Origin of the sequence: Actinoplanes xinjiangensis, assembly GCF_003148685.1 — a bacterium.
Taxonomy (GTDB): Bacteria; Actinomycetota; Actinomycetes; order Mycobacteriales; family Micromonosporaceae; genus Actinoplanes; species Actinoplanes xinjiangensis.
This window is the reverse complement of the sequence record NZ_QGGR01000015.1, coordinates 169,376-266,025: the sequence shown is the minus strand read 5'-3', so window position 1 is coordinate 266,025 and position 96,650 is coordinate 169,376. Positions and strand designations below refer to the sequence as shown.

At 70.7% G+C, this 96,650-nt stretch carries 80 protein-coding genes, 1 pseudogene and 1 riboswitch (1 of these 82 cut by a window edge); of the genes and pseudogenes, 23 read left to right on the top strand and 58 right to left on the bottom strand.

Translation table 11 applies throughout. The annotated features are described in order from the left end of the window. Positions 1–442 precede the first annotated feature (442 nt). A complete protein-coding gene (locus BC793_RS30595) occupies positions 443–1,762 on the bottom strand; it encodes an IS4 family transposase (RefSeq protein ID WP_239170312.1) in 1,320 nt (439 codons plus the stop codon). Between the two features lie 391 nt (positions 1,763–2,153). On the opposite strand from BC793_RS30595, the gene BC793_RS30590 reads away from it, so the two are divergent. Next, the gene (locus BC793_RS30590; RefSeq protein ID WP_109598766.1) at positions 2,154–3,047 is read left to right on the top strand and encodes an endonuclease domain-containing protein; all 894 of its coding nucleotides are present in this window, start codon (positions 2,154–2,156) and stop codon (positions 3,045–3,047) included. Positions 3,048–3,331: 284 nt separating this feature from the next. Here the strand turns inward: BC793_RS30590 and purH are convergent, their stop codons facing one another. The 6 genes from purH to icmB form a co-directional block, all read right to left on the bottom strand. Further along, positions 3,332–4,897, bottom strand: coding sequence for a bifunctional phosphoribosylaminoimidazolecarboxamide formyltransferase/IMP cyclohydrolase (purH, locus tag BC793_RS30585; protein WP_109598764.1), 1,566 nt, complete (start codon positions 4,895–4,897; stop codon positions 3,332–3,334). Beyond that, positions 4,894–5,511: a phosphoribosylglycinamide formyltransferase gene (gene purN / locus BC793_RS30580; protein ID WP_109598762.1), complete on the bottom strand. Its 618-nt coding sequence runs from the start codon at positions 5,509–5,511 to the stop codon at positions 4,894–4,896. Before purN ends, purH begins: the two co-directional genes overlap by 4 nt. A gap of 151 nt (positions 5,512–5,662) precedes the next feature. Continuing rightward, the gene (locus tag BC793_RS30575) at positions 5,663–7,156 is read right to left on the bottom strand and encodes a cell division protein PerM (protein WP_239170311.1); all 1,494 of its coding nucleotides are present in this window, start codon (positions 7,154–7,156) and stop codon (positions 5,663–5,665) included. A gap of 106 nt (positions 7,157–7,262) precedes the next feature. Further along, the gene (sucD, locus tag BC793_RS30570; protein WP_109598760.1) at positions 7,263–8,144 is read right to left on the bottom strand and encodes a succinate--CoA ligase subunit alpha; all 882 of its coding nucleotides are present in this window, start codon (positions 8,142–8,144) and stop codon (positions 7,263–7,265) included. 4 nt (positions 8,145–8,148) lie between these two features. Further along, positions 8,149–9,327 (bottom strand): ADP-forming succinate--CoA ligase subunit beta, encoded by a 1,179-nt coding sequence (gene sucC, locus BC793_RS30565; protein WP_109598758.1) that lies wholly within the window; start codon positions 9,325–9,327, stop codon positions 8,149–8,151. Between the two features lie 574 nt (positions 9,328–9,901). After that, entirely contained in the window at positions 9,902–10,306 is a 405-nt protein-coding gene (icmB, locus tag BC793_RS30560; protein ID WP_109598836.1) for a coenzyme B12-dependent isobutyryl CoA mutase small subunit, read from the bottom strand. A gap of 422 nt (positions 10,307–10,728) precedes the next feature. Here icmB and BC793_RS30555 point away from each other — a divergent pair, with 422 nt between their 5' ends. After that, positions 10,729–11,466, top strand: a complete 738-nt coding sequence (locus BC793_RS30555) for a M23 family metallopeptidase (protein WP_109598756.1) — start codon at positions 10,729–10,731, stop codon at positions 11,464–11,466. 183 nt (positions 11,467–11,649) lie between these two features. Next, positions 11,650–12,384: a M23 family metallopeptidase gene (locus BC793_RS30550; protein ID WP_239170310.1), complete on the top strand. Its 735-nt coding sequence runs from the start codon at positions 11,650–11,652 to the stop codon at positions 12,382–12,384. Here BC793_RS30550 and pcrA read toward each other — a convergent pair. After that, positions 12,381–14,804 carry a DNA helicase PcrA gene (pcrA, locus tag BC793_RS30545; protein ID WP_109598754.1) on the bottom strand — a complete coding sequence of 808 codons (2,424 nt, stop codon included), beginning with the start codon at positions 14,802–14,804 and terminating at the stop codon, positions 12,381–12,383. The genes BC793_RS30550 and pcrA overlap by 4 nt on opposite strands. Before the next feature lie 138 nt (positions 14,805–14,942). Here pcrA and BC793_RS30540 point away from each other — a divergent pair, with 138 nt between their 5' ends. Beyond that, positions 14,943–16,784 (top strand): bifunctional metallophosphatase/5'-nucleotidase, encoded by a 1,842-nt coding sequence (locus tag BC793_RS30540; RefSeq protein ID WP_109598752.1) that lies wholly within the window; start codon positions 14,943–14,945, stop codon positions 16,782–16,784. 235 nt (positions 16,785–17,019) lie between these two features. Then, positions 17,020–17,310 carry a chorismate mutase gene (locus BC793_RS30535; protein WP_109598832.1) on the top strand — a complete coding sequence of 97 codons (291 nt, stop codon included), beginning with the start codon at positions 17,020–17,022 and terminating at the stop codon, positions 17,308–17,310. Between the two features lie 175 nt (positions 17,311–17,485). Here the strand turns inward: BC793_RS30535 and BC793_RS50340 are convergent, their stop codons facing one another. From BC793_RS50340 to BC793_RS30495, 8 genes are all read right to left on the bottom strand, one after another. Continuing rightward, positions 17,486–18,379 (bottom strand): hypothetical protein, encoded by an 894-nt coding sequence (locus tag BC793_RS50340; protein ID WP_170167292.1) that lies wholly within the window; start codon positions 18,377–18,379, stop codon positions 17,486–17,488. Between the two features lie 217 nt (positions 18,380–18,596). Further along, positions 18,597–19,568 (bottom strand): ABC transporter ATP-binding protein, encoded by a 972-nt coding sequence (locus BC793_RS30525; protein ID WP_109598750.1) that lies wholly within the window; start codon positions 19,566–19,568, stop codon positions 18,597–18,599. Next, a complete protein-coding gene (locus BC793_RS30520; protein WP_239170309.1) occupies positions 19,561–20,592 on the bottom strand; it encodes an ABC transporter ATP-binding protein in 1,032 nt (343 codons plus the stop codon). Before BC793_RS30520 ends, BC793_RS30525 begins: the two co-directional genes overlap by 8 nt. Before the next feature lie 19 nt (positions 20,593–20,611). After that, complete coding sequence (locus BC793_RS30515; RefSeq protein WP_109598748.1) at positions 20,612–21,526, bottom strand: ABC transporter permease; 915 nt, start codon at positions 21,524–21,526, stop codon at positions 20,612–20,614. Then, positions 21,492–22,418: an ABC transporter permease gene (locus tag BC793_RS30510; RefSeq protein ID WP_109598828.1), complete on the bottom strand. Its 927-nt coding sequence runs from the start codon at positions 22,416–22,418 to the stop codon at positions 21,492–21,494. The genes BC793_RS30515 and BC793_RS30510 overlap by 35 nt, the downstream gene beginning before the upstream one ends. Positions 22,419–22,546: 128 nt before the next feature. After that, positions 22,547–24,181 (bottom strand): peptide ABC transporter substrate-binding protein, encoded by a 1,635-nt coding sequence (locus BC793_RS30505; RefSeq protein WP_109598746.1) that lies wholly within the window; start codon positions 24,179–24,181, stop codon positions 22,547–22,549. A 243-nt stretch (positions 24,182–24,424) separates the two neighbouring features. Further along, complete coding sequence (locus tag BC793_RS30500; protein ID WP_109598744.1) at positions 24,425–25,093, bottom strand: response regulator; 669 nt, start codon at positions 25,091–25,093, stop codon at positions 24,425–24,427. Continuing rightward, positions 25,090–26,394, bottom strand: coding sequence for an ATP-binding protein (locus tag BC793_RS30495; protein ID WP_109598742.1), 1,305 nt, complete (start codon positions 26,392–26,394; stop codon positions 25,090–25,092). Before BC793_RS30495 ends, BC793_RS30500 begins: the two co-directional genes overlap by 4 nt. 87 nt (positions 26,395–26,481) lie before the next feature. Here BC793_RS30495 and BC793_RS30490 point away from each other — a divergent pair, with 87 nt between their 5' ends. From BC793_RS30490 to BC793_RS30480, 3 genes are read left to right on the top strand one after another with little or no spacing between them, the layout of a single operon-like run. Next, on the top strand, positions 26,482–27,840 hold the full coding sequence (locus BC793_RS30490) for a PspC domain-containing protein (protein ID WP_109598740.1): 1,359 nt from the start codon (positions 26,482–26,484) through the stop codon (positions 27,838–27,840). After that, on the top strand, positions 27,837–28,181 hold the full coding sequence (locus BC793_RS30485) for a hypothetical protein (protein WP_109598738.1): 345 nt from the start codon (positions 27,837–27,839) through the stop codon (positions 28,179–28,181). Before BC793_RS30490 ends, BC793_RS30485 begins: the two co-directional genes overlap by 4 nt. Positions 28,182–28,240: 59 nt before the next feature. Next, entirely contained in the window at positions 28,241–29,488 is a 1,248-nt protein-coding gene (locus BC793_RS30480) for a phosphatidylserine decarboxylase (protein ID WP_109598736.1), read from the top strand. Between the two features lie 115 nt (positions 29,489–29,603). Here BC793_RS30480 and BC793_RS30475 read toward each other — a convergent pair whose 3' ends face one another. From BC793_RS30475 to BC793_RS30455, 5 genes are all read right to left on the bottom strand, one after another. Then, positions 29,604–30,569, bottom strand: coding sequence for a CDP-alcohol phosphatidyltransferase family protein (locus tag BC793_RS30475; RefSeq protein ID WP_373871254.1), 966 nt, complete (start codon positions 30,567–30,569; stop codon positions 29,604–29,606). A gap of 190 nt (positions 30,570–30,759) precedes the next feature. Beyond that, positions 30,760–31,656: an NUDIX hydrolase gene (locus tag BC793_RS30470; protein ID WP_109598734.1), complete on the bottom strand. Its 897-nt coding sequence runs from the start codon at positions 31,654–31,656 to the stop codon at positions 30,760–30,762. A gap of 5 nt (positions 31,657–31,661) precedes the next feature. Continuing rightward, a complete protein-coding gene (locus tag BC793_RS30465; protein WP_109598732.1) occupies positions 31,662–32,609 on the bottom strand; it encodes an NUDIX hydrolase in 948 nt (315 codons plus the stop codon). Between the two features lie 131 nt (positions 32,610–32,740). Then, positions 32,741–34,288 carry a glutamine-hydrolyzing GMP synthase gene (gene guaA, locus BC793_RS30460; protein WP_109598730.1) on the bottom strand — a complete coding sequence of 516 codons (1,548 nt, stop codon included), beginning with the start codon at positions 34,286–34,288 and terminating at the stop codon, positions 32,741–32,743. 37 nt (positions 34,289–34,325) lie between these two features. Continuing rightward, positions 34,326–36,155: a S8 family serine peptidase gene (locus BC793_RS30455; protein ID WP_158319411.1), complete on the bottom strand. Its 1,830-nt coding sequence runs from the start codon at positions 36,153–36,155 to the stop codon at positions 34,326–34,328. Positions 36,156–36,285: 130 nt separating this feature from the next. Between BC793_RS30455 and BC793_RS30450 the strand changes: the two genes are divergently transcribed. Both BC793_RS30450 and BC793_RS30445 read left to right on the top strand, forming a co-directional pair. Then, positions 36,286–37,377: an LCP family protein gene (locus BC793_RS30450; RefSeq protein ID WP_109598726.1), complete on the top strand. Its 1,092-nt coding sequence runs from the start codon at positions 36,286–36,288 to the stop codon at positions 37,375–37,377. Between the two features lie 19 nt (positions 37,378–37,396). Next, positions 37,397–38,794 carry a M1 family metallopeptidase gene (locus BC793_RS30445; protein ID WP_109598724.1) on the top strand — a complete coding sequence of 466 codons (1,398 nt, stop codon included), beginning with the start codon at positions 37,397–37,399 and terminating at the stop codon, positions 38,792–38,794. Positions 38,795–39,107: 313 nt separating this feature from the next. Here the strand turns inward: BC793_RS30445 and BC793_RS30440 are convergent, their stop codons facing one another. Both BC793_RS30440 and guaB read right to left on the bottom strand, forming a co-directional pair. Continuing rightward, positions 39,108–40,226: a GuaB3 family IMP dehydrogenase-related protein gene (locus BC793_RS30440; RefSeq protein WP_109598722.1), complete on the bottom strand. Its 1,119-nt coding sequence runs from the start codon at positions 40,224–40,226 to the stop codon at positions 39,108–39,110. A 32-nt stretch (positions 40,227–40,258) separates the two neighbouring features. Continuing rightward, positions 40,259–41,746: an IMP dehydrogenase gene (gene guaB, locus BC793_RS30435; RefSeq protein ID WP_109598720.1), complete on the bottom strand. Its 1,488-nt coding sequence runs from the start codon at positions 41,744–41,746 to the stop codon at positions 40,259–40,261. Between the two features lie 120 nt (positions 41,747–41,866). Between guaB and BC793_RS30430 the strand changes: the two genes are divergently transcribed. After that, on the top strand, positions 41,867–42,268 hold the full coding sequence (locus BC793_RS30430) for a DUF5319 domain-containing protein (protein WP_109598824.1): 402 nt from the start codon (positions 41,867–41,869) through the stop codon (positions 42,266–42,268). 332 nt (positions 42,269–42,600) lie between these two features. On the opposite strand, the gene BC793_RS30425 is transcribed toward BC793_RS30430, so the two are convergent. Next, positions 42,601–43,455: a response regulator transcription factor gene (locus tag BC793_RS30425; protein ID WP_109598718.1), complete on the bottom strand. Its 855-nt coding sequence runs from the start codon at positions 43,453–43,455 to the stop codon at positions 42,601–42,603. A 231-nt stretch (positions 43,456–43,686) separates the two neighbouring features. On the opposite strand from BC793_RS30425, the gene BC793_RS30420 reads away from it, so the two are divergent. Beyond that, positions 43,687–44,073: a WhiB family transcriptional regulator gene (locus tag BC793_RS30420; protein ID WP_109598822.1), complete on the top strand. Its 387-nt coding sequence runs from the start codon at positions 43,687–43,689 to the stop codon at positions 44,071–44,073. 159 nt (positions 44,074–44,232) lie between these two features. Here the strand turns inward: BC793_RS30420 and BC793_RS30415 are convergent, their stop codons facing one another. From BC793_RS30415 to BC793_RS30365, 11 genes are all read right to left on the bottom strand, one after another. After that, positions 44,233–45,759, bottom strand: coding sequence for a molybdopterin-dependent oxidoreductase (locus tag BC793_RS30415; protein ID WP_109598716.1), 1,527 nt, complete (start codon positions 45,757–45,759; stop codon positions 44,233–44,235). Between the two features lie 73 nt (positions 45,760–45,832). Next, entirely contained in the window at positions 45,833–47,350 is a 1,518-nt protein-coding gene (locus BC793_RS30410) for a M16 family metallopeptidase (RefSeq protein ID WP_109598714.1), read from the bottom strand. Beyond that, positions 47,347–48,288: a hypothetical protein gene (locus tag BC793_RS30405; protein WP_239170306.1), complete on the bottom strand. Its 942-nt coding sequence runs from the start codon at positions 48,286–48,288 to the stop codon at positions 47,347–47,349. The genes BC793_RS30410 and BC793_RS30405 overlap by 4 nt, the downstream gene beginning before the upstream one ends. A 21-nt stretch (positions 48,289–48,309) precedes the next feature. Beyond that, entirely contained in the window at positions 48,310–49,956 is a 1,647-nt protein-coding gene (locus tag BC793_RS30400; protein ID WP_203896361.1) for a M16 family metallopeptidase, read from the bottom strand. Continuing rightward, the gene (locus BC793_RS30395) at positions 49,953–50,897 is read right to left on the bottom strand and encodes a hypothetical protein (RefSeq protein WP_239170305.1); all 945 of its coding nucleotides are present in this window, start codon (positions 50,895–50,897) and stop codon (positions 49,953–49,955) included. The genes BC793_RS30400 and BC793_RS30395 overlap by 4 nt, the downstream gene beginning before the upstream one ends. Before the next feature lie 162 nt (positions 50,898–51,059). Continuing rightward, positions 51,060–52,238, bottom strand: a complete 1,179-nt coding sequence (locus tag BC793_RS30390; protein WP_109598708.1) for an ROK family transcriptional regulator — start codon at positions 52,236–52,238, stop codon at positions 51,060–51,062. Positions 52,239–52,283: 45 nt separating this feature from the next. Beyond that, the gene (locus tag BC793_RS30385) at positions 52,284–53,543 is read right to left on the bottom strand and encodes a sugar ABC transporter permease (RefSeq protein WP_109598706.1); all 1,260 of its coding nucleotides are present in this window, start codon (positions 53,541–53,543) and stop codon (positions 52,284–52,286) included. Continuing rightward, positions 53,540–54,343 (bottom strand): ATP-binding cassette domain-containing protein, encoded by an 804-nt coding sequence (locus BC793_RS30380; protein WP_109598705.1) that lies wholly within the window; start codon positions 54,341–54,343, stop codon positions 53,540–53,542. The genes BC793_RS30385 and BC793_RS30380 overlap by 4 nt, the downstream gene beginning before the upstream one ends. Before the next feature lie 117 nt (positions 54,344–54,460). Beyond that, positions 54,461–55,558, bottom strand: coding sequence for a sugar ABC transporter substrate-binding protein (locus tag BC793_RS30375; protein ID WP_109598703.1), 1,098 nt, complete (start codon positions 55,556–55,558; stop codon positions 54,461–54,463). Positions 55,559–55,886: 328 nt separating this feature from the next. After that, complete coding sequence (gene ybaK / locus BC793_RS30370; protein ID WP_109598701.1) at positions 55,887–56,378, bottom strand: Cys-tRNA(Pro) deacylase; 492 nt, start codon at positions 56,376–56,378, stop codon at positions 55,887–55,889. A gap of 89 nt (positions 56,379–56,467) precedes the next feature. Beyond that, entirely contained in the window at positions 56,468–57,652 is a 1,185-nt protein-coding gene (locus BC793_RS30365) for a class I SAM-dependent methyltransferase (protein WP_109598699.1), read from the bottom strand. 216 nt (positions 57,653–57,868) lie between these two features. Between BC793_RS30365 and groES the strand changes: the two genes are divergently transcribed. Both groES and groL read left to right on the top strand, forming a co-directional pair. Beyond that, positions 57,869–58,183, top strand: coding sequence for a co-chaperone GroES (gene groES / locus BC793_RS30360; protein WP_014440794.1), 315 nt, complete (start codon positions 57,869–57,871; stop codon positions 58,181–58,183). 72 nt (positions 58,184–58,255) lie between these two features. Continuing rightward, a complete protein-coding gene (gene groL / locus BC793_RS30355) occupies positions 58,256–59,911 on the top strand; it encodes a chaperonin GroEL (RefSeq protein ID WP_109598697.1) in 1,656 nt (551 codons plus the stop codon). Positions 59,912–59,924: 13 nt separating this feature from the next. Here the strand turns inward: groL and BC793_RS30350 are convergent, their stop codons facing one another. From BC793_RS30350 to BC793_RS30295, 12 genes are all read right to left on the bottom strand, one after another. Beyond that, entirely contained in the window at positions 59,925–61,709 is a 1,785-nt protein-coding gene (locus BC793_RS30350) for an ABC transporter ATP-binding protein (RefSeq protein ID WP_109598695.1), read from the bottom strand. Beyond that, positions 61,706–63,517 carry an ABC transporter transmembrane domain-containing protein gene (locus tag BC793_RS30345; RefSeq protein WP_109598693.1) on the bottom strand — a complete coding sequence of 604 codons (1,812 nt, stop codon included), beginning with the start codon at positions 63,515–63,517 and terminating at the stop codon, positions 61,706–61,708. Before BC793_RS30345 ends, BC793_RS30350 begins: the two co-directional genes overlap by 4 nt. Positions 63,518–63,559: 42 nt before the next feature. Next, the gene (locus BC793_RS30340) at positions 63,560–63,814 is read right to left on the bottom strand and encodes a hypothetical protein (protein WP_093618706.1); all 255 of its coding nucleotides are present in this window, start codon (positions 63,812–63,814) and stop codon (positions 63,560–63,562) included. A gap of 9 nt (positions 63,815–63,823) precedes the next feature. Continuing rightward, entirely contained in the window at positions 63,824–64,876 is a 1,053-nt protein-coding gene (gene tsaD, locus BC793_RS30335) for a tRNA (adenosine(37)-N6)-threonylcarbamoyltransferase complex transferase subunit TsaD (protein ID WP_109598691.1), read from the bottom strand. After that, entirely contained in the window at positions 64,869–65,306 is a 438-nt protein-coding gene (rimI, locus tag BC793_RS30330) for a ribosomal protein S18-alanine N-acetyltransferase (protein ID WP_109598689.1), read from the bottom strand. The genes tsaD and rimI overlap by 8 nt, the downstream gene beginning before the upstream one ends. Then, positions 65,306–66,055 (bottom strand): tRNA (adenosine(37)-N6)-threonylcarbamoyltransferase complex dimerization subunit type 1 TsaB, encoded by a 750-nt coding sequence (gene tsaB / locus BC793_RS30325; RefSeq protein WP_109598687.1) that lies wholly within the window; start codon positions 66,053–66,055, stop codon positions 65,306–65,308. Before tsaB ends, rimI begins: the two co-directional genes overlap by 1 nt. Before the next feature lie 9 nt (positions 66,056–66,064). Further along, entirely contained in the window at positions 66,065–66,748 is a 684-nt protein-coding gene (gene ung / locus BC793_RS30320) for a uracil-DNA glycosylase (RefSeq protein WP_109598685.1), read from the bottom strand. After that, positions 66,745–67,194, bottom strand: coding sequence for a tRNA (adenosine(37)-N6)-threonylcarbamoyltransferase complex ATPase subunit type 1 TsaE (gene tsaE, locus BC793_RS30315; protein ID WP_109598683.1), 450 nt, complete (start codon positions 67,192–67,194; stop codon positions 66,745–66,747). The genes ung and tsaE overlap by 4 nt, the downstream gene beginning before the upstream one ends. Then, positions 67,191–68,261, bottom strand: a complete 1,071-nt coding sequence (locus BC793_RS30310; protein ID WP_109598681.1) for an alpha/beta fold hydrolase — start codon at positions 68,259–68,261, stop codon at positions 67,191–67,193. Before BC793_RS30310 ends, tsaE begins: the two co-directional genes overlap by 4 nt. 55 nt (positions 68,262–68,316) lie before the next feature. Then, complete coding sequence (gene alr, locus BC793_RS30305) at positions 68,317–69,438, bottom strand: alanine racemase (RefSeq protein ID WP_109598679.1); 1,122 nt, start codon at positions 69,436–69,438, stop codon at positions 68,317–68,319. A 172-nt stretch (positions 69,439–69,610) separates the two neighbouring features. After that, positions 69,611–71,062 carry an NAD(P)H-hydrate dehydratase gene (locus BC793_RS30300; protein ID WP_109598677.1) on the bottom strand — a complete coding sequence of 484 codons (1,452 nt, stop codon included), beginning with the start codon at positions 71,060–71,062 and terminating at the stop codon, positions 69,611–69,613. 175 nt (positions 71,063–71,237) lie between these two features. Beyond that, positions 71,238–71,615 carry a holo-ACP synthase gene (locus tag BC793_RS30295; protein WP_109598675.1) on the bottom strand — a complete coding sequence of 126 codons (378 nt, stop codon included), beginning with the start codon at positions 71,613–71,615 and terminating at the stop codon, positions 71,238–71,240. Positions 71,616–71,782: 167 nt separating this feature from the next. Here BC793_RS30295 and BC793_RS30290 point away from each other — a divergent pair, with 167 nt between their 5' ends. Next, positions 71,783–72,085: a type VII secretion target gene (locus BC793_RS30290; protein WP_158319410.1), complete on the top strand. Its 303-nt coding sequence runs from the start codon at positions 71,783–71,785 to the stop codon at positions 72,083–72,085. After that, positions 72,082–73,584 (top strand): alpha/beta hydrolase, encoded by a 1,503-nt coding sequence (locus BC793_RS30285; RefSeq protein ID WP_109598671.1) that lies wholly within the window; start codon positions 72,082–72,084, stop codon positions 73,582–73,584. Before BC793_RS30290 ends, BC793_RS30285 begins: the two co-directional genes overlap by 4 nt. Before the next feature lie 20 nt (positions 73,585–73,604). Here BC793_RS30285 and glmS read toward each other — a convergent pair whose 3' ends face one another. Continuing rightward, entirely contained in the window at positions 73,605–75,488 is a 1,884-nt protein-coding gene (gene glmS, locus BC793_RS30280) for a glutamine--fructose-6-phosphate transaminase (isomerizing) (RefSeq protein WP_109598669.1), read from the bottom strand. Between the two features lie 181 nt (positions 75,489–75,669). Here glmS and BC793_RS30275 point away from each other — a divergent pair, with 181 nt between their 5' ends. Both BC793_RS30275 and BC793_RS30270 read left to right on the top strand, forming a co-directional pair. Then, positions 75,670–76,482 (top strand): MmpS family transport accessory protein, encoded by an 813-nt coding sequence (locus tag BC793_RS30275; protein WP_109598667.1) that lies wholly within the window; start codon positions 75,670–75,672, stop codon positions 76,480–76,482. Between the two features lie 31 nt (positions 76,483–76,513). Beyond that, positions 76,514–77,695: a pyridoxal phosphate-dependent aminotransferase gene (locus tag BC793_RS30270; protein ID WP_109598665.1), complete on the top strand. Its 1,182-nt coding sequence runs from the start codon at positions 76,514–76,516 to the stop codon at positions 77,693–77,695. On the opposite strand, the gene glmM is transcribed toward BC793_RS30270, so the two are convergent. From glmM to rplM, 3 genes are all read right to left on the bottom strand, one after another. After that, on the bottom strand, positions 77,692–79,044 hold the full coding sequence (gene glmM, locus BC793_RS30265) for a phosphoglucosamine mutase (protein ID WP_109598663.1): 1,353 nt from the start codon (positions 79,042–79,044) through the stop codon (positions 77,692–77,694). The two genes, BC793_RS30270 and glmM, sit on opposite strands and share 4 nt — an antisense overlap. Positions 79,045–79,214: 170 nt before the next feature. After that, complete coding sequence (gene rpsI / locus BC793_RS30260; RefSeq protein ID WP_109598661.1) at positions 79,215–79,712, bottom strand: 30S ribosomal protein S9; 498 nt, start codon at positions 79,710–79,712, stop codon at positions 79,215–79,217. A 20-nt stretch (positions 79,713–79,732) separates the two neighbouring features. Continuing rightward, positions 79,733–80,176 carry a 50S ribosomal protein L13 gene (gene rplM / locus BC793_RS30255; RefSeq protein WP_109598659.1) on the bottom strand — a complete coding sequence of 148 codons (444 nt, stop codon included), beginning with the start codon at positions 80,174–80,176 and terminating at the stop codon, positions 79,733–79,735. 654 nt (positions 80,177–80,830) lie between these two features. Here rplM and BC793_RS30250 point away from each other — a divergent pair. Then, complete coding sequence (locus tag BC793_RS30250) at positions 80,831–81,976, top strand: uroporphyrinogen-III synthase (protein ID WP_109598658.1); 1,146 nt, start codon at positions 80,831–80,833, stop codon at positions 81,974–81,976. A gap of 6 nt (positions 81,977–81,982) precedes the next feature. Here BC793_RS30250 and BC793_RS30245 read toward each other — a convergent pair whose 3' ends face one another. Genes BC793_RS30245 through BC793_RS30230 form a run of 4 tightly spaced genes read right to left on the bottom strand, consistent with a single transcriptional unit; the run spans position 81,983 to position 86,036 of the window. Further along, positions 81,983–82,600 carry a GTP-binding protein gene (locus BC793_RS30245; RefSeq protein WP_109598656.1) on the bottom strand — a complete coding sequence of 206 codons (618 nt, stop codon included), beginning with the start codon at positions 82,598–82,600 and terminating at the stop codon, positions 81,983–81,985. Next, positions 82,581–82,943: a DUF742 domain-containing protein gene (locus BC793_RS30240; protein WP_109598654.1), complete on the bottom strand. Its 363-nt coding sequence runs from the start codon at positions 82,941–82,943 to the stop codon at positions 82,581–82,583. Before BC793_RS30240 ends, BC793_RS30245 begins: the two co-directional genes overlap by 20 nt. Positions 82,944–82,986: 43 nt before the next feature. Next, complete coding sequence (locus BC793_RS30235; RefSeq protein WP_109598652.1) at positions 82,987–83,394, bottom strand: roadblock/LC7 domain-containing protein; 408 nt, start codon at positions 83,392–83,394, stop codon at positions 82,987–82,989. Beyond that, positions 83,391–86,036, bottom strand: coding sequence for a sensor histidine kinase (locus BC793_RS30230; protein ID WP_239170302.1), 2,646 nt, complete (start codon positions 86,034–86,036; stop codon positions 83,391–83,393). The genes BC793_RS30235 and BC793_RS30230 overlap by 4 nt, the downstream gene beginning before the upstream one ends. Positions 86,037–86,683: 647 nt before the next feature. Between BC793_RS30230 and BC793_RS49045 the strand changes: the two genes are divergently transcribed. The 4 genes from BC793_RS49045 (at position 86,684) to BC793_RS49040 (ending at position 93,257) form a co-directional block, all read left to right on the top strand. Continuing rightward, complete coding sequence (locus tag BC793_RS49045) at positions 86,684–88,408, top strand: hypothetical protein (RefSeq protein ID WP_146246500.1); 1,725 nt, start codon at positions 86,684–86,686, stop codon at positions 88,406–88,408. A gap of 335 nt (positions 88,409–88,743) precedes the next feature. Beyond that, the gene (locus BC793_RS30220; RefSeq protein WP_109598648.1) at positions 88,744–89,163 is read left to right on the top strand and encodes a ribonuclease domain-containing protein; all 420 of its coding nucleotides are present in this window, start codon (positions 88,744–88,746) and stop codon (positions 89,161–89,163) included. 228 nt (positions 89,164–89,391) lie between these two features. After that, positions 89,392–89,466: riboswitch (cyclic di-GMP riboswitch) on the top strand. Positions 89,467–89,491: 25 nt separating this feature from the next. Next, entirely contained in the window at positions 89,492–89,884 is a 393-nt protein-coding gene (locus BC793_RS30215; protein WP_109598646.1) for a hypothetical protein, read from the top strand. Between the two features lie 199 nt (positions 89,885–90,083). Beyond that, positions 90,084–93,257 carry a DUF5305 family protein gene (locus BC793_RS49040; RefSeq protein ID WP_146246499.1) on the top strand — a complete coding sequence of 1,058 codons (3,174 nt, stop codon included), beginning with the start codon at positions 90,084–90,086 and terminating at the stop codon, positions 93,255–93,257. 485 nt (positions 93,258–93,742) lie between these two features. Here the strand turns inward: BC793_RS49040 and thiC are convergent, their stop codons facing one another. From thiC to BC793_RS30185, 3 genes and pseudogenes are all read right to left on the bottom strand, one after another. Then, complete coding sequence (gene thiC, locus BC793_RS30195; RefSeq protein ID WP_275416245.1) at positions 93,743–95,272, bottom strand: phosphomethylpyrimidine synthase ThiC; 1,530 nt, start codon at positions 95,270–95,272, stop codon at positions 93,743–93,745. Positions 95,273–95,342: 70 nt separating this feature from the next. Beyond that, positions 95,343–96,110: a bifunctional hydroxymethylpyrimidine kinase/phosphomethylpyrimidine kinase gene (gene thiD / locus BC793_RS30190; RefSeq protein ID WP_109598820.1), complete on the bottom strand. Its 768-nt coding sequence runs from the start codon at positions 96,108–96,110 to the stop codon at positions 95,343–95,345. Between the two features lie 140 nt (positions 96,111–96,250). Continuing rightward, positions 96,251–96,650 (bottom strand): annotated as a pseudogene (locus tag BC793_RS30185) (thiamine phosphate synthase) (its annotated part continues 155 nt past the right edge of the window); the annotation flags it as partial.

Here is a 96,650-nt window from a genome sequence, read left to right as displayed (position 1 = left end):
CCCCCCCCCCGCGCCCCCCCCCCCCACCCCCCCCCCCGGCCCCAGCCCACCGCACCCGTCCGCCCCGGCCCACCGCACCCGTCCGCCCCGGCCCACCGCACCCGTCCGCCCCGGCCCACCGCACCCGTCCGCCCCGGCCCACCGCATCCCTCCGCGCCGGCCGGTCCGCCCTGCCGCCTCCCGCTCCACCCCCACCTCGCTGCCTCGCCCCTCCGCCTCGACCTCCGCCTCGACCTCGACCTCGACCTCGACCTCGACCTCGACCTCGACCTCCGCCTCCGCCTCCGCCTCCGCCTCCGCCTCCGCCTCGATGATCGTCGGGCTGTGGGCCAGGCACCCTTCCCGCGTCGGGAAGCAGCCATATCCCACAGGTCCTCGCCGAATAACCGCCTGGATGATCGCCAAGTTCAGGGATATGGCGGTTAACGGCAATGCCGCGTAGTTAAGGTGCTGGGCTGCTGGTCAACCCTAGGGTGATCGTGATGGTCGCTTTATGGTTGGTCCGGTCGATGGTGCCTTTGGCTCGGTGTTTGGAGATGGCGCGTTTCACGACGCGGGGGCTGATCCGGACCCGGCGTTCGGGAAGCGGGTCGGCCAGGACGGCCCGGCCGAGGACACCGATGAGGTCGATGATGGTGTCGGCGATGACGCCTGCGGCTTGGATGACCTGGTCGCGGGCGCTGTTCAGGGCGATTTTGAAGCCGGCCCGGCCCGGGGCGATGTCCGGGTCGTGATCGGTGGCGCCGGCCATGGCCAGCCGTAACGCCTGGTAGGTGGTGAGCAGGGCGTAGACCTCCTGCTCGATGCCGGTAGGGGTGCGTGCGCGCAGGACCCGGCCGTCGAGGGTGGTGGACTTCATCTCCAGGAACGCGGTCTCGATCTCCCAACGCTGGTGGTAGAGGGTGATCAGGTCCAGGGCGGTGAACCGGCGGTCGGTCAGGGTGGTGATCAGCCGGTACTGGCCGGTGTGGTGGGGTTTGCCGTCGGTGTGCACGGTGATCTCGGCGTCGATGACACGGACGACGACACCGCCGAGCAGGGCGAGGCGGGATCCGTCGCGGTAGTGGCCGATGGTCGGTAGCTTGCGGTTGGTCTTGCAGCGGATGAGCAGGTCCGCGCCGGTGGCGTGGATCTGTTCGACCAGATCGCAGACGGCGAAGTTGCGGTCTGCGAGGAGCAGCATGCCCGGTTTCAGGCAGCGGAACAGTGTCGGTGCGTAGCGGATCTCCGCAACACCGATCGGGCCGAAGACCGCGTCGAGGACGGTGCGGGAGCCACAGGCCACGATCGCGACCAGGCGTAGCAGCGGGTAGCCGGACCCGCCGTGGGAGCCGGTCTGCCGGCCGTAGGTGGTCAGGTTCGCGGGGCTGTCGGGGACTGCCATGGTGGTGCCGTCGATAGCGCAGAGCAGCAGGCCCCGCCATCGTTCGGCAGCAGCGGCGGGCCCGGCGAGCAGAGCGAACAGGGTGGCCAGGGGTTTGACGCCGATACGGCGGCGGGCCTGAGCCAGCGCAGATGATGTCGGAGTGGCCGGGTTCAGGTCGTCGAGACTGCTGGTCAGCCTCGCCCAGACCTGCCGGTAGCCGGACTCGGCGAACAGGCCGGCCGCCAGCAGCAGGTAGACCACGACTCGTGAGGGCAGGTCCCGGACTCGGGCTTGGACCGTACCGGTCGTCGCGAGGATGTCGTCGACCATCTCGAACGGCACGATCTGTGTCAACTCGCCCAGATGCCCGGGCGCGAACCGGCCCGCGGCTACCACGGTCGTACGGTGAATGACAGAATGCTCGGGCAGCGGAACTCCCAGCTCGAAGGGTGTCTTGTGAGGACAACCCCTCTATAGCGGGAGTTCCGCTGTTCTACATGCATCGACACACCCGCTTGACGCCCCACCGCCACCACTAACTACGCGGCATTGCGGTTAACGGTGCACAAGCCGAGCGGACCGGCGGCCACGGACGTTTGCCTGAAGTCGGCCAGGTGAGCGGCCGCCCAGCGCCAGGCACCCGGGCCGGACGCGGAGGGCCGGCTCCGGCCAGACACCGAGGGGGCGGCCGCCCGGGGACCAGATGGAGACGGGGAGAGTTGTCCACAGCGCCGCACTGTCCACAGGGGCATGAGCGCGGCCCCGCAACGCTCGCCATTCTGGCCCCATGCCCCGACGGCCGACGATTCCCGCACAACTCCGGAACCAGCCGTTCCGTGGATCGACCGCGATCCGCGACGGTCTTGTCACCCGGGCGATGCTCCGCAGCCCGGTCTGGCAACGCCTCCTGCATGACGTCTACATCCATCGCGACAGTCCCGTGGACCATCGAACGTGGTGCCGTGCGGTGGCGCTGATCCTCCCAGCCGGCGCGGCGATCGGTGGCCTCAGCGCCGCCCACTTGTGGGGCTTCGAGACCCGCGAGGCGAGGGTGTCGGTGGTGTTGCCGCACAACCGGTGGATCCGCGCCGACGACCGCCTGCTGCCGCACCGCACGTCACTAGTCGCCGGTGACCTGACCTGTAATGACGGTCTTCCGGTGACCACTCCGGTGCGCACCGCCTTCGATCTCGGCCGCCGACTGGGCAGGGCCGATGCTCTCGCTCTGCTCGATGCGATGCTCCGCCGCCGACTGTTGCGGCGGCCTGCCCTCCAGCAGATGATCAAGCAGCGCTTCACCTGGCCCGGAAGCGCCCGCCTCGCCGGCCTGGTGAGGGTTGCCGACTCCCGAGCGGAGTCCCCGATGGAGTCGCGCCTACGTCTGCTCCTGCTCGATGCCCGCCTCCCGTCCGCGGTGCCACAATTCGAGATCCGCGATCCCGCCGGACGGTTGTTGGGGCGCGTCGATCTGTGCTGGCCGGATTTGGGTCTGATCGCCGAGTACGACGGCGACCATCACCGGAGCAAGGTCCAGTTCCGCCGGGACGTGGCACGACTGAACGCCCTCCGGATGGCCGGCTGGACGGTGCTCCGCTTCACCGCCGACGATGTGCTGCGCAACCCACGGCACCTCATCGCAACGGTCTCGGCCGCTCTCGCCGAAGCAGCAGACCGCCGCTGAGGTCGCGCCTACCCGCAGCCGCCAAGAAACGACCGCGACCAAGCACCACCGCAACCACCTATCGCCATCGCCACCGCCACGAACGACCGCGAATGCGGCCACAGCCACAGCCGACACCGACACCGACAAGAAACGACCGCGAACACGGCGGCCACAGCCACCGGCGCCGCGGCGACCATGCCCACCCCTGGCGCGCCCGCCTCCGCGACGGCACCCCGGCCGCCGCCGGAGACGCCGCAGCGGCCGACCGCCCGAGGGCTGCCGACCGCTGCTGAGCCGAAACGTCAGTGGTAGAAGTGGCGGGTACCGGTCAGGTAGACGGTCAGGCCGGCCTTCGCCGCCGCCTCGATGACCTGCTCGTCACGGATCGATCCGCCGGGCTGCACGACCGCTTTCACACCGGCCGCGATCAGCACCTCCAGCCCGTCCGGGAACGGGAAGAACGCGTCCGAGGCGGCCACGCTGCCCTGGGTGCGCTCGGCGCCGGCCCGGTTCACCGCGAGGTGCGCCGAGTCGACCCGGTTGACCTGGCCCATGCCGACGCCGACGGTCGCGCCGTCCTTGGCCAGCAGGATCGCGTTGCTCTTCACCCCGCGCACCGCGCGCCACGCGAACGCCAGGTCGGCGAGGTCGGTGCCGGTGAGCGCCGGACCGGTGGCCAGTGTCCAGTTCGCCGGGTCGTCGCCGGTCGCGTCGACCCGGTCCGCGGTCTGCACCAGCACACCGCCGCTGACCTGCTTGATCTCGGCGGGCGGCGGGTTCCATGCGGGAGCGGCGAGCACCCGCAGCTTCTTCTTGCCGCGGAAGATCTCGAGCGCCTCGGCCTGGTAGGAGGGGGCCACGATCGCCTCGGTCAGGATGCCGTCGAGCTGCTTGGCCAGCTCCGCGGTCACCTCCTGGTTGACCGCGATGACGCCGCCGTACGCCGACAGCGGGTCGCAGGCGTGCGCCTTGCGGTGTGCCTCGGCCACGTCGGCGCCGATCGCGATGCCGCACGGGTTGGCGTGCTTGATGATCGCCACGCACGGTTCGGTGAAGTCGTTGGCGCTGCGCCAGGCGGCGTCCGCGTCGACGTAGTTGTTGAACGACAGTTCGCCGCCGTGCAGCAGTTCCGCCTGGGCCAGGCCGGCGGGTGCGGCCGGGTCGAGGTAGAGGGCGGCCTTCTGGTGCGGGTTCTCCCCGTACCGCAGGGTGTTCTCCAGCCGCAGGGCGAGCCCGTCGAACGCCGGCCACTCGACGTCGCCGGCCAGGGTGGTCGCCGTCCACCGGGCGACGGCCACGTCGTACTCGGCGATGTCGGCGAAGGCCCGCGCGGCCAGTGCCTGGCGCTGGGCCAGCGAGAATCCGCCTGCGGCGAGGGCGGAGACGATCAGGGGGTACGCCGAGACGGCCGTGACGACCGCAACGGACGCGTGGTTCTTGGCCGCGGACCGGACCATCGCCGGGCCACCGATGTCGATCTTCGCGATGCAGTCCTCCACGCCCGCACCCGAGGCCACCGTCTCGGTGAACGGGTAGAGGTTGCTGACCAGCAGGTCGAACGGCTCGATGCCGAGGTCGGCGAGCTCCTGGACGTGGCCCTCCAGGCGCAGGTCGGCGAGCAGCCCGGCGTGGACCTTGGGGTGCAGCGTCTTGACCCGGTCGCTGAGGATCTCGGGGAAGCCGGTGAGTTCCTCCACCCGGGTCACCGGCACGCCGGCCTTCTCCACGGTCGACGCGGTCGAACCGGTGGAGACGATCTGCACACCGGCGGCGTGCAGTGCCTGGGCCAGCTCGACGATGCCGTCCTTGTACCAGACGCTCAGCAGCGCCCGCCTGATCGGACGGCGCCCCTCTGTAGAGGTGCTCACGGGATCCGTACCTTCCTGTCCTCGATGGTCCAGCCGTCCCGGACCAGGCGGCCGACGTAGTCGACCAGCTGGGCCCGTTCGGCCACCTTGATGCGTTCGGTGAGCGTCTCCTCCGTGTCGTCGTCGAGCACGGGGACCACGGTCTGCGCGATGATCGGCCCGGTGTCGACTCCGGCGTCCACGAAGAAGAGTGTCGCTCCGGCCACCTTCACGCCGTACGCCAGCGCGTCCCGCGGCCCGTGGATGCCGGGGAAGGCGGGGAGCAGCGCGTTGTGCGTGTTGATGTAGCGGTCGCCGAAGGCGTCCAGGAACTGCTTGCCGACGAGTTTGAGGAAGCCGGCCGAGATCACCAGGTCGGGCCGGTGCGCGGCGACGTGCTCGGTCAGTGCGGCGTCCCAGTCGTCACGGGTCGGGTAGGACTTCACCGAGTCGACGAATGTGGGGACTCCGGCGGCCGTGGCGTGGCCGAGACCGGCGATCCCGTCCCGGTCGGCGCCGACGGCGACGACGGTCGCCCCGTACGCCGGATCGGCGGTCGCTTCGAGAAGAGCCTGCAGGTTGCTGCCCGACCCGGAGATGAGAACGACCAGGCGGGCGGGCGCGGGGTCAGTCACCTGTGCACCCTATCGTCGCGCCGGCCGACACCCGGCAACCGGGGCGTTCGAGCCCCCGGCACAGGTCGCGGCGACGCATGACCCGAACCACGGCACCCACGCACGGCACGGAACGAGGTCCGCCCGAACGGCCGTGGCCGCGCGAAACCTGTCAGCGGCGGCGGAAGGCACGGGTCGCGGCCGCGCCGAGGGTGACCGCGACGGCGACCACGATCGCGGCGACGATGCCGGTCTGCACCGGTTCCGGGCCGATCACGGAGAGCCGCCCGGAGCCGAGCGCACCGCCGGAGGCCCAGGCGAGCCCGGCCAGCACCAGCCCGGCGACCGGCCCGGCGAGCAGGCTGGACGTCATGACGAGCAGCCACGGCGGCTCGACGTCGGCGACCGTGACCTTGCCTTTGGATTTGCGGCGGGTGGCCCGCCACGCGCTCTCGCGGCCGAATCGCAGCCGCTGGGTAAGGGTCCATCCGGCCACCGCCCCGGCGATCACGGGCAGCGCGAGCAGGACCGTCCCGGCCGCGCCGAGTGGGCCCTCCGGCAGGCCGGCGATCAGCGGCACCATCGGGGGCGGGCCGAGTGTGACCTCGGTCAACCGCACCGCCGAGTCGGTGCCGATCGCGAATCCGGGGCCGAGCAGGTAGGCGGCCACCCAGATCGAGGCGTTCACCGCGTACCCGATGCTGAGCAGGGTGATGCCCGCCTGGCCGGCGACGCCGGTGCGGTAGTTGGCGATGATCTCGGCGGCCTGGGCGCCGCCGAGCGCGACGGCGAGGCCGCCGACGACCGCGCCGGCTCCCACGATCAGGAACGCGGCGACCAGCCCGGTCCGGATGCCGTGGCGCAGCGTCGGGGGCACCCGGCGGGCCAGCGTGCTGACGGCGCCGGTGCCGCGCAGGGCTCCGAGCAGCGCCCCGGCGACGCCGAGGGCGAGGAAGTGCGCCGCGGCGCGGCCGGTGGAGATGCCGGTGCCGCGGCCGTCGGTGAGCTGTGCGGCGAGGATCCCGATCAGGGTGTACGCCGTACCGACCGCGACCGCCACCACCAGTGCCCGCCCGAACGACCCGGAGTGCCGGGCCCCGATCGCGCGGGTGACGTGCAGTCCCGCCCGGTTGAGCCGCCAGACGATCAGCACGGTCAGTAGTAGCGGCGTGAGTGCGAGCGGCCCGATCGAGGTGCCGATCGGCACGCCGTGCCCGAGCAGCCAGCCGGCCAGTCCGGCGTGCGCGGCGGCGACCAGCCCACCGGAGCCCTCCAGGGTGCGGGCCAGCCCGATCACCACGGCTACCGGGAGGTAGGTGAGCAGGGCCGCCCACAGGGTCGCGAAGAGCGCCGCCACCGGGAGCGGAGCGCCGCGCCCCCGCCGGGCCGGCCGGCGCTGGATGGGTACCCGGACGGTCTCCCGGCGGCCGAGCATCGCGTCGTCGACGATGACGGTGTCCCGCCGGCCGTCCTCGCCGGGATCGTCGCCGGTCCCCTCGCCGCCAGGACGGTCACCGGCCGGGATGGCCTCGGTGGGCCGGTCCTCCGGCGCGGGTCCGGGCCGCTCTCTATCGACGGCGGCGGTGTCCCGCACCACGGACTGCAGCGCCTCGGCGACCGCGAACGGGTCCTCCGAGCCGCCGGGCCGGTCGGTTGTGCTGGACATCGCGCCTACTTTTCCATGCCGTGGCCGATGCGGCGATGCAGAAGCGACGGCGCGCCGCCGATCGGGTCGGTTCCCGATCGACAGCGCGCCGTGTCCACAGGCGTGATCAGCTCAAGATGTCGCGCATGAGCTGGGCGGTCTCGGACGGCGTCTTGCCGACCTTGACCCCGGCCGCCTCCAGGGCGACCTTCTTCGCCTCGGCGGTGCCGGCCGAGCCGGAGATGATGGCGCCGGCGTGGCCCATCGTCTTCCCGGGCGGCGCGGTGAAGCCGGCGATGTAGCCGACGACCGGCTTGGTGACGTTGGCCTTGATGAACTCGGCCGCCCGTTCCTCGGCGTCGCCACCGATCTCACCGATCATGACGATCGCGTCGGTCTCCGGGTCCTCCTGGAACGCCTTCAGCGCGTCGATGTGGGTGGTGCCGATGATCGGGTCACCACCGATGCCGACCGCCGTGGAGAAGCCGAACTCGCGCAGCTCGTACATGAGCTGGTAGGTCAGCGTGCCGCTCTTGCTGACCAGGCCGATGCGCCCCTGCGGGGTGATGTCGGCCGGGATGATGCCGGCGTTGGAGGCGCCGGGCGACGCGATGCCGGGGCAGTTCGGCCCGATGATCCGGGTCTTCTGGCCCTTGGCCACGTTGTACGCCCAGAACGCCGCCGAGTCCTGCACCGGCACGCCCTCGGTGATCACCACGGCGAGCGGGATCTCGGCGTCGATCGCCTCGACGACGGCGGCCTTGGTGAACGCCGGCGGGACGAAGATGACCGACACGTCGGCGCCGGTCTCGGCGATCGCCTCGGCGACGGTGGCGAAGACGGGCAGCTCGGTGCCGTCGAAGTCGACCTTGGTGCCGGCCTTGCGCGGGTTGACACCGCCTACCACCTGGGTGCCCGCGGCGAGCATCCGCTTGGTGTGCTTGGAGCCCTCACCACCGGTGATGCCCTGGACGATGACCTTGGAGTCCTTGGTGAGCCAGATCGCCATTAGTTCACTTCCCCGCAGCCGCGAGCTCGGCGGCGCGCTGGGCCGCTCCGTCCATCGTGTCCACCCGCTCGACCAGCGGGTTGTTCGCTCCGTCGAGGATGGCACGGCCGGCCTCGGCGTTGTTGCCGTCGAGGCGGACCACGAGCGGCTTGGTGACGGTCTCGCCGCGCTCGGTGAGCAGCGCGAGGGCCTGGATGATGCCGTTGGCCACCGCGTCGCAGGCGGTGATGCCGCCGAAGACGTTCACGAAGACGGACTTCACGGCCGGGTCGCCGAGGACGATCTCCAGGCCGTTCGCCATCACCTGGGCGCTGGCGCCGCCGCCGATGTCGAGGAAGTTGGCCGGTTTGACGCCGCCGTGGCTCTCGCCCGCGTACGCCACCACGTCCAGGGTCGACATGACCAGGCCGGCGCCGTTGCCGATGATGCCGACCTCGCCGTCCAGCTTGACGTAGTTGAGGTTCTTGGCCTTGGCGGCCTGCTCCAGCGGGTCGACCGCGGACTTGTCCTCGAGGGCCTCGTGGTCGGGGTGCCGGAAACCGGCGTTCTCGTCCAGCGTGACCTTGGCGTCGAGCGCCAGCACCCGGCCGTCGCCCACCTTGGCGAGCGGGTTGACCTCGACCAGCGTGGCGTCCTCGGCGACGAACGCCGCCCACAGCTTCACCGCGATGTCGACGACCTGGTCGGCGACCTCGGCGGGGAACCTGGCGGCGGTCACGATCTCGCGCGCCTTGGCCTCGTCCACGCCCTTGCTCGCGTCGATCGCGATCTTGGCGACCCGGTCCGGGTCCTCCTCGGCGACCGTCTCGATCTCCATGCCGCCGGCGACGCTGGCGATGCAGAGGAACGTCCGGTTGGCCCGGTCCAGCAGGTAGGAGAAGTAGTACTCCTCCACGATGTCGGCCGTCTCGGCCAGCATCACCTTGTGGACCGTGTGGCCCTTGATGTCCATGCCCAGGATGTCGCTCGCGCGGGCCTCGGCCTCGTCCGCGCCGTCGGCCAGCTTCACACCGCCGGCCTTACCACGGCCACCGACCTTGACCTGCGCCTTGACGACGACCTTGCCGCCCAGCCGCTCGGCGATCGCCCGGGCCTCCTGCGGGGTCTCGGCGACGCCGCCGCCCAGCACGGGCAGCCCGTGCCGTTCGAACAGGTCGCGCCCCTGATACTCGAACAGGTCCACGTGTCTCCTTTCGCTCGCGACGCCAAGCGCCGGCAAGCCGCACCATTGCGTCCCGACCTGTGTGCGCGGGGCAGCGCGGCGCGCCGCCAGCGTGAGGATCGTCCGGCCTTTCACATGTGCGAAATGGCCTTCATCCGCAGACTAGCGACCGGAACGACCCCGGTGAGCGCGCGGGTGCGCGGTGTGCAAGACCACACACTGGAGTGACGAAAGTGCAGGTCCGGGATGGTTGGTGCCACCGCGCACGGTGTGCCCACAGAGAACTCTCCTCAGCGGTGGACGGCGATGCGGTGGCGCATCTCGCGCCGCCGCAGCCTCGGTGGTGCGACCGCCGGAAAAATCACGCGAGCGCGCGTAACCCGCCTGGGAGGGGGTCGTTGAGTGTGGTGTCGGAGCGCTGCGGTGCTCGACAGGCAAGACGGCCGATGCCCTGTCGGTCGAGGGGTGGCGGCGGGGCATCGCGCATAGAGGGGCCGGACGTGTGAGGGGTGCGTCCGGCCTCTCCCTATGCGCGGGATGAAGCTGTCAGCGCCGCCGAGGCGGCGCTGACGACCTGCCGGAGGCCGCTCGCGAATCAGGCGACCGGCGTGGCCACATTGGCGCGGACCCATTCGACGATGGATTCGAGGGACGCACCCGGTGTGAATAGACCGGCTACCCCGAGTGATTGCAATTCTGCGATGTCATCCTCGGGAATGATGCCGCCGCCGAATACCACGATGTCCGCGGCGTCACGCTCCGCCAACAGTTCCAGCACTCTGCGAAAGAGTGTCATGTGCGCCCCGGAGAGAACCGACAGGCCGATGCCGTCGGCGTCCTCCTGAATCGCGGTCTCGACGATCTGCTCGGGCGTCTGGTGCAGCCCGGTGTAGATCACCTCCATGCCGGCGTCGCGCAGCGCCCGCGCGATCACCTTGGCCCCGCGGTCATGTCCGTCCAGCCCCGGCTTGGCGACGACGACCCTGATCCGTGCTTGCATGCTGACCCCTTCGGGCTCTCCGACCCCGGTGTCCGGCCGCCGCTGCGGGCCACCCTCCGCGGTCACCTTAACGAACGGTAACCTGCCGCGCCGAGCCTCGGTACCCGGAGGTGACGGCCGGCCGGCGCCAGGAATTGTTCCCTCGGTCACATTACAGAGCGTTTCTGTGCCAATTACACAGGGTCGTCACATCGCGGATCCGGAAAGCCCACCAATTCGGACAATAGCTGATCAATACTGACGTGGAACTGTCATGAAATTGGCGCTGCGACTTGTGACCGGGCTGCCGTTTCGTTACCGTGGCCACGGCTGTCGCATAGGTTCCCCCCACAACGACAGTCCGGCGGACCACTGTTCAACCCATTTTCCCGGGGTTCGAACTGCGGATCCGTCGCCGCAATGCCACTGACGGAGGATCCTTCGTGCGCCAGCGCTTGTCGTCTGAGCCCGATCGCTATCGCGGTCGGCGCCGAGTGCCGACACCCCCGCGCAGTCGCTACGCAGTCGTTGTCACCTCAGCATTCGTCGGAGCCGGTGTCGTCGCCCTCGGCGCGGCCTCCAACCTTCCGGACAACAAGGCAGTCGACCCCGACGTCCTGCAGAGTCTGTCCAAGGGCTCGTCGATCACCACCGACGCCCTGGAGAATCGTGACGGCGACAACGCCGCCTCCCGCGGTGAGAACCGCGCGGCCAACACTCAGCTCAGCGACGAAGAGGCCGCGCGGGACATCTACCTCCTGCCCCTCGACGACTACGAGTTCACCTCGGCCTACGGCGTCCGGTTCGGCAAGCTGCACGCCGGCATCGACCTGGCCGCCCCGGACGGCACGCCCTACAAGGCGGTGCACGGCGGCACGGTGACCGCCGCCGGTTACGCCGGGGGGTATGGCTACTCGATCACCATCCGGCAGGACGACGGCACCGAGATCATCTACGCCCACTCGCGGCGCACGCTGGTGAACAAGGGCGACGTGGTCAAGGCCGGCCAGGTGATCGGCGAGGTCGGCAACACCGGGTACTCGTACGGCACGCACCTGCACCTGGAAGTGCACGTCAACGGCACGCCGGTCGACCCGATCACCTTCCTCGAGGAGCGCGGCGTCAGCATCAAGCTCCAGATGGAGTCGGTCTACGCCGCACTGGACGCCGAGGCTTCCTGACTTACCCCTTACCCGGTTGCGGCCTTTCTACCCGGTTGCAGCTCGGTTGAACTCCGGCTCCAGCCATCAGCGCACCCACCTCCCGGGCCGACAGGTACGTGACAGCACGACGTCACGGCAGCCGGGGGGAACATCCACGTGGGGCAGCATTCGTCATCCGGACGAGGTGGACGCCACCGCCAGGTGAGCCTGGGCCGGCACCGCGCCCCCGCCTTCCCCGCACTCTTCGCCACCCGTGGCCGTACCGTCCTCTCGGTGACCGCGCTGAGCGCCACCCTGGCCGCGGGTATCGGCGCCGCGAGCATGACCGCCTCCGCCGCCCCGGTCGCCGCCGGTGGTGACGGCCCGCCGACGGCCGCGCACGCCCCGGGGACCCTGCCGATCGTGCCGCCGGCCGGTGACGAGGCACCCGGCAAGACCCACGGACGGCCCCCCGCGATCCCGCGGGACGCCGGCCCGAACGCCGCACCCGCACGGCGCAAGACCCGGCCGCGGCCCCCGGTCCAGTGGACGCACCCAATCCCGTCGGCAGAGGTCACGTCCTGTTTCGGGCCACGCTGGGGCCGCCTGCACGCCGGTGTCGACCTGGCCGCGCCGCACGGCACGGCGATCGTCGCGGCCGGTGCCGGTGTGGTCGTCGCGGCCGGGCCGAACGGCGGGTACGGCAACGCGATCCTGATCGACCACGGCGACGGCTGGCTCACCCATTACGGGCACCTGTCGGCGATCGACGTCGAGGTCGGCCGGCGGGTCAAGGCCGGCGAGCAGATCGGCGACGAGGGCTCGACCGGGCATTCGACCGGCCCTCACCTGCACTTCGAGGTGCACCGCGGGCACTTCCCGAACCCGGTCGAGCCGACCGCGTGGATGCGCGGGCACGGTGTGGTGATCCCCGGCTGCCCCACCCCGGAGAGTTAGATCTTCTCGATCGGGGCGTGCCGCAGGATCAGCCACATCACCTGGTCGCCGAAGTCGATCTGGACCCGGGTCCCCGGGCCCTGCCCCTCGACCGCCAGGACGCGGCCCAGACCGTACCGCTGATGGTTGACCCGGTCGCCGGGGTCGACCTTCGGCGTCGACTTCAGATCGCTCGCGGTGGCCAGCTTGCTGGCGTCGATGCCGAGCCGCTCGGCGATGCGCTGTGCCTTCGGCGTGCCGCCGGAGAAGCCACCGCCGCGCTGGCGGTCGCCGGCGCCGAAACCACCGCCGCGGCCGCCCACCCCGCCGCCGGTCCCCGACCACGACGTGTACGACCCCCCGGTCCGTTCCCACCGCACCAGCTCGACCGGCAGTTCGTCGGTGAACCGTGAGGGCGGGTTGTACTGCGGTTGGCCCCAGGCCGACCGGGTCACCGCCCGGGACAGGTAGAGCCGCTGCCGGGCCCGGGTGATCCCGACGTAGGCCAGCCGGCGCTCCTCCTCCAGCTCGGAGTTGTCGCCGAGCGCCCGCATGTGCGGGAACACGCCGTCCTCCAGGCCGGTCAGGAACACCACCGGGAACTCCAGGCCCTTCGCGGTGTGCAGGGTCATCAACGTGACCACGCCCTGGTGGTCGGGGTCGTCATCGGGGATCTGGTCGGCGTCGGCCACCAGCGCCACCTGCTCGAGGAACCCGGCCAGCGTCGCGACCTGCTCCTCGCCCTCGTCGGCCAGTGACTCGACGCGCTCGGTGTACTCCCGGGCGACGCTCACCAGCTCCTGGAGGTTCTCCACCCGGCCCTGGTCCTGCGGGTCGAGGCTCTCCTCCAGCTCGCTGAGCAGGCCGGAGCGCTGCAACACCGCCTCCAGCACCTCCTCCGGCGGGGCGGACAGGGCCAGCGCCCGCAGGTCGTCGAGGAGCTGCACGAAGTCGTTGATGCTGTTGACCGCCCGGGTGGAGATGCCCGGCGCGTCCTTGGCCCGGCGCAGCGCCTGGCCGAAGGAGACCCGGTCGCGGGACGACAGCGCCTCGATGCACGCCTCGGCCCGGTCGCCGATCCCGCGCTTCGGCGTGTTGAGCACGCGCCGGATGCTGACGGTGTCGTCGTCGTTCACGATCGCGCGGAGGTAACCCAGCGCGTCGCGGACCTCCTTGCGCTCGTAGAAGCGCACCCCGCCGACCACCTTGTAGGGCAGGCCGACCCGGATGAACACCTCCTCGAACACCCGGGACTGCGCGTTGGTGCGGTAGAAGACGGCCACGTCACCGGGGCGCACGTCGTGGTTGTCGGTGAGCCGGTCGATCTCGCGGGCCACCCAGTCGGCCTCGGAGTGCTCGGTGTCGGCCACATAGCCGACGATCTGCTCGCCGTGCCCCTGGTCGCTCCAGAGTCGTTTGGGCTTGCGCGACGTGTTCCGGTCGATCACCGCGTTGGCGGCGGTCAGGATGGTCTGGGTGGACCGGTAGTTCTGCTCCAGCAGGATGGTCCGGGCATCCGGGTAGTCGCGCTCGAACTCCAGGATGTTGCGGATCGTGGCGCCCCGGAAGGCGTAGATCGACTGGTCGGCGTCACCGACCACGCACAGCTCCGACGGGTTCTCCAGGCCGACCAGCTCGCGGATCAGCGTGTACTGCGCGTGGTTGGTGTCCTGGTACTCGTCGACCATGACGTGCCGGAAGCGGCGACGGTACGCCTCGGCGACGTGCGGGTGCGACTGGAACAGGTGCACCACGGTCATGATGATGTCGTCGAAGTCCAGTGCGTGCGCCTCACGCAGCCGCCGCTGATACAACTCGTACGCCTCGGCGACGGCCCGCTCGTTCGGCCCCTTCGCGTTCGCCTTGTACTCGTCCGGCTCGATCAGCTCGTTCTTCAGGTTCGACACCTGGGCGGCCAGGCCCCGCGCGGTGTACCGCTTCGGGTCCAGGTCCAGCTCGCGCCCGACCAGCGTCATCAGACGGCGCGAATCGTCGGCGTCGTAGATGGAGAACGTGCTCTTCAACCCGGCGTGCTCGTGCTCGGCCCGCAGGATGCGCACGCACGCCGAGTGGAAGGTCGACACCCACATCATCCGGGCACGCGGCCCGACCAGATGGGCGACCCGCTCCTTCATCTCACCGGCGGCCTTGTTGGTGAACGTGATCGCCATGATCTCGCCGGGATGCACGTTGCGCTCGGCCAGCAGATACGCGATCCGGTGGGTCAGCACCCGGGTCTTGCCCGAGCCGGCGCCGGCCACGATGAGCAGCGGCCCCCCGGAATGGGTGACCGCATCGCGCTGAGGACCGTTCAGGCCGGTCAGCAGCTCCTGCGGATCGAGCCGGGGCGGCACCGGCCGCGGCGCCGGCCGGGGCGCCTCCGGAGTCCGCACCGCGGGCAGGGGGAACAGGGCGTCGGAAGGTTCTGAGGAAGGTCGCATCGCGCAAAACAGTGTATGCCGCACCCCCGACACGAATCCGACGGCGACCGGCCCCTCCATCAGCGGTGAACTATGCCTCCGGCACCTCTAGGCTGACCGGGTTGGTGAAGAAGTCTCTCCGATCGGGGGATCGATCCCATGCCTCTTCCGCAGCGGCGCCACCTCGCCGCGCCGATAGCCGTGCTCGCCGCCGCCGGGGTGCTCACCGCGCTCCCGGCCCCGCAGACCGCGGTCGCCGCCCCGCCGCCCGAGTTCGCCCCGGTCTCCGCGTCGTACGGCGTGCCGCAGGGCGCCACCGTGAAGGGCCAGTTCCTCAGTTACAACGACTTCCACGGTGCCATCGACCCACCGACCGGCAGCGGCGCGGTGGTCAACGCCGGAGGCACCAGCACCCCGGCCGGTGGTGTGGAGTACCTCGCGACGTATCTGAAGAAGCTGCGCGCCGAGGCGCAGGCCGAGGGCCGGCAGACGATCACCGCCGGTGCCGGCGACCTGATCGGCGGGACCCCCCTGGTCAGCGCCGCCTTCCACGACGAGCCGACGATCGAGTTGATGAACCAGATCGGCCTCCAGGTGAGCTCGGTCGGCAACCACGAGTTCGACGAGGGCGTCGCCGAGCTGATCCGGATCCAGCGCGGTGGCTGCCACCCGGTCGACGGATGCCAGGACGGCGACCCGTACCGCGGTGCGCGGTTCACCTATCTGGCCGCCAACACGATCAGCAAGAAGACGAAACTGCCGATCCTGCCGCCGATCGACATTCGGTTCGTGAACGGTGTGCCGGTCGGGTTCATCGGCATGACGCTGGAGGGTACGCCGAGCATCGTCAACCCGGCCGGCATCAAGGACGTCACCTTCACCGACGAGGTGCAGACCGCCAACAAGTGGAGTTCGGTGCTGACGCTCTTCGGCGTGAAGGCGCAGGTCCTGCTCCTGCACGAGGGTGGTTCGCAGGGTTCCGCCACGCCGACGCCGGGCGTCTCGGACTGCACCGGCTTCTCCGGGCCGCTGGTGCCGATCGTGGCCGGGCTGAAGCGGGAGATCAGCGTCGTCGTCTCCGGGCACACGCATCGCTTCTACTCGTGCAAGCTGCCGAACAGCACGGGTGCCGACACCGTCGTCACCAGCGCCGGCAGCAACGGGCAGCTGATCACCGACATCGACTACACGCTGGACCGCCGGACCGGGCGGTTCACCGAGATCACCGCGAAGAACGTGATCGTCGAGAACGGCGTGCCGGACGGCAACGGTGGCTGGAAGCGGGACGCCGCCGGGGCGTACCTGAAGAATCCGGACACCGTCGACGCGGCCGCCAGGACCGTCGCCGACAAGTACCGCACCGCGGTCGCACCGATCGCGAACCGGCTGGTCGGCAGCATCAGCGCGGACATCGTCCGGACCACGACGGCGGCCGGTGAGAGCCCGCTCGGTGACGTGATCGCCGACGCGCAGCTGGCGTACACGCGGTCGGCCGGCGCGCAGATCGCCCTGATGAACCCCGGCGGCATCCGCGCCGACCTGGACGCCGATCAGACCAGCGGCGGTGAGCCCTACGGCCAGGTGACGTACGGCGAGGCGTTCACCGTCCAGCCGTTCAACAACCTGGTCGTCACCCAGAGCTTCACCGGTGCGGAACTCAAGGACGTGCTGGAGCAGCAGTTCGTCGGGTTCGCCGGGCAGACCACCCAGCGGATCCTCCAGGTGTCGGCCGGCCTGACCTACACGTGGAGCGCATCGGCCGCACCCGGCTCGAAGATCCGCAACCTGTCGCTGAACGGAACGCCGATCGACCCGGCCGCGAACTACCTGGTGACCACGAACGACTTCCTGGCCAACGGCGGCGACGGGTTCAGCAACCTGAACCAGGGCCCGGACGGACGGGTCACCGCACCGGGCTTCGACGTGGACGCGCTCGTGGCACACCTGGCCACCGGCCCGATCGCGCCGGGGCCCGCCGACCGCATTTCGACCACCTCCTGATCAGCGCAGACTTTCGTCCCAACACTCGGGCGGTTTCCTTGCGGGACCGTCCGAGCCGGGGGCATACTCGGCTCGTGATCCAGCAGGCGCGATCGTTTACCTATGGCACCGGAAGCCCGGCAGCCGTAGGTCGCTCCTGAACCCCAGACCTACATCAAGCCCCGGGCCTCCCAGCCCGGGGCTTGATGCTGTCCGGGCCTGGGTGGCCGGGACCCCAGCACCCGAGGAGCAGGACATGACCGCCGACGTGATGGACCAGACCACCGGCGCGGGCGAGGACGCGGCCGCCGCGAAGATCCGTGCCATTCGTGAACGCATCAACGAGATCGACGAGACGATCATCGAGCTGTGGCAGGAACGCGCCGCGCTGTCTCAGGAGGTCGGCAAGACCCGGATGGCCAGCGGCGGCACCCGCCTGGTGCTGGCCCGGGAACGGGAGATCATCGAGCACTTCCGCGAGGCCCTGGGGCCGGACGGCACCCAGGTCGCGCTGCTGCTGCTGCGCTCGGGCCGCGGCCCGCTCTGACAGTCGGGCCCGGCCGGACACCCGGGAAAAGGACTGCAGCCGGGCCGATGTCGGCCCGGCTGCAGTAGGCAACCATCGTGAAAGGGTGTTCTTCCGTTCACGGGAGCAGCGTCGCGTCCTGGATTCCGGAGTCGGTGCCGCTACATCCCGTGACCCCTACCCGGTTGCTACTTCCTTAGCGGCCGCCGCCATTGCCACCGGCGATGACGCCGGCAATGGCACCGCCACGGCCGCCACCGTTACCGCCCGCGATGACGCCGGCGATGGCACCGCCACGGCCGCCACCGTGGCCACCCGCGATCGCGCCGCCGATGGCGCCGCCCCGGCCGCCACCGTTGCCGCCACCGAAACCGCCGCCGTGGCCGCCGCCGTGGCCGCCACCGAAGCCGCCGCCGCGGCCGCCGCCGTGACCGCCACCGTGACCGCCACCGAAGCCGCCGCCACCGCCGTGGCCGCCACCGAAGCCGCCGCCGTACCAGCCGCCGCGGCCGCCACCGTGGCCGCCGCCGTGACCGCCGTGGCCCCAGTGACCCGGGTGACCCCAACGGTTGCCCCAGCCGTGGCCGCGGTTGCCGTAGCGCCACCAGCTGTTGAAGCCGGTGCGGTACCCGAACGGGCTGATCCCGACCGGGCTGGCGACCCAGGCACGCCACTGCGGGCCGTACGCCAGGAAGCTGTCACCCGAGAAGCGGAACGCCTGGGTGGTGTAGAAGCTCTGGAAGCCCGCCGCGCCCCAGTTGCAGTCGTCGGGGTCGACCGCGAGCGCGTACGCCCCCGGACGGACGCCGATGACCCCGGCCGGGACGACCGAGACGGTGTTGCAGCTGTAGGCGGAGCTGGCCCAGAAGCCACGCGAGCCACCGAGCACGGCGGCGCGCTGGCAGCCGACCCGCGAGCCGTAGTACCCGACCACTGCGGTGCCGTACGGGATGTACTGCTGAACCGCGGCGTTCTCCGGCTTGGCCACGGCGGTGGTGGTGCTACCGGCCATTGCCGGCGCCGCCGCGACACTTGCACCGGCCAGAAGGCCGAGCCCGGCCATCGTCACCGAACGCATCGTCTTGTTCATGCTGTTTACCGTTTTCCTCTCGAGTAGGTATCTCGGTAAACAGACGGTGCCATATCGGACTAACTAGTCAAAGTCTCTGAAGTAGCGCTTTCGTCTAGCAAATTATGCTCTTTCATTTGACCCCGAACGTAGAGTCGATCTCCCGGCGCAGTCGTTGAGGAAGAGCCTCGGGCCGGGAGATCACGGATCTCCCGGCCCGAACTCTCGCAGGTCAGGCTCATCGTCCCCGGAGGACGCCGCCGATCTCGGCGAAATGGCAGGCGCTCGGGTGCGGCGAGCGCTCCCGGATCTGCAGCACCGGCTCCTGGTCGGCGCAGATCTGCTGCGCCTTCCAGCAACGGGTGCGGAAGCGGCATCCGGACGGCGGGTTCGCCGGCGACGGGACGTCGCCCTCCAGGATGATCTGCTTGCGGTGACCCCGCAGGCGCGGGTCCGGCACGGGCACGGCCGAGAGCAGAGCCTGGGTGTACGGGTGGGTCGGCTGGTCGTAGATCGCGACGTCGTGCCCCTGCTCGACGATCTTGCCGAGGTACATGACGGCGACCCGGTCGGAGATGTGCCGGACCACGGACAGGTCATGGGCGATGAAGATGTACGACAGCCCGAAGTCGTCCTGCAGCCGCTCCAGCAGATTGATCACCTGCGCCTGGATGGACACGTCCAGCGCCGACACCGGCTCGTCGCAGACGATGATCTCCGGCTTGAGGGCCAGCGCCCGGGCGATGCCGATGCGCTGCCGCTGGCCGCCGGAGAACTGGTGCGGATAGCGGTTGATGTGGTCCGGGTTCAGCCCGACCGTGTCGAGGAGGTCCTGCACGGCCTGCTGCCGCTTGCCCTTCGGCACCACCTCGGAGTGGATCTCGAACGGCTCGCCGATGATGTCGCCGACCGTCATCCGCGGATTGAGCGAGGTGTACGGGTCCTGCAACACCATCTGGATGTTGCGGCGGGCCCGGCGCAGGTCGCCGCCCTTGAGCCGGGTCATGTCCTGGCCGCGCACCGAGACCGCCCCGGACGTCGGCTTCTCCAACCCGACCAGCAGCTTGGCCAGCGTCGACTTGCCGCAGCCGGACTCGCCGACCACACCGAGCGTCTCGCCCCGGCGCAGTTGCAGGTCCACCCCGTCGACCGCCCGGACCTCCTTGAAGTGCTTGACCAGGTTCTTGGTCTCGAGGACGACGTCACTCACCGAGGACCTCCCGGAAGAAGTGGCAGCGGGCGGTGCGGCGGGGCGCGATCGCGTACGCCGGTGGCGCCGGATCCTGCCGGCACGGCTCCTTGGCGTATCCACAGCGCGGGTGGAACGCGCATCCGGCGGGGATGTCGGTCAGCGCGGGCGGCAGGCCACGGATGGCGGTGAGCGGCTGGCCCTTCAGGTCGAGGCGGGGAATCGACTCGAGCAGGGCCCGCGTGTACGGATGACCGGGCCGCGCGTAGATGTCGTAGACCGGCGCCTCCTCGACGACCCGGCCGGCGTACATCACCGAGATCCGGTCGGCCACGTCCGCGACCACGCCCATGTCGTGGGTGATCAGGATGAGGCCCATGTTGCGCTGCTGCTGGAGCTCGGCGAGCAGCCCCATGATCTGGGCCTGCACGGTGACGTCGAGCGCCGTGGTGGGCTCGTCGGCGATCAGCACCTCGGGGTCGAGGGCCAGCGCCATGGCGATCATGACGCGCTGCCGCATACCCCCGGAGAACTGGTGGGGGTAGTCGCTGATCCGCGCCTTGGCCGCCGGGATCCGTACCTGGTCGAGCAGTTCGATCGCCCGCCTCCGGGCGTCCGCCCGCGACATGCCGCGGTGCGCCCGGAACAGTTCGGCGAGCTGGAAGCCGACCGTGTAGACCGGGTTCAGCGCGGACAACGCGTCCTGGAAGATCATGGCGATCTTGTTGGCGCGTACCCGGCGGCGCTCCGTCTCCCGCAGTTTCAGCAGGTCGACGCCGCGGTACCGGACCTCGCCACGGCTGATGTGCGCGGGCGGAGTGTCCAGGATCCCCATGATCGCCTGAGCGGTCACCGACTTGCCGCAGCCCGACTCGCCTAGGATCGCCAGGGTCTCGCCGGGATTCAGCCAGAAACTCGCCCCGTTCACGGCCTTCGCGACGCCGTCCCGGGTACGGAACTCGACGTGCAGGTCGTTGACCTGGAGCAGGGGTGCGCGCGGGTCCAGTCCGGGTAGGACGTCCGACTGCGCCTTGATGTCGGTCACAGGATCACCATCACCTTTGTCACCGCAGCTTCGGGTCGAAGGCGTCGCGGATGGCGTCGCCCAGCATGATGAAGGCCAGCACCGTGGCGGCGAGGAACACCGACGGCCAGACCAGCGGCGCGGCTGCCGCCCGGGCGTGTTTCTGGGCGTCGGCGATCTGCAGCCCCCAGCTGATCGCCTCGCCCTTCAGCCCCACCCGGAGGTAGGACAGCGTCGCCTCCGCCGCGATGTTGGCACCCAGCAGCAGGGCCATCACCACGATGAACGGGGCGATCGCGTTCGGCAGGATGTGCCGGAACATCAGCCGGGCCGGGCTGGCGCCGAGCATCCGGGCCGCCGCCACATAGTCCTGATTCTTCGCCGCGACCACCGAGGAACGCATCACCCGGGCCGCCGAGGTCCAGGTCAGCAGGCCGAGCGTGAGTGTCACCGCGGTGACACCGTCGTCACCGGCGCCGGAGAGCCGGCCGGAGAAGACCACCGCGCCGAGCAGGAACGGGATGCCGAGCACGATGTCGATGCCGCGGGACAGGACGGCGTCGACCGCGCCGCCGAAGTAGCCGGCGGCCATGCCGAAGCACAGGCCGATCAGACCGGCCAGCAGGGTGGAGACCAGTCCGACCTGGATCGAGTTGCCGGCGCCGTGCACCGTACGGGCGAGCACGTCGCAGCCCTGGAAGTCGTACCCGAACAGCGCCCCGCCGGACGGGCCGTCGTGCTGCCTCGACAACGCGCAGTCGGTGGGGTCGGCAGAGGTGAACAGCGTCGGGAAGAACGCCATCAGCAGGATCAGGAAGACCAGGACGGACGAGGTCCAGAAGATCTTGCTACGGCGCAGATCGTTCCACGCGTCGCCGGCGAGGCCGCGCGGCCGGCTGTCGACCATGGCGGTGGTGGGGTCACTCATAGCGGATCCTGGGGTCGAGGGCGGCATAGAGCAGATCGACGACGAGGTTCATGACCAGGAAGACGATCACCAGAACACTGACGAAACCGACCACCATCGGCCCGTCCTCGGTGCGGATGCCCTGGGCGAGTTTGGAGCCGACGCCCGGGATGTTGAAGACCTCCTCGGTGACGAGCGCGCCGGACATCAGCACGCCCAGATCGACACCGATCAGGGTGATGAACGGGATCAGCGAGTTGCGCAGCACGTGCACCCAGATGATCCGGCGCGGAGCCAGGCCCTTGGCCCGGGCGGTCCGCACATAGTCGGCACGCAGGTTCTCCACCACTGAGGTACGGGTGACCCGCAGCTGGGTGGCCACCACCGTGGTGGCCAGCACGATGGCCGGCAGCAGCAGCGCGTAGAAGGAGGCGTTGCGGGACGCGGTCGCCGGGAACCAGCCCAGCTCCATCCCGAAGATCCACTGGGCGACCGGTGCGAGGACGACGATCGGCAGGGCCAGCAGCAGGAGGGTGAACGCCAGGACGCCGTTGTCGAAGATCCCGCCCCGGCGGATGGCCGACCAGACACCGGCGGCGAGGGCCAGCCCGGCCGCGAGCACGAGCGCCATGAACGACAGTTGGACGGTCACCGGCCAGGAGCTCTCGAGCAGTGCGGAGATGTCCCGGCCGGAGATCGACTCACCGAGATCGCCGGTGAGCAGATTGGTCATGTAGTACCAGTACTGGCCGAGGAGACCCTCGTCCAAGTGGTAACGCTCAGTGAGCGCTTCTCGCAGAGAGTCACTTACTGGTTTCTCGCCCGCCAGCGCCTGGATGGGGTCGTCCTGGTTGGCGAACATCAGCGCGAATACCACGAAGGTGGCCCCGAAGAACGTCAGGATCATCTGCAGTAGGCGCCGCACGATGTAGCGGAACATACGGATTCGAACTTCTTCCGCGAAGGAGCGCTGGCCTCGTGAGCCGGCGACGGGAAAGGTCGGTTCACACAGTAGTGGCGTCACGGTCGCATACGCTCCGTGACGCCACCAGTGTGCAAGGCGTCAGATCAGACGACTGTTTCGATCTCGTACAGGTTCACCTTGCTGAACAGGTCCATCTCGACGTTCGCCACCCGCTCGGAGTAGCCGAAGACGTTCTGGCCGTACCGCAGCGGGATGACCGGCATCTCGTCGGCGAGGATGTCCTCCGCGGCCTGCCACTTCTTGATCGACGCCTCCGGCGAGGACGCCTCCGAACCCTGCTTCACCAGCGTGTCGAAGGCGGTGCTCGACCAGCCGTAGTAGTTCGAGCCGCCGTTGGTGCCGTACAGCGGGTTGAGGTAGTTCTCCATCAGCGGGTAGTCCATGATCCAGCCGAGACGGATCAGGCCGATGTCCTGCTTGTTCTGGAGTTTGTCCTGCATGACCGCGAACTTCGGCTCCTGCTCGCCGATGCACTTGACCTGCAGCGACGCACGGATCTGGTTGCAGGTGGCGTCGACCCAGGACTTGTGACCACCGTCGACGTTGTAGGTGATCTTGATTTCGTCCGGGCCGCCGTTCTCCCGGTACAGATCACGCGCCTTCGTCGGGTTGTAGTTGCACGCATCGCCGCAGCTGTTCTCGCGGAAGCCGCTCACCACCGGGGAGACGAACGCCTTCGCCGCCGTGCGGGAGCCCAGGAAGATCTGGGAGGCGATCTCCTCCCGGTTGATCGCCATCGAGATCGCCTTGCGGACGTTCGCGTTCTTGTACTGGGGGAGGAAGGTCGGGAAGCCGATGAACTCGAAGACCGAGTTCTCGCTCTTCAGGAACCGCTCACCGAGGTCGGCCGGAGCGTTGGCCAGCGCGTCCGTCGGGATCGCGGTCTGCACGTCGAGGTTGTTGCTGACCAGGTCGGCGTACGCGGCCATCTGGTCCCCGTAGATCTTCCAGGTCACGCCGTCGATCTTCGGGACCACGCCCTTGAAGTCGCTGTACTTCTCCACGACGATCTTGTCGTCGTGCTCCCAGCTGCCCTTCATCTTGAAGGGGCCGTTACCGATCAGCTTGTCCTCGAACCCCTTGGCGATCACGCCGTCGGAGGAGAACGCCGCCTTGGGCAGCGGGTAGAACACCGAGTAGGCGATCACCGACTTGAAGCTGGCGAACGGGGCGGAGAGCGTCACCGTGAAGGTCAGGTCGTCGATCTTCTTCAGCCCGGACATCTTGTTGGTCGCCGGCTCCGGCGCCTTCTCCGGGCCGGCACCGTCGGGGTCGAGCGGGTTCAGGTCGGCGTATCCGGCGATCCGCTCGAAGAAGTAGCCACCACCCTGGGCGTTGGGCTTGTAGGCGCCGTAGTTCCACGCGTCGATGTAGTTCTGCGCGGTGACCGGCTCGCCGTTGTGGAAGGTGTAGCCCGGCTTGAGCTTGATGGTCCACAACCGGTTGTTCTTCGACGCCGAGATCTTCTCGGCGGCGACCTCGACCGGCTTCTTCTCCGCGTCGAAGCTGACCAGCGGGTAGAAGAGGGAGTTGAGGACCTGCGCGCTGCTGCTGTCGGTGGCGTTGGTGGGGAGAAGGTGTTGCGGCTCGTTGATGCCGATCACGACCGTGTTGGCGGTGGCCGTCGGGTCTTCCGAATCACCACTGCCACAACCGGCGACCAACAAGGAGATGGCGGCCGCTACGGCCGCCATCTTCCACGGGCGTTTCCCAAGCATGGGAGAGCCTCCTTCAGGGGCGCTCACGAGGGGTGTGTGAGTAGCAGCCACTGTGACACAGAGGCATCAAAACCCGGAGCGCCGTTACCAAGCCGATATTAGGCGGCTACGTCCGCAGAAAGTCTCATGAGCGACCGTTTAGGCGGGTTTACCCGTCCTGAACTGGGACAACTCCATGCGGCTTCCGGCGCAGCACGGAGCGCAGCCTATCTGAAAAACCCTCAAGAAACCTGCCCGGAAGGGTCAGACCAGACGCCGATCGGCTGCCCATCGTGACAGTTCGTAACGGTTACTCATCTGCAATTTACGCAGAACGTTCGAAACGTGTGTCTCGACGGTCTTGATGGAGATGAAAAGCTCCTTGGCGATCTCCTTGTACGCATACCCCCGCGCGAGCAGCCGCAGAACCTCCCGCTCGCGGTTGGTGAGCTGGTCCAACTCGGGGTCGGCGACCGGCACGTCGGGCCGGGAGGCGAACGCGTCCAGCACGAACCCGGCCAGCCGCGGACTGAACACCGCGTCGCCGTCGGCCACCCGGCGCACCGCCGCAGCCAGCTCGTCCGGGGAGATCGTCTTGGTCACATAGCCCCGCGCGCCGGCCCGGATGAGACCGATCACATCCTCCGCGGCGTCGGACACCGAGAGGGCGAGGAAGCGGACCTGCGGGTGGGAACGGCGCACCGACTCCAGCACCGCCCGGCCACCGCCGTCGGGCATGTGCACGTCGAGCAGGACCACGTCCGGCTGGACCGCGGCGATCCGGCTGATCGCCTCGCTCACCGTGCTCGCCTCGCCCACCACGTCGACGTGGGCGCCCAGCTCGGCGCGCACCCCGGCGCGGAACATCGCATGGTCGTCGACCAGGAACACGTTGAGCCGACGGGCTTGCGGCTCGATCAGGGGCTCGGTCATCGCACAGACTCCTTACCAGCGGTCACACTCTCCCGCGACACGGGAAGCATGAGCCGCACCTCCGTACCGTCCCCGGGACTGCTGCGGATCTCGGCCCGCCCACCGTGGCGCTGCATGCGCCCGATGATCGACCCCCGCACCCCGTGACGGGTGTCCGCCACGCCGCTGACATCGAAGCCGGCGCCGCGGTCCCGGATGAATACGCTCAACTCATCCTCCTCCACCTCGGCGTAGAGCGAAACCGTCTGCACGCCCGCGTGCCGGGCCGCGTTGACGAGCGCCTCACGGCCCGCCGCGACCAGCGCCGCCACCCGGTCGTCGCACTGGGTGTCGCCGACCACGACGGTCTCCACGGTGATCGCGTAGGTGTCCTCCACCTCGGCCGCGGCCTGCTCCAGTGCGGCGGCGAACCGCTCGGTCGGCGACGCGGTCGGCCGGTAGAGCCAGTTGCGGAGGCTGCGCTCCTGCCCGCGGGCCAGGCGCTGCACCTCCTTGATGTCGGTGGAGTTGCGCTGGATCAGGGCGAGCGTGTGCAGCACCTGGTCGTGGATCATGGCAGCCAGCTCGGCCCGCTCCTGCTCCCGGATGCGGCCCTCGCGCTCGGCCCGCAGCTGGCCGAACGTGCGCCAGACCAGCGGGGCGACCACGACGCCGACCCCGAGCAGACCGACGAAGGCGAAGATCACGCCGTTGAAGACGGCCGAGAAGGAATCGGTCGGCGAGTAGACCGCGACCACGCCGATGATCCCGACGGCGACCAGGATGCCGCCGCCGATGAAACGGAAGACGAACGAGCGCCGGTCACCCTCCGACACCATCGCCGTGAACCAGGGGGTGGACGCGAGATTCTCCGACTGCGCGTCGCGGCGGCTCGGATCCGACTGGTGCCAGATCACCCCGGCGCCGACCGCGATCACCGCGATCATCCAGCCGGCGGTGGTGGCCACCTGGTCCTCGAAGAGCTGGGCCTGCAACAGGACCACGCCCATGCCGATGGCCGCGAACGGCATCAGGGCGCCCAGGTCACGGCGGGGCGGCTCCTCGTCGCCCCGCGCCTCCTGCGGCAGGACCGCCCAGTAGGCGGCGTAGAGCAGCAGGCCGAGGGCGTTGAAACCGAGCAGGACGACGAGCGTGATGCGGACGGCCAGCACCGGCAAGCCGAGGTGGCGCGCCAGGCCGGCGGCGACCCCGGCGACGATGCGCTGGTCGCGCGGCCGGTACAGCCGGCGCGGCGGTGGTGCGGCAGCGGTACTCACCCTCTGATCGTCACACGTGGCGCAAGACCCGGCCACGGGGAACATCCCCGGTCCTCGGGCCGGATATCTCAGGGTGGCCTCAGGGTCGGCTCCGGAAGCGACTGGGGTGGGCGGGCGAGCAGGATCGAGAGCATGAACGACGAACCCCCCGGTGCCGGTCCCACGAAGGACGACCAGGCGCCTTCCGGCCGGCCCGGCGGAGGCTTCCCGCCCGGCTCCCACATGCCTCCCTGGGTATCCGCGGCGTCCGCCGCGTGGTCCCGTCAGCAACTGGTCCGCCCCCGGCAGGGGCGATACGTGGCCGGGGTCTGCGGCGCCGTGGCCCGGGCGACCAACACCGACCCGGTGCTGTGGCGCGTCCTGCTCGCCGTCCTGGCCGTCCTCGGCGGCAGCGGCGTCCTGCTCTACCTGATCGGCTGGCTGATCATGCCGTCCGAGGGCGACACCGCCTCACCGGTCGAGTCGCTGCTCGGCAAGGGCCGGTCCGGCATGCAGCCGCTCTCGGTGGTGCTGCTCGGCGGAGCCGCGTTCCTCACGTTCGCCTTCATCGTCAACAGCGGCGCCCGTGCCGGCACGCTCGCCGCCGCGGTGATCCTCGGCGCGTTCCTGCTGATCAAGAGGAGCGGCGCACCCTCGTTTCCGGCCACCGCGTCACCCGGCCCGGCGCCGGCCGCGCCGCCGCCGGGTGCCGAGGAGCCGACGGTGGCGTTCGTGGCGGCGCCCACGGCCGCACCGGCCGATGAACCGCTGATCACGCCGCCGGCCTACACCCCGCCACCGCCGCCGGCCCCGCCGGCCGGAGGTTTCCGGCCGCCGTTCGCGCCGCACGGCCCGTTCGCCGGGCCGACACCGCCGCCGCCCGCGCCGCCGGCCCCGCCCAAGCCGCCCAAACCGCCGAAGGAGCGGTCGATCCTCGGCCGGCTGACCTTCTTCGCCGTCGTCATGGTGACCGGCCTGATCGGCGTGCTGGACATGGGCGGCGTGGACGTGGACATCTCGGCCTACTTCGCGGCCGCCCTGGCCACCACCGCGCTCGGGCTGCTCGTCGGCGCCTGGTTCGGCCGGGCCCGCGGACTGATCGCGCTCGCCCTGGTGCTCAGCTTCGCCCTGGGGGTGTCGTCCGGGCTGGAGCGGTTCGGCCGCGAGTGGACGCCGAGCATCTACCGGCCGACCACCCTGGCCGGGGTCGCCGACACCTACGAGTTCAACGCCGGCAACGTCACCCTGGACCTGCGCCAGGTCGACTTCGCCGGGCAGACCCAGAGCACCTCGATCGACATGAAGCTCGGCCAGCTCAAGGTGCTGCTGCCGGAGAAGGTCGACGCCACGGTCGAGGCCGGGGTGGAGGGTGGCCGTCTCGTCCTCTTCACCGAGGAGTTCGCCGACAGTTCGTACCGGCAGGCCACCGACCTGGGCCGGGACGGCGCCGGCGGTGGCACGCTCAACCTGGACATCCGTCTCGAGGCGGGCAACGTGGAGGTGATCCGATGAAGGCGCACCGGATGGACGGGGTGTCGCTGACCTTCGGCCTGATCTTCCTGATGATCCCGCTCTGGTGGGCGGCCTCCCAGGTGATCGACCTGGAGTTGCCGGCGGTCGGCTGGATCGTGGCGGGCGGGCTCATCTTCTTCGGGGTGGTCGGCCTGCTCGGGGCGATCCGCTCGGGGCGCCGCGAGGTGCCTCCGGCCCCGGTCCCGGCCGCCGCGACGGTCGAGACGCCCGGCGATCTGCCACCCGAGATGCACGCCTCGATCGTGCGGGAGCTGCTCGACGATCCGGCCGACAAGTTCGCCCGCGATCAGGAGTCCACCGAGCGTCCCCGCCAGGATTGAGACGCCCGCGACCCCGCCCACGGGACGACCATCCGTGGGCGGGGCAATATGCTCGCGTGATGACCGCGTTTCCGACTGTTTCCGTGGCGCCCGTCCCCGGCGTGGGTGACCGGGCCGCCCGCACCCTGACCGCCGAGTTCGCCCGGCAGAACGCGGCCACGTCCGCACTGCTGGTCGGCGCCGACCATGCCTCGGCCGTGGTGGCCGCAGCCGTCGAGGCGCTGCTCCCGGGCGACACCCTCACCCTCGTCCCCGGCGTCAACAGCAGCACCGACCTGCTCCGTGGCCACATCACCGGCCTCGGCAGCTGGGTCGCCGACCGGGTGAAAGTCGTGGAGTCCCTCGACGAGGCCCAGCCCTCCGACGTGGTGATCGTCGGTGAGCCGCTGACCGGCACCGCCGAGGAGACCCGCGCCCTGATCGACCGCCTTGGTAAGTACCTCGCCGACGGTGCCGTCCTGTCACTGGCCGCGCCGGCCGGTCCCGGCCGTACTCAGGGGGCCGCCGCCGAGCTGTTCCGGCAGGGCGCCCTCTTCGGTGTCGGCTCCGACCTGGTGGTCCGCAACCAGCCGCCGCTGCGCGTGCACAAGCTGCGGTTCAGCCCGGCCGAGGTCTCCACCGCGGCGACCCTGGCCCCCGCGTTCCGGACGTCCAGCGTGCCGCTGACCCGCACGATGCACATCGACTCCAACGGCGTCGCCGCGGCCGGCATCACGCTCGGCCTGGCCGCGCTGGCCCGCCGTGCCCGTCCGCAGTCGAAACTCTGGCTGGTGCCGGCGCTGCTGGCGGCCCCGGTGGCGGCGTTCTTCCGCGACCCGGAGCGGGACGTCCCCGGCGACCCGACGGCGGTGGCCTCGGCGGCCGACGGCAAGGTCCTGTCGGTCGAGCGGATGCGTGACGAGCGCTTCGGTCCGGACGAGTTCCTGCGGATCGCGGTCTTCCTCTCGGTCTTCGACGTGCATGTCAACCGGGCGCCGGTGGCCGGCCGGGTCGCCGACTACTTCGTCGAGGAGGGCGGCTACGCCAACGCGGCCACCGCCGCGGCCGAGCACAACGTGGCGGCCTACACCGTGCTCGACACCGAGCACGGCACGGTCGCGATCGCGCAGCGGACCGGTCTGATCGCCCGCCGCATCGTGCAGCGGGCACCGGTCGGCACGCTCCTGGCCAAGGGCGAGCGCTACGGGCTCATCCGGTTCGGCTCGCGGACCGACGTCTACCTGCCCGCCGATCGCGCGGAGTCCCTGGTGTCGGTCGGCGAGCGGGTCGTCGGCGGTTCCACCGTCATCGCCCGTTTCACCAGCTGACCATCCGGTATGACCGGTGAGGCGACCGCGGCCATCCCGCGGCCGCCTCACCGCGAACAGTCCCGATACGAAAAGGCCGCCTCCCGGTGGGAGGCGGCCTTCTCGATGTCGGTCGTCAGGCGGTGCGGCGGGTGCGCATCCACAGGAGCGGGCCGCTGACCAGGTAGGTCGCGACGATCAGGACGAACGTCATGCCGGGCTCGAGCAGGGCACCGACGATCGGCAGGAGCCACAGCCACGGCGGCAGCTTCAGCAGGCGGGCGAGCTTCGCATACGGGAAGCTGGAAACCATCGCGAACGCCAGCAGGGTGACCCCGGCGAGCTGAACCATGCCGGGCAGCGGCAGGCCGATCAGCACGGTGAGCGCGAGGACCGCGGCGACCATCGTGGTGGGGACGCCGCAGAAGAACCGGCCGTCCTTCGGAGAGACGTTGAACCGGGCCAGGCGGATCGCGGCACAACCGGCGACCAGGGCGGTCGCGATCGCGGCGGCGGCCTGCGGCACCTGGTCGGCGAGCGAGGCGTAGACCACCACGGGGGCGGCGAGACCGAACGAGCACATGTCGGCGAGTGAGTCCATCTGCGCGCCGAACGGGCTGGCCACACCGAGCTTGCGGGCGAGCGCGCCGTCCAGGCCGTCGAAGATGACGCAGGCGACCAGGCAGGCCGCGGCGATCCGGACCTGACCGTCCATGGCCAGGAAGATCGCCAGCAGGCCGAGGCCCAGGCTGGCCAGGGTGCAGGCGTTGACGAGCGCGAAACTCGCACGGCGCGACATGGTGCGCTCACCGGGGAGCAGCGGAATGGAAACCGGCGCCGGATCCGACCCGTCGACGGAAACATCCACAGGAACCCCCGGTGCGGGAATCGTGAGAGTCCGCGCCGAGTCCGATCCGATGTGCAGCACCTCGGCCCGGGTCGCGGTCGCGGCCCGCCCGGTCTCGGCGGAGCGGCGGCCCACCCGAACCAACAGGGCCTGCCGGGCGAGACTTCCGCCCCGGCGCAGCCGGCCTGCCCAACGACGCCCGGCGGGACGGGGACTATCCGTCGGTCGACGCCGGCGCCAAGGGGTACTCGGCACGTGCTTCCTCCATGGAGTTCGGGTGTTCCGCCGGGGCCTTGCGAGCTCGGCGAAATTGCGGGTTACACCATCGCACAGCCGGAGGGCCTTGGCGAGAGGTGAACGATCCAGGGGGTTCAACCACGAGAGCTGACTGTTTCATTCCCCGAGCGGACCGATGGACACGTCCTCAACCTTCCGAGTTTCGATTTTAGCCCGTCCGGCCCAGTGCATCCCGGGTCAGCTCGGTGAGGGGCAGGTTGCGGGCCTGCTCAAGCGTGCACCAGGCGGCTTCGGCGGTCGATCCGCCGGCCGCCTCGGTGACCGCCGCGACGGTCGGTTCCGGCACCGTGACCTGGTAGACCACGCGGATCACGTGCCATTCGAGCGGCACTCCCTCGGGTCCGACCGCGGCCGGATCGTAGCGGTGCGAGACGCCGACCAGGCCGGTGATCCGTCCCCGTTGGGACGTCTCCTCATGGAGTTCGCGGGCGAGGGCGCCCTCCGGTGTCTCGCCGAAGTCGGTGCCACCGCCGGGCAGATGCCAGCGGCCGCCACCGGGGTAACCGTCCGCGATCCGGGTCAGCAGGATTCGCCCGGCCGGGTCGGTGGCCAGGGCGTACGCTCCGAAGCGCTGCACCGGGCCGGTCCGCTCGGGCGTGAGACCGGCCGGCAGCTCGCCGAGGTCGGCCGGCGGGAAGGTGACGCCGAGGACCCCCGCCGTGAACGGCAGCAGGGGCCGGGCCGCCACGTCGGCCGGAGCGACCCAGGCGACGAGGTCGGTGGTGCCGTCCGCCTCCGGGGTCAGCTCGCCGCCGGTCACCGCCACGTCGTAGACGATGCGGTCGGTGTGCTCGACGGTGCCGTCCGGCAGGCGGGCCAGGTCGGCGAGGACGGTCCGCACGCCGGTGATCCGGACGGCGAGGCCGGTCTCCTCGGCGAACTCCCGGACGACGGTGTCATCCGGGTGCTCGCCGTGGTCGATGCCACCGCCGGGCAGGGACCACACGCCGGGGAACGCGCTGGCGTCCGATCCGCGGGTGAGCAGCACACTGCCGTCGGCGGAGCGGCACACACCGTACGCCGCCGCCCGTCTTTTGATCTTCACCCGCTCTAGATTAGCCGCGCCGCCCGTAGCGCATCGGCGGTCACCTCGGTGAGCTGGTCGGGGCCGAGCGCCGCGACCTCGGTGAGCGGCATCCATCGGGCCTCGGAGGTGGAACCGCCCACGTCGTGAATGGTGACCTCGGTCGGCTTGTCGACGACGACCCGGTAGAAGGCCCGGACCCCGTGCCAGTCGATGGGGTAGCCCTCGGGGCCCAGCGAGGCGGCGTCGCGGTGGCTGGCCACCCCGAGCAGCTCGACGAGGCGGCCCTCCTGGCCGGTCTCCTCGACGAGTTCGCGGATCAGTGCCGCGCCGGGCTGTTCGCCGTAGTCGGTGCCGCCGCCGGGCAGGTGCCAGCAGCCGGCCCCCGGATAGCCGGCGGAGATCCGGGTGAGCAGCAGATTCTGGAACGGGTCGGTGGCGATCGCGTAGGCCGCGAAGCGCTGTGCCCGGTGCAGGCCGTCCGGTCCCTGGTAGGCGTAGAAGGACGGGAAGACCGGCGCCTCCTCGGGCCGCAGGTCACCGGCGTTGGCGGAGAGCCCGAGCGCGGCCGCGGTGAACGGCCGGAGCTTGAGTTTCTCCGCCTCCGCCAGGGTGTACCAGCGGGCCAGGTCGGTGGGGTGGCCGACCCGGTCGATCAGGTTGCCGCCGCGTATCGACACCGAGTAGATCAGCCGGTCGGTATGGATGGTGACGCCGCGGTGCGGCATGGAGCGCATGTCGGCGAGCACGTCGTGCAGCCCCGAGACGGCGACGGAGAGGCCGGTCTCCGCCGCGGTCTCGCGGACGACGGTGTGGTTGGGATCTTCGCCGTGGTCGACGGCGCCGCCGGGCAGCGACCAGACTCCGGGGGTACCGGATCGGGACGATGCCCGGACCAGGAGAACGCGGCCCTCGTCGTCACGGGCGACGGCGTAGGCGGCGATCCTGCGGAGCGGTTCCAGTGCGGGGGTCACGGGCCGCAATTCTGCCCGCGATTTGTTACCTCTCAAGAACTTCTGTCAAATTCCTGACAGTGGGATAGCGGTGAGTAATCGCAGCTCAGGGCGGGTTACGCCGCCCTGGGCGATTGATCCACTACCGAACGTCACTCCCACTCGATGGTGCCCGGCGGCTTGCTCGTGACGTCCAGCACGACTCTGTTGATCTCGCGGACCTCGTTGGTGATCCGGTTCGAGATCTTGGCGATCAGGTCGTACGGCAGCCGCGACCAGTCCGCGGTCATGGCGTCCTCGGAGGAGACCGGCCGCAGCACCACCGGGTGCCCGTAGGTCCGGCCGTCACCCTGGACACCCACGCTGCGCACGTCGGCGAGCAGCACCACCGGGAACTGCCAGACCTCGCGGTCCAGGCCGGAGGCGGCCAGCTCCTCGCGGGCGATCAGGTCGGCCGCGCGCAGAACGTCGAGACGCTCCCGGTCGACCGCGCCGATGATCCGGATCGCCAGGCCGGGGCCGGGGAACGGGTGCCGCTGCACGATCTCGTCGGGCAGGCCCAGCTCCTTGCCGATCGCGCGGACCTCGTCCTTGAACAGGGTGCGCAGCGGCTCGATCAGGGCGAACTGGAGGTCGTCGGGCAGGCCGCCGACATTGTGGTGCGACTTGATGTTCGCCGTACCGGTGCCACCGCCGGACTCCACCACATCCGGGTAGAGGGTGCCCTGGACCAGGAACTCGATGTGCCGCTCGGCGTCCAGCTTGCGGGCTTCCGCCTCGAACGTCCGGATGAACTCCCGGCCGATGATCTTGCGCTTCTGCTCCGGGTCGGTCACGTCCTTCAAAAAGCCGAGGAACTGCTCCTCCGCGTCGACGACGATCAGCCGGACGCCGGTGGACGCGACATAGTCCTTCTCCACCTGGGCCGCCTCGCCCGCACGGAGCAGGCCGTGGTCGACGAAGACGCAGGTGAGCTGGTCACCGATGGCCTTGTGGACCAGGGCCGCGGCGACCGCCGAGTCGACACCACCGGAGAGCGCGCAGAGCACCTGCTTGTCGCCGACCTGCCGGCGGATCAACTCGACCTGGTCGTCGATGATGTTGTCCGGTGTCCAGGTGGGCTCGATGCCGGCGATGTCGTACAGGAAGCGCTTGAGCATCTCCTGGCCCTGGTCGGTGTGCGCCACCTCGGGGTGGAACTGCACACCGGCACGCCGGGAGGTGAGGTCCTCGAAAGCGGCGACCGGGGCGCCGGGGGTGGAGGCGGTGACCGAGAAGCCGTCGGGGGCCACCGCGACGCTGTCCCCGTGGCTCATCCACACCGGCAGATCGGCGGGGAGGTCGCGGAGCAGGGTGCCGCCGCGGCTCTCCAGAACGGTCCGCCCATACTCCCGGGCGCCGGTGTGCGCGACGGTGCCGCCGAGCGCCTGGGCCATCGCCTGGAAGCCGTAGCAGATGCCGAAGACCGGCACGTCGCTGTCGAACAGGCCGGCGTCGAGGGTGGGTGCCCCCGGCTCATAGACGCTGGACGGGCCACCGGAGAGGATGATCGCGGCGGGATTCTTCGCCAGCATCTCGGCCACCGGCATCGAGTGCGGGACGATCTCGGAGTAGACACGGGCCTCGCGGACCCGGCGGGCGATCAACTGAGCGTACTGGGCGCCGAAGTCGACGACGAGAACGGGACGCGGGGTGCTCACCCGGCGAGTTTACCGACGGGTGAGCACCCCGACCCGGTCAGGCTCGGTAGTACGTGCGGATCGTCGTGTACCTCACGTTGCCCGCCTTGTCGTACGCCCGGATCCGGACCTTCATCGTCTTCTTCTGGCTCGCCACCTTGAAGCTGAGCAGGTAGCCCGCCGTCCGGTCGGTCGCCACGACCTTCCCGTTCACGATCAGCTCGACCTTGCTGATCCCGGATTTGTCGGCGGCCTTCGCGTACACCTTGACCGTGCCCTTGACCTTGGCCTTGTTGGCCGGGGCCTTGGTGATCGAGACCGAGGGCGCGAGGTTGTCGGCGGTGTACCAGCGCGCCGGCAGCCAGAGGTGGTTGCCGGCCTTGTCGTAGACCAGCAGCTGCACCTTGACGGCGCCGTTCCGGGTGCCCGTCTTCAGCACCGGGGCGAACGGGGCGACGTAGTCCCAGTTGTGCCACTTGCCGTCGACGTAGAGGTTCACGTTCCGGACGCCGGACCAGTCGTCGGTCAGGCCGTACAGGTTGATCGCCACGTTGCCGCGGACCTTGCTGTTCGCCGCCGGGGCGAAGCCGGTGGCGGACGGCGCCCTGGTGTCACCGCCGGTGTTGATCGCGCGGACCGCGTCGACCGTGCCGAACTGCGTCCAGGTGTTGTCCCGGCGCCCCGAGTTGGTGATCGCATACCGCAGGCCACCACCGGCGTAGTTCGGGTGAGCCGACGCGACGAGCGCGGCCACGCCGGAGACCAGCGGCGCCGAGAAGGACGTGCCCTGCACCCCGTAGTCGTCGTAGACCAGCTCGCCGGTCCGCGGGTCGTACTGCTTGACCCAGCACGACGAACGGCTGTCGTAGCAGTAGGTGCCGTTGTACTGCATGGCCGCCGTGATGCCCGGGGCCGCGACGTCCACCCAGCTGCCGAAGTTGGAGAAGCCCGCGCGGGCCCGGCCGCCGGTGCGGGTGTTGGTGGCACCCACGGCGAGCACGTCCGCGTACGCCGCCGGGTAGCTCTTGCGGCTGGTGTTCTCGTTGCCGGCCGCCGCGACCACCAGGGCGCCCTTGCCGTTCGCGTAGGCCACCGCGTCCTGGAGCACCGCCGAGGTGGCGGTACCGCCCAGCGACAGGTTGATGATCTTCGCGCCCTTCTGGGCGGCGTAGATGACGCCCTTGGCGATGCTCGAGTGGTAGCCCTGGCCGGCCCCGTTGAGCGCCTTCACCGGCAGGATCCGGCACTGGGCACAGACGCCCGCCATCCCCTTGCCGTTGTTCGGCGTCGCCGCGATCAGCGAGGAGACCATCGTGCCGTGGCCCTCGTCGTCGGACGGGTAGCCGTCGTTGTTGTGGAAGTCGTATCCGGACAGGACCTTGCCGGCCAGGTCACCGACCGCGTTCACGCCGGTGTCCACGACCGCGACCGTCACCGTCGACCCGGTGGTGGTGTCCCACGCGGCCGGCACGTTCATCTGCGCCAGCTCGGGCTGACGGTTCTGCGCGATCCAGGGGTCATTCGGAGTGACTTCGGCCTTCTGGACCTGCGGGTCGACCTCGACGTACGCGACGTTCGGGTCGGCCTTGAGAGCGGCGGTCACCGCCGCGGCGCGGGCGCCCGGCACCTCGATCGCCTTGGCCCGGATCTCGCTGAGCAGTCGGCGGGCGGTGCTGTCGCCGTCGGCCGTCGGCAGACCGAGCCGCTGAAGGCTGGGCAGCGTGACGTCGGCCGCCACGCCGGAGCGCAGGCCGACCAGCAGACGGACCGGAAGTGCCTGGCCGGAGCCGGTCACCGACGCACCCGCGACCGGTGCCAGGACCACTCCGGCGGACAGCGTGGTGGCGGCGGCGAAACCTACGATGACCCGCCGTCGGATGGAATTCATTCTCGGACTGCCTCCCCGTGGGCGATCCGCCGCGGTCCGGCGAATCGCCGCGCCAGCGTACCGGTGATCTTGAATTTCGCAATAGCCCACGGCATTGAGCGTTACCGCGATGTCATTTACTGTTCCCGCTATGCGGAACAGCAAGATCACCTGGTCGATCGTGGCCGGCGTCGCATTGGCCCTGATCGCCGGAGTCGGCGTAGCCATCGCGGTGAGCCGGCGCTCGTCCGGGCCCGCCGCCGCGCCGGCCGTGTCGAGCAGCGCCGTCCCGCTCGCGAGCATCACACCGAGCGCGCCGCCGCCGTCACCCGGCGCCGACATCAAGGGGCCGCTCGACCTGGTGCTGGTCGGCGTCGACACCCGGGTGAGCATCCCCGACTGGGAGCCGCACGCCGACACGATCATGCTGATGCACGTGGAGGCGGACCTGCGGTCCGCCTATCTGTATTCGCTGCCCCGGGACCTGCGGGTGGATATTCCGGCATATCGGAAGTCTGGATTCCGCGGCGGGAAACACAAGATCACCGAGGCGATGAGCCGCGGTTCCCGGATTCCGGGATCGGACAAGAAAAGCGTCGAGCAGGGTTACGAACTGCTCACGAAAACTCTCAGCGCGTATACCGGGATCAAGACGTTCCACGGTGGCGCGATCCTCAATTTCCGCGGCCTCGACAAGCTGGTCGACCAGCTCGGCGGCATCGACATGCGGATCGACCAGACGGTGAAGTCGCGGCACCGCAAACCGGACGGTTCGATGCGGACCCTCTCCGGCGGCGACTACATCGGACCGCAGGCCGTCTACCAGCCCGGCACCCGGCGCCTGGTCGGCTGGCAGGCCATCGACTACGCCCGGCAGCGGTACGGGCTGCCCAACGGCGACTACGACCGGCAGCGCCACCATCGGCAGATGGTCGAGGCGATCCTGGCCAAGGCACTGTCGCAGGGACTGAGCGACCCGGCGAAGCTCGGCTCGGTGATCAACGCGCTCGGCGACTCCCTGGTCTACCTGGGCGGGCGTACCCCGTTCGAGTACGCCTACGCGCTCCGCGACCTCACCGCCGCCGGGATCACCACGGTCAGCCTGCCCGGCGAAGGTGTCGGCAGCGGCGGCGGATACCTCGGTGAGCAGCTCAAGACCGAGGGACGCGGGTTCATCCAGGCACTCGCCAAGGGCAGCCATCGCCGATACCTCGCAGGACACCCCAAACTGGTCGACAAGTGATGGCCGTACCCTCAACGACATGAGGGTTTGGGTGAGCGGGCTGATTCTGCTGGTGGCGGCCGCCGGATGCACCGGTGGCGGGCCCGAGCCGAAGCCCAGCCCGAGCTTCCGGCCCGGGTCGGACGGCGCCGGTGATCCGTACTTTCCGAAGTACGGCAACGGTGGCTACGACGTCGGCGGCTACGACCTGTCGCTGCGCTACGACCCGTCGGCCGGCCGTCTGGAGGGCACGGCGACCATCACCGCCACCGCCACCCAGGACCTGTCCCGCTTCAACCTCGACCTGGCCGGCCTCACCGTCGCCGGGGTCGCCGTGGACGGCACCGCCGCCGCGTCGGCTGCCGAGGGCACCGAGCTGGTGATCACCCCGGCCGACGGGATTCCGGACGGTCAGGCGTTCACCGTGGTCGTCGACTACGCCGGCACGCCCGCGCCCACCGAGAACGACACGCTCGGCACCAGCGGCTGGCTCCGCGACGGCAGCCGGGGTGCGGTCGCGCTGGGCCAACCGGAGTCGGCGAGCACCTGGTTCCCGGTCAACGACCATCCATCGGACAAGGCGACGTTCCGGCTCGCGATGACCGTGCCGGACGGGGTCGAGGTGATCGCCAACGGCGTTCCCGGGCCGAAGGAGACCGCGAACGGCAGGACCACCTGGCGGTGGACCGAGTCGTCACCGATGGCCAGCTATCTCGCCACCGTCGTGATCGGGCAGTACCGGATCACCGAGAGCACCCACGCCGGGCGCCCGATGGTCATCGCCATCCCCGAGTCGATGCCCGCGGACGGCCCGGCCGCGAAGTCGCTGGCGCGCACCGGCGAGATCACCGACTTCCTGGAGACGCGGTTCGGGCCGTACCCGTTCGGCGCCAACGGCGGGGTCGTCGTCGACGAGGCACAGATCCGCTACGCCCTGGAGACCCAGTCCCGGCCGGTCTACGGCAACACGTTCTTCCTCACCGGCGAGAACACCGGCGTCGTCGCACACGAACTCGGCCACCAGTGGTTCGGCGACAGCGTGGCCCTCGCCCGCTGGCAGGACATCTGGCTCAACGAGGGCTTCGCGACCTACGCCGAGTGGCTCTGGTCGGAACACAGCGGCGGGCAGACCGCGCAGCAGATCTTCGACCGGCGCTACACCGGCTTCAACTGGTCCGAGGCGCCCGGCGACCCGACACCGCAGCGCCTCTTCGGCAACGCCGTCTACCAGCGCGGCGGCATGACCGTCCACGCGCTCCGCAAGACCCTCGGCGACGACGCCTTCTTCACACTGGTCAAGACGTGGACCGCCGAACACCGCGACGGCAACGTCACCACGGACCAGTTCATCAAGGCGGCCTCCGCCGCTGCGGGCCGCGATCTGACCGACTTCTTCCACGCGTGGCTCACCGCGAAGACCCAACCCCCGAAACCCTGACTTTCGTACGGTCTACGCAGAGCACCCAGGCTGTCCCCGCGACCCGGTCCCGGTGCCGGACCGCAACGCGACCGCCGGGCTGATCCGGTGGCCCTTCCGGCTGGCTCCCACCGCTGTCTCACGGCTGTTTTGACAGCGGTGAGAGCCAGCCGAACACGGCGAGCCGCCGAAATCGGCGAGCCGCCGAAATCGGCGAGCCGCAGGGACCGGCGGGCCGCAGGGACCGGCGAGCCGGCGGACCGGCTGCGGGCCCTGGTCCGGAGACGCCGAACGGCGGGCCAGAGGCCCGCCGTCCGTGTGCTGTGTGGGGTGATCAGTTGTCGAGGACCAGGGCGACCTTCTGGAACTCCTTGACGTCGCGGTAGCCGCACTTGGCCATCGCGCGCTTCAGGCCACCGAAGAGGTTGAGCTGGCCGTTGGGGCTGTTGGCCGGGCCGTACAGCACCTCTTCCAGAGTGCCGTCGGGCTCACCGGCGATGCAGAAACCGCCGCGCGGCAGATCCGGGTGGCTGGCTGCCGAGTGCCACCAGGCGCCGCCGGCCGGGGCGCCCTCGGCCAGTGACAGCGGCTCGCCGAGCATCACCGCGTCGGCACCGCAGCCGATCGCCTTGGCGATGTCACCGCTGGTGGCGATACCGCCGTCGGCGATCAGATGCACATACCGCCCACCGGTCTCGTCCAGGTAGTCGCGGCGGGCGGCCGCGGCGTCGGCGATCGCGGTGGCCATCGGCACCCGGATGCCGAGGACGGTGTCGGTCGTGGACCACTCGTCGGCGCCGACACCGACGATGACGCCGGCCGCGCCGGTCCGCATCAGGTGCAGCGCCGTCTTGTAGTCGGTGCAACCGCCGACGATGACCGGCAGGTCGAGGTCGGCGATGAACTCCTTGAGGTTGAGCGGCTCGTCCGTCGTGGACACGTGCTCGGCCGACACCAGGGTGCCCTGGATGACCAGGAGGTCGACACCCGCATCCAGCACGACCGGAGCGAGGGCCAGGGTGTGCTGCGGCGACACCCGGACCGCCGTGGTGACGCCGGACGCACGGATCTCGCGGACCCGCTCGGCGATCAGCTCCGGCTTGATCGGCTCGGCGTAGACCTCCTGGAGGCGCCGGGTCGCGTCGGCGTCCTCGTCCAGCGAGGCCAGCTCTTCGAGGATCTTGCTGGGGTCCTCGTACCGCGTCCAGAGGCCCTCGGCGTTGAGCACGCCCAGACCGCCGAGGCGGCCCAGGGCGATCACCGACTCGGGGCTCTGGGTGGCGTCCGACGGGTGCGCGACGCAAGGGATCTTGAAGGGGTACGCGTCGAGCTTCCACTCGGTCGACACGTCGTCCACGTCGCGGGTGCGACGACTCGGAACGATGGCGATGTCGTCCAGGTGGTAGCCGCGCTGCGCGGTCTTACCGAGGCCGATCTCCACGACGTCACGCATGATGGGCGCCTTTGTCCTTCTTGGGGATCTGTCTAGCGGGAGTGATAGTTGGGAGCTTCGACGGTCATCTGGATGTCGTGCGGGTGGCTCTCCTTGAGGCCGGCCGCGGTGATCCGGATGAGCTGTCCCCGCTCCTGGAGGTCGGTGATCGTCTCGGCACCGGCGTAGCCCATCGCCAGCCGGACCCCGCCGACCAGCTGGCCGACCACCCGGGAGAGCGGGCCGCGGTACGGCACCTGGCCCTCGACGCCCTCCGGAACCAGCTTCTCCTCCGGCACGTCGTGCTGGAAGTAGCGGTCCTTGGAGTACGACTTGGCCTGGCCGCGGGACTGCATGGCGCCGAGCGAACCCATCCCCCGGTACGACTTGAACTGCTTACCGTTGACGAAGATCAGCTCGCCGGGGCTCTCCTCCGAACCGGCCAGCAGACCGCCGAGCATCACCGCGTTGGCGCCGGCGACCAGTGCCTTGGCGATGTCGCCGCTGTACTGAATACCCCCGTCGCCGATCACCGGAACCCCGGCCGGCTTGCATGCCCGGGACGCCTCCATGATCGCGGTGATCTGGGGCACACCCACGCCCGCGACGATCCGGGTGGTGCAGATCGCGCCCGGCCCGACACCGACCTTCACCGCGTCGGCGCCCGCCTCGACCATCGCCTTGGCGCCCGCGTAGGTCGCCACGTTGCCGCCGACGATGTCGGTGACGGTGTCCTTCTTCAGCCGGGCGATCATGTCGAGCACCTGGCGCTGGTGACCGTGCGAGGTGTCCACGATGATCACGTCGACCCCGGCGTCGATCAGGCCGCGGGCCCGCTTGTACGAGTCGTCGCCGACCCCGACCGCCGCGGCCACCCGCAGGCGGCCCTGCTCGTCCTTCGTCGCGTTCGGGAACTGCTCGGACTTCGTGAAGTCCTTCACCGTGATCAGCCCGCGCAGACGGCCCTGCTCGTCGACGAGCGGCAGCTTCTCCACCTTGTGGCGGCGCAGCAGATCGAGCGCCTCGTCCTTGGTCACCCCGACCGGGGCGGTGATCAGCGGCGACTTGGTCATCACGTCGCGGACCTTGACGGCCGGGTCACTGACGAAGCGCATGTCACGGTTGGTCACTATCCCGACCAGCCGGGTCTCACCGTCGACGACCGGGACGCCGGAGATGCGGTATTTCGCGCAGAGGGCGTCGACCTGGCCGAGAGTGTCGTCGGGGCTACAGGTGATCGGGTTGGTGATCATGCCCGACTCGGACCGCTTCACGAGGTCGACCTGGGCCGCCTGGTCCTCCGCGGAGAGATTGCGGTGCAGCACGCCGATGCCGCCCTCACGAGCCATGGCGATCGCCATGCGCGCCTCGGTCACCGTGTCCATCGCCGCGGAGAGCAGCGGGATCGTGAGTTCGACGTTACGGGTCAGGCGCGTGACCGTGTTGACCCGGCTGGGCACCACGTCCGACTCGCCTGGCTGCAACAGCACATCGTCGAACGTGAGGCCGAGAGGAACGGTGCGAGCGCTGTCAGTTTCCACAGATCATCCCTGAGAGAAGAGGCGGAGTTCATCATCCTACCCATCCCGGGCGGGGCACCCGGGCGGCGGACAGAACGTGCGGGCCAGCACACACACTCGGGAGGTGAGTACGGTATGGGGGTGCAAGATGAGCCGATCGACCCCTTCAACGGCGACCCGACCGACCCGGCCGCCGGTCTCGACGACCTCAACGAGGACGCCGAGACCGAACCGCTGACCGAGGACGAGCGGCAGGACGTCCTGGAGGACCTCTCCGACCTGGAGATCTACCAGGCGCTGCTGAGTCCGACGGGCATCCGCGGATTGGTGATCGAGTGCGAGGACTGCCACGAGCCGCACTACTTCGACTGGGACCTGCTGCGCGGTAATCTGCGCCATCTGCTGAGCAGTGGCCGCCCCCGCGTCCACGAGCCGGCCTACGACCCCGACCCCGACCACTACGTCACGTGGGAGTACGCCCGGGGCTACGCCGACGGCGTACACGACACCCTGACCGAGGGCAGCGACGACGAAACCCCGTAGTCACGGAACGGCCGCGCTGCCCCGTAGGAAACCCCGTAGTTTCCCAGTGCGCGCGTAGCCACAGAACGGCCCGCATAACGCCGCCGGTGATGAGGCAGTCGATTTACCGACGCCCCGCGGGGTTTGCGGGGTGGCGGGAAATCGCCTGCCTCATCACCGGGTACAAGGCGTTCTGCCGCGGAGCGAAGCGAAGCCAGCCAGCTCAGCAGACCGCCCCGCCAGCCTCAGCCACCGAGGCGACCGAAACACTCGCCTCGCCGCCGAGGCATTCACCGAGCGATCGAAACACTCGCCTCAGCCGCCGAGGCACTCACCCCGGCGACCGAACCACCTCAGGCGACCAGCCCCGCCCTGAACCCGGCAGCGACCGCGTGCGCACGGTCCCGGGCCCCGAGTTTGCGGAAGAGCCGCCGTGCGTGGGTTTTGACGGTGTCCTCGGAGACGAACAGTTCGCGGCCGATCTCGGCGTTGCTCTTCCCGTCCGCCATCCCCCGCAGCACCTGAAGCTCACGCTCGGTGAGCGTCAGCCGCCGGCCCGCGGGTTGCGCGTCGGTCATGCCCACCCCGGCTTCGTTGCCGGGCCAGGCCACCATCGGCCGGCCGGTGGCCGGGTCGATCGGCGCGTCCCCGCGCTGGGCGGGGACCATCGGCGCGTTGGGCCCGAGCATGGCCGGCACCGCCGCTGCGTTGTGCACGCCGATGCCACCGGGGCCCTGCTGGTACTGCCCCCGGGCCGCCGGGGAGTTGTTGTTGCGCACACCGCCGGCCACGGTGGCCGGTTGAGCGTTGGCGCCGTTGATCGGCATGCCCTGCGGGCGTACCGGCAACAGCAGTAGGAGTAGTGCCTTGGCGACGACGCTGACCAGGTCATGTTCGACGCCACGGATGACACCTCGGGCGCCGGCGGCCACTGCCGCCGCGGCTACCCGCGGGTCTTCCGCACCGAAGAGCACCAACTGCGCCTGGGGGGCACGGGCGAGTACCCGCCGGGTGAAACCGACGCTGTCGGGCCGGGTCACGGCGGTGTCGGCCAGGACCACTTCGGCGGGCCGTTCCGCCAGTCGGATCATGGCCTCGGTCTCGCTGACCGCAGTCCGGACGACGCCGGTCATGCCGAGCCGGGCCGCGGTGGACGCGACGGTCTGGGCCGCCAGCGGGGTTCGGACGCACACGAGGACGGTACGCACAGTGATCCTCCTTCTCTCTCAGAGGAGATCACGCGAGGGCCGCAGCATTACGCGCTTTAGATGGAAAAAACGGGAAAGAAAGGTATGACTTGCCGCCCCTTTGCCATACCGCTCGCGAAGACATCGACATGGTGCGTGTGAGCCGGACGTTGCCGGGGTACACCCGCACGAGGCCGGTTCCTGGCCCCTCACGACGAACGCTCCGCGGTGCCGCGCGGGAGGAGGGTGTTGATGTCGAACGTTCGCAGACTGCCCGGTCCCATCGCCGATGTCTGGGATTGGCAGAGACTGGGGCTCTGCCGAGGCCGGGACAGCGCACAGTTCTTCCACCCTGACGGCGAACGCGGGTCGTCCCGCAGTCGCCGGGAGGCCAAGGCGAAGAGCATGTGCGGCGCCTGCCCGGTTCGGGCGGAGTGCGCCGCGCACGCCCTCGCGGTTCGCGAGCCGTACGGGGTCTGGGGAGGCTTCAGCGAATCGGAGCGGCTGCGGCTGCTCGCGGTCGGCTGGGAGGATCTCGCAGACCGTCACGGACGGGTCGACCTGCTCCGGCTCGAGGCTCGCCTCGGCCGGCCCCACAAGACGGCGGTGCCCGCACAGCGGCAGGCACCGGCGGCCTGACGCCGACCGGCACGCGGCGTCACCACACGGCTTCCGGCACGGTCCTCCAGGGAGGACCGTGTCGAGTGGTTCAGCGGTTCTTCAACCGCATTGGTGGACATGCAAGCCACCGTATGAGCGACTTGCTTTCCCGAGTCGGACCGAAAGTGCGGCTTTCAACTACCCGACGTCGACGGTCACCTGGTGCAGTCCGGTGGCGCCGTCGGGGGCCGGTGGGGCCTCCAGCGGCGTCTGCGTCACCCCATCGAGATCGGTCGCGCGTACTCGAAGGGTGTGCCGCCCGGCGGAGGCGGCCCAGGTCAGGCTCCACTGCCGCCAGGTGTCCGCGGAGACCGCCGCGGCGAGCCGCGCGGGCTGCCATGGACCGTCGTCCACCTGCACCTCGACCGTCGCGATACCGCGATGTGTCGCCCACGCGACTCCGGCGACCGTCACGTCGCCCACCGGTTTCCGGCTGCCGTCGCCCGGGCTGTCGATTCGCGACTGGGTCTTCACCGGGGCCAGTGCCGACCATCCGCGCGGCACCCAGTAGGCGTCGAAGTCGGCGAACCGGGTCAGCTCGATCTCGGTGATCCACTTGCAGGCGGAGACGTAGCCGTACAGTCCGGGAACGATCATCCGGGCCGGGAAGCCGTGCTCGACCGGCAGCGGCTCGCCGTTCATCCCGATCGCGAGCAGCGCGTCCCGGCCGTCCCGCAGCGTCGCCGTCGGGGCGCCACAGGTCCAGCCGTCCACCGACCGCTGCACCACCTGATCCGCCTCGGGCAACGGGCCGGCCTCCTCGAGCAGGTCCCGGATCGGGGTGCCGAGCCAGAGCGCGTTGCCGATCAGGTCACCGCCGACCTCGTTGGAGACGCACGCGATCGTCACGTACCGCTCGACCATCGGCCGTTTCAGCAGGTCCGCCCAGGTGAGCGTGATCGGGTTGCGGACCATCCCGTGGATCCGCAGCTGCCAGGCCGACGGGTCCACCTGCGGCGTGACCAGCGCGGTGTCGATCCGGTAGAAGGCCCGGTTGGGCGTGACATAGGGGGTCGTGCCGGGCACGTCCACGCCGGCGGGCAGCACCGGCCGTGGCTCGACGGGGGATGGCAGCGCGATCGACTGCCGGGCCACGGTCACCGCGCGGCGCGAGGTGAGCATCCGGCCGGCGACACCCGCGGCCGCGGCGGCCGCGGCGACGATCCCCAGGTCACGGAGGAAACGGCGACGGCTCTCCTGGATCTGGTACGGCCCATCCGCCCCGTCGTCGGTTTCGGCCGCACCGGCCCGTCCCCGCAGGTGGCGCAGCACCAGCACGGCCGCCGCGGCACCGACCACCGACGGGATCACCGACGTCCCGCCCGCGCCCGGCCGGGTCACCGCCGCCACCGCACCGACCAGCCCGAACACCGCGATTCCGGCGACCGCCGGCGCCCACCGGCGCCGGGCCAGCACACCCACCCCGTAGGCGTAGGCGGCCAGGAGCAGAACCGTGCCGACGATCAGGGCGGTCTTGTCGTGCACCCCGAAGACGGCGACCGCGAAGTCCTTGACCGGGGCCGGCACATGATCGACCACCACCCCGCCGACCGCGACGATCGGGGCCGAGCGGGCGCCCGTCGCGAGTGCGGTCACCTCGGCCACGCCGAGAGCGGCCGCAGCCGCCGCCACTCCACCGAGCCCGGATCTGATCGACGCCTTCACCCTGCCATCGTCCCCGTTCTCCGCCGCGACGGATACGCGTGCCGGTCTTACGGATTCGTGACGGATCCGCCTCTCAGCCGCGCCGGATCCGGCGCAGGGCCCGGGCGAGGACCGATCCGGACGGGGCAGGTGGTTCGGGCGCCGGCGGGCGCGGGATCCGCTCCGGATCGCGGGGCGGCATCGCGACCCGCAGCTCCGGCCGGATCCGCGCGTCCAGGGCGGCCACCATCGCGGGCCCGTCCGGATACAGGGCGGGCTCGACGCGCAGCTGGACGGCGTCGTACCCGACGAGGATCCGGCCGCCGTCCGGCCAGGCGAGCACGGCGGAGCACTCGTCGAAGAGCACGGTGGCCGTCGATTCCGGCCGGATCAGGCTGAACCCCCGCTCGCCGGCGACCAGGCGCGGCGCCGAGTCGTCCGGCGCCTGATGGGTGATGCCGTCCACCGGCGGCACCGAGGAGACCGGCGCTTCGGCAAATCCGGCCCAGTCCGCCTGGGTCTCCCCCGGCGTCATCAACAGCCCGTCGGCACTGGCCGCGGCGGCGACCGCGACGACGTCGTCCCGGGTGACCGCGTCGAGTTCGGCCAGCACCTCGGTGACACTGCGCACCGGGCGGCCGTCGAGCAGGTCGAACGCCTGACCGGGCAGCCGTCCTCCGGTGGCGTCGGCCTGCCGCAGCTCCTCGCGGCGCTTGTTGACCACCGCGGCCACCTCGGCCTCGTCGATGATCCCGAGGCGGGCGGCGGCCAGTACGTCGACGAGGCCGCCGAGGACGGCGCCCTGCTTCTCCGGCAGCGAGTCGGCGGCCGCCATGATCACGGCACGGCCGTCGGCTCTCGGTGTGTAGTCGCTCACCACGTTGTAGGAGAGGCCGCTCTCCTGGCGCAGCGAACGGAACATCGACCGTCTCAGCACCTCGGCGAAGACCGCCGCATCCTCGCCCTGGTCGACGACGGCGTCCCAGGCAATGGCGTCCTCCGCGCCGATGAAGTACGCCGGGCGTACCGGAAGGATGGAAGAAGGCACCGGGGCGGCCTGGCGCGTGCCGTCCGGGAGATCGAGCCGGAGACCGGCGGGCACGCCCGGCCCGGCGATCCAGAGGACCGCGTTGCCCCGGTTGAAGTAGCGGGCCACCCAGGCGCGCAGATCGTCGGGAGTGAGGGCGCCCAGGCCCCACTCCGGGTAGTTGGCCAGGCCGTAGTCACGGGCGCCGTGCCGCCACAGGGCCAGCCGCCCGGCCGGGCCCTCACCGCGGGAGTTCTGCTCGGTCCGCAGGATCTCCTTCTCCACGGCGAGACGGTCCATCGGCAGATCGCCGAGGGCGGCGCACACGCCGTTCAGGAAGGCGACGATGTCCGCCTCCGCGCCCTGCATGTGGAAGACGGTGTGCTCGACGCCGGTGGCGCCGTTGTAGTGGTAGTCGGCCACCCCGAGCGTGTGCAGGGCGAGGTGCTCGATCAGGTGCGTGATGCCGCGCCGGGACAGCGTCTCGTCGACGAAACCGACCCGGAAGGCGAGTCCGGCGCTCATCGGCCCGGTGGTCGGCGCGATCAGCACCGGCACGCCGTCGACCTCCTGCCGGGTGGTCATACGGCCTCCTCGTACGCCCACGCCCGCGCCTCCCGGATCTGCGCGGACACATCGCTGCCGATCTGGTTCCAGGGGTACTCCGCGGCCAGGGTGCCGAGCCCGGCGAACGCGGTCGCCGCGGACCGCCGGTCGTCGAGCATCGTGAAGATCAGCGCGAACGCGGTGAACGCCTGCACCCAGCCGGGGCCACGCCGGAACTCCGGATGCCAGATCGACCGGTGCGCCGCCTCGTAGATCCCGGCACGGATGGTGTCGTCGGCCAGGTAGCGCACGACGTCGGTGTCGTCGTCGCCGACGATGTGCTCGACATGCGCGTGCACGACCAGCACCGCGTGCGGCGACCCGGGCGGGGCGGCCAGCATGGCGTCGCGGGCGAATTCGTGGGCAACCTCCCAGGTGCCGTCCCACTTCGGGCAGGCGCTCTGGAGGAACTGGAGCTGGGCGGGCAGATGGTGCGGCTGGGCGGCGACCGCGCGGTCCAGCCGGCGCCGCGCCTCGGCCAGGCCCAGTTGCAGGCCCCGGGCGGTGAGCAGCCGCGCCGTCCAGATCGCCGGGTCCTTCGGATGGCGGGCGGCGGCGTCGATCAGCACCAGCTCGGCCCGGCGCAGCCAGTCGTGGAACCGATCGAACTGCCGCGCGCCCACGTGCTTGGCGTACTGCCCGGACCGGATCTCCCAGCCGACGTGGATCAGATGGTGGCCGAGCAGCGCGGCCGCGGCGGCGTCGGTGACGTCGGCGGCCAGCACCCCGCGCAGGAACTCCTCGAGCCCGAGCTCACCGGCACAGGACTGCAACGCGGCGCTGCGGGCCGTCGGCTCCAGCTGGTCGAGCAGCGCCCGGCAGGCCGGCCAGTCCCGGCGGCGGAGAGCCGCCCGGAGCCCGGCGATCTCCGGGTACGCGGCGGCCGCGTCGAGCACCACGTCGGTGGATCCGATCATGGCGCGCACTATAGATGCACCTCAGCTACGGCGGCTGCCCAGTTCCCGGCCGGCGGTCCAGCCGTGCCGGCCGAGCATGACCCCGAAGACGAGGGACCCGGCGAGCGCCAGGACGTCCTCGCCGCGCGGGTTGCCGGTGCCCGGGCCGGCCAGTGACTGGACGAGGATCCAGAGACCGCCGCCGAGGAGGAACAGCGCGAGCACACCGCAGAGGATCGCCGTGGCGTACAGCCGTCCGGTGCCGGCCCCGGACGCGGGCTCCGGCTGCGGAATCCGGTCCCGGTCGCGGGCCGGCATCTCGATCCGCAGCCGCTCCGGGATCCGGGCGTCCACCTCGCGCACCACCCGGTCGGCGCCCCGGTACATGGTCGGCTCGACCCGGACCGTCACCGCGTCCTCGCCGATCAGATGACGACCCCCGTCCGGCCAGCTCAGCAGGGCTGCGCAGGAGTCCCAGCGGACGGCGGCGACCACGCCATGGCCGGTCACGCCGACCCCCTCGGCACCGCTGATCAGGCGCAGCGCCCGGTCGCGGCGGCCACGATGGACACGGCCGGCCGGCACCGTGTCCGACATCGCCGGGGCGGCGGTGTAACCGGCCCACTCGGCGGTGCTGCCGGGCGGGGTCATCAGCAGACCGGCGTCGTACGCCTCGACGGCGACCCGGGCCACATCGGCGGCGGTGACCGCCCGCACCTCGGCGAGGGCCTCCTCCAGCGTCTGCACCTCGCGCCCGGCGAGCAGGTTGAACGCCTGGCCGGGCAGGCGGGCGCCGCGCGACTCGGACTCGCGCAGTCCCTCACCGGTGAGCTTCACCACGCTCGCCACCTCGTCCGGGTCGATCTGCCCGGCCCGTACCGCGGCCAGCACGTCGACCAGACCGCCGAGGGCCGCCTCGGACTGCTCCGGCAGTGCCTCGGCGACGATCAGGATCCGCGCGGTGCCGTCCGAGCGCGGAACGTACTCGGTACGTGTCTGCGCGGTGAGGTCACGCAGGTCCCGGTGCACCCGGCGTTCCAGGACGTTGGCGAAGACCGCGGCCTCCGGGCCACGGGCGATCACCGTGTCCCAGCCGACGCCGCCGGTGAACCAGGCGGGGGTCAGCGGCAGCGTCCTGGCGGCGGCCGGCGGCGCCTGCCGTACGCCGGCCGGCAGGTCCAGCCGCAGCCCCTCGGGCACCTCATCGCCGGCCACCCAGAGTGCCGCGTTCTCCCGGGTGAACCATCGGGAGATCCACTCGCGGAGGTGCGCCTCGGTGAGACCGGGCAGCGCCCACTCCGGATAGCTGACGACGCCGAAGCCACGGGCACCGTGCCGCCACATCGGCAGCGGGTCCCGTTCGGGCCGGGCGCCCTGCACCAGCTCCCGCACCTCGGCGAGCCGGTCGGCCGGCGGGTTGCGGAGTCCCTCGCACACCCCGGTGAGGAACTCGGTGATCTCGGTGGGTGAGCCCTGCACGTGGAACCAGGTGTGCTCGGGCCCGGTCGTCCAACTGGTCCGGCCGGCCGGGTCGAGACCGTCGGTCACCAGGTGCTCGACCAGGCGGGTGATGCCGCGCCGGGCCAGCGGCTCGTCCGCCGTACCGACCCGGAAGACCAGGCCGGCGTGGGCGGGACCGGTCACCGGCGCGAGCACCGCCGGGATCCCGTCGACCTCCAGTCGCCTCATGTGCCGCCTCCCGCCACCCGTTTCCGATACTTCACGATCACCGCGCCCGGGTCACCGAGGTGGTACCAGGGATGGTCGGAACCGAGATCGCCCAGCGTGGTGAAGAGCGAGTCGGCCGCCGGCCGGTCGTCGAGCAGTGCGAACGCCATCGCGAACGTGCTCGTCACCCGGACCCAGCCGTGGGTGTGCCGGAAGTCGGCGTGCCACACCGAGCGGCGGGCCGCCTCGTGCAGCCCGGCCCGGACCCGGTCGTCGGCGAGATACCGGCGGCCCGCTCCCGGCTGCCGGTGGTGTTCCCGGTTCCAGTGCTCCAGGTGTGCCTCGGCGACCAGCACCGGCCCGAACGATCCCGGCGGCGCGGCCTCGGCGGTCTCCCGGGCGAACGCGTGCGCCGGCTCCCAGTCACCGCCGGGTTCCGGGCAGAGCTGCTGAAGGTACTGCCACTGCGCCGGCAGGTGGTGCGGATCGATCTCGGCGAGCCGCCGGTAGCGCCGGGCGGCCTCGGAGCGGCCGAGCCGCAGACCCCGCGCGGTGACCAGGCGGGCCGTCCAGATCGCCGGGTCACGGGGGCTGCGGGCGGCGGCGTCGACGAGCAGCCGTTCGGCCGTCACCAGCCCGTCGGTGCGCCCGGCGGGCCGCCGCGGGGCGCCCCGCTCCGCCCGGGCGCCGGTCGGGACACGCCAGGCCGTTCCGATCAGATGCCGGCCGAGCAGCGCGGCGGCCGCGCCGTCCCCCGGGTCGCCGTCCAGCACGCCGCGCAGGAACGTCTCCAGGCCCGGCTCGGCGAAGGGCACCATGGTGAGCTCGGTGCGTTCCACCGGCGCGGAGGCGTCGAGCACCGCACGGCAGGCCGGCCAGTCCCCGGAGTCCAGGGCGTCCCGCAGACCGGTGATCCGCGGGTAGGCGGCCGCCGGGTCCAGATCCGGTTGACGCGGGGGCATGGCGGGCAGCATAGATCTTCCGGATGGGTGCCCCTTCACGACGGTGCGGACCCACCGTCCGATCAGGACTCCGACACCCGGGCACGAAACGGAGCCGGTACCGCCGGCTCTCCAGGGGTACTCGCAGCCGAGGTCACCGGGCAGCCGGTGGAGCCTCGGCTCTCAGGGCACGAGAGGGTCGTCGAGCAGGTGCTCGAAGGCCAGTTCGGCGGCCCCGATCAGAGCCGCGTCCGGGCCCAGTTCCGGCGTGCGCAGCCGGACGTGCTCGCGGCAGGCCGGCAGCCCGACCGCGTTCAGCCTGCTGCGGATCTGCGCCGCGGCACCGAGATAGACGTCCCGCAGAGTGCCGCCGAAGATCACCACCTCCGGGTTGAAGATGTTCACCAGGTTGCCGACACCGAACCCGACCCAGTCGCCGACCTGCCGTAACGCGTGCTGCGCCGAACTGTCCCCGCGCATCGCGGCGTCCACCACGGCCAGCACCGCCTCCCGGCCGCTGCGGTCGGCCCGCCCGGCCAGGCGCAGCAGCGCGTGCTCGCCGATCTCGGTCTCCCAGCAGCCGCGCGAGCCACAGCTACAGGTCCGGCCGTACGGGTTGACGACCATGTGGCCGACCTCCCCGCCGTAGCCGCCGTGCCCGTGCACCCGCCGTCCACCGGCCACGATCCCGGCACCGACACCGACGTCGCCGTACAGGTAGATGACGTTGTCGGAGCCGACCGCGGCGCCGCGTGAGTGCTCGGCGAGCGCGCACACGTCGGCGTGATTGCCGACGCTCAGCGGCCCGAACTCCTCCAACTCGGTGCGCAGTGCCTCACCGATCGGCTCGTCGACCCAGCCGATGGTCGGGGCCAGCCGGATCATGCCGTCCTCCAGCCGCACCATGCCGGCCACGGCGACGGCGCTGCCCACGCACCGGCCGTCGGCGGGGGCACCGGAGCGCATGGTGCGGACGTAGCGGGCCAGCGGGCGGACCGCCTCGCCGGCACTCATTCCGCGGGGGCGCTCGGTCTCGTACTGCTCGAGGATCCGGCCGCCCAAACCGACCCGGGCCGCCCGCAGCCGGTCCACCTCGATGCTGAGCGCGTAGGCGTACACCCGCCCGGACTCCGGCCGGACGACGAGTGACGGCCGGCCGGCCCGTCCGGTCTCGCGTGGCGCCGCCTCGCTGACCAGACCCGCGCCGATCAGGTCGGCGGTGAGGGCGCCGATCGTGCTGCGGTTGAGGCCGAGCCGGGTGGTCAGCTCAGCCCGGGACGTCGCGCCGTGCATGTGCACGTAGCGCAGCACCGTCCCGAGGTTGTACTTGCGTACCTCTTCCTGACTCGGGCTGGCTCGCATCAGCGCCCCGTCCCCTGCCCCGTCGTGGTGTCCATCGGGCCCTGGTTACCGGTTGCCGGTCGCCGCGGCGCGGCGGCGCGCCAGCGCGTCGACACCCGCGGCGATGAGCAGGATCACACCGGTGAACACGTAGCGCGTCCCGGAGGAGAAGTCCATCAGCAACATGCCGTTGTCGATGACCGCGATCACCGCGCCACCGATCACCGCGTGGATCACCTTTCCCTTACCGCCGAAGAGGCTGGTGCCGCCGATCACCGCGGCGCCGACCGAGTAGAGCAGGGTGCTGCTGCCGCCGGTGTTCGGGTCGACCGACCCGGCCCGGCTGACCAGCATGATGCCGCCGACCGCGGCCATGATGGAGCCGATCACGAAGACCGAGATGCGGATCCGGTCGACCGGGATGCCGGCCCGGCGGGCGGCCTCGGCGTTGCCGCCGACGGCGTAGATGTGCCGGCCGTACGAGGTGCGGCCCAGCACGAACGTCCACAGCACCAGGAAGCCGCCGATCACCGGCGCGGCGATCGGGACGCCCTTGAGCGAGGTGACGGCCGGGTTGATCGCCCGCTCCTGGGTGAGGATCGCGGTGGTGATCAGGATCAGCGCCGCGATTCCCGCCACCCGCAGCAGGACGATCCCGACCGGCTCGGTGACCAGGCCCCGGACGACCCGGCCGCGGTAGCGCAGGAACTGGATGAGCGCGAACACGGCCACCGCCGCCACCGCCAGGGACCAGCTCCAGGCGACCGGAAGGCTGTCCTTGTTGAGCGACTTGATGAAACCGTCCGGGATCGAGACGTTCTTGCCCTCACCGAGCAGGTTCAGCAGGACGCCCTGGAAGGCCAGGAAGGCCGCCAGCGTGACGACGAAGGACGGGATGCCGATCTTCGCCACCAGGAAGCCGAGTGCCAGGCCGATCACCGCGCCGACGGCCAGCGACGCGATCAGCGCGACCGGCTCGGAATAGTTCTTCTCGGTGAGCAGGATCGCCATCACCGCGCCGCAGACACCGGCCGCGTAGCCGGCGGAGAGGTCGATCTCGCCCAGCAGGAGGACGAAGATCAGGCCCATCGCGATCATGGTGAGGCCGGCGGCCTGGTTGAACAGGTTCGCGAGATTGCCGGCACTGAAGAACGTCTCCGGCCGGGCGATGCCGAAGATCAGAGTGAGCAGGACCAGGCCCAGTACGGCGGGCAGGGCCCCGAGGTCACCACCGCGGATCCGGTCCACGTAGTCCCGGAAGTGGCTGTTGACCGTGGGTTTGACGACGGTGACGCCACCGGCGGTATCGAGTGTCGTGGTGCTCACTGGTGGACTCCCGGCGTGATGTCGGCGAAGTCGGTGGGATTCTCCGGCGGGAGGCCCAGGTGGCCACTGCGCCCGCCGGTGATCAACTCGACGATCTGGGCGTGGGTGACGTCGCTCGTCTTCACCTCGGCGGCCATCCGGCCGAGGTAGAGCGCGGCGATCCGGTCGGAGACCGCGAAGACGTCGTTCATGTTGTGCGAGATGAGCACCACGCCGAGACCCTTGTCGGCCAGTCGGCGGACCAGCTCCAGCACCTGGGCGGTCTGTGCCACGCCGAGAGCCGCGGTCGGCTCGTCCAGGATCACGACCCTGCTGTTCCAGAGCACCGCCTTGGCGATCGCCACGGTCTGCCGCTGACCGCCGGAGAGGGTGGCGACGAGTTGACGGAGCGACTTGACCGTGCGTACCGAAAGGTTGGCCAGCGTCTCGCCGGCCATCTGCTCCATGGTCGGCTCGTCCAGGACGATGCCGCGCTTCCTCTCCCGGCCGAGGAACATGTTCTGGACGATGTCCAGGTTGTCGCAGAGCGCGAGGTCCTGGTAGACGACCTCGATACCGAGGTCGGCGGCGTCCCGGGGGCTGTGCACCGAGACCTGCCTGCCGTCGAAGGTCACCGTGCCCGCGTCGATCGTGTAGATGCCGCTGACGCACTTGACGAGCGTCGACTTGCCGGCGCCGTTGTCACCGATCAGGGCGGTGACCTCGCCGGGGTAGACGCTCAGGCCGACATCGTGCAGCACCTGGACGGGACCGAAGCTCTTGTCGATCCCGCGCAGTTCCAGTAGGGGTGTCGCGGCCACGGGTGTTTCTCCTTAGTTCGGTGACCGGCCGGTTCCGGCCGCGGAACCGACTCCGGCGCCGCTCACGTCGATGACGTGGGCGGCGCCGTCGCCGGAATCAGCGGGGAGTACTGAGGATCAGCTGATGCCCACGTCGGTGCAGGCCTTCGCGAACGCTGCGGTGCACAGCGCCTCCTTGGTGACGAACCCGTCGTCGATGACCGTCTTGACGTTCGCCTTGGTGATCGCCTCCGGCTTGAGCAGCACCGACTTGACGGCGGCCTTCGACTCCGGGTCGATCACGGTGTTGGTGGCGGTGCTCGGGGTCTCGCCCCTGGCCAGTGCGACGGCCAGCGCGGCGGCCGCTTCGGCCTCCTTCTTGATCGCCTTGTAGACGGTCATGCACTGGTCACCGGCGAGGATGTTCTGGAGGCCCTGGACGGTGGCGTCCTGGCCGGTGACCGGAACGGTGCCGTTCAGCTTGTTCTTCTTCAGGACCTCGATGGCCGCGTTGGCGAGACCGTCGTTCGCGGCGAGCACACCGGCGATTTTGTTGTCCTTGGTGAGCTGCTGCTCGAAGATCGTGCCGCCCTTGGCGTTGTCCCAGTCCGGAACCGCGTCGTCCGGGCCCTTGGTGAACTCGCCCGAGTCGAACTTCGGCTTGAGGACCGAGTCGTAGCCCTCCTTGAACAGGGTGGCGTTGTTATCGGTGGGCGAGCCGTTGAGGTAGGCGACGACCGGACCGGTCACCCGCTTCTCGGCCAGGCAGTCCACCAGACCCTGCCCCTGGAGCTTGCCGACCTCGACGTTGTCGAAGGAGACGTAGTAGTCGGCGCCACCGCTCAGCGTGAGGCGGTCGTAGTCGATCGTGTGGATGCCGGCCTTCTTCGCGTTCGCCAGAACGTTCTTGCCGGTGCCGGAGTCCAGGTTGACGGTCATCAGGACCTTGACGCCGCTCTGGATCATGCCGTCGGCGATGGTCTGGAACGAGGCCTTGTCGCCCTGGGCGTTCTTGATGTCGGCTCTGATGCCCGCGGCGTCGAACGCGTCGGCCAGGTACTTCAGGTCCGCCGTCTCCCAGCGGGCCGAACTCTTGGTGTCCGGCAGGATCACGCCGACCATGGCGCCGCCCGAGGAGCCGCTGCCGGTGCCGCTACCGCTCTCGGTATCGCAGGCGGACATGCCGCCCGTGGCCAACAGGCCGGCCGTGGCAAGGGCGAACATTCCCTTACGCATCCCTATATGTCCTTTCCGGGGGGAATCCGGAACCTCTTTCGGATTCGTCAGGGACGGGCAGCGCCTGGGAGAACCACTGCTGAACCATGACGCCGATGGATCAGGAACCGGTTTGTTGTGCCCGGCAACGTATTCACATGGTGGCGCAGAACACAAGCGACAACGACGGTCTATCTCGTACCGAGGCATAACAATCCGGCAACACGACCGTTTCACTGACCCGTGCCGAGAACGCCGAAATTCGCCACACGGTCCGCATAACGTAACGCTAAGTAGTTTCGGGCCGGGAAGTCGGCCGAACCGGGAGAACCGGGGGCCCTCCGACGGCCTAGGATGCGCCCGCCCGGATCGGGGCGACGGTCGCGCTGGTCAGTCTGATCAGGTCGGCAGGGGCGAGTGACACCTGCAGCCCGCGGCGGCCCGCCGACACATACATCACCTCGAGTCCGGCCGCCGTGTCGTCGATCACGGTGGGAAGCCGCCGCCGCTGCCCGAGCGGGCTGATCCCGCCGCGGACGTAGCCGCTGCTGCGCTCCGCGGCCGCCCGGTCGGCCAGTGCCGCCCGCTTACCGCCGGCCGCCGCGGCCAGCGCCTTCAGGTCCAGATCACCGGTGACCGGCACGACACCGACCACGAGAGCGCCGTCCACCTCGGCCACCAGCGTCTTGAACATCTGCTCCGGAGCGACCCCGAGGGCCTCGGCCACCAGCGCACCGTAGTTGGGGGCGTCCGGCGACACCTCATACGGATGCAGGGCGTGCGCCACCCGCTCGGTGGTGAGCACCACGGTGGCCGGCGTTCCGGCCGCTTTCTTGGCCATCCGCGAAAACTACCTCGCCGCGGTCGCCTCCCCGGCGCTGCCGCCCCGTGAGCTACATCGCCGCGACCGCCCCATCGCGGCCCGCCGGGTCACATCGCCGCGGTGGTCAGCAGTGCCACCGGTGCCCCCTCCACCCGGGTCAGCACCAGCCCCGCCGTGTTCGGCCCGGACAGCCTGAGGTCCTTGCGCAGCTGATCGGGGACCAGCGCCGAGCCTCGTTTGCGGATCTCCAGGACACCCACCCCGCGCTCCCGGAGCAGCGCGCGGAGCCGTTTCAGCGAGAACGGCAGCATCTCGGTGACCGCGAGCCGGCGGGCGAACGGCGTGTCCACCGGGTCGTCGGTGTAGACGTAGGCGATCTCCGGATCGGCCAGCCGCCCGCCGATCGCCGCGGCGAACTCGGCCACCAGATGGGAGCGGATGACCGCCGGATCGGGGTCGTAGATCCAGGCGCCGACCGGCCCCACCTCCGCCGATTTGTTGCCTGCCCCGACCAAACCGGCGTCCGGGCCGAGCAGCGTGGCACGGCGCGGGACCTCGGCCAGCGGGCCGCACCAGAACGCGGCCTCGACCAGGTCGCCACCGACGCTGACCCACTCCCCCTCGGCACCGGGCGGCAGCAGCGCGTGGTCGATCCCGGGTGCCAGCTTCAGCACCGTGCGCGGGGTGCGGGCGGGCAGGCCGGCGATGAAGTCCCACGGCGGCGAATAGGCCTTCGGGTCGAACACCCGGCCGCGGCCGACCTGGCGCCGGGCCGGATCGGCGAAGACCGCGTCGTACCGCTCCACCGGAACCGTGGTCGCGTCGGCACAGGTCACGGTGATCCGGTCGGCGAGACCGGCGGCCTCGGCGTTCGCGGCCGCCATCGCCGCCGTGACCGGATCGGCGTCCACCGCGTACACGGTGATGCCGTGCCGGGCCGCGGCCAGCGCGTCCGACCCCAGCCCGCAGCCGAGGTCGGCGAGGGTCCGGACGCCCGCCGCGGCGAGCCGCGCGGCCCGCCGGTCGGCCACCACGGCACGGGTGGCCTGCTCCAGACCGGCCCTGGTGAAGAACATCCCGGCGGCGTCCGGGCCGAACTTCATCGCGGCGCGCCCGCGCAAACTAGCCTGGGTCAAGGCGGCCGCGGAGAGCTCCGCGCCGAAGCCCCGGGCCCGTAGGGCCGAGGCGGCGGCGAGCGGTTCACCGCCGGCCACCTCGGCCGCCGCGGCCAGGGCTTTCAACCCCTCGGGGGTACGCAACAGTTGCAACGACTGTGGGGTCACGAGAGGCATTCTCCCTGGCGTGACAGGTTGGCACTCTGGTTGACGGAGTGCTAGTTCCGACATAGTCTCGGCGTTAGCACTCTCAACATGAGGGTGCCAGCCGCCCGGGTCCTCCGTGGCGGTTAGGCACCAGGCGGACCGGCACCCGCGACGACGGCCCCGCCCGGTGGCATGAGGCATTGACCGGCCTGGTTCATGGCCGGCGAAACCTGTACCCAGGAGGGTATGCCCGTGACTACCGCGACAAAGGTTGCGATCAAGCCGCTCGAGGACCGCATCGTGGTCCAGGCGAACGAGGCCGAGACGACCACCGCGTCCGGCATCGTGATCCCCGACACCGCCAAGGAGAAGCCCCAGGAGGGCACCGTCCTCGCCGTCGGCCCCGGCCGGATCGACGACAAGGGCAACCGCGTTCCGCTCGACGTGAAGGTCGGCGACGTCGTCCTCTACTCGAAGTACGGCGGCACCGAGGTCAAGTACGCCGGCGAGGAGTACCTGGTGCTCTCCGCCCGCGACGTCCTCGCGGTCATCGAGAAGTAAGACCTAACTGATTGCGCTTGCGCCCTGTTCCGATAGCTCGGGGCAGGGCGCTGGTGCGTGAAGGGACCATTCATGGCGAAGATTCTCAGCTTCTCAGACAACGCCCGGCACCTTCTGGAGCACGGCGTCAACACCCTCGCCGACACGGTCAAGGTCACCCTCGGTCCGCGCGGTCGCAACGTCGTCCTGGACAAGAAGTTCGGCGCGCCCACGATCACCAACGACGGCGTGACCATCGCCAAGGAGATCGAGCTCACCGACCCGTACGAGAACCTCGGCGCGCAGCTCGTCAAAGAGGTGGCGACCAAGACCAACGACGTCGCCGGTGACGGAACCACCACGGCGACCGTGCTCGCGCAGGCGCTGGTCCGCGAGGGCCTGCGCAACGTGACCGCCGGCGCCAACCCGATCGGTCTCAAGCGCGGCATGGACCAGGCCTCTGAGGTCGTGTCCAAGGCGCTGCTGGCCAAGGCCGTCGAGGTCGCCGACCACAAGGCGATCGCCAACGTGGCCACCATCTCGGCCCAGGACGCCACCATCGGCGAGCTGATCGCCGACGCGATGGACCGGGTCGGGCGCGACGGTGTCATCACCGTCGAGGAGGGCTCGGCGCTGCACACCGAGCTCGAGGTGACCGAGGGTCTCCAGTTCGACAAGGGCTTCATCTCGCCGAACTTCGTGACCGACGCCGAGGCGCAGGAGGCGGTGCTGGAGGACGCGCACATCCTCCTCACCACGCAGAAGATCTCCAGCATCGAGGAGCTGCTTCCGCTGCTGGAGAAGGTGCTCCAGACCAGCAAGCCGCTGCTGATCGTCGCGGAGGACGTCGAGGGCCAGGCCCTGTCCACTCTGGTGGTCAACTCGCTGCGTAAGACCATCAAGGTCGTCGCGGTGAAGGCGCCCGGTTTCGGTGACCGCCGCAAGGCGATCCTCCAGGACCTCGCGATCGCGACCGGTGGCGAGCTGATCGCCCCCGAGCTCGGTTACAAGCTCGACCAGGTCGGCATCGAGTCGCTGGGCAGCGCCCGGCGGATCGTCGTCGACAAGGAGAACACCACCATCGTCGACGGTGGCGGCAACTCCTCCGACGTCGCCGACCGGGTCTCGCAGATCCGCAAGGAGATCGAGGCGTCCGACTCCGACTGGGACCGCGAGAAGCTCTCGGAGCGGCTGGCCAAGCTCTCCGGCGGCGTCGCGGTGATCAAGGTCGGTGCCGCGACCGAGGTCGAGATGAAGGAGCGCAAGCACCGCATCGAGGACGCCATTGCGGCGACCAAGGCGGCCGTCGAGGAGGGGACCGTCCCGGGTGGCGGCGCTGCTCTCGCCCAGGTCGCCAAGGAGCTCGAGGGCAACCTCGGCCTCACCGGCGAGGAGGCGCTCGGCGTCGGCATCGTCCGCAAGGCGCTCGTCGAGCCGCTGCGCTGGATCGCGCAGAACGCCGGCCACGACGGCTACGTCGTGGTGGGCAAGGTCAACGAGCTGGGCTGGGGCCACGGCCTCAACGCGGCCACCGACGAGTACGTCGACCTGGCCGCGGCCGGCATCATCGACCCGGTGAAGGTGACCCGCAACGCGGTCTCCAACGCCGTCTCGATCGCCGGTCTCCTGCTCACCACCGAGAGCCTCGTGGTGGAGAAGCCGGCCGAGGCCGCTCCGGCCGCCGACGGTGGCCACGGCCACAGCCACGGCGGTCACGGGCACGGCCACCAGCACGGTCCGGGCTTCTGATCCGTCCGTCCGCTCAGGGAAAAGGCGCGCCCTCCGGGCGCGCTTTTTTCATGGCCCCGCCACCGCCCTGCCACGAGTCCCACAGCGCGGCGTAGGCCCCACCCGCCGCCACCAGCTCGTCGTGCGACCCCAGCTCGACGATCCGCCCGGCCGCCATCACCGCCACCCGGTCGGCGTCGTGCGCCGCGAACAGCCGGTGTGCGATCGCCACCACGGTGCGGCCGCTGACCACCGCCGCGAGGGACCGTTCCAGGTCCCGGGCGGCCCGCGGGTCGAGCATCGCCGTCGCCTCGTCGAGCACCAGGGTGTGCGGATCGGCGATCACCAGCCGCGCCAGCGCCACCTGCTGCGCCTGCGCCGGAGTGAGCGGGACACCACCGGAGCCGACCATCGTGTCCAGCCCGTCCGGCAGCTCGTCGACCCAGGCGAGGGCCTGTACGGCGGTGAGCGCCGCCCGGATCTCCCCCTCCTGCGCACCGGGCCGCACCATGGCCACGTTGTCGCGCAGGGTGCCGATGAACACGTGGTGTTCCTGGGTGACCAGGGCGACCTCGGCCCGCAACCGGTCGGGTGGCAGCGCGCCCAGCGGCACCCCGCCGACCGTGATGCTGCCCGAGGTGGGCCGGTGCACCCCGGCGAGGAGCCGGCCGAGGGTGGACTTGCCGGCCCCGGAGACCCCGACGACGGCGAGCCGCTCGCCCGGTTCGAGGACCAGGTCCACGCCGTGCAGCACCTCGCGTCCCGGCGCGTAGGCGAACCGCACGTCGCGTACCTCGATCCGGTTGCCGACCGGCTCCGCGACGTCGGTGACCGCCGGCGGTGGGCCGGCCGTGACACCGAGCAGCCGGGCCAGCGCGGCCGCGCCGACCTCCAGTTCGTCGAGCCAGCCGACCAGCCGGTCCAGCGGGTCGACAAGTTGCTGGACGTAGATCACGGCGGCGGTCAGCGCGCCGAGCGTGACCAGGTCGTGCAGGTAGAGCCAGCCACCGGTGAGCAGGGTCAGCACCATCGGCACCACGTAGCTGATCTCGATGACCGGCCACCACACCGTCCGCAGGCGCAACGTGTACCGCTCGGCGCGCCAGGATCGCCGCAGGTCGACGTCGGTACGGTCGACCCGCTGCCGCTGACGGCCGAGCGCCTCGACCGTACGGGCGCTCTCCACCGTCTCGGTCAGCCCCTCGGTCACGTCCGAGTAGGCGGCGTTCTGCCGCAGGTACCCCCGTGGCGCGTGCCGCAGATACCACCGGGTCCCGACCGCCATGATCGGCACTCCAATCAGCAGCGGCGCCGCGAAGATCGGGCTGACCAGCAGCAGCGCCCCCACAACGAGACCGAGAGTGATCAGGGCGATCAGTGTCTCCGGCACGGCGAAGCGGACGCACTTGGACAGCGCGTCGACGTCCCGGGTGGTCCGGGTCAGCAGGTCACCGGACCCGGCCGCCTCCACCGTGGACAGTGGCAGGGCGAGCACCCGGCCGACGAACTCCTCCCGCAACCGGGTCAGCACCCGCTCCCCCAGTCGCGCCGACGCCAGGTGCGCGAACCGGATCAGCATCGTCTGCACCAGCACGAACCCGCCGATGGCGAGCGCGAGCAGGTCCAGTTCGGACATCGGGACGCGGTCGTGCACGCCCTGCACCAGCTCCCCGAGCAGGCGGGGGCCGGCCAGACCGGCCAGCGCGGCGGCCACGTGCAGGCTGATCGTGGCGCGGAACAGGCCGGGGTACTGATGGATCAGGTCGCGGGCGTACCGGCGGGCCTGCGCGGCGCTCGCGACCGGCAGCAGCCGGCTCACGACCGGTCCTCGCCGGCTTCCCCGCTCGTCTCCGCGTCCCCGCTCGTCTCCGCGTCCCCGCTCGTCTCCGCGTCCCCGCTCGTCTCCGCGTCCCCGCTCTTCTCCGCGTCTCCGGAGTCGGAGGCCGAGCCGTTGCCGCGGCGGACCAGGCCGGCGTAGCCGGGTTCGGCGGTCAGCAGGTCGGCGTGCGGGCCGGCCGCCACCACCCGGCCGTCCGCGACGAAACAGACCCGGTCGGCCCGGCTCAGCAGCAGCGGGCTGTTCGTGCAGACCACCGTGGTCCGGCCGGCCCGTGCCGCCCGCAGCCGCCCGGCGATCCGGTCCTCGGTCCACGCGTCCACCGCGTTCGTCGGCTCCACCAGGATCAGCACCTCCGGGTCGGCGATCAGGGCCCGGGCCAGGCGCAGCCGCTGCTGCTGGCCGCCGGAGAAACAGCGGCCCCGATCGGTCACCAGGGCGTCCGGGCCGTCCGGCAGCGCCTCGACCGTCTCGGTGGCCTCGGCGGCCTCCAGAGCCTTCTCCAGAGCGCCGGTGCCGTACGGATCGAGGTCCGCCCGGAGCCGGCCGGAGAACAGGCGGGCCTCGTTGTCGGCGACCAGGATCCGCGCGCGCACCTCGGACAGGGCTGCGGCGGCGAGCGGGACACCGCCCAGCGTGGCACCGTCGGCGTACCGGCCCAGTCGATCGGCGATCCCGGCCGCCTCGGCGGGGTCCGTGGCGGCGATCGCGGTGAGACGGCCGGGCGTCACCCGTACCCCCGAGACGGGATCCACCAGATCGCCTGCCGGGAGCGGCACCGGATCCGGAGGATCCACCAGATCGCTGCGCCCGCGCAGCATCGTCACCACCCGCCGGCCGGAGACGTGCCCGCGGGTCATCTTGTCGATCGCCTCGGTGAGCTGGCGCAGCGGCGCGACCAGGAAGGCGGCGTACGCGTAGAACGCCACCAGCTGCCCCACGGTGATCCGCCCGTCCGCCGCGAACCGCGCGCCGAGCCACGTGACCAGCACCAGGAACAGCCCCGGCAGCAGCACCTGCGCGGCCTCCAGCAGCGACTCGATCCGCGCGGTGTGCACGCCGGCCGCGCCGAGTGCCCGTGACTCGGCCCGGTAGCGGGCCGCCATGGTCGCCTCCCCGCCCACGCCGCGCAGCACCCGCAGGCCGCCGACCAGGTCCGCGGCCCGTCCGGTCAGGTAGCCCTGCCGGTCCCGGTAGCTGCGCTGCCGCCGGTGCAGCGGCGGGATCAGCACCCCGACCACCGACATCAGCAGCGGTACGCCCAGCAGCACCACCAACCCCAGCGGCACCGACGTGTGCAGCAGCACGACGGTGACCGTGATCACGGCGAGCAGCGACCCCATGCCTCGCGAGGTGATGTCGACGGCGCTGCCGATGTGGGTGATGTCCGAGGTGCCGATCGCCACCACCTCACCGGCGTCCAGCCGGCGCGGCAGCGTGGAGCCGAGTCGGTTCGCCTGCCGGACCACCACCTGCACGGTCCGGAAGGCCGCGGACAGCCAGTTGGTGACCGCGAACCGATGCCGCGCGATCCCGGTGAACGCCTGCACCAGCCCGACACCGAGAAGGAGCGCCGCCCAGACGGCCAGGGCGGTCGCGTCCCGGTCCACGGCGGCGTCCACCGCCCGGCCGACGACCGCGGGCACCAGCGCCTGGCATCCCATCCAGGTGATCGCCAGCAGTGCCGCGGCGGCGACCGTCAGGCGGGATCGCCGGATCAGCCAGAGCAGATATCGGGTGGCGGATCGAGAGTCGGGGACACCGGGGTCGGGCGCAGGCAGTCTTCGCATCAGGCCCCGACGGTAAAGCCGGGGTGCGCCGACTGCGACCGGTCAGCGATCGACGGGGTTGAAATCCCAGACGTGCGGAGCGCGTGCCACCAGGTTCTCCGGCGGGGTCCGCAGGTTCTCCGGGGAGTTGCGCCATTTGGTGATGACGACGATGCGTTGATCGGTGGACGAATAGACGTCACTCGACACATGTTGTGGCAGTACCTCCAGTGCAGGCACCGCCGTGTCGCAGACCCAGGCCAGCAGCTCGTCGAAGCCACTACGCGAGGCCCGCACCTCCCACATCCGCGCGATCATGAACGCTTCCTACCCCGGCACACTGACCTCGGTCAAACCCATCGCCGAATCAGCGGGCAGATCGAGACGGCTCGGCGCGATGCCGGCTTTCACCAGGTGCGAGCCGAGCGCGGCCACCATGGCGCCGTTGTCGGTGCAGAGACCCGGCCGGGGCACCCGCACCGCGATCCCGTGCCGGGCGGCGCGCTCCTCGGCGAGCACCCGCAAACGCGAGTTCGCCGCCACCCCGCCCCCGATCACCAGGGTCCGCACCCCGGTGGACCGGCACGCGTCGATCGCCTTCGCGGTCAGCACGTCACAGACCGCCTCCTGGAAACTCGCCGACACGTCGGCCACCGGCACCGGCTCACCGGCCCGCTCCCGCGCCTCCACCCAGCGTGCCACCGCCGTCTTCAGCCCCGAGAAGGAGAAGTCGAACCGGTGCGCCACCATGTCTTTCGGCGCGGTCAGGCCCCGTGGGAAGTGGATCGAGGCGGCATCGCCGTCGCGGGCCGAGCGGTCGATGATCGGCCCGCCCGGGAAGCCCAGCCCGAGCAGCCGGGCCACCTTGTCGAACGCCTCACCGGCCGCGTCGTCGATGGTCGCGCCGAGCGGGGTCACCCCGGCGGTCAGGTCGTCGACGAGCAGCAACGACGAGTGGCCGCCGGAGACCAGCATCGCCACCGCCGGCTCGGGCAGCGGCCCGTGCTCCAGCGTGTCCACCGCCACGTGCGCGGCCAGGTGGTTGACGCCGTAGATCGGCTTCTCGGCGGCGAGCGCATAACCCTTCGCCGCGGCCACACCGACCAGCAGCGCGCCGGCCAGGCCGGGGCCGCTGGTCACCGCGATCGCATCGACGTCGGCCAGGGTCACCCCCGCCTCGTCCAGGGCCCGCTGCATCGTCGGGACCAGCGCCTCCAGGTGCGCGCGGCTGGCCACCTCGGGCACCACCCCACCGAACCGGGCGTGCTGGTCCACACTGGATGCCAGCGCGTCGGCGAGCAGGGTGTGGCCGCGCACGATGCCGACACCGGTCTCGTCGCAGGAGGTCTCGATCCCGAGGACCAGGGGTTCGTCACGCATCGCGCATCATCACCAGGGCGTCCGTGTTGCTGGGTTGGTAGTAGCCGCGCCGGATGCCGACCGGCTCGAAGTCGTAGCTCGCATACAGCCGTTGCGCCGAGGCGTTGTCGACGGCCACCTCGAGCAGGGTCTTGCGGGTGCCACGGCGGGCCGCCTCGGCGAGCAGCGCCTCCAGCAGCCGCCGGCCGAGGCCGTGCCGCTGGGCGTCCCGCCGGACCGCGATGTTCTGCACCCAGGACTCGTGCTCGTCCACCACGGACAGTCCGGCGTAGCCGGCGACCCGGTCCTCGTGCGTCGCCACCAGATAGAACTGGCGGGTGGCCAACTCGTTCCAGAACATCGCGGCGGACCACTTCTCCGGGCCGAAGAGGTCCTCCTCGATCGGCAGCACCTCGTCGATGTGCCACCAGCGGAACCGCTCGATCTCCATCAGGTCAGCACCGGCTTACGGGCCGACGGCTCGACCGCGTCCGGCCGCCGCAGGTAGAGCGGGGTGAGGATCTCGCTCGGCGCGGCCCCGCGGATGCGGTCGGCGGCGAGCGCGACCAGCGCGGCACCCGGCGGATAGAGCAGATGTTCCTCGACGGGTACGCCGAACAGGTCCCCGTATTTCAGTGCACCCTCGCCCGCCGCCCGGTCCACCAGGCCGGCAACCGTGGCCTCCGCCTCGACCGACTCGTCCGCCGTCCCGGGCAGCAGGCCCGCGGGCAGGGCCGAGCCCACCGCGCCGTGCAGCAGACCGGCCACGTCCGCCGGTTTCGCCACCTCGGGGCCGGACGTCCGCTCGCCGTCGGCATACGTCGCGAAATACACCTCACGGCGCCGGGCGTCCGTCGCGATCAGCACCCGTCCCGGACCCGCCGCCCGGCCCAGGCCGTCCAGCGAGCACACCCCGTAGGTCGGGATGCCCAGCGCGTGACCCATGCTCGCCGCGGTCGCCAGCCCGACCCGCAGGCCGGTGAACGGTCCGGGGCCGAGCCCGGCCACGATCGCGGTGAGGTCACGCGGTCGCAGCCCGGCGTCGGCGAGCACGGCGGCGATCTCCGGGGCCAGTCTCTCCCCGTGCGCGCGTGGATCGACGGTGCGGCGCTCGGCGATCCCGGACAGCCCGTCCGGGGTCACCTCGACGAGCGCCGCCGTCGACGCGGGGGTTGCGGTGTCCAGAGCCAGTACCAGCACAGCGAAACCCTAGACGGTGGCCCGCGGGTCCCAGTCGATGACCGGCCGTCCACCATCCGCCAGGGCCTTGTTGGCCGCGCTGAACGGGCGGCTGCCGAGGAACCCGACCCGGTTCAGCGGGCTCGGGTGGCCGGCCTCCAGGACCGCGTGCACCGGATTGGTGACCAGCACCGCCTTCTTCTTCGCATAGCTGCCCCAGAGCAGGAACACGATCCGCTCGTCACGCTCGTTGAGCGCCTTGATGGTGGCGTCGGTGAACGCCTCCCAGCCCTTGTTGGCGTGCGACCCGGCCTTGCCCGCCCGGACCGTCAGCACCGCGTTCAGCAGCAGCACACCCTGCTTCGCCCAGCCGGTCAGGTCGCCACCCGGCGGCTTCGGCACGTTCAGGTCCTCGTTGAGCTCCTTGAAGATGTTGCTCAACGACGGCGGCCGGCGGACACCCTCGCGCACGCTGAAGCTCAGCCCGTGCGCCTGGCCGGGCCCGTGGTACGGGTCCTGGCCCAGGATCAGCACCCGGGTCTGAGCCGGCGAGCACAGCCGGTACGCCGCGAACAGATCCTCCACCGGCGGGTAGATCGTCTCCGTCGCATACTCCTCGGCCACCCACGTCCCCAGTGCGGTGGTCGCGGCGGCGTCGAGGTGGGGGGTCAGCTCGGCGCGCCACTCGGCCGGCAGATGCTCGATCAGGTTCACATGGTCTCCAGTCGGTGTGCCCAGTCGCCGCCGTGCGGCAGCAGTTCGACGGTGCGGGTGTCGTCGTCCAGCCGGTCCAGCCGGACCTGTAAGTATTCGTCGTTGAGCTGCTCGACCAGGCCGACGCCCCACTCGACGACGGTGACCGCGCCGTCGGCGGAGGCGTCCAGGTCCAGGTCGTCGATCTCGGCGCGCGGGTCCGGGCGGTCACCCAGCCGATACGCGTCGGCGTGCACCAGCGGCACCGGGCCACGGTGCACCCGGGCGATGACGAAGGTCGGGGAGGTGATCGGGCCCTGCACGCCGAGACCGGCGCCGATGCCCTGGGCCAGGGCCGTCTTACCGGCACCCAGCGGGCCGGTCAGCAGCACCAGATCGCCGGGCCGGAGGACGCCCGCCAGCCGCCGCCCGAACTCGCGGGTGTCCTCGACGGTCTTCAACTTCACGTGAGTTTCTCCAGGAAGGGGATCAGCGCGGCGTTGACCTGGTCGGCTTTCTCCAGCATCACCACATGACCGCTGTTCTCGATCGTCAACAGCTCGGCCTCGGGCAGGTTCTCGATGATCTGCTCGGAATGCGTCACCGGGGTCAGATAGTCACGGTCGCCGACGACGACCAGCACCGGGACGCCGCGCAGGGCGGACAGCGCCGGGAAGCGGTTGTGCGTGTAGAGCGTCTGCAGATACTTGGTCAGCGTCTCCGCCGACGTCCGGGAATTCATGCTCTCCACGAACGTGACCAGCGACGGGCTGGGCTTGGCCTCGCCGAATCCATACCGCCGGGTCAGCAGCCACGCCAGGTCGGAGGAGACCACGCGGGCCCGGTCGATGGTGCCGCCGCCGAGCTGGGCCGCCTTGTCCCACAGCGGGAAGAACGGGGCGCTCACCCGGGCCACCATGTTGCTGATACCGAGCTTGGCCTTGTCGAAGAGGCCGGCCGAGGTGGAGATCAGGACCACGCCGGTCACCCGGTTGCCGAACCAGGCCGGGAACTGCTCGGCGAACGCCATGATCGTCATGCCGCCCATCGAATGCCCGACCAGGATGATCCGGCCCTCCGGCACGGCCTCGGTCAGCACCGCGGCCAGCGACCGGCCCAGGGCGGCCAGATCGTACGTCCCGGATTTCAGTTTGCTGGACCGACCGTGACCCGGCTGGTCGTAGAAGACCATCCGGTGGGTCCCCCGCTCGGCCAGCACCTTGCGCTGGAAGTAGAAGGTGCCCATGTCCAGCGCGAACCCGTGCACGAAGACGATGGTCGGCTCATCGGGCGCACCGGCCGGCTCGATGATCTCCACATGCAGGTCGGTGCCGTCCGCGGCGGTGACCGTCAGCTCACGGTCGAACGGCTGGTCACCGAACGGCTCCTCGACATAGGGGTCGCCGGGCACGTTGACCGAGCGCCGCACCAGCGCCCGCTCCACCGCGAAGGCGGTGGCCAGACCGGCCGCGGCGACGCCCACCGCGGCCCCGAATATGCCCGCACCCTTGGCGACCCGCGATCGCTTCTTCACCGGGCCACCTCCCTGACGTGGCGACGCGGCACGCGGTCAGCCGTCACCGTGTTCTTCACCGGGCCGCCTCCCCGACGTAGTGGCGTGGCACGCGGCTGCTGCCGAACCGGGTGACGATCTCGTAGTTGATCGTGCCGGTGGCGGCGGCCCAGTCGTCGGCGGTCGGCTCGCCGTCGTCACCCGGACCGAACAGGGTCGCCACGTCGCCGGCCACCACCGGCTCGTCGCCCACGTCGATGACGATCTGATCCATGCAGACCCGCCCGGCGATCCGGGCCGTCGTGCCGCCCACCCGCACCGGGCCGGCGCTCGACGCATGCCGGGGCACACCGTCGCCGTAACCCAGCGGCACCACGGCCAGGGTGGTCTCCCGCGACGTCGTGTAGGTCAACCCGTAGGACACGCCCTGACCGGCCGGGACCCGCTTGGCCAGGGTCACCCGGGCGCGCGCCGTCATGGCCGGCCGCAAACCGTAGGTCTCCCCCGCGATCGGCGACAGACCGTAGGCCGCGATGCCGGCCCGGACCAGGTCGAAATGCGTGTCCGGCCGGGTCAGCGTGGCCGCCGAGTTGGCGATGTGGCGATGGCGCGGGGTGATGCCGTAGGTCGCGGCCAGCGCCAGTCCCTCGTGGAAGGCGGCCAGCTGACGATCGATCGACTCGTGGCCCGGCTCGTCGGCACAGGCGAAGTGGCTCCACACCCCGACCGCCTCGAGGTCACCGCCGGCCTGGGCCTTGGCCGCCGCCTCCAGCAGGGCCGGCCACTCGGCGACGCCCGCGCCGCCGCGAGCCAGCCCGGTGTCCAGCTTGAGATGCACGCGGGCCGGCCGCCCGGCCCGGCGGGCCGCCGCCACCAGCTCGTCCACCAGGCCGGTCGTCGCGGCGCTCAGGTCGATACCGGCCTCGACGCCCTCGTGCAGCGGCAGGCCCGGACTGAGCAGCCAGGCCAGAACCGGCGCCTCGACACCCGCCCGGCGCAGCGCGAGCGCCTCGTCGAGAGTGGCGACCCCCAGCCATGCGGCGCCGCCGGCCAGCGCGGCCCGGCCGGCCGGCACCAGGCCGTGGCCGTAGCCGTCGGCTTTGACCGCCACCAGCACCTCGGCGGAGGTACGGGCGCGCAGCATCGCGACGTTGTCCCGGATGGCGTCCAGATCGACGCGGACTTCGGCCTGCCACATGCCTCCACCCTACTGAGGCGTATGACAATTCCGTTCGGTCATCCCGCTCCGCAGCCCCGGCCCCGATCGGCGCATCGACCGCCCGCTGCCGTTGCCTCCGTCAGTTCAAGAGAACCGCTCGCTGCCGGTGCCTCCGTCAGTCCAGGAGAACCGCTCGCTGCCGGCGCCTCCGTCAGTTCAGGAGATCGGCGAGCACGGGGCGCAGGGCGGCCGCCACGTCGGACGCCGTGGCCGGCCCGTCCACCGCGGCCCGGCGGCCCGCCAGCCCGTGCACGTAGGCGGCGGCGACCGCGGCACGGACCGCCGGCAGACCGGCCGCCAGCAGCGATCCGAGCAACCCGGCGAGCACGTCCCCGCTGCCGGCCGTGGCCAGGGCCGGGCTGCCGGTGGGATTGGCCCAGATCTCCCCCGACGGGGTGGCGACGATGGTCCGGTCACCCTTCAGGAGCACCACGGCGTTGGTCCACGCGGCCAGCCGGGCGGCCGCAGCGGCCCGGTCGGAGCCCGGCGCCTCCCCGGCCAGCCGCTTGAACTCGCCATCGTGGGGGGTCAGCACCAGCGGCGCGTCCCGGCGCAGGTCGTCGGCGTGCTCGCCACCGACCAGCAGGTTGATCGCGTCCGCGTCGAGCAGCACCGGCAGAGCGGTCGCCAGCACGCTGCGCAGCTCGGTCCGGGCCTCGGCGCCGGAGCCGAGACCGGAGCCACAGACCCAGGCCTGCACCCGGCCGGCGTCGGCCACCCGGTTCGCGACCACCACCGACGGATGGGCACGGACGACCTCGCGGTGCGCGCTGCCCGCGTACCGCACCATGCCGGACGGGCCGGCCAGCGCCCCGGCGGTGGAGAGCAGGGCGGCACCCGGGTAGGACGCCGAGCCGGTAGCCAGGCCGACCACACCACGGGTGTACTTGTCCGAGGTGGCGCCGGGCCGGGGCCACCACGCGGCGATGTCGGCCGCGTCGGGCACCCGGACCGCGGGATCGCCGGTCAGAGCCGGGCCCAGGCCGATGTCGACGAGATCCACGTGACCGCAGCGCACCGCGGCCGGACCGAGCACGTGTGCCGGCTTGAGACAGCCGAAGGTCACCGTGACGTCGGCGGTCACCGCGTCACCCGGCACGTCGCCGGTGTCCACGGTCACACCACTCGGCACATCGACAGCCACCACCACGGCCCGCTCACCGTCCCGGCCGCGCAGGGCGGCGAGGTCGCGTACGATCGCCGCCGCCTCCGGCCGAAGGCCGCCACTCGCCCCAATCCCGACTATGCCGTCCAGCACCAGATCGGCCCGCGGCGGCAGGTCACGGGTGGTGAATCCGCCCGCCTGGCGCAACGCGGTCAGACCGGCCAGGTGGACCCGCTCCGGCGTCAGCAGCAACGCCCGGACCTGGGCACCCCGCCTCGCCAGTGCGGCACCGGCGTAGAGGGTGTCGCCACCGTTGTCGCCGCTGCCCACCAGCAGCAGGACACGAGCGCCGTAGACCCCACCGGCATCCTCCAGCAGCAGGGCGCAGCGCCGGGCCAGACCGGCGGCCGCCCGCTGCATCAGGGCGCCCTCGGGCAGCGTCGCCATCAGGTTCTTCTCGGCCGCCCGTACCTCGCCGACCCGCCATGCCTGCCGCATGATTCCTCCCCTTGTCCGCTGCCCGCCGGGCGGCGACCGATCGACGGCGCCGCCTGCCGCCGTGGCAATCGACGACGCCGCCCGCCGCCGTGTCGATCGACGACTACCGCTTACCGCCGTGGCGATCGGTTTCCCGCTGTGACGATCGACGGGTGCCGGTCTCCCGGCCCGTCGGTCACTCGCTTCCCGCTTCGGCGACCACCATCGCCGAGGCGATCCCACCGTCGTGCGACAGAGACAGGTGCCATCGGCCGATGCCTCGCTCGGTCGCCGCGGCGGCGACCGTACCGGAGACGGTCAACCACGGGCGGCCGTCCGGGTCGGTGACGATCTCGCAGTCGTGCCACCGCATGCCGACCGGTGCGCCGAGCGCCTTGGCGACCGCCTCCTTCGCCGCGAACCGGGCGGCGAGCGACTCGGCGGACCGCGGATTCCCGGACCTGGTCAGCCGCTCGGCTTCGGTGAAGAGCCGGTCCGCGAGCAGCGGGGTCCGGTCCAGCGCGCGGGCGAAACGTTCCACCAGAACGACGTCGATGCCGACAGACACGATCACAACGTCACCCTATCGGCGCATCCGGTCACTTTCCCGGGGCCGCCCGCCTATCAGGACGTCGCCGGCGGGCGCAAGGCCTGTGGACGGTCGTCCACAGGCTGTCCCGGGCGGCTCCGCCGGGCCTCTAACGTCGGCGCATCCCCCCGCCCTCCATGGAGGTTTGCCCGATGAATCCCGACTTCGAGGTCGACACCGAGGGCCTGCGCCAAGACGCGGCGGCCATCACCGCCCTGGCCGGCCGGATCACCGGCGCCGCCGCGTCGGCACCCTCCGCCGACCCGGCCCCACGCTGGGCGACCACCGCCGCGACCGACCTCGCCACCGACGCCGCGCGGCGGATGACGATCGCCCTCGGTCACGACACCGCCGAGACGGCGTCGCAGCTGCGAGCGGCCACCGAGGCCTATCAGGAGGCCGACGCCCGCGCCGCGGCCCGGCTGTCCCTCACTCCCGCCCGGGCGGCCCGGTGAACGCCGTCGACTCCCCCGCGGTCACCTACGCCCGCCTCCGGGCGACGGATCCCGGCCGCTGGCTGTCCACCGCGCTCGCCTGGCGCCGGTGGGCCGCACTCGCCGGCGCGCTCTGCGCCGAATTCGGCCCCCTGCTCACCCGATTGCGGGCCTCCTGGGCGGGCCCGGCGGCCGAGGCCGCCCTGGCCCGGCTCGGCGCGCTGCGCCGCCGGGCGGCGTTCTTCCGGGTCGTCTGCTGGCGTGCCGACCAGACGCTCAGCGAGTTCGCGGCGGCCCTCGGCCGGGCCCGCACGCTCCTCGACCGGGCATCCGCGGCGGCGCGACGTTCCGGCCTGGTCATCGACGATTCCGGTACGGTCCACGGCCGCCCCGGCAGCGATGAGGCGGTCAGATCGGTGGCCGCCGACCTGACCACCGCCCTGACCGTCGCCGCCGAGGCCGACAGCACCGCCGCGGCCCGGCTCGGCACCCTGGCCGATCTCCCGCCCGCTCCCGTCCCCGCCGCGTTCCCGCCGTGCACCGCCTCGCCCGGCGAGGTCCGGCAGTGGTGGGAGCAGTGGTCCCCGGCCGAGCGCACCTGGCTGCTGGTCACCTACCCGGCCGCGTTCGCCGGCGCCGACGGCATCCCGATCGCCGACCGTGACATCGCGAACCGGCTCCTGCTCGACGACGCCCGGCTCGAACTGGACCGCATGCGAACCGCCGGCGTGGACCGCGGACGGGTCCGTGACCTGCGCGACGGGCTGGACAGACTGACCGCACGCCTGGAGGAGGAGGGCGCGCCCCGGGCGTACCTCATTGGTCTCGGCCTGGAGGGGGAGGGCCGTGCCGTGGTCGCCCTCGGTGACCCGGACCGCTCGGCCCACGTCCTCACCCACGTGCCCGGCATGACCTCGGACCTGAGGTCGCTGGGCGGGGAGCTGACCCGGGCCGAACGGGTGGCGGTGCGTGCCGGCGAGCTGGGCCCGGCGGAGTCGGCGAGCACGGTGCTGTGGCTCGACTACGACGCCCCCGATTTCGTGCACGAGGCCGCCTCGGACCGTCAGGCGCGGGACGGCGCCCCGGAGCTGACCCGCTTCCAGGAGGCGCTGCGGGCCACCCATCAGGGCGGGCCGGCCCATCAGACGGTGCTGGGCCACAGTTACGGCTCGCTGGTGGTGGGCAGGGCGGCGGCCGCCGGTGGGCTGCCGGCCGACACCGTGGTCTTCGTCGGCTCGCCGGGCGTCGGCGTGGACTCGGCGTCGGAGCTGCGGTTCCCCGCCGACCGGGTGTGGTCGACGACGTCGCTCACCGATCCGATCCAGTACGCCGCGATCGCCCCGAAGGACGTACTCCCGGACGGCCGGAGACATCTGTGGTTCGGCCGGAACCCGAGTGAGCCCGGTTTCGGCGCCCGCGTCTTCCCCAGCCAGTTCGACGCGGGCCACCTCGGCTACTGGGACCGGGGCGGGCCGGCCCTCGACGCCCTCGCCCGGATCACTCTGGGCGGGGCGCCGTGAGCCGGCACCTCAGCGGCCGGTCACTCGACGGTGACCGACTTGGCCAGGTTGCGGGGCTGGTCGACGTCGTAACCACGGGCCGAGGCGATCTCGCAGGCGAGGATCTGCAGCGGCACCGTGGTCATCAGCGGGGCGAGGAGGGTCGGCGTGTGCGGCACGTAGATCAGGTGGTCGGCGAACTGCCGGACGTCCTCGTCGCCCTCCTCGGCGATCACGATGGTGCGGGCGCCGCGGGCACGCACCTCCTGGATGTTCGAGACGACCTTGTCGCGCATCACACCGCGCCCCTGCGGGGACGGCACCACGCAGACCACCGGGGTGCCCTCGTCGATCAGGGCGATCGGGCCGTGCTTGAGCTCACCGGCGGCGAAGCCCTCGGCGTGGATGTACGCGAGCTCCTTGAGCTTGAGCGCGCCCTCCAGCGCCACCGGGAAGCCGACGTGCCGGCCGATGAAGAGCATCGTCGAGGCCGTCTTGAGGTCCCGGCCGAGGGCCCGCACCTCCTCCATCCGGCCGAGCAGGTCACGCAGGTTGTCCGGGGTGCGGCGCAGGCGCGACACCACGGCGGCGACCTCGTCGGCGTACATCACTCCGCGGATCTGGGCCAGGTGCAGGCCGATCAGGTAACAGGCGACGAGCATGGTCAGGAACGCCTTGGTGGAGGCCACCGCGATCTCCGGGCCACCGTGGGTGTAGAGGACGGCGTCGGACTCGCGCGGGATGGTCGAGCCGTTGGTGTTGCAGATGGCGAGGACGCGGGCCTTCTGCTCCTTGGCGTGCCGGATCGCCATCAGGGTGTCCATGGTCTCGCCGGACTGGCTGATCGCGATGACCAGGGTGGAGCGGTCCAGGATCGGGTCGCGGTACCGGAATTCGCTGGCCAGCTCCACCTCGCAGGGGATGCGGACCCAGTGCTCGATGGCGTACTTGGCAACCATGCCCGCGTGGTAGGCGGTGCCGCAGGCGACGATGAACACCTTGTCGACGTCACGCAGGTCCTGGTCGGTCAGGCGCACCTCGTCCAGGATGATCTCGCCACGCTCGGAGAGCCGGCCCAGCAGGGTCTCCGCGATGGCCTGCGGCTGCTCGGCGATCTCCTTGAGCATGAAGTATTCGTAGCCGCCCTTCTCCGCGGCCGAGGCGTCCCAGTCGATGTGGAACTCGGTGCCGGTGGCCGGGGACCCGTCGAAGCCGGTGATCTCGATGCCGGCCGGGGTGATCAGCACGATCTGGTCCTGGCCCAGCTCGATCGCCTCGCGGGTGTGCTCGATGAAGGCGGAGACGTCGCTGGCCAGGAAGTTCTCCCCGTTGCCGCGGCCGACCACGAGCGGCGAGTTGCGCCGGGCGGCGACGACCGCGTCGGGCACGTCGACGTCGACGGCGAGCAGCGTGAAGGCACCTTCGAGTCGTTTGGCCACGCGGCGCATGCCCTCGGCGAGCAGGGCCGGCCCGTCCTCCGCGCCGGACTCGCGCAGGGCGCGCATCTCGGCGGCGAGCAGGTGGGCCGCGCATTCGGTGTCGGTGTCGCTGCGGAACTCGACACCGGTCGCCTCGAGTTCGGCGCGCAGGCGGCCGAAGTTCTCGATGATGCCGTTGTGGATGACGGCGACCCGGCCGTCGACGGAGACGTGCGGGTGGGCGTTGCGGTCGGTGGGGCCGCCGTGGGTGGCCCAGCGGGTGTGACCGATGCCGGTGACGCCGGCTTCGATGCCGTCGCCGGTCCGCTCGGCGAGGGCCTTCTCCAGGTTGGCGAGCTTGCCCGCCTTCTTCTCGGTCTTGACCAGGCCGCTGTCGACGATGGCGACGCCCGCGGAGTCGTAACCGCGGTATTCCAGGCGGCGGAGCCCGTCGATGACGATACTCAACGCCGGACGATTACCTACGTAACCCACGATCCCACACATGACGGGCAGCCTAACCGACTTTCGCTCAGCCGTCATGCTCGAGAGACGTACTTATGAGCATCGCATGTGATCGGAACTCTAGTTCAACCACGTCGTCATCTCTGTGGCCCATACGGGTGGTTGATCCTCCCCGTGCGTCGCTGGCGTACCGTCGAAAGACGGTGCCCCACCGGGAGGAAAGATGAGCGACCCGAGCGAGCCCCGGCAACCGCCGCGGCCGCCTCAGTTCACCCCACCACCGGACTACCCCCCGACCGCTCAGTTCCCGCCGGTCGGCCCCGATCCGAACACCGGGTACGCCCCGCCGCCCTACGACCCGAACACCGGCTACGCGCAGCCGGCGCCGTATGACCCGAACACCGGCTACGCGCCGCCGCCGTACGACCCGGCCTCCGGCTACCCGCCGCAGCCGGGTTACGGCGTGCCGCCCGGTCACGGTCCGGCGCCCCGCCGGCCGCGCCGGAGCAACACCCCGATGATCGCCCTGGTCCTCGCCGTCACGCTGCTGCTCTGCGGCGGTGTGGTGACCGCCGGGGTGCTCCTGGTCGGACGGATCGGCGACAAGGTCCAGGAGGTCACCGAGCCGATCGCCAACCCGACCCTGCCCGACGACCTGCTGCCCACCGGGGCGCCGGACTTCCCCGGCCTGCCGACCGGCTTCCCGGATCTCCCCGCCCTGCCCACCGGCATTCCCGGCATCGGCGAGGGCAAGGAGATCACCGTGACGTATGAGGTGACCGGCGACGGACCGGCCGAGATCCTCTACATGGAGAAGCTGGACGGCACACCGAAGCGGGTCGGCAACGCCAGGCTGCCGTGGAAGATCACGGCCCCGATGAAGGGCCCGTCGGTGATCTCGGTCGTCGCGATGCGCACCGGCGTCGACGACGGTGCGATCAGCTGCCGTGCCAGCGTCGACGGCAAGCAGGTGGCCGAGAACTCCGCGCGGGGCAGCGTCGCCACCGTCACCTGCTACGAGCTGGTCCTCTACTGATCATCCGACACCACGGCAGGCAGGGAGCACGGTGACCACCTCGACCCCGGCGGATCCGCTCGTCGCGCGGATGCGCCCGTTCGGCACGACGATCTTCACCGAGATGTCGGCGCTCGCGGCCCGGACCGGGGCGGTCAACCTCGGTCAGGGCTTCCCCGACACGGACGGCCCGCCGGAGATGCTGGCCGCGGCCGCCGAGGCGCTGGCCACCGGGGCGAACCAGTACCCGCCGCTGGCCGGCATTCCCGCGCTCCGGCAGGCGATCGCCGTGCACGAGCAGCGGTTCTGGAGTCTGGAACGGGATCCGGACGGTGAGGTCGCGGTCACCGCCGGCGCCACCGAGGCCATCGCGGCGGCGATCCTGGCGCTCTGCGAGGCGGGTGACGAGGTGGTGTGCTTCGAGCCGTACTACGACTCGTACGCCGCCTCGATCACGCTGGCCGGAGCGGTCCGCCGGCCGGTCACGCTGCGCCCGGGACCGTCCGGGCGGTACGAGTTCGACCCCGCGGAGCTACGGGCGGCATTCGGCGGGCGGACCCGTCTGGTGCTGCTGAACTCGCCGCACAACCCGACCGGCAAGGTGTTCACCCCGGCCGAGCTGGACCTGATCGCCGGCCTGTGCCAGGAGTTCGACGTGTTCGCCGTCACCGACGAGGTGTATGAGCATCTGGTCTTCCCGGACGCCGCGGCACCGCACGTGCCACTGGCATCGTTGCCGGGCATGCGGGACCGTACGCTGCGTATCTCGTCGGCGGGAAAGACCTTCTCCTGCACCGGCTGGAAGGTCGGCTGGGCCACCGGCCCGGTCCGGCTCGTCTCGGCGATGCTGCGGGTCAAGCAGTTCCTGACCTTCGTCAACGCCTCGCCCCTGCAACCCGCCGTGGCGGTGGCGCTGGGCCTGCCGGACTCCTACTTCACCGGCTTCACCGCGGGTCTGCGGGATCGCCGGGACCGTCTGGTCGCCGGGCTCACCGAGGCGGGCCTGGCCGTTCTGCCGTCGGAGGGCACCTATTTCGTGACCGCCGACATCCGCCCCCTGGGCGGGACCGACGGCGTCGAGTTCTGCCGTGGGCTGCCCGCCCGCTCCGGGGTGGTGGCGGTGCCGACCCAGGTCTTCTACGACCATCAGGACGCGGGCCGGCACCTCATCCGCTTCGCCTTCTGCAAACGCCCCGAGGTGATCGACGAGGCGGTCCGCAGGCTGAAGACCTAGGCCGGACTCGCCGACCGGACCTCTTCGGCGATCCGCTCGGCCACGGCACGGGCCTGGTCCTCGGTGGCGGCCTCGACCATCACCCGGACCAGCGGCTCGGTGCCGGAGGGGCGCAGCAGCACCCGGCCGGTCTCGCCGAGCTCGTTCTCGGCGAGCGCGACCGCGGCCTGCACGGTCGGGGCGGCGGCGCCCGCGTCCCGGTTGCCTACCTTCACGTTGATCAGCACCTGCGGCAGCTTGTGCACGACGGCGGCCAGGTCGGCCAGCGACTTGCCGGACGCGGCGATCTGGGCCATCAGGTGCAGGCCGGTGAGCACGCCGTCGCCGGTGGTGGCGAAGGCCGGCATCACGATGTGCCCGCTCTGCTCGCCGCCGAGGGCCAGACCGCCGTTCTGCAGCTCCTCCAGCACGTACCGGTCGCCGACCTTGGTCTCCAGCAGCCGGATGCCGGACTGCTTCATGGCGATCCGCAGTCCCAGGTTGCTCATCACGGTGGCGACCAGGGTGTCGTCGGTGAGAGTGCCGGCGTCCCGCATGGCCAGGGCCAGGATGGCCATGATCTGGTCACCGTCGACGATCTCGCCGGAGGCGGTGACGACCAGGCAGCGGTCGGCGTCGCCGTCGTGGGCGATGCCGAGGTCGGCGCCCTCCCGGAGTACGACCTCCCGAACCGCTTCGAGGTGGTTGGAGCCGCAGTCCAGGTTGATGTTCAGCCCGTCCGGCTCGGCGTGGATGGCGATGACGTCGGCGCCGGCCTCCCGGTACGCCACCGGCCCGACCTCACTGGCCGCCCCGTTGGCGCAGTCGACGACGACCTTGAGCCCGTCGAGCCGGTGCGGGATCGACTCGATCAGGTGCCTGATGTAGTGCTCGGCGCCGTCGAGCAGGTCGTTGACCCGGCCGATCCCGGCGCCGGTGGGGCGGCCGAGGAGCCCGTGGCCGTCCGTGACCGCCTTCTCGATCCGCTCCTCGAGCTCGTCCGGCAGCTTGGTGCCGCCGGCCGCGAACAGCTTGATGCCGTTGTCGGCCATCGGGTTGTGCGACGCGGAGATCATCACCCCGAGGTCGGCGTTGGTCTGCCCGACCAGGTAGGCGACGGCCGGCGTGGGGAGCACTCCGACCCGGACCACGTTGGCGCCGGCGCTGGCCAGCCCCGCGACGACGGCGGCTTCCAGCATCTCGCCGCTGGCTCTGGGGTCACGCCCCACGATGGCGAGCGGCGGATGGCTGCCGTCTGTCTCGACCAGCACCCGGGCCGCCGCGACGGCGACCGCGAGGGCCAGTTCCGGAGTGAGCAGCTCGCCGTTCGCGAGGCCGCGAACGCCGTCCGTGCCGAAGAGTCGCCCCATGGCGGCTTCCTTTCACCGGTGATTGCGACCTCAAGCCTGCATCAGCGTTCGGCTGGTCACGAGTACCGGAACGGCTAGTTGGGGAGGGAGGCGAAGCAAACATCGACGGCCGAGCACATCCCCTGGAAGAGGGACGTGCTCGGCCGTCGATACAGACCGAGGCGCAAAAATCAGCGCTTCGAGTACTGCGGAGCCTTACGGGCCTTCTTGAGGCCGTACTTCTTGCTCTCCTTGACCCGGGCGTCACGGGTCAGGAAGCCGGCCTTCTTCAGAGCGGGCCGGTCGTCCGGGTCGTTCTCGATGAGCGCCCGGGCGATGCCGAGGCGGAGGGCGCCGGCCTGACCGGTGATGCCACCACCACGGAGGTTCGCGATGACGTCGAACTGCTCGGTCCGCTCAGCGGTCACCAGCGGCTCACGGATGAGCTGCTGGTTGACCTTGCTCGGGAAGTAGTTCTCGAGGTCACGGCCGTTACAGGTGATCTTGCCGTTGCCGGGCACGAGACGCACCCGGACGATGGCCTCCTTGCGGCGGCCGACGGTCTGGATCGGACGTCCACCGGGGCGCGGGGCGCGGACCGGGGCCGGCGCGGCCGTCTCGACGACGACGACCGTCTCAGCGGGCTCCTCGACGGTCTCGACGACCTCGGGCTCGATGATGTCGGACATGCTGCTGCCTTCTCCCGCGCTCACTGCGCGATCTGCTTGATTTCGAACGGCTGGGGCTGCTGAGCGGCGTGCGGGTGCTCAGCGCCCGGGTAGACCTTCAGCTTCTTGATGATCTGCCGCGCGAGCTTGTTGTGCGGGAGCATGCCCTTGACGGCCAGCTCGATCGCCTTCTCGGGGCGCTTGGTCAGCAGCTCCTCGTAGCCGACCTGCTTGAGACCACCCGGGTAACCCGAGTGGCGGTAGGCGACCTTGGTCTGACGCTTGTTACCGGTCAGCGCCACCTTGCCGGCGTTGATGATCACAACGAAGTCGCCGGTGTCGACGTGCGGGGCGAACGTCGGCTTGTGCTTGCCGCGCAGAAGTGTCGCGGTGTGGGTAGCCAGGCGGCCCAGAACGACGTCAGAAGCGTCGATAATGTGCCACTGACGCTCGATCTCACCCGGCTTCGGGCTGTACGTACGCACAGAATTACCTTGTCTCGTCGTCGGTCTGGGGGTGCGCGCTGGTCGCATCGAGTAGATGCGTCAAGCAACCCCGCAGAGGGACCACTCGCATCAGTCGCACAACAGCAGGCAACAATACCCGGCTGCGCGGCGCGTGGTCAAAACAGGCAGTGTTCGGGGCACCGAGCATCCGGCGAAGGTTCTGGTTGCAAACCCTCAGCCCTGGTGGAACTCCAAACGAATCCCAGCATACTCCGCGGGGTGGATCCCTCCGCAGCGGGTCGTATCCACCATGCCCGACCGACCCGCCCGGCCCACCCGCCTGACTTAGCAGGCTCGAAACAAATGGGACGCCCGTAGGAAATTCCACCCCGGCAGGCTTCGGTGCATGGCCAACGGTGCGCACCCCAGCACGACGCGGCCCGGCATTGGCCGAAGCCGCGTTTCCGGGCGCACCATGGAGACACCACCGTCAGGGTTGAGGACGGACCTGACGGTGTTCACCGGGCCGGCTCGCCGGTGCGGTGAGGAGGAGTCGCGGCGTGCCCCGGACGGAGGCATGGCGAGGACCGCAAGCGTGACGTGGGAGCGGGTCTACGCTGAGGACGGCGGGCTTCGAGCGTGCCCTTCGGTGGACCGTTCGGCCACGCCGCGACTTCTCGACCCGGGGATCGGATGACCGACCGGACCCCGGGCGCCCGACGGGCGGTTCTGACGGCGGCCGCCCTGGCGGAGCCGACGGCCGTGCTGTCCGGCTACACCATCGGCGTGACCGCCGACCGTCGTAAGGACGAGCTGGCCACCCTCCTGGAGGCGCGTGGCGCCCGGGTGGTGCTGGCCCCGGCCCTGCGGATCGTCCCGATCTCCGACGACGCCGAACTGCGGGCCGCCACCCGCGCGTGCCTCGACACCCCACCCGACATCGTGCTGGTCAACACCGGCATCGGCATGCGCGGCTGGCTGGAGGCCGCGGAGAACTGGGGGCTCGGCGAACCTCTGCGCGCGGTCCTCGCCCGGGCCTACCTGGTGGCCCGCGGCCCCAAGGCCCGCGCCGCGGTCCGCACCGCCGGGCTGCGTGACCAGTGGTCGCCCGACGGCGAGGGCTACGAGGAGGTCGTCGACCACCTGACCGCCCGGGGCGTCGCCGGCCTGACCGTCGCCATGCAGTTGCACGGTGAGAGCCAGCCGGAGTACACCGAGGCCTTGGAGTCGGCCGGCGCCCGGGTCATCGAGCTACCGGTCTACCGCTGGGCCCCGCCGACCGACCCGGCACCGCTGCACCGGCTGGCCGATCTGATCACGGGGCGCCTGGTCGACGCCGTGACGTTCACCTCCGCCGCTGCCGTGCAGGCCGTCCTGCGTGCCGCCGGTCCCGGCGTCGACAGTCTGCTGGACGCTCTCCGCGACGACGTGATGGCCGCCTGCGTCGGCCCCGTCACCTCGGCACCGCTGCGCCGGCAGGGCATCCCGGTGGTCACTCCCGGGCGGGCCAGGCTGAGCGCTCTGGTTCGTACCATCGTCGATGAACTGCCGAAGCGGGCGGTGACCCTCCAGGTCTCCGGACACTCGATCACCCTGCGCGGCCATGCCGCGGTGGTCGACGGCGAGTTGCGCCCGCTGGCGCCCGCCCCGATGGCGGTCCTCCGGGCGCTCGCCACCTCACCCGGCCGGGTCCTGTCCCGCGCCGCGCTGCTGCACGCGCTGCCCCGCGGCGCCGACGAGCACGCCGTCGAGATGGCGGTGGCTCGACTCCGGGCCGGTCTGGCCGTGCCCGGAGTCGTGCAGACCGTCGTGAAACGCGGTTACCGCATCCCTTCGTGAAACCGGTCAGCCGACCGGCGCGGCCCGCTCGTGCTCGGTCACCAGGGTCGCCATCGCGTGCTCGACCACACTGATCAGCACCGCCTTCACCGAGTCCCGGTGCCGGGCGTCGCACATGACCAGCGGTACCCGCGCCGGGATGGCCAGCGCCTCCCGGACCTCCTCCGGCTCGTAGCGGGGCGCCCCGTCGAAACAGTTGACCGCCACGAGGTACGGCAGATGCCGGTTCTCGAAGTAGTCGAGAGGCGCGAACGCGTCGGTGAGCCGGCGGGTGTCCACCAGCACGGCCGCGCCGACCGCACCGCGGATCAACTCGTCCCACATGAACCAGAACCGGGTCTGTCCGGGCGTGCCGAACAGGTAGAGGATCAGGTCCTCAGCCATGGTGATCCGGCCGAAGTCCATGGCGACCGTGGTGCTGCCCTTCTCCGGCACCTTGGAAGCGTCGTCGATCCCCTGACCGGCCACCGTCATCACCGCTTCGGTGGTGAGCGGCTCGATCTCGGAGACCGCCCCGACGAGCGTCGTCTTGCCCACGCCGAAACCACCGGCGACGACGATCTTCGCGGAGGTGATCTCGGTGGGATGCGGCCGCGGCCGCTCCTCAGAGCTTGCGAAGTCCACCCAACACCCTTCCCAGCAGGTCCATCCGCTCCGTGAAGCCGGTCTTGGGAGCGGCACTGTGCAGCTGAAGCAATCCGTCGGCGACCATGTCGGCGACGAGCACCCGGGTTACCCCCAGTGGTAACCGGGTGTGCGCGGCGAGCTCGGCGAGCGAAAGTGCTTTCGGCTCACACAGCACGGCTATGCGGTACTTGTCGTGACCGGCGAAACGCGCCTCCTGCACGGCCGCCTGGCTCGCGAGCAGAAGCGCTTCGATCGGGATGTCCCGGCTCGGTTCGGTCCGGCCGCGCGTGACCGCGTACGGCCGCACCAGGTTGCCCCGGGGATCATGCGGCAGTGTCATGTCGCGGTCACCTCATCTCCGCCAGGGCGAACAACCCCGGCGACTAGTGGCTGACGGCCTCGCGCGCCGCTGGCGACAGTGCCGCACCGACACGCTCCACCAACAGGGCCATCTCGTAGCCGACCTGGCCGACGTCGCAGTTGCGCGCCGCCAGGACCGCCATCGACGAACCGTCGCTGATGGACATCAGGAAAAGATAGCCGCTGTCCATTTCGATGATGGTCTGTTGAACCGCACCGGCGTTGAACATCCGGGACGCGCCGTCCGTGAGACTGACCACGCCGGAGGTGATGGCGGCGAGTTGGTCGGCGCGGTCGCCCGGCAGATCCCGGGACGAGGCCAGCAGCAGCCCGTCGGCGGAGACCGCGATCACGTGCGCGATGCCCGCGACGCTGTCGGCGAAGTTGCTGAGCAGCCAGCCCATGTCGTGCATGGTGGGGGGCCTGGTCACTGTTCCTTCTCCTTAGGAGCCTGTGTTGCCACGGCGGCGGTTTCGGCAACGCCGTCCGTCCGCCCTCGTTGCACTCCTCTGTGATACGCGGAAAGTAGCCCGCGGACCTCATCCGGACTGCGACGCTGTTGCGCCCGCGGGATGGGCTCCACCCCGCCGGGAACGAGCTGAGCCTGTGGAATCCGTTTGGGGAGCCCGGATCGGGTGGTGCCGGCGTCCCGCGGGTCGGAGGCCGCCAGGGCCCGGTGCCAGCCCTCGTCGGCGGCGGTCCGCCAGCGTTCGTCCCCGTTCGGGCGCGGTTTCGGGACGGCGTGACCGGAAGGCTCCGTCGGACCGGACGGGGCGGGCTGGGCAGAAACGGACACGGGGGTCGGCGGTGGGGCGTACCCCGCGGTCGGCATGCCGTGTGCGTCGGCCGCCGCGGCCGCCGCTTCCTCCTCAGCCGCTTCGTCCTCACCCGCGAACCAGGTCGGCTGCATCGCCACCTGGATCGGCTCCGGCGGCGCCGGAGCCGCTGGAGGCGGGGTGGGCGTGGGCGCCTCTGCCGCGGGTACCGGGTCCACCGGCTTGGGAACCCGCGTCGGCAAGGGCGGGCGATTCGGCGTCGGGTGCAGATCCAGATCAGACACGGGTACGTCGGAGAGCGGCGCCCGCACCGGAGCCGGAGCCGGCGGTGGAGCGGTACGCACGACCGGCCGTGCCTCCGGGCCGCGCGGTATCCCGATCGGCAGCTGAGGTGGCGGACCGGGCCGGGTCCAGCTGGCCGCCCGCGGTGGCAGGGCACTCGGCCCGCCCGGCATGACGACGATGTCGGCCGGCAGCACCGCCTCGGCGACGACGCCGCCGTCCTGGCCGGCCCGCAGTTCGACACGGATGCCGTGCCGGGACGCCAGCCGACCGATGACCGCGATGCCCATCAACCGGAACGCGGAGGCGTCCACATCGGCCGGTTCGCCGAGCTTGAGGTTGAGCTGCTCCATCTGCTCGGCGGAGATGCCCAGGCCACGGTCCTCGATCCGGATCACGACCTGATCTCCGTTACGCCCGGCCCGGGCCATCACCACGGTTTCCGGCGCGGAGAAACGGGTGGCGTTGTCGAGCAGTTCGGCGATCAGCCGGACCACGTCGTTGACGGCGGCCGCGGCGATCAGCACGTCCGTGTCGACGGTGCCGAACTCGATCCGGTGGTACAGCTCGATCTCGGACTGGGCGGCACGCAGCGCATCGATCAGCAGGGCGTCCTCGCGACGCGGGGTGCCGACCTCGGCGCCGGCCAGCACCAGCAGGTTCTCGTCGTTGCGGCGCATCCGGGTGGCGAGGTGGTCGAGCTCGAAGAGGCGGGCGAGCCGCTTCGGGTCCTCCTCCATCCGCTCGATCTGGTCGAGTTCGCCGATCATCCGGTCGACCAGCGACTGACTGCGCCGGGCCAGGCTGAGGAACATGGTGGAGAGGCTGATCCGCAGGGCGGCCTGCTCGGCGGCGACCCGGATGGCCTCCCGGTGCACCATGTTGAAGGCCTCGGCCACCTCGCCGAACTCGTCGCGGTCGGCGACCTGGATCGGGTCGCGGCTCTGCGCGACGATCCGGTCGACGCCGCCCTCACCGAGGCTCTCGACGTCTTGGAGGAGACTGACCGCCTCGGGCAGGTCCCGGCTGGCCACCGCGAGGGCGCCTTCCCGCAGCCGGCGCACCGAGAACAGCAGTGACCGGCCCAGGTAGACGGCGATCGTGACGGTCGCGATCAGCACCACCAGCACCGTGATGAGCTCCACGGTGGCCAGGCGGGTGGTGGAGGTCCGCTCGTCCTCGGCGAGGGTCACGGCCTGGTCCTCCAGCTGCCGTTCGACGCCGCGGAACAGCACGATCACGCCGTCGAAGGAAGCGGAGACGTCGGCCAGGTCGGCCGCTCCGTCACCGGTCAGGCGGGCGCTCAGCTCGTCGGCCCGGACGATCAGCGGGTCGGCGAGGACCGAGTCGACCAGGGCGACCTGGTCGCGGGTGGCCACCTCGCGGAGGTCGGCGAGGGCCGAGGCGCGGGTGGTCTGCGTCGCGATCAGTGCCCGCTGCCGCTCGGCGTCGAGACTGTTCGTGGCCCGGGCGAGGTACGCCAGTGCGGCCTGATCGGCGGCGGCGGCCTCCAGTTCGGTAAACGCGGCGACCGTACGCAGGCTGTCGGCGACCGCACCGCGCTCGGCGACCTGGCTCAGCAGTCCCTCGTATCCGGTCAGCCCGGCCAGGAGGGCGCTGTAGCGCTGCGCGGCGTCGGCCGGGCTGGTGCCACCGCGTGCACCGACCGCGGTCCGTAGTTCGTTGAGGCCGCCGAGCTGTCCGTCGATGGCGGCGAGGCGGGTCTCGACCCGGTCCGGGATCGAGACGATCGCGGCGCGGTCGGTGCGGAAGGTCTGCGCCTGTGCGTCGACCGCCTTGGCCGCCTCACGGAGGCGGGTCTCCGGCCGGTCCGGCGTGGCCAGGAACTCGATGGCGGCCATCCGCTCGTCGTGCAGCAGACGGCTCAGGTTGGAGATGTCGGTGCCCAGTTCGGCGAGTTGCGCGACCCGTTCGGCGTCACTGGCCTCCTGGCCGACTTCCAGCAGCCGTATCGAGGAGACGCCGGCCACCGCGAGAAGGGGCAGGAGAAGCATGCCGGCGAGCCGGGTGCGAAGCCGTGACCGGCGCTGGCTCCGAAGCCCACGTCGCGCAGCCAGGGGCGAGGATCCCGTGCTCACGACATCTCCTTCACGGTCGTCCCCGCTCCGCACCACGGCGGGAGCCGGCCCATTCCAGGCCGCGGTCCGGCCCCGTCCGGAGCCCGCAGCAAGGCCCGCGCCGTTTTCGGCACGGCGGCGATTTCATCAGAACGCCAGGCCTTTGGGAAGTCTGGATCCTCCTGTAAAAGGCTCCGCTGTCCGGGTGATAATCGCGCGTGAGTTCGTCCGGCGTCCACTCTCGCGGCGTTGACGTGCACGAATACGTCACGCACAACCGTCCGTGAGGTCATGATCACCGGACACCATCAGGATTCCAACCACTATGTGGGAGTTCCGTCCCGCGACCTCGATGAACACGGTGGCAAGGTTTGGCGTGACACGACGGACTCGTTGTCCGTGGGCGACAGTGTCCACTCTGGACTCGTCCGATGGCAAGTCGCTCCAGAGTCGCCCGAGAGTCACCGTAAGTGACTGATTTTTGATCGATAAACGTCGATCATAGACGTACGCGACTTTAGGGTGCCTTAAGAAGAGGACCCCGGACTGGCGCATCATGCGGAACATTCCGTAACGTGCGCACCATGGCATTTCGGAGCTGGCTGAAGCTGCTGGCCGCCACCACCACGGCGGCCGCGGTTGTCGGGGCCGGTCAACTCGGCATCGCCTACGGGCTGGGCATGGTGCGGCTCGACCAGACGCTGGAACTCACTCAGCGTGACCAATGGACAGCGCAACTCGCCTGGGTCGCCTGGATCACCATGACCGCCGCCGCGATCGGTGCCGTGGTCGCGACCGGCCTGCGCCCCCGCTGGTCCCCCCGCCCGGTCAGCGCCGGCGGCGCCCTCGGGATGGGCCTCGCAGCCGGCTTCGGCGCCCTCGCGGTGCTGCCGCTCACCATGCAGCCGGCCCGCTTCGCCCAGGTCGCCGGGGTGCAGCCGGTCCTGGTCATCGGCATCTGCGCCGGCCTCGGTGCGGCCCTGGGCATCTTCGCCGGTTATGCGGCGGCCGCCCGGGCGGTCGCCCGCTGGAGCGTCTCCACCCTCACCGTCGCCGTCTGGCTCGTGGCTCTGATCTCGGTCGCCCCGTCGCTGCTGCCCGGCCGGACCCAGCAGACGGCCCGCCTCGGCGTCCTCGAGGGCGCCCTGGTTCCGGGTGCCGTCACCGAGTACACCCAGTTCGTCACGATGCCCGTGATCGCGCTGCTCGCCGGCCTGATCATCGGCTGGACCGCCCGCGGCCGGAAGATGCCGACCCTGACCGTGGCACTCAGCGGCCTCGCCGGCCCGGCCCTGCTGACCGTGGCGTACCTGATCGCCGGCCCCGGCGCGGCCGGCGGCTTCCAGCTCGACCCCTACTGGGGGGCGATGACCGCCGCCGGTGCCGGGGTCCTCGGCTCGGTGCTCGCCGCCATCGTGCGCAGCACCTCGGAGCCCGGCCGCACCCCCGAGCCGGAGACCCCGGTCGCCGACTCACCGACCGACGCCAAGCCCGAGCCGTCGCCCGCCACCGCATCCGGCCGGGCCACGCTGCCCCGTCGGGACGTACCCGTGCAGTCCGCGATCGCCCAGGCCGCGGCAGCCGCGGCGCGGCGCCCGGAGAACGAGCTGCGTCCCTCGGACACCGGCGTCCTGCACGTGGCGGTCGCCGACCGGCCGCACCCGCTGCAGGACCTGAACACCGCGCCCGGGTTCGGTGCGCAACCGCATCCGGCGACACTGCCGGCGGGTGTCGCGCCCGCCACCATCCACCCCCCGGCGCCCTACGGCCAGGCTTCCGGTGCACCCGCATCCCACGGCCAGGCTTCCGGTGCGCCGCCCGCGTCCTACGGCCCGGCATCCGCCGGGGCACCGGTGGCCTTCGGCGCACCCGCCGGGGCCTCAGGGGCCTTCGGCGCGCCCGCCGGGGCATCAGGGGCCTTCGGTCAAGCGCAGGCCTCCACCGCCGAGCCGCGTTTCTCCGGCCAGAAGGAGCAGCCGCCGGTCAAGGCCGCCGGTGGTCTGCGACGCGGATGGCGTACGCGGAAGCCCGCCCCCGAACCCCAGCCCGCCACGCCGTCACCCGCACTGACCGGCGACACCGGCTCCTTCAACGGGTTCACCGCCAACCTGCCCGGCCCTCGCACCGGCATCGACACCGCCGAGCACCCGCGGGGCGCCCAGCGGACTCCGCTCACCCCGGAGCCGACCCCGATCAGCGCCCCGCTGCCGCAGCCGACGCCGATCGCCCCGCCGCCCACCGCCCCCGGCGGGCAGGGCCGCAAAGAGGACGAGTACGTCAACTGGGTCAACGGCCTCGGCAGCGCCTGACCGCGAACATCAGGGCCCGGACGCGTGTGGCGTCCGGGCTTTTTGTCTGCGGTAACCTTCTCGCCTGTTCTACGGCCGCCTTCTCGCTCTTTCTACGGTCACCTTCTCGCTCTTTCTGCGGTCACCTTCTCGCCGCCACCCGGCGCCGACCGCGTCACCTCCGTGGTGGCGTCGGCGTGAACACCCGGCCAGCGTCCGACCGCAGGGGTTGCACCGTCGTAAAAGATCGGCGAACACCGATGAAATGATGCGATCGGGAGGTGCCGCCAACCGCCTGAAGCAGTGACGATTCTCCATGTCCGGGTTCATCCCCCACCGACATCGGGAGTCCGAACATGATCACCCGTATCGGCCGGTTCCTCTCCGGCCTGGCCCTGGTCCTGGCCCTCTCCGGAACCGCCCTCGTCGCCCCCGCGATCGTCTCGCCGACATCGACCGACGCAGCACGGGCGGCCGTCCACAACACCTGCACGATCGGCCGCTGTTCGGCCGCACGCACCGCCTTCACCGGCTGGCAGTCCCTCGGCTGGCCGACCACCGGTGGTTGGTACTCCTGGCCCTACGGCAACTACAACTACACCGGCGGCCGGTTCTACAACCGCGAGGGCCAGCTGCCCTCCGCCACGTACAGCGAATACGACGTCTACTCCCGCACCCGCGGCGCCTCCCGTGACGCCTACCGCATCGTGGTCAACCGCAGCACTCGCATCGCCTACTTCACCCCGGACCACTACGTCACCTTCTACAAGCTTTGAGCCCTTCCCTTTCGTACGCGCGGCGACCGTTCCCGACGGCCGCCGCGCACCCGTTTCGGCCCGTGATTGCACGCCTGTCCGGTCTCCGCAACCAAACCGGCAACCGCTTAGCACCGCGAACGAGCTCAAGCAGAGAAACCCTGAAAACAGCGCGAGAAACAGCGCCGTGAGCCCTTAGCCGGGCCCCTCCCCGACCGAACAAACTGGCGCAAGCAACGAGCACCGCTCGGCCGATAAACGCAAACCCGCCGCAAGCCGGGGACGCAAAGCCACAGGGCCCACGAGGCCGGCTGGGCTACCGACCAGGGGAGAAAAATAGATGCGTAGCATGGTTCAGCTGCTGGGCGGCGCCGCCGTCGCCGGAGTCGTCGCCGCGGGCAGTACCGCCTTCACTGGATACGGCGCCTTCAGCACCATCAGCACGCCGCCGCACCTGGGTGGCACCATCACGCAGGCCGTCACCGGTGCTGAACTGACCGGTGTAGCACTCACCGCGACTACCCCTGGCCAGGTGACTCGCGTCGTGCTCACCTTCGCCACGGACACCCCCGATGGCAAGGCCGTCACACTTGCCACCGACGGCACGCCGGGCGGCACGGCTACCGCCTTCTTCTGCACCGCGACCTCTACCCAGACTTCGCAATGCGACGCTGGCACCGCGCTCAACACCGCCGTTGGCTACGTGTTCGACGTCTCGACGCTCACCATCACTGTTGCCTGATCAACTGCACTGAACGTCACCTGACGAGTGGCGTTGACGGCTACAGTCGGCCAGAAAAGCCGTGAGCGGAGTCGTCATACCACCGTTGATTCGTCGGGTCGTGATGGCCGCCATCTTAGCGATGGCGGCCATCGGCGTTTGGGCAGTAGGGACGCATCAACTGTCATATGTAATTACCAGCGGCATCAGTATGCAACCGGTGTACTACGCCAAGGACCTCGTCTTCATCAGGCCTTCGGATTCCTACGAGATAGGACAGATCGCCGCATACCATGGTCCCGGTGGCGTTGAAGTACTACACCGCATCATCGGCGGTGACGCCGAAACAGGATTCGTCCTCAAGGGAGACAACAACCAGTCGATCGACGTCGACAAGCCCACCGCGGACCAACTGATCGGTCGAGCGGCCCTACATGTCCCCCGAGGCGGCGTCTGGCTTGGTCCACTACTCAGCCCCACCAGCCTGGGCATCGTCGGGTTCCTGTTCGTCAGCGGCGGTACCGCAGCGGCACGGAACCGCCGAGAGATAGCACGCGGTCGCCGCAAGAAAAAAGTGAAAGTGAGAGGCATGTCCAGCCAAGGCGGCTCCTGGGCTGCGGCTACCACCGTTATCAAGGCGGTTGGCCGCCTACACCCCGCAATGCGAGTAGTCGCCGCTCTTGCCGTCGCCTGCGGCGTTATCGGTGTCGGTCTGGGTGTATTGGGCTGGATGAAGCCGACGTCGGAGGCGGTCGCCGGAACGGAATACCCCGGGGAGTCGATGACCTTCTCCTACTCGGCTGTGGTCCCCCGCTCGGCCGCCTATGACGGCACGACGGTCTACTCGCCGGATCCCGTGTTCCGAAGGCTCGCCAAGGTGGTGAATCTTCAACTGAGCTACCGAGGCGGGCCCGGTCACATCGAAGTCAACGGCCGATTATCAGCGGAGAACGGCTGGCACACCGCGTTACAGTTCTCCCAGCGGAAACAATTCACCACCGACCGCTACACCGACACGATTCAACTAGATCTTGACGCCATGGAGCAGCGCGCGAAAGCCGCGGGCGAAGCCATCGGTGTCGACATCGCAGCAGTCACCGTGGAGGTCGCGGTGCGCGTCGGACATGGCGACGGACCGCTTTTCGAACCGAAAATCTTGTTCAATCTTGCTCCGGTGCAGCTCTCGCTGCTCAACGGCCCCACCTCTCTCGTCGTCAACCCATCGACCTCCGCATCGGGAAGTTCGGTCCAAACGCGATACATCAAGGCATTCGACTACAATCTCCTCAGTGCCGCAAACGCTCGCCGATATGCGATGCTCCTCCTCGTTGCAGGAGTTATGGCGGCCGGACTCGTGGCCATGACTGCGTTGCGCACCGTTTCTTTGCGCACCCGCGCCCAGATCCAGCGCCGCTACCCGCATCTCCTCGTTCCGGTGGAGCCGATGGCCAGCCCGCCCGGCAAGCCCGTCGTTGTCGTCGACACTTTCCCGGCACTGGTGAAGCTGGCCGAGAAATACGGGCAGATGATCCTCACCTGGACCCGGCCGGACGGCGCTGACGACTTCGTGGTTCGAGACGAGGGCATCCTCTACCGCTACCGGATCGAACCGGAAGCGGTCCCTGCCAGCCCGGCGAAGCCTGAGGTGCAGCCGGCTGCCTCGCCGGCATCTGACGGGATCACTTCGGCGAGCGGAACGGCGCCGGTCCTGCAGCTTCCGCCCTCTCCTGAGACGCCGCCGGAGCTTCAAGCGGACGGTGCGGGAGGCGAAGAAACCGCTGCCGCCGAGGGCGCCCCGGTAAAGAAGACGGCGCCTCGCAAACGCACGACCCGGACCGCCGCCGCCAAGGCCGCAGCGAAGACGACCGCCACGAAAACGACGACCGCCAGGAGTGCTCCGGCGAAAGCCCCCGCGAAACGCACCCGCGCCCAGGCGAAATCCGTTCCCGAACCCGAGACCACCGTCGCGACCACGCCCGACGTTGAGGTCTCCGCGGACACGTCACCGGATCAGCCGGCGCCCGCCACCGAGGCCGTCCACGCCTCCGGTACCGATACTGGCGAGACCATTGTGTTTGCTGTGACCGCCGAGCATTCCGATGCCGATGGTTCCGGCGAGCCCACTGTGGATACTGCGGATTCACAGGTAGAGAGCTTTCCGGCAACCGGCCCCTCCGACAAAACGCTTCTCACTGACGCGAAAGAGAAGCCAGAATCCGGCATCGGGGCGCCCCTGTTGGCCGAGTTCGACTCCACGCAGCTCAGTCCGGAGCCGGAAAGAGTCACCGCTCACCCGAAGACACTCACCACCGGGGCAGAAGAGCCCTCCTCCGACCCGAAGACGCCCATCAGCGAGTCGGAAGAACCCGCCTCCGGCCCGGCGTCACTCACCACTGAACCGGAACCCGTCTTCAGTCCGAAGACGCTCACCGGCGACGCGGAAGACCCCGCCCCGGAGCCGAAGACGCTCACCACCGAATCGGAAGAACCCGCCCCCGAGGCGAAGGCACTCACCGCCGAACGGGAAGAACCCGCCCTCGAGGCGCGGGGGCCCACCGCCGAATCGGGACCGCTCGCCACCAGCCTGGAAGAGCCCGCCTCGGTGCCGGAAACCCTTGCGGCCACGCCGGCGAGACTCACCGCCGAGCCGGACATGCTCGCCGCTGACACGGAGATTCCGACCGTCGAAACGGATCCGGTTTCGCCCACGCCCGAATCCACCCGGACCGAGGTGAAAGGGAGCCGGGAAGCGGACCGATCAGAGCCGGAGGCGACGGTGGAGGCGACGGTGGAGGCCGCCCGAGCCGAGATGCCGACAGCGCCAGAGACCGCAGAACCACAGCTGCCCCAGGCAGAGGCAGCGGAGGCGCCCCAGTCACGGAGCCAGAAGCGGGCCACCCGCCGGAAGTCCCGTTCGCGCCGGGGACCGCAACCGGCCGTGGATGAGCCGTCCGCCGCTGACGGGCTCGCCCTGACGGACGAGTCCGACCCGAACCTCACGGCGGACAAGCCCGAACCGAAGCAGCATCCCGAATCGAAACAGCACCCCAAAGCGGAGCAGCACCCCAAAGCGGAGCAGCACCCCGAATCGGAGCTGCGCCCTGAACCGAAGCGGCACCCCCAACCGAAGCGGCGCCCTGAACCGAACCGGCATCTCGAACCGGAACAGCGCCCCGCAATGGAGCTGACTCAGGAGCCGCGCTCGACCGATGAGGCACGCGAGGCGATGGAGGACCTGGTCGACCGCAACCGCCCCATCATCGACGCGGAGCTGGAACCCGAGGCACAGCCGGCAGCCGCACCGGAGCCACAGCGGGAACCGATCTACGACTTCCTGCCGCCGGCGAAGCGCTTCCCGGCTCCGCCCGAGCCGGACGACGAGCCGGACGCTTAGACGTTCGCCCCGCGGCAGCCAGGACGGGAGCACACACAAAGCCATCGTGTGTCCAGGCCCCCGCCATGACGAGGATGAGGGACCACAATCCGCAGATCGTGATCGCCTACCCACGCCATGACGAGGACCAAAGCACACACATTGCGAGCGTGGACGCTGATCGTCGCTCCCGGGCGGGGACGACCGACACGACGGCAACCGGCACCCGCCATCCGGCATTCGGCATTCGGCACTTGCCATCCAGCACTTGCCATCCGGTGCCATCCAGCACTTGCCATCCGGTGCCATCCAGCACTTGCCATCCGGCACTGCCATCCGGAATCCGGCGCCCGGGACCCGGCACCCGGTCGGCGCCAAGTGCCCGTCCGTCCCGAAAGCCTCCGCCCAGCAGCAGAACCCTGCCAAGTGCCCTCCGCCGGCGCAGTGAGTGTCGAGACAACCCGAGGTCCGACCGGACCACACCAGAACCGGTACCCCCCGCAGATCTAGGCAGTCGGTGTGACCGGCAGGTAGACCCGCCCACCCGCATCAACGAACTCGGTCGACTTGGCCTTCATCCCCGCGGCCCGGATCTCATGGCTGATCTTCATGGAGCAGAACTTCGGCCCGCACATCGAGCAGAAGTGCGCCGTCTTGGCGGGCGCCGCCGGCAGCGTCTCATCGTGGTACGCCCGGGCGGTCTCCGGGTCGAGCGCCAACTCGAACTGGTCCTCCCACCGGAAGTCGAACCGGGCCCGGGACAGCGCGTCATCCCATTCCTGCGCTCCCGGATGCCCCTTGGCGATGTCCGCCGCGTGGGCCGCGATCTTGTAGGCGATCATCCCGGCTTTGACGTCTTCCTTGTTGGGCAGCCCGAGGTGTTCCTTGGGGGTGACGTAGCAGAGCATCGCCGTCCCGAACCATCCGATCATCGCCGCCCCGATGGCCGACGTGATGTGGTCGTAGGCGGGCGCGATGTCGGTGGCCAGTGGCCCGAGGGTGTAGAACGGCGCCCCGCCACAGAGCTCGACCTGGAGATCCACGTTCTCCTTGATCTTGTGCATGGGCACGTGACCGGGACCTTCGACCATGACCTGTACGTCGTACTCCCACGCGATGTGGGTGAGTTCGCCGAGGGTGCGCAACTCGGCGAACTGGGCTTCGTCGTTGGCGTCGGCGATCGATCCGGGGCGGAGTCCGTCACCGAGGGAGAACGTGATGTCGTACTCCCGGAAGATCTCGCACAGTTCGCGGAAGTGGGTGTAGAGGAAGTTCTCCCGGTGTTCGGCGAGGCACCAGGCCGCCATGATCGACCCGCCGCGGGAGACGATGCCGGTGACCCGTTCGGCGGCCATCGGCACGTAGGCGAGCAGTACCCCGGCGTGGATCGTCATGTAGTCGACGCCCTGTTCGGCCTGCTCGATGACGGTCTCCCGGAAGATCTCCCAGGACAGTTTGAGCGGGTCGCCCTTGACCTTCTCGAGCGCCTGGTAGAGGGGCACGGTGCCGATCGGGACGGGCGAGTTCCGTACGATCGACTCTCTGGTCTCGTGGATGTGCGGCCCGGTGGACAGGTCCATCACGGTGTCGGCGCCCCAGCGGGTCGCCCAGGTGAGTTTTTCGACCTCCTCGTCGATCGACGAGGTGACGGCCGAGGTGCCGATGTTGGCGTTGACCTTCACGAGGAAACGCGAGCCGATGATCATGGGCTCGGACTCGGGGTGGTTGCGGTTGGCCGGCAGTACGGCGCGGCCCGCGGCGATCTCGTCGCGGACCAGTTCCGGCGGGACGCCTTCGCGGATGGCGACGTACTCCATCTCCGGCGTGATGATCCCGGCCCGCGCGGACGCGAGTTGGGTCCGCCCGGTGTGCCAGGGTTTCCGCATCTCGGGCAGCCCGTCGGTGGGTGTGCTGCCGGGACCGGACGTGTCGTAGAGGCGCACCGGCGGGTTGTCGCCGGTCAGCACCACCTCGGTGAACGGCACCCGGATGTCCGGGCGGGGACCTTCCACGTAGACCTTGCGACGCATGATCAATACCTCCCCAAAGTAGGATGAAACCGGCGACGAACGGCAGCACGGAGCCACCGGCCGTACCGCCGCAGATCTAGACGGACCAGCCGAAGTGGTCCAGTGGGCCGGGCCCGGATCCGAGCCGCCACGAGCTGCCGCCGCGCAGACCCCGATTCACGTAGTCCTTGGCCGCCGCCACCGCATCCGGCACCGTGTCGCCGGCGGCCAGCCGCACCGCGATCGCCGACGAGAACGTGCAGCCCGACCCATGGTTGTTCTCGGTCACGACGGGGTCGCCGCGCAGTAGCGTCGTCTCCCCCGCCACATGCAGGACGTCGAGCGCCAGCTCACTTCCGGTCACCACGACGGCGCGCGGCCCGAGGGCCGCCAGCTCGGCCGCCGCCGAGATCATCTCCTCGGTGGTCTCCACCCGCCGTCCGAGGAGGGCGCCGGCTTCATGCCGGTTGGGGGTCAGAATGCAGGGGTACGCCGTAAGCACCCCGACGACCGCAGCCTCCCCGAGCCGGCTTCCCGCGGTGGCCACCAGCACCGGGTCGACCACGAGGTTCGGCAGATCGTCCACACGCGACGCGAGGAGCTTGGCGACGGCCGGATCCGAGATCATCCCGACCTTGACGGCCGCGACCGGCAGATCCGACAGCACCGCGTCCAGTTGGGCGGCCACGACGTCCACCGGAACCGGATGGACAGCGGTCACCCCGAGCGTGTTCTGGGCCGTGATCGCCGTGATCACCGACGTGCCGAACATCCCGAGCGCCGCGAACGTCTTCAGATCCGCCTGGATCCCCGCGCCCCCACCGGAGTCCGACCCGGCGATCGTCAAAACCACCGGCGGCGTCACCACCCACCCCCACTCAACCCCCGGCTGGTCCCCACCGCTGTCTCAACAGACCCGAGACAGCGGCCAGAACCAGCCGCCGAAACCCGGCTGGACGCCACCGCTGTCTCGGCGGGCGGGAGAGAGCGGTGAGAGCCGGCCGCGAAGGCGGACGACAGTTCGTGGGCCGTGCGTTCGGGGTCTCGTGATCGCATCAGTGCTCCCATCACCGCGATTCCGGCCGCACCGGCAGCCGCGCACTCCGCCGCCTGCGCAGCCGCCCCGATGCCGCCGAGGGCGAGCCAGGGCACGGGCGCGCGCAGCTCGGCGGCCCCCGTCGCCCCGAGCGCCGGCCCGTACCCCGGCTTCGACGAGGTCGGGTAGACCGGTGACAACGTCACGTAGTCCACTCCCGACAGATCCTCCGTGCCGTGCCAGGAACGGCCGGTCAGTGCCGTCCCGGACGGGAGCGGATCAGAACCGGACAGATGCACGGCCGTCCCGCCGAGCGGATCCGGACCCGCGATGATCAACTGATTCCCAGGGACGACCGACCGGAGCCTG

Bases quoted from the DNA above. Each gene is read 5' to 3' on its own strand.
- icmB (WP_109598836.1), bottom strand. From the start codon at position 10,306: ATGCAAGCACGGATCAGGGTCGTCGTCGCCAAGCCGGGGCTGGACGGA.
- groL (WP_109598697.1), top strand. From the start codon at position 58,256: ATGGCGAAGATTCTCAGCTTCTCAGACAACGCCCGGCACCTTCTGGAG.
- BC793_RS30495 (WP_109598742.1), bottom strand. From the start codon at position 26,394: ATGTTCCCCGTGGCCGGGTCTTGCGCCACGTGTGACGATCAGAGGGTG.
- rimI (WP_109598689.1), bottom strand. From the start codon at position 65,306: ATGGAGATCGAGCGGTTCCGCTGGTGGCACATCGACGAGGTGCTGCCG.
- glmM (WP_109598663.1), bottom strand. From the start codon at position 79,044: ATGGGGCGACTCTTCGGCACGGACGGCGTTCGCGGCCTCGCGAACGGC.
- BC793_RS30445 (WP_109598724.1), top strand. From the start codon at position 37,397: ATGAGGGTTTGGGTGAGCGGGCTGATTCTGCTGGTGGCGGCCGCCGGA.
- BC793_RS30340 (WP_093618706.1), bottom strand. From the start codon at position 63,814: ATGATCGCGCGGATGTGGGAGGTGCGGGCCTCGCGTAGTGGCTTCGAC.
- BC793_RS30250 (WP_109598658.1), top strand. From the start codon at position 80,831: ATGACCGACCGGACCCCGGGCGCCCGACGGGCGGTTCTGACGGCGGCC.
- BC793_RS30220 (WP_109598648.1), top strand. From the start codon at position 88,744: ATGATCACCCGTATCGGCCGGTTCCTCTCCGGCCTGGCCCTGGTCCTG.
- BC793_RS30420 (WP_109598822.1), top strand. From the start codon at position 43,687: ATGTCGAACGTTCGCAGACTGCCCGGTCCCATCGCCGATGTCTGGGAT.
- BC793_RS30240 (WP_109598654.1), bottom strand. From the start codon at position 82,943: ATGACACTGCCGCATGATCCCCGGGGCAACCTGGTGCGGCCGTACGCG.
- BC793_RS30300 (WP_109598677.1), bottom strand. From the start codon at position 71,062: ATGCGGCAGGCATGGCGGGTCGGCGAGGTACGGGCGGCCGAGAAGAAC.
- BC793_RS30230 (WP_239170302.1), bottom strand. From the start codon at position 86,036: ATGCTTCTCCTGCCCCTTCTCGCGGTGGCCGGCGTCTCCTCGATACGG.
- glmS (WP_109598669.1), bottom strand. From the start codon at position 75,488: ATGTGTGGGATCGTGGGTTACGTAGGTAATCGTCCGGCGTTGAGTATC.
- BC793_RS30400 (WP_203896361.1), bottom strand. From the start codon at position 49,956: ATGAGGCGACTGGAGGTCGACGGGATCCCGGCGGTGCTCGCGCCGGTG.
- BC793_RS30410 (WP_109598714.1), bottom strand. From the start codon at position 47,350: ATGACCACCCGGCAGGAGGTCGACGGCGTGCCGGTGCTGATCGCGCCG.
- rpsI (WP_109598661.1), bottom strand. From the start codon at position 79,712: ATGTCCGACATCATCGAGCCCGAGGTCGTCGAGACCGTCGAGGAGCCC.
- BC793_RS30215 (WP_109598646.1), top strand. From the start codon at position 89,492: ATGGTTCAGCTGCTGGGCGGCGCCGCCGTCGCCGGAGTCGTCGCCGCG.
- BC793_RS30510 (WP_109598828.1), bottom strand. From the start codon at position 22,418: ATGTTCCGCTACATCGTGCGGCGCCTACTGCAGATGATCCTGACGTTC.
- BC793_RS49045 (WP_146246500.1), top strand. From the start codon at position 86,684: ATGGCATTTCGGAGCTGGCTGAAGCTGCTGGCCGCCACCACCACGGCG.
- tsaD (WP_109598691.1), bottom strand. From the start codon at position 64,876: ATGCGTGACGAACCCCTGGTCCTCGGGATCGAGACCTCCTGCGACGAG.
- BC793_RS30390 (WP_109598708.1), bottom strand. From the start codon at position 52,238: ATGCGAGCCAGCCCGAGTCAGGAAGAGGTACGCAAGTACAACCTCGGG.
- BC793_RS30275 (WP_109598667.1), top strand. From the start codon at position 75,670: ATGAGCGACCCGAGCGAGCCCCGGCAACCGCCGCGGCCGCCTCAGTTC.
- BC793_RS30590 (WP_109598766.1), top strand. From the start codon at position 2,154: ATGCCCCGACGGCCGACGATTCCCGCACAACTCCGGAACCAGCCGTTC.
- BC793_RS30575 (WP_239170311.1), bottom strand. From the start codon at position 7,156: ATGTCCAGCACAACCGACCGGCCCGGCGGCTCGGAGGACCCGTTCGCG.
- BC793_RS30485 (WP_109598738.1), top strand. From the start codon at position 27,837: ATGAAGGCGCACCGGATGGACGGGGTGTCGCTGACCTTCGGCCTGATC.
- BC793_RS30395 (WP_239170305.1), bottom strand. From the start codon at position 50,897: ATGCCCCCGCGTCAACCGGATCTGGACCCGGCGGCCGCCTACCCGCGG.
- BC793_RS30345 (WP_109598693.1), bottom strand. From the start codon at position 63,517: ATGCGAAGACTGCCTGCGCCCGACCCCGGTGTCCCCGACTCTCGATCC.
- BC793_RS30450 (WP_109598726.1), top strand. From the start codon at position 36,286: ATGCGGAACAGCAAGATCACCTGGTCGATCGTGGCCGGCGTCGCATTG.
- BC793_RS30540 (WP_109598752.1), top strand. From the start codon at position 14,943: ATGCCTCTTCCGCAGCGGCGCCACCTCGCCGCGCCGATAGCCGTGCTC.
- sucD (WP_109598760.1), bottom strand. From the start codon at position 8,144: ATGGCGATCTGGCTCACCAAGGACTCCAAGGTCATCGTCCAGGGCATC.
- BC793_RS30490 (WP_109598740.1), top strand. From the start codon at position 26,482: ATGAACGACGAACCCCCCGGTGCCGGTCCCACGAAGGACGACCAGGCG.
- BC793_RS50340 (WP_170167292.1), bottom strand. From the start codon at position 18,379: ATGAACAAGACGATGCGTTCGGTGACGATGGCCGGGCTCGGCCTTCTG.
- BC793_RS30375 (WP_109598703.1), bottom strand. From the start codon at position 55,558: ATGCGTAAGGGAATGTTCGCCCTTGCCACGGCCGGCCTGTTGGCCACG.
- ybaK (WP_109598701.1), bottom strand. From the start codon at position 56,378: ATGGCCAAGAAAGCGGCCGGAACGCCGGCCACCGTGGTGCTCACCACC.
- BC793_RS30405 (WP_239170306.1), bottom strand. From the start codon at position 48,288: ATGATCGGATCCACCGACGTGGTGCTCGACGCGGCCGCCGCGTACCCG.
- BC793_RS30535 (WP_109598832.1), top strand. From the start codon at position 17,020: ATGACCGCCGACGTGATGGACCAGACCACCGGCGCGGGCGAGGACGCG.
- BC793_RS30455 (WP_158319411.1), bottom strand. From the start codon at position 36,155: ATGAATTCCATCCGACGGCGGGTCATCGTAGGTTTCGCCGCCGCCACC.
- BC793_RS30480 (WP_109598736.1), top strand. From the start codon at position 28,241: ATGACCGCGTTTCCGACTGTTTCCGTGGCGCCCGTCCCCGGCGTGGGT.
- BC793_RS30515 (WP_109598748.1), bottom strand. From the start codon at position 21,526: ATGCCGCCCTCGACCCCAGGATCCGCTATGAGTGACCCCACCACCGCC.
- BC793_RS30290 (WP_158319410.1), top strand. From the start codon at position 71,783: ATGAATCCCGACTTCGAGGTCGACACCGAGGGCCTGCGCCAAGACGCG.
- groES (WP_014440794.1), top strand. From the start codon at position 57,869: ATGCCCGTGACTACCGCGACAAAGGTTGCGATCAAGCCGCTCGAGGAC.
- BC793_RS30500 (WP_109598744.1), bottom strand. From the start codon at position 25,093: ATGACCGAGCCCCTGATCGAGCCGCAAGCCCGTCGGCTCAACGTGTTC.
- alr (WP_109598679.1), bottom strand. From the start codon at position 69,438: ATGTGGCAGGCCGAAGTCCGCGTCGATCTGGACGCCATCCGGGACAAC.
- BC793_RS30365 (WP_109598699.1), bottom strand. From the start codon at position 57,652: ATGCCTCTCGTGACCCCACAGTCGTTGCAACTGTTGCGTACCCCCGAG.
- BC793_RS30440 (WP_109598722.1), bottom strand. From the start codon at position 40,226: ATGCGTGACGTCGTGGAGATCGGCCTCGGTAAGACCGCGCAGCGCGGC.
- pcrA (WP_109598754.1), bottom strand. From the start codon at position 14,804: ATGCGACCTTCCTCAGAACCTTCCGACGCCCTGTTCCCCCTGCCCGCG.
- BC793_RS30505 (WP_109598746.1), bottom strand. From the start codon at position 24,181: ATGCTTGGGAAACGCCCGTGGAAGATGGCGGCCGTAGCGGCCGCCATC.